This is a genomic window from Rahnella sp. AA, from assembly GCF_002834385.1.
In the GTDB taxonomy this organism is placed as follows: Bacteria; Pseudomonadota; Gammaproteobacteria; order Enterobacterales; family Enterobacteriaceae; genus Rahnella.
Map to the genome: position 1 here is coordinate 807,399 of NZ_PITQ01000001.1, position 115,343 is coordinate 922,741.

At 52.1% G+C, this 115,343-nt stretch carries 104 protein-coding genes, 1 other RNA gene and 1 other annotated feature (2 of these 106 cut by a window edge); of the genes, 51 read left to right on the plus strand and 54 right to left on the minus strand.

From position 1 onward, the window contains the following. From nrdR to pgpA, 6 genes are all read left to right on the plus strand, one after another. A protein-coding gene (gene nrdR / locus CWS43_RS03615) for a transcriptional regulator NrdR (RefSeq protein WP_015698341.1) crosses the window boundary here: on the plus strand, positions 1 to 198 show its end. It extends 252 nt beyond the left edge of the window; 198 of the gene's 450 nt are visible here — the last part of the coding sequence; the start codon falls outside the window, past its left edge; its stop codon occupies positions 196 to 198. A gap of 9 nt (positions 199 to 207) precedes the next feature. After that, positions 208 to 1,356 (plus strand): bifunctional diaminohydroxyphosphoribosylaminopyrimidine deaminase/5-amino-6-(5-phosphoribosylamino)uracil reductase RibD, encoded by a 1,149-nt coding sequence (ribD, locus tag CWS43_RS03620; RefSeq protein ID WP_101075471.1) that lies wholly within the window; start codon positions 208 to 210, stop codon positions 1,354 to 1,356. Between the two features lie 138 nt (positions 1,357 to 1,494). Beyond that, entirely contained in the window at positions 1,495 to 1,965 is a 471-nt protein-coding gene (ribE, locus tag CWS43_RS03625) for a 6,7-dimethyl-8-ribityllumazine synthase (RefSeq protein ID WP_101075472.1), read from the plus strand. A gap of 20 nt (positions 1,966 to 1,985) precedes the next feature. Beyond that, the gene (nusB, locus tag CWS43_RS03630; RefSeq protein WP_101075473.1) at positions 1,986 to 2,399 is read left to right on the plus strand and encodes a transcription antitermination factor NusB; all 414 of its coding nucleotides are present in this window, start codon (positions 1,986 to 1,988) and stop codon (positions 2,397 to 2,399) included. Between the two features lie 166 nt (positions 2,400 to 2,565). Then, complete coding sequence (gene thiL, locus CWS43_RS03635) at positions 2,566 to 3,552, plus strand: thiamine-phosphate kinase (RefSeq protein WP_101075474.1); 987 nt, start codon at positions 2,566 to 2,568, stop codon at positions 3,550 to 3,552. Positions 3,553 to 3,614: 62 nt separating this feature from the next. Next, positions 3,615 to 4,103: a phosphatidylglycerophosphatase A gene (gene pgpA, locus CWS43_RS03640; protein ID WP_101075798.1), complete on the plus strand. Its 489-nt coding sequence runs from the start codon at positions 3,615 to 3,617 to the stop codon at positions 4,101 to 4,103. 82 nt (positions 4,104 to 4,185) lie between these two features. Here pgpA and CWS43_RS03645 read toward each other — a convergent pair whose 3' ends face one another. The 4 genes from CWS43_RS03645 to xseB all read right to left on the minus strand — a co-directional run bounded on the left by CWS43_RS03645 (position 4,186) and on the right by xseB (position 8,371). Then, entirely contained in the window at positions 4,186 to 5,160 is a 975-nt protein-coding gene (locus CWS43_RS03645) for an aldo/keto reductase (protein WP_101075475.1), read from the minus strand. A gap of 151 nt (positions 5,161 to 5,311) precedes the next feature. Further along, complete coding sequence (dxs, locus tag CWS43_RS03650) at positions 5,312 to 7,174, minus strand: 1-deoxy-D-xylulose-5-phosphate synthase (protein ID WP_101075476.1); 1,863 nt, start codon at positions 7,172 to 7,174, stop codon at positions 5,312 to 5,314. An 18-nt stretch (positions 7,175 to 7,192) separates the two neighbouring features. Next, a complete protein-coding gene (ispA, locus tag CWS43_RS03655) occupies positions 7,193 to 8,122 on the minus strand; it encodes a (2E,6E)-farnesyl diphosphate synthase (protein ID WP_101075477.1) in 930 nt (309 codons plus the stop codon). Between the two features lie 6 nt (positions 8,123 to 8,128). After that, entirely contained in the window at positions 8,129 to 8,371 is a 243-nt protein-coding gene (xseB, locus tag CWS43_RS03660; RefSeq protein ID WP_013576657.1) for an exodeoxyribonuclease VII small subunit, read from the minus strand. A 275-nt stretch (positions 8,372 to 8,646) separates the two neighbouring features. Here xseB and thiI point away from each other — a divergent pair, with 275 nt between their 5' ends. Continuing rightward, positions 8,647 to 10,095 (plus strand): tRNA uracil 4-sulfurtransferase ThiI, encoded by a 1,449-nt coding sequence (gene thiI / locus CWS43_RS03665; protein WP_101075478.1) that lies wholly within the window; start codon positions 8,647 to 8,649, stop codon positions 10,093 to 10,095. A gap of 66 nt (positions 10,096 to 10,161) precedes the next feature. On the opposite strand, the gene yajL is transcribed toward thiI, so the two are convergent. Genes yajL through CWS43_RS27150 form a run of 3 tightly spaced genes read right to left on the minus strand, consistent with a single transcriptional unit; the run spans position 10,162 to position 11,856 of the window. Next, the gene (yajL, locus tag CWS43_RS03670; protein ID WP_101075479.1) at positions 10,162 to 10,770 is read right to left on the minus strand and encodes a protein deglycase YajL; all 609 of its coding nucleotides are present in this window, start codon (positions 10,768 to 10,770) and stop codon (positions 10,162 to 10,164) included. After that, positions 10,733 to 11,644 (minus strand): 2-dehydropantoate 2-reductase, encoded by a 912-nt coding sequence (panE, locus tag CWS43_RS03675; RefSeq protein WP_101075480.1) that lies wholly within the window; start codon positions 11,642 to 11,644, stop codon positions 10,733 to 10,735. Before panE ends, yajL begins: the two co-directional genes overlap by 38 nt. Beyond that, positions 11,641 to 11,856 (minus strand): hypothetical protein, encoded by a 216-nt coding sequence (locus CWS43_RS27150; RefSeq protein WP_157825346.1) that lies wholly within the window; start codon positions 11,854 to 11,856, stop codon positions 11,641 to 11,643. The genes panE and CWS43_RS27150 overlap by 4 nt, the downstream gene beginning before the upstream one ends. Positions 11,857 to 11,904: 48 nt before the next feature. Here CWS43_RS27150 and CWS43_RS03680 point away from each other — a divergent pair, with 48 nt between their 5' ends. Beyond that, the gene (locus tag CWS43_RS03680) at positions 11,905 to 12,396 is read left to right on the plus strand and encodes a YajQ family cyclic di-GMP-binding protein (protein WP_101075481.1); all 492 of its coding nucleotides are present in this window, start codon (positions 11,905 to 11,907) and stop codon (positions 12,394 to 12,396) included. 168 nt (positions 12,397 to 12,564) lie between these two features. Here CWS43_RS03680 and CWS43_RS03685 read toward each other — a convergent pair whose 3' ends face one another. From CWS43_RS03685 to CWS43_RS03725, 9 genes are all read right to left on the minus strand, one after another. Next, complete coding sequence (locus tag CWS43_RS03685; protein ID WP_101075799.1) at positions 12,565 to 13,863, minus strand: Gfo/Idh/MocA family protein; 1,299 nt, start codon at positions 13,861 to 13,863, stop codon at positions 12,565 to 12,567. 165 nt (positions 13,864 to 14,028) lie between these two features. After that, entirely contained in the window at positions 14,029 to 15,393 is a 1,365-nt protein-coding gene (locus CWS43_RS03690) for an MFS transporter (RefSeq protein ID WP_198555762.1), read from the minus strand. Positions 15,394 to 15,565: 172 nt separating this feature from the next. Beyond that, positions 15,566 to 16,450 carry a heme o synthase gene (gene cyoE, locus CWS43_RS03695; protein ID WP_101075482.1) on the minus strand — a complete coding sequence of 295 codons (885 nt, stop codon included), beginning with the start codon at positions 16,448 to 16,450 and terminating at the stop codon, positions 15,566 to 15,568. A gap of 18 nt (positions 16,451 to 16,468) precedes the next feature. After that, positions 16,469 to 16,801 (minus strand): cytochrome o ubiquinol oxidase subunit IV, encoded by a 333-nt coding sequence (locus CWS43_RS03700; RefSeq protein ID WP_013576648.1) that lies wholly within the window; start codon positions 16,799 to 16,801, stop codon positions 16,469 to 16,471. After that, entirely contained in the window at positions 16,801 to 17,415 is a 615-nt protein-coding gene (locus tag CWS43_RS03705) for a cytochrome o ubiquinol oxidase subunit III (RefSeq protein WP_101075483.1), read from the minus strand. The genes CWS43_RS03700 and CWS43_RS03705 overlap by 1 nt, the downstream gene beginning before the upstream one ends. Next, entirely contained in the window at positions 17,405 to 19,396 is a 1,992-nt protein-coding gene (cyoB, locus tag CWS43_RS03710; protein ID WP_101075484.1) for a cytochrome o ubiquinol oxidase subunit I, read from the minus strand. The genes CWS43_RS03705 and cyoB overlap by 11 nt, the downstream gene beginning before the upstream one ends. A gap of 3 nt (positions 19,397 to 19,399) precedes the next feature. Continuing rightward, entirely contained in the window at positions 19,400 to 20,359 is a 960-nt protein-coding gene (gene cyoA / locus CWS43_RS03715; protein WP_101075485.1) for a cytochrome o ubiquinol oxidase subunit II, read from the minus strand. Positions 20,360 to 20,794: 435 nt separating this feature from the next. Next, positions 20,795 to 22,273 (minus strand): muropeptide MFS transporter AmpG, encoded by a 1,479-nt coding sequence (gene ampG, locus CWS43_RS03720; protein WP_101075486.1) that lies wholly within the window; start codon positions 22,271 to 22,273, stop codon positions 20,795 to 20,797. Between the two features lie 146 nt (positions 22,274 to 22,419). Further along, positions 22,420 to 22,998, minus strand: coding sequence for a lipoprotein (locus CWS43_RS03725; RefSeq protein WP_101075487.1), 579 nt, complete (start codon positions 22,996 to 22,998; stop codon positions 22,420 to 22,422). A 327-nt stretch (positions 22,999 to 23,325) separates the two neighbouring features. On the opposite strand from CWS43_RS03725, the gene bolA reads away from it, so the two are divergent. From bolA to CWS43_RS03775, 9 genes are all read left to right on the plus strand, one after another. Further along, the gene (gene bolA / locus CWS43_RS03730; protein WP_101075488.1) at positions 23,326 to 23,640 is read left to right on the plus strand and encodes a transcriptional regulator BolA; all 315 of its coding nucleotides are present in this window, start codon (positions 23,326 to 23,328) and stop codon (positions 23,638 to 23,640) included. A gap of 449 nt (positions 23,641 to 24,089) precedes the next feature. After that, positions 24,090 to 25,394 (plus strand): trigger factor, encoded by a 1,305-nt coding sequence (tig, locus tag CWS43_RS03740; RefSeq protein ID WP_101075489.1) that lies wholly within the window; start codon positions 24,090 to 24,092, stop codon positions 25,392 to 25,394. Positions 25,395 to 25,809: 415 nt separating this feature from the next. Beyond that, positions 25,810 to 26,433 (plus strand): ATP-dependent Clp endopeptidase proteolytic subunit ClpP, encoded by a 624-nt coding sequence (gene clpP / locus CWS43_RS03745; protein ID WP_013576640.1) that lies wholly within the window; start codon positions 25,810 to 25,812, stop codon positions 26,431 to 26,433. 203 nt (positions 26,434 to 26,636) lie between these two features. After that, positions 26,637 to 27,911: an ATP-dependent protease ATP-binding subunit ClpX gene (clpX, locus tag CWS43_RS03750; RefSeq protein ID WP_095924953.1), complete on the plus strand. Its 1,275-nt coding sequence runs from the start codon at positions 26,637 to 26,639 to the stop codon at positions 27,909 to 27,911. A 191-nt stretch (positions 27,912 to 28,102) separates the two neighbouring features. Next, complete coding sequence (gene lon, locus CWS43_RS03755; protein ID WP_101075490.1) at positions 28,103 to 30,457, plus strand: endopeptidase La; 2,355 nt, start codon at positions 28,103 to 28,105, stop codon at positions 30,455 to 30,457. A gap of 216 nt (positions 30,458 to 30,673) precedes the next feature. Further along, a complete protein-coding gene (gene hupB / locus CWS43_RS03760) occupies positions 30,674 to 30,949 on the plus strand; it encodes a nucleoid-associated protein HU-beta (protein ID WP_013576637.1) in 276 nt (91 codons plus the stop codon). Positions 30,950 to 31,114: 165 nt separating this feature from the next. Beyond that, positions 31,115 to 32,995: a peptidylprolyl isomerase gene (ppiD, locus tag CWS43_RS03765; protein WP_101075491.1), complete on the plus strand. Its 1,881-nt coding sequence runs from the start codon at positions 31,115 to 31,117 to the stop codon at positions 32,993 to 32,995. 138 nt (positions 32,996 to 33,133) lie between these two features. Further along, entirely contained in the window at positions 33,134 to 33,517 is a 384-nt protein-coding gene (locus CWS43_RS03770; protein WP_101075492.1) for a helix-hairpin-helix domain-containing protein, read from the plus strand. A gap of 118 nt (positions 33,518 to 33,635) precedes the next feature. After that, positions 33,636 to 34,037, plus strand: coding sequence for a YbgC/FadM family acyl-CoA thioesterase (locus CWS43_RS03775; RefSeq protein WP_101075493.1), 402 nt, complete (start codon positions 33,636 to 33,638; stop codon positions 34,035 to 34,037). A 69-nt stretch (positions 34,038 to 34,106) separates the two neighbouring features. Here CWS43_RS03775 and queC read toward each other — a convergent pair whose 3' ends face one another. Both queC and CWS43_RS03785 read right to left on the minus strand, forming a co-directional pair. Further along, the gene (gene queC / locus CWS43_RS03780; RefSeq protein ID WP_101075494.1) at positions 34,107 to 34,805 is read right to left on the minus strand and encodes a 7-cyano-7-deazaguanine synthase QueC; all 699 of its coding nucleotides are present in this window, start codon (positions 34,803 to 34,805) and stop codon (positions 34,107 to 34,109) included. A gap of 97 nt (positions 34,806 to 34,902) precedes the next feature. Continuing rightward, a complete protein-coding gene (locus CWS43_RS03785; protein ID WP_101075495.1) occupies positions 34,903 to 36,615 on the minus strand; it encodes an SgrR family transcriptional regulator in 1,713 nt (570 codons plus the stop codon). A 192-nt stretch (positions 36,616 to 36,807) separates the two neighbouring features. On the opposite strand from CWS43_RS03785, the gene cof reads away from it, so the two are divergent. After that, positions 36,808 to 37,629, plus strand: a complete 822-nt coding sequence (gene cof / locus CWS43_RS03790) for an HMP-PP phosphatase (RefSeq protein ID WP_101075496.1) — start codon at positions 36,808 to 36,810, stop codon at positions 37,627 to 37,629. A 172-nt stretch (positions 37,630 to 37,801) separates the two neighbouring features. Here the strand turns inward: cof and CWS43_RS03795 are convergent, their stop codons facing one another. Further along, complete coding sequence (locus CWS43_RS03795) at positions 37,802 to 38,845, minus strand: PLP-dependent cysteine synthase family protein (RefSeq protein ID WP_101075497.1); 1,044 nt, start codon at positions 38,843 to 38,845, stop codon at positions 37,802 to 37,804. A gap of 120 nt (positions 38,846 to 38,965) precedes the next feature. Between CWS43_RS03795 and CWS43_RS03800 the strand changes: the two genes are divergently transcribed. The 5 genes from CWS43_RS03800 to amtB all read left to right on the plus strand — a co-directional run bounded on the left by CWS43_RS03800 (position 38,966) and on the right by amtB (position 45,178). After that, positions 38,966 to 39,421: an Lrp/AsnC family transcriptional regulator gene (locus tag CWS43_RS03800; RefSeq protein WP_101075498.1), complete on the plus strand. Its 456-nt coding sequence runs from the start codon at positions 38,966 to 38,968 to the stop codon at positions 39,419 to 39,421. A gap of 136 nt (positions 39,422 to 39,557) precedes the next feature. Next, positions 39,558 to 41,330, plus strand: a complete 1,773-nt coding sequence (locus CWS43_RS03805; RefSeq protein WP_101075499.1) for a SmdA family multidrug ABC transporter permease/ATP-binding protein — start codon at positions 39,558 to 39,560, stop codon at positions 41,328 to 41,330. After that, complete coding sequence (locus CWS43_RS03810) at positions 41,323 to 43,122, plus strand: SmdB family multidrug efflux ABC transporter permease/ATP-binding protein (RefSeq protein WP_101075500.1); 1,800 nt, start codon at positions 41,323 to 41,325, stop codon at positions 43,120 to 43,122. Before CWS43_RS03805 ends, CWS43_RS03810 begins: the two co-directional genes overlap by 8 nt. Before the next feature lie 342 nt (positions 43,123 to 43,464). Next, complete coding sequence (gene glnK / locus CWS43_RS03815) at positions 43,465 to 43,803, plus strand: P-II family nitrogen regulator (protein WP_009639071.1); 339 nt, start codon at positions 43,465 to 43,467, stop codon at positions 43,801 to 43,803. 85 nt (positions 43,804 to 43,888) lie between these two features. Continuing rightward, positions 43,889 to 45,178 (plus strand): ammonium transporter AmtB, encoded by a 1,290-nt coding sequence (amtB, locus tag CWS43_RS03820; RefSeq protein WP_101075501.1) that lies wholly within the window; start codon positions 43,889 to 43,891, stop codon positions 45,176 to 45,178. Positions 45,179 to 45,306: 128 nt separating this feature from the next. On the opposite strand, the gene tesB is transcribed toward amtB, so the two are convergent. Beyond that, on the minus strand, positions 45,307 to 46,173 hold the full coding sequence (gene tesB, locus CWS43_RS03825; RefSeq protein WP_101075502.1) for an acyl-CoA thioesterase II: 867 nt from the start codon (positions 46,171 to 46,173) through the stop codon (positions 45,307 to 45,309). 270 nt (positions 46,174 to 46,443) lie between these two features. Here tesB and CWS43_RS03830 point away from each other — a divergent pair, with 270 nt between their 5' ends. Further along, positions 46,444 to 47,022 carry a YbaY family lipoprotein gene (locus CWS43_RS03830; RefSeq protein WP_101075503.1) on the plus strand — a complete coding sequence of 193 codons (579 nt, stop codon included), beginning with the start codon at positions 46,444 to 46,446 and terminating at the stop codon, positions 47,020 to 47,022. Between the two features lie 58 nt (positions 47,023 to 47,080). Here CWS43_RS03830 and CWS43_RS03835 read toward each other — a convergent pair whose 3' ends face one another. After that, on the minus strand, positions 47,081 to 47,389 hold the full coding sequence (locus CWS43_RS03835; protein ID WP_101075504.1) for an MGMT family protein: 309 nt from the start codon (positions 47,387 to 47,389) through the stop codon (positions 47,081 to 47,083). A 193-nt stretch (positions 47,390 to 47,582) separates the two neighbouring features. Between CWS43_RS03835 and ffs the strand changes: the two genes are divergently transcribed. After that, an RNA gene (ffs, locus tag CWS43_RS03840) (signal recognition particle sRNA small type) lies at positions 47,583 to 47,679 on the plus strand. Positions 47,680 to 47,789: 110 nt separating this feature from the next. Here ffs and CWS43_RS03845 read toward each other — a convergent pair. The 3 genes from CWS43_RS03845 to CWS43_RS03855 all read right to left on the minus strand — a co-directional run bounded on the left by CWS43_RS03845 (position 47,790) and on the right by CWS43_RS03855 (position 51,554). Further along, entirely contained in the window at positions 47,790 to 48,212 is a 423-nt protein-coding gene (locus CWS43_RS03845) for a lysozyme inhibitor LprI family protein (RefSeq protein WP_157825347.1), read from the minus strand. A gap of 139 nt (positions 48,213 to 48,351) precedes the next feature. Next, complete coding sequence (locus CWS43_RS03850) at positions 48,352 to 49,701, minus strand: NCS2 family permease (RefSeq protein ID WP_101075506.1); 1,350 nt, start codon at positions 49,699 to 49,701, stop codon at positions 48,352 to 48,354. A 71-nt stretch (positions 49,702 to 49,772) separates the two neighbouring features. Continuing rightward, positions 49,773 to 51,554, minus strand: coding sequence for an adenine deaminase (locus CWS43_RS03855; RefSeq protein WP_101075507.1), 1,782 nt, complete (start codon positions 51,552 to 51,554; stop codon positions 49,773 to 49,775). 139 nt (positions 51,555 to 51,693) lie between these two features. Between CWS43_RS03855 and CWS43_RS03860 the strand changes: the two genes are divergently transcribed. Beyond that, positions 51,694 to 52,641, plus strand: coding sequence for a LysR family transcriptional regulator (locus CWS43_RS03860; protein ID WP_101075508.1), 948 nt, complete (start codon positions 51,694 to 51,696; stop codon positions 52,639 to 52,641). 79 nt (positions 52,642 to 52,720) lie between these two features. Here the strand turns inward: CWS43_RS03860 and CWS43_RS03865 are convergent, their stop codons facing one another. From CWS43_RS03865 to CWS43_RS03875, 3 genes are all read right to left on the minus strand, one after another. Continuing rightward, positions 52,721 to 52,924, minus strand: a complete 204-nt coding sequence (locus CWS43_RS03865) for an HHA domain-containing protein (protein ID WP_056771138.1) — start codon at positions 52,922 to 52,924, stop codon at positions 52,721 to 52,723. Positions 52,925 to 52,969: 45 nt separating this feature from the next. After that, positions 52,970 to 53,338 (minus strand): Hha toxicity modulator TomB, encoded by a 369-nt coding sequence (gene tomB / locus CWS43_RS03870; protein ID WP_013576616.1) that lies wholly within the window; start codon positions 53,336 to 53,338, stop codon positions 52,970 to 52,972. Between the two features lie 230 nt (positions 53,339 to 53,568). Beyond that, positions 53,569 to 53,922: a hypothetical protein gene (locus tag CWS43_RS03875; protein WP_101075509.1), complete on the minus strand. Its 354-nt coding sequence runs from the start codon at positions 53,920 to 53,922 to the stop codon at positions 53,569 to 53,571. A 381-nt stretch (positions 53,923 to 54,303) separates the two neighbouring features. Here CWS43_RS03875 and CWS43_RS03880 point away from each other — a divergent pair, with 381 nt between their 5' ends. The 3 genes from CWS43_RS03880 to CWS43_RS03890 are packed head-to-tail and all read left to right on the plus strand — an operon-like array spanning position 54,304 to position 56,790. Beyond that, the gene (locus CWS43_RS03880) at positions 54,304 to 55,032 is read left to right on the plus strand and encodes a metal ABC transporter ATP-binding protein (protein ID WP_198555763.1); all 729 of its coding nucleotides are present in this window, start codon (positions 54,304 to 54,306) and stop codon (positions 55,030 to 55,032) included. Continuing rightward, positions 55,029 to 55,886 (plus strand): metal ABC transporter permease, encoded by an 858-nt coding sequence (locus CWS43_RS03885; RefSeq protein WP_101075511.1) that lies wholly within the window; start codon positions 55,029 to 55,031, stop codon positions 55,884 to 55,886. The genes CWS43_RS03880 and CWS43_RS03885 overlap by 4 nt, the downstream gene beginning before the upstream one ends. 25 nt (positions 55,887 to 55,911) lie before the next feature. After that, positions 55,912 to 56,790 carry a metal ABC transporter substrate-binding protein gene (locus tag CWS43_RS03890; RefSeq protein WP_101075512.1) on the plus strand — a complete coding sequence of 293 codons (879 nt, stop codon included), beginning with the start codon at positions 55,912 to 55,914 and terminating at the stop codon, positions 56,788 to 56,790. A 122-nt stretch (positions 56,791 to 56,912) separates the two neighbouring features. Here CWS43_RS03890 and ykgO read toward each other — a convergent pair whose 3' ends face one another. From ykgO to CWS43_RS03910, 4 genes are all read right to left on the minus strand, one after another. Beyond that, the gene (ykgO, locus tag CWS43_RS03895) at positions 56,913 to 57,053 is read right to left on the minus strand and encodes a type B 50S ribosomal protein L36 (protein ID WP_013576611.1); all 141 of its coding nucleotides are present in this window, start codon (positions 57,051 to 57,053) and stop codon (positions 56,913 to 56,915) included. Positions 57,054 to 57,073: 20 nt separating this feature from the next. Further along, positions 57,074 to 57,328 carry a type B 50S ribosomal protein L31 gene (locus CWS43_RS03900; RefSeq protein ID WP_101075513.1) on the minus strand — a complete coding sequence of 85 codons (255 nt, stop codon included), beginning with the start codon at positions 57,326 to 57,328 and terminating at the stop codon, positions 57,074 to 57,076. A gap of 119 nt (positions 57,329 to 57,447) precedes the next feature. Further along, complete coding sequence (acrB, locus tag CWS43_RS03905) at positions 57,448 to 60,600, minus strand: multidrug efflux RND transporter permease subunit AcrB (protein WP_101075514.1); 3,153 nt, start codon at positions 60,598 to 60,600, stop codon at positions 57,448 to 57,450. Between the two features lie 16 nt (positions 60,601 to 60,616). Then, on the minus strand, positions 60,617 to 61,792 hold the full coding sequence (locus tag CWS43_RS03910) for an efflux RND transporter periplasmic adaptor subunit (protein ID WP_101075515.1): 1,176 nt from the start codon (positions 61,790 to 61,792) through the stop codon (positions 60,617 to 60,619). 141 nt (positions 61,793 to 61,933) lie between these two features. Between CWS43_RS03910 and acrR the strand changes: the two genes are divergently transcribed. Then, the gene (gene acrR, locus CWS43_RS03915; RefSeq protein ID WP_101075516.1) at positions 61,934 to 62,569 is read left to right on the plus strand and encodes a multidrug efflux transporter transcriptional repressor AcrR; all 636 of its coding nucleotides are present in this window, start codon (positions 61,934 to 61,936) and stop codon (positions 62,567 to 62,569) included. Positions 62,570 to 62,744: 175 nt separating this feature from the next. Beyond that, positions 62,745 to 66,140: a mechanosensitive channel MscK gene (gene mscK / locus CWS43_RS03920; RefSeq protein ID WP_101075517.1), complete on the plus strand. Its 3,396-nt coding sequence runs from the start codon at positions 62,745 to 62,747 to the stop codon at positions 66,138 to 66,140. Between the two features lie 60 nt (positions 66,141 to 66,200). Here the strand turns inward: mscK and rsmS are convergent, their stop codons facing one another. Further along, positions 66,201 to 66,374 carry a pleiotropic regulatory protein RsmS gene (gene rsmS / locus CWS43_RS03925; protein ID WP_101075801.1) on the minus strand — a complete coding sequence of 58 codons (174 nt, stop codon included), beginning with the start codon at positions 66,372 to 66,374 and terminating at the stop codon, positions 66,201 to 66,203. 95 nt (positions 66,375 to 66,469) lie between these two features. Continuing rightward, positions 66,470 to 67,006, minus strand: coding sequence for a primosomal replication protein PriC (priC, locus tag CWS43_RS03930; protein WP_101075518.1), 537 nt, complete (start codon positions 67,004 to 67,006; stop codon positions 66,470 to 66,472). A gap of 114 nt (positions 67,007 to 67,120) precedes the next feature. Between priC and CWS43_RS03935 the strand changes: the two genes are divergently transcribed. The 9 genes from CWS43_RS03935 to CWS43_RS03980 all read left to right on the plus strand — a co-directional run bounded on the left by CWS43_RS03935 (position 67,121) and on the right by CWS43_RS03980 (position 76,778). Beyond that, positions 67,121 to 67,489 (plus strand): DUF454 family protein, encoded by a 369-nt coding sequence (locus CWS43_RS03935; RefSeq protein WP_101075519.1) that lies wholly within the window; start codon positions 67,121 to 67,123, stop codon positions 67,487 to 67,489. A 184-nt stretch (positions 67,490 to 67,673) separates the two neighbouring features. Further along, the gene (apt, locus tag CWS43_RS03940; protein WP_013576602.1) at positions 67,674 to 68,225 is read left to right on the plus strand and encodes an adenine phosphoribosyltransferase; all 552 of its coding nucleotides are present in this window, start codon (positions 67,674 to 67,676) and stop codon (positions 68,223 to 68,225) included. A 75-nt stretch (positions 68,226 to 68,300) separates the two neighbouring features. Continuing rightward, entirely contained in the window at positions 68,301 to 70,265 is a 1,965-nt protein-coding gene (gene dnaX, locus CWS43_RS03945) for a DNA polymerase III subunit gamma/tau (protein WP_101075520.1), read from the plus strand. Then, positions 69,598 to 69,662: a sequence feature (DnaX frameshifting element), on the plus strand. Its footprint overlaps the gene before it by 65 nt. 41 nt (positions 70,266 to 70,306) lie before the next feature. Next, the gene (locus tag CWS43_RS03950) at positions 70,307 to 70,636 is read left to right on the plus strand and encodes a YbaB/EbfC family nucleoid-associated protein (protein ID WP_013576599.1); all 330 of its coding nucleotides are present in this window, start codon (positions 70,307 to 70,309) and stop codon (positions 70,634 to 70,636) included. Next, positions 70,636 to 71,241, plus strand: coding sequence for a recombination mediator RecR (gene recR, locus CWS43_RS03955; RefSeq protein ID WP_095924987.1), 606 nt, complete (start codon positions 70,636 to 70,638; stop codon positions 71,239 to 71,241). Before CWS43_RS03950 ends, recR begins: the two co-directional genes overlap by 1 nt. A 170-nt stretch (positions 71,242 to 71,411) precedes the next feature. Continuing rightward, entirely contained in the window at positions 71,412 to 73,277 is a 1,866-nt protein-coding gene (gene htpG, locus CWS43_RS03960; RefSeq protein ID WP_198555776.1) for a molecular chaperone HtpG, read from the plus strand. Positions 73,278 to 73,463: 186 nt separating this feature from the next. Next, the gene (adk, locus tag CWS43_RS03965) at positions 73,464 to 74,108 is read left to right on the plus strand and encodes an adenylate kinase (RefSeq protein ID WP_101075522.1); all 645 of its coding nucleotides are present in this window, start codon (positions 73,464 to 73,466) and stop codon (positions 74,106 to 74,108) included. A 349-nt stretch (positions 74,109 to 74,457) separates the two neighbouring features. Continuing rightward, positions 74,458 to 75,420, plus strand: a complete 963-nt coding sequence (gene hemH, locus CWS43_RS03975; RefSeq protein ID WP_101075524.1) for a ferrochelatase — start codon at positions 74,458 to 74,460, stop codon at positions 75,418 to 75,420. Positions 75,421 to 75,458: 38 nt separating this feature from the next. Further along, positions 75,459 to 76,778, plus strand: a complete 1,320-nt coding sequence (locus CWS43_RS03980; protein ID WP_101075525.1) for an inosine/guanosine kinase — start codon at positions 75,459 to 75,461, stop codon at positions 76,776 to 76,778. 189 nt (positions 76,779 to 76,967) lie between these two features. Here CWS43_RS03980 and ybaL read toward each other — a convergent pair whose 3' ends face one another. The 5 genes from ybaL to copA all read right to left on the minus strand — a co-directional run bounded on the left by ybaL (position 76,968) and on the right by copA (position 84,280). Continuing rightward, positions 76,968 to 78,659, minus strand: coding sequence for a YbaL family putative K(+) efflux transporter (ybaL, locus tag CWS43_RS03985; RefSeq protein WP_101075526.1), 1,692 nt, complete (start codon positions 78,657 to 78,659; stop codon positions 76,968 to 76,970). A gap of 232 nt (positions 78,660 to 78,891) precedes the next feature. Then, positions 78,892 to 80,109: an MFS transporter gene (locus CWS43_RS03990; protein WP_101075527.1), complete on the minus strand. Its 1,218-nt coding sequence runs from the start codon at positions 80,107 to 80,109 to the stop codon at positions 78,892 to 78,894. A 47-nt stretch (positions 80,110 to 80,156) separates the two neighbouring features. Then, positions 80,157 to 80,636 (minus strand): Cys-tRNA(Pro)/Cys-tRNA(Cys) deacylase YbaK, encoded by a 480-nt coding sequence (gene ybaK, locus CWS43_RS03995; protein ID WP_101075528.1) that lies wholly within the window; start codon positions 80,634 to 80,636, stop codon positions 80,157 to 80,159. A 247-nt stretch (positions 80,637 to 80,883) separates the two neighbouring features. After that, positions 80,884 to 81,681 carry a TraB/GumN family protein gene (locus CWS43_RS04000; protein ID WP_101075529.1) on the minus strand — a complete coding sequence of 266 codons (798 nt, stop codon included), beginning with the start codon at positions 81,679 to 81,681 and terminating at the stop codon, positions 80,884 to 80,886. 49 nt (positions 81,682 to 81,730) lie between these two features. After that, the gene (gene copA / locus CWS43_RS04005) at positions 81,731 to 84,280 is read right to left on the minus strand and encodes a copper-exporting P-type ATPase CopA (RefSeq protein ID WP_101075530.1); all 2,550 of its coding nucleotides are present in this window, start codon (positions 84,278 to 84,280) and stop codon (positions 81,731 to 81,733) included. Positions 84,281 to 84,511: 231 nt separating this feature from the next. Between copA and CWS43_RS04015 the strand changes: the two genes are divergently transcribed. The 3 genes from CWS43_RS04015 to cueR all read left to right on the plus strand — a co-directional run bounded on the left by CWS43_RS04015 (position 84,512) and on the right by cueR (position 86,665). After that, positions 84,512 to 85,435 carry an extracellular solute-binding protein gene (locus CWS43_RS04015; RefSeq protein WP_232776676.1) on the plus strand — a complete coding sequence of 308 codons (924 nt, stop codon included), beginning with the start codon at positions 84,512 to 84,514 and terminating at the stop codon, positions 85,433 to 85,435. Continuing rightward, the gene (locus tag CWS43_RS04020; protein ID WP_198555764.1) at positions 85,407 to 86,192 is read left to right on the plus strand and encodes an ABC transporter permease subunit; all 786 of its coding nucleotides are present in this window, start codon (positions 85,407 to 85,409) and stop codon (positions 86,190 to 86,192) included. Before CWS43_RS04015 ends, CWS43_RS04020 begins: the two co-directional genes overlap by 29 nt. A gap of 71 nt (positions 86,193 to 86,263) precedes the next feature. Continuing rightward, the gene (cueR, locus tag CWS43_RS04025; protein ID WP_101075534.1) at positions 86,264 to 86,665 is read left to right on the plus strand and encodes a Cu(I)-responsive transcriptional regulator; all 402 of its coding nucleotides are present in this window, start codon (positions 86,264 to 86,266) and stop codon (positions 86,663 to 86,665) included. Positions 86,666 to 86,674: 9 nt separating this feature from the next. On the opposite strand, the gene CWS43_RS04030 is transcribed toward cueR, so the two are convergent. From CWS43_RS04030 to tesA, 5 genes are all read right to left on the minus strand, one after another. After that, on the minus strand, positions 86,675 to 87,130 hold the full coding sequence (locus tag CWS43_RS04030; RefSeq protein WP_101075535.1) for an NfeD family protein: 456 nt from the start codon (positions 87,128 to 87,130) through the stop codon (positions 86,675 to 86,677). Then, a complete protein-coding gene (locus CWS43_RS04035) occupies positions 87,130 to 88,050 on the minus strand; it encodes an SPFH domain-containing protein (protein WP_101075536.1) in 921 nt (306 codons plus the stop codon). The genes CWS43_RS04030 and CWS43_RS04035 overlap by 1 nt, the downstream gene beginning before the upstream one ends. A 236-nt stretch (positions 88,051 to 88,286) precedes the next feature. Then, positions 88,287 to 89,144: a co-chaperone YbbN gene (locus CWS43_RS04040; RefSeq protein ID WP_101075537.1), complete on the minus strand. Its 858-nt coding sequence runs from the start codon at positions 89,142 to 89,144 to the stop codon at positions 88,287 to 88,289. 95 nt (positions 89,145 to 89,239) lie between these two features. Beyond that, on the minus strand, positions 89,240 to 90,016 hold the full coding sequence (locus CWS43_RS04045) for an SDR family oxidoreductase (RefSeq protein ID WP_101075538.1): 777 nt from the start codon (positions 90,014 to 90,016) through the stop codon (positions 89,240 to 89,242). Positions 90,017 to 90,127: 111 nt separating this feature from the next. Continuing rightward, positions 90,128 to 90,757 carry a multifunctional acyl-CoA thioesterase I/protease I/lysophospholipase L1 gene (gene tesA / locus CWS43_RS04050; protein WP_101075539.1) on the minus strand — a complete coding sequence of 210 codons (630 nt, stop codon included), beginning with the start codon at positions 90,755 to 90,757 and terminating at the stop codon, positions 90,128 to 90,130. On the opposite strand from tesA, the gene ybbA reads away from it, so the two are divergent. Further along, positions 90,728 to 91,414: a putative ABC transporter ATP-binding protein YbbA gene (ybbA, locus tag CWS43_RS04055; protein ID WP_101075540.1), complete on the plus strand. Its 687-nt coding sequence runs from the start codon at positions 90,728 to 90,730 to the stop codon at positions 91,412 to 91,414. The two genes, tesA and ybbA, sit on opposite strands and share 30 nt — an antisense overlap. Next, positions 91,411 to 93,843 (plus strand): putative ABC transporter permease subunit YbbP, encoded by a 2,433-nt coding sequence (gene ybbP / locus CWS43_RS04060; protein ID WP_101075541.1) that lies wholly within the window; start codon positions 91,411 to 91,413, stop codon positions 93,841 to 93,843. The genes ybbA and ybbP overlap by 4 nt, the downstream gene beginning before the upstream one ends. A 158-nt stretch (positions 93,844 to 94,001) precedes the next feature. Here the strand turns inward: ybbP and purK are convergent, their stop codons facing one another. Both purK and purE read right to left on the minus strand, forming a co-directional pair. Then, on the minus strand, positions 94,002 to 95,066 hold the full coding sequence (gene purK / locus CWS43_RS04065) for a 5-(carboxyamino)imidazole ribonucleotide synthase (protein WP_101075542.1): 1,065 nt from the start codon (positions 95,064 to 95,066) through the stop codon (positions 94,002 to 94,004). Next, positions 95,063 to 95,572, minus strand: coding sequence for a 5-(carboxyamino)imidazole ribonucleotide mutase (purE, locus tag CWS43_RS04070; protein ID WP_101075543.1), 510 nt, complete (start codon positions 95,570 to 95,572; stop codon positions 95,063 to 95,065). Before purE ends, purK begins: the two co-directional genes overlap by 4 nt. A gap of 180 nt (positions 95,573 to 95,752) precedes the next feature. On the opposite strand from purE, the gene CWS43_RS04080 reads away from it, so the two are divergent. Beyond that, a complete protein-coding gene (locus CWS43_RS04080; RefSeq protein ID WP_101075545.1) occupies positions 95,753 to 96,370 on the plus strand; it encodes a tRNA-(ms[2]io[6]A)-hydroxylase in 618 nt (205 codons plus the stop codon). A gap of 119 nt (positions 96,371 to 96,489) precedes the next feature. On the opposite strand, the gene lpxH is transcribed toward CWS43_RS04080, so the two are convergent. Next, complete coding sequence (gene lpxH, locus CWS43_RS04090) at positions 96,490 to 97,212, minus strand: UDP-2,3-diacylglucosamine diphosphatase (protein WP_101075546.1); 723 nt, start codon at positions 97,210 to 97,212, stop codon at positions 96,490 to 96,492. Positions 97,213 to 97,223: 11 nt separating this feature from the next. Beyond that, positions 97,224 to 97,718, minus strand: coding sequence for a peptidylprolyl isomerase B (gene ppiB, locus CWS43_RS04095; protein ID WP_101075547.1), 495 nt, complete (start codon positions 97,716 to 97,718; stop codon positions 97,224 to 97,226). Positions 97,719 to 97,945: 227 nt separating this feature from the next. On the opposite strand from ppiB, the gene cysS reads away from it, so the two are divergent. Further along, the gene (gene cysS, locus CWS43_RS04100) at positions 97,946 to 99,337 is read left to right on the plus strand and encodes a cysteine--tRNA ligase (protein WP_101075548.1); all 1,392 of its coding nucleotides are present in this window, start codon (positions 97,946 to 97,948) and stop codon (positions 99,335 to 99,337) included. A 112-nt stretch (positions 99,338 to 99,449) separates the two neighbouring features. Next, positions 99,450 to 100,274, plus strand: a complete 825-nt coding sequence (gene alkA / locus CWS43_RS04105) for a DNA-3-methyladenine glycosylase 2 (RefSeq protein WP_101075549.1) — start codon at positions 99,450 to 99,452, stop codon at positions 100,272 to 100,274. On the opposite strand, the gene CWS43_RS04110 is transcribed toward alkA, so the two are convergent. Together CWS43_RS04110 and mgtE are read right to left on the minus strand one after the other, a co-directional pair. Continuing rightward, positions 100,275 to 102,545, minus strand: a complete 2,271-nt coding sequence (locus tag CWS43_RS04110) for a PAS domain S-box protein (RefSeq protein WP_101075550.1) — start codon at positions 102,543 to 102,545, stop codon at positions 100,275 to 100,277. It abuts the gene before it with no gap. 204 nt (positions 102,546 to 102,749) lie between these two features. Further along, on the minus strand, positions 102,750 to 104,189 hold the full coding sequence (gene mgtE, locus CWS43_RS04115; RefSeq protein ID WP_101075551.1) for a magnesium transporter: 1,440 nt from the start codon (positions 104,187 to 104,189) through the stop codon (positions 102,750 to 102,752). Positions 104,190 to 104,927: 738 nt separating this feature from the next. Between mgtE and CWS43_RS04125 the strand changes: the two genes are divergently transcribed. Then, positions 104,928 to 107,162 carry an EAL domain-containing protein gene (locus tag CWS43_RS04125; protein WP_232776646.1) on the plus strand — a complete coding sequence of 745 codons (2,235 nt, stop codon included), beginning with the start codon at positions 104,928 to 104,930 and terminating at the stop codon, positions 107,160 to 107,162. Between the two features lie 72 nt (positions 107,163 to 107,234). Here CWS43_RS04125 and ppx read toward each other — a convergent pair whose 3' ends face one another. From ppx to purM, 5 genes are all read right to left on the minus strand, one after another. Continuing rightward, positions 107,235 to 108,779 carry an exopolyphosphatase gene (gene ppx, locus CWS43_RS04130; RefSeq protein ID WP_101075553.1) on the minus strand — a complete coding sequence of 515 codons (1,545 nt, stop codon included), beginning with the start codon at positions 108,777 to 108,779 and terminating at the stop codon, positions 107,235 to 107,237. A 22-nt stretch (positions 108,780 to 108,801) separates the two neighbouring features. After that, a complete protein-coding gene (ppk1, locus tag CWS43_RS04135; RefSeq protein WP_101075554.1) occupies positions 108,802 to 110,871 on the minus strand; it encodes a polyphosphate kinase 1 in 2,070 nt (689 codons plus the stop codon). 303 nt (positions 110,872 to 111,174) lie between these two features. After that, positions 111,175 to 111,750 (minus strand): spermidine N1-acetyltransferase, encoded by a 576-nt coding sequence (gene speG, locus CWS43_RS04140; protein WP_101075555.1) that lies wholly within the window; start codon positions 111,748 to 111,750, stop codon positions 111,175 to 111,177. A gap of 220 nt (positions 111,751 to 111,970) precedes the next feature. Next, entirely contained in the window at positions 111,971 to 112,609 is a 639-nt protein-coding gene (purN, locus tag CWS43_RS04145) for a phosphoribosylglycinamide formyltransferase (RefSeq protein ID WP_101075556.1), read from the minus strand. Between the two features lie 27 nt (positions 112,610 to 112,636). Further along, positions 112,637 to 113,674, minus strand: a complete 1,038-nt coding sequence (gene purM, locus CWS43_RS04150) for a phosphoribosylformylglycinamidine cyclo-ligase (protein ID WP_101075557.1) — start codon at positions 113,672 to 113,674, stop codon at positions 112,637 to 112,639. Between the two features lie 292 nt (positions 113,675 to 113,966). On the opposite strand from purM, the gene upp reads away from it, so the two are divergent. Both upp and uraA read left to right on the plus strand, forming a co-directional pair. Beyond that, a complete protein-coding gene (gene upp, locus CWS43_RS04155) occupies positions 113,967 to 114,593 on the plus strand; it encodes a uracil phosphoribosyltransferase (protein WP_101075558.1) in 627 nt (208 codons plus the stop codon). Between the two features lie 88 nt (positions 114,594 to 114,681). Beyond that, positions 114,682 to 115,343 carry the 5' portion of a uracil permease gene (gene uraA, locus CWS43_RS04160; protein WP_101075559.1) on the plus strand. Its footprint extends 631 nt past the window's final position, so 662 of the gene's 1,293 nt are visible here — the first part of the coding sequence; the start codon lies at positions 114,682 to 114,684; its stop codon lies off the right edge, out of view.

A 115,343-nucleotide genomic window follows, 5' to 3' on the forward strand; every position in this document is an offset into this window, starting at 1 on the left:
GAAACTGCCATCAGCCACATTAAATCGCAGTTACGGGCTACCGGTGAACGTGAAATTCCTGCCAAAATGATTGGCAATCTGGTGATGGATGCCCTGAAAGGGCTGGATAAAGTCGCCTACATCCGCTTCGCATCGGTTTATCGCAGCTTTGAAGATATCCGCGAGTTTGGCGAAGAGATTGCCCGTCTTCAGGACTAAGGAAAGTTAATGCTCCCCGAACAGCCTGCCGGAACATCGTCTGAGGAATTACACCGTGATGAACGTTTTATGGCGCGTGCTTTTGAGCTGGCGCGTCGCGGACGTTTCACCACCACACCCAATCCGAACGTCGGCTGCGTGATCGCCCTTAATGGCGAAATCGTCGGTGAGGGCTATCATTTGCGTGCCGGTGAACCGCATGCGGAAGTTCATGCATTACGCATGGCCGGTGAGAAAGCCCGGGGCGCGACCGCGTATGTCACGCTCGAGCCGTGCAGCCATCACGGGCGTACGCCGCCTTGTGCAGATGCATTGCTGGCCGCAGGCGTTGCCCGCGTTGTCGCGGCGATGCAGGATCCCAATCCGGAAGTTGCGGGCCGGGGATTATATCGCCTCAGGCAAAATGGCGTTGAGGTCAGCCACGGGCTGATGCATTCGCAGGCGGAAGCCGTGAATCTCGGTTTCCTTAAACGTATGCGTACCGGTTTTCCTTACGTGCAGCTCAAAATGGGCGCGTCGGTGGATGGCAGAACCGCTATGGCCTCGGGCGAAAGCCAGTGGATCACGTCCGCTGCGGCGCGCGCCGATGTTCAGCGTTTTCGCGCAGAAAGCTCGGCTATTCTGAGCACCAGCGCGACGGTTCTGGCAGACAATCCGTCGCTGACCGTACGCTGGGACGAACTGGGCAGCGATGTGCAGGCGGTTTATCCGCAGGAAAATCTGCGTCAGCCGCTGCGCGTTATTCTCGACAGCCAGAATCGCGTCACGCCACAGCATCAGCTGGTGAATTTACCCGGCAACGTGTTGCTGGCGCGTCTGGACACCGACACACAAATCTGGCCCGAATCCGTCGAACAATGGCGCGTGGCCGGACGTGATAATCGTATTGATCTGGTTCTGCTGATGATGCAACTGGCGAAACGTCAGGTAAATTCCATCTGGGTAGAAGCGGGTGCGCAACTGGCGGGCGCCTTATTACAGGCGGGTCTGGTTGATGAATTAATCGTTTATATGGCACCGAAACTATTAGGTAATAATGGCCGCGCGCTGTGTGAACTGCCCGGTTTAACGCATCTGGCCGATGCTCCTGAATTTGCTTTCAGCGATGTCAGGCAAATTGGCCCGGATTTACGTTTGCGCCTGAAGCCGGTGTACTAAACAACACGTACTGAGAATTTTACGCCTCTCTGTCTGAATGGGTTTGAAAAGCGCATGTCCAGACAGGGTAATTTTATGATAGAATCCGCCCCCCTGCGGCGGGGGTTAGAAACTCCTGAACCCACTTTAAGGAAAACTATGAACGTTATCGAAGGTGCTGTAGCCACGCCGAACGCGCGCGTAGCGATCGCGATTGCTCGTTTTAATAATTTCATCAACGACAGCCTGCTGTCAGGTGCTGTTGATGCGTTGAAACGTATCGGTCAGGTCAGCGATGACAACATCACCGTAGTCTGGGTCCCTGGCGCATACGAATTGCCTCTGGCAACCCGTGCACTGGCTGAAAGCGGTAAGTACGACGCCGTTGTTGCGCTCGGAACTGTGATCCGCGGGGGCACTGCCCACTTTGAATTCGTCGCGGGCGAATGTAGCTCTGGCCTGTCCAGCGTTGCAATGAACAGCGAAATCCCGGTTGCCTTTGGTGTGCTGACGACAGAAAGCATCGAACAAGCCATCGAACGCGCAGGGACAAAAGCCGGTAACAAAGGTGCAGAAGCTGCACTGACCGCGCTTGAAATGATTAATGTTATCAAGGCTATTAAGGCCTGAATCTAGTTAAGGGGAAATCCGTGAAACCTGCTGCTCGTCGCCGCGCCCGTGAATGTGCCGTCCAGGCGCTTTACTCCTGGCAGTTGTCGAAAAATGACATCGCCGATGTTGAATTAGAATTCCTGACCGAGCAGGATGTCAAAGACGTAGACATTGCCTATTTCCGCGAACTGCTGTCTGGTGTGGCAAACAGTGCAGAGAAACTCGATGCATTGATGGCGCCATACCTGTCCCGCCAGTTGGATGAATTGGGCCAGGTGGAAAGAGCGATTTTGCGTCTGGCTCTGTTTGAGCTGAGCAAACGCCAGGACGTCCCTTACAAAGTGGCGATCAACGAAGCTATCGAACTGGCTAAAACCTTCGGTGCTGAAGACAGTCACAAGTTTGTCAACGGTGTGCTGGACAAAGCGGGCCCGCACATTCGTAAAAAATGATCGTCAGCCAGCGTCAGTGGCATTCACAAATGGCGACAGTCATTTTCGGTGCAATACTGACTCTGTTGATAATCTGGTGATGTCACCTCGCTTATCCTCTGTGTGACACCCCTTTTTAAGGCCGGGCTTCCGGCCTTAAGTCATTCTAACGATTTGGAATTGTACTATGGCATGCGGCGAATTTGATGTAATCACTCGCTACTTCAACAGGTTCAGAACCGCCCGACAGGATGTTCAGTTAGGCATTGGTGATGATTGTGCCTTACTGACGGTGGGCGAGAAGCAACTTTTAGCAGTCAGTACCGATACTCTGGTCGAAGGCATCCATTTTCTCAAAACGATTTCACCGGCTGATCTCGGCTACAAAGCGCTGGCCGTTAACCTCAGCGATCTGGCTGCCATGGGCGCCGATCCTGCGTGGGTTTCGCTGGCGCTGACGCTTCCTGAAGTGAACCCGGACTGGTTGCAGGCCTTCAGTGACAGCCTTTTCGACCAGCTCAATTATTACGGTATGCAGCTGATTGGCGGTGACACCACCCGCGGTCCGCTGAGCATGACACTGACCATTCAGGGGCTGGTTCCCGCTGGTCGCGCATTAACACGCGGCGGTGCAGGCGTCGGAGACTGGATCTTCGTCACCGGCACGCTGGGCGACAGCGCGGCGGGTCTGGCGATCCTTCTCGAAGAGCTGAATGTCAGTGATATTCCAACCCGAGATTTCTTGCTGAAACGCCATCTGCGTCCGTCACCCCGCGTTTTGCAGGGGCAGGGATTGCGCGATTTAGCGACCTCCGCGATCGACCTGTCCGACGGGCTGATTTCTGATCTTAAACATATACTGAATGCCAGCGAATGCGGCGCGCGTCTGGATCTCGATGCGATCCCGTTCTCCGATGCCATGAAGTCGGTTGCTGACCCTGAACAGGCGCTGAAATGGGCGCTGACCGGCGGCGAAGATTACGAACTGTGTTTCACCGTACCGGAAATCAACCGTGGCGCGCTGGATGTTGCGCTCAGCCATCTGGGTGTTGATTTCACCTGTGTCGGGCAAATTGCTCCGCTTTCTGAAGGCCTCAAATTTATGCGTTCCGGGGCCGCCGTTGAGCTTGAATGGCAGGGGTTCGATCATTTTGCCGGTAAGGAGTTGTTGTGAATATAAGCCGTAAAAAACGCCCGGCAGGGTACAAAGGAAAAACCGGTGATCCGGTGCAGGACATGGCGGCTGCGAAAAAGCGCCTGAACCTGCGTAATCCGTGGCACTTGCTGGCAACAGGTTTCGGCAGTGGTTTGTTTCCTGTCGGGCCGGGCACCGCCGGTTCGATTGCGGCAATTCCGTTTTGGATCGTGATGACTTACCTGCCGTGGCAGGTGTATTCCATGATCGTCATGTTCAGCATCTGTATTGGTGTGTACCTGTGCCGCCAGACGGCGCGTGATATGCGGGTTCATGACCACGGCAGTATCGTGTGGGATGAATTTGTCGGGATGTGGATCACCCTGATGGCAATCCCCGTAAATGACTGGCGCTGGGTGCTGATCGGATTTATCGTTTTCCGCGTGCTGGATATCTGGAAACCGTGGCCAATCCGCTGGTTTGATCGCAACGTTCAGGGCGGGATGGGGATCATGATCGATGATGTGGTCGCCGGTGTTCTGGCAGCCGCGATTATCTATCTGGTGGGGCATCACTGGCCGTTGTTCTGAGCTGATTTGCTGTGATGTAAAAGGCGCTGCCGGTTTCCCGCAGCGCCTTTTTTACGTTTCAACCACTTGTCAGCAACTGAGATTATTTAAAACCGGTGGCCTCGTGCGGCACATAAGCCATTTCCAGCTCTGCAATTTCTTCTGCTGACAGCGTGACGTCCAGCGCACCAATAGCATCCGTAAGATGTGCGGGGCGGGATGCGCCGATAATCGGTGCGGTCACGACCTGTTTGCTGAGGATCCACGCCAGCGCAATTTGCGCCCGCGGCACGCCGTGATCTTCCGCAATTTTGCCTACACGTTCAGCGATTTTACCGTCCGCTTCGTCCGTCGCGTCGTACAGCGTTTTGGCAAAGTTATCCGAAACAGAACGTGCGGTGGTTTCGCCCCACGGACGGGTGAGTTTACCGCGCGCCAGCGGGCTCCACGGCAGAACCGCAATCCCTTTTTCCAGACACAACGGGTACATTTCGTTTTCTTCTTCGCGCTGGATCAGGTTGTACTGGTCCTGCATTGATACAAAACTCGCCCAGCCATTTTGCGCGGAGACATCCAGCGCCTGCTTAAACTGATGGGCGTGCATGGAAGATGCGCCGATAAAACGTGCCTTACCGGCTTTTACGACGTCATTCAGCGCTTCCAGCGTTTCTTCGATAGGTGTCTCGTAATCCCAGCGGTGGATTTGCAGTAAATCGACATATTCCATGCCGAGGCGGCGCAGGCTGTCATCAATAGATTGCAGGATTGATGCGCGGGAAAGCCCCGGTTTCAGGCCGGTGACGGCGTTGTAAACCTTGGTCGCCACGACAATTTCATCACGCTTTGCAAAGTCCTTCAGCGCGCGGCCGACGATTTCTTCGCTGCTGCCGTCGGAATAGCTGTTGGCGGTATCAAAGAAATTTATTCCCGCCTCAAGGGCCTGTTTGATGATCGGGCGGCTGCTTTCTTCGGGCAGCGTCCATGCGTGGGTCCCTCGATCCGGTTCACCGAACGTCATACAGCCAAGGCACAGGCGTGAAACGTTCAGGTCGGTTTTTCCTAGAATAGTGTATTGCATGACATCTCCTGGTCAGGACGAATTGAAGTCAGAAAGTCGTGAAAATGATTAGCACGCTATAACTGTAGCTTACTGAACGGCAGGATTGGGTGACGGTGGAAAAGTTAGAAAGGGAAAATCCCCTCTTTCAAGCAGAAAGAGGGGAAAAGGATCAGGCCAGCCAGTCGGTGATCTGACGATCGATGCCTTCAGCATCCAGCCCCAGATCGTGACGGATTTCGTCCTGTGTGCCCTGTGGAACAAAGCTGTCCGCAAGGCCGATATTGAGCACCGGCACCAGAATGCGTTTGGACATCAGCAGTTCATTCACGCCGCTGCCCGCACCGCCCATAATGGCGTTTTCTTCCAGCGTCACCAGCACTTCATGGCTGGCCGCCAGTTCCTGAATCAGGGCTTCATCCAGCGGTTTGACAAAACGCATATCCACGACGGTGGCATTACGCTTTTCAGCTGCTGCCAGCGCGTCCGGCAGCAAAGTACCGAAGTTCAGGATGGCCACTTTTTCGCCTTCACGGCGCACAACGCCTTTGCCAATTGGCAGCGAAGCCAGCGGTTCGCAGGTGGCGCCCGTGCCGCTGCCGCGCGGATAACGCACCGCAACCGGGCCGCTGTTATGGTGATAACCGGTATGCAGCATCTGGCGACATTCATTTTCATCGCTTGGCGTCATGATGGTCATGTTCGGAATGCAGCGCAGGAAGGACAGGTCGAAAGCGCCCTGATGCGTCTGACCATCCGCTCCGACGATGCCGCCACGGTCAATGGCGAACAGCACCGGCAGATTCTGGATGGCCACATCGTGGATCACCTGATCGTACGCACGTTGCAGGAACGTCGAGTAAATCGCCACAATCGGCTTGTAGCCGCCAATAGCCAGACCGGCGGCAAACGTCACGGCGTGCTGTTCAGCAATCGCAACGTCGAAATACTGCTGCGGATATTCACGCGAGAAGCGCACCATGCCGGAGCCTTCGCGCATCGCAGGCGTAACCGCCATCAGTTTGCTGTCTTTGGCCGCTGTTTCGCACAACCAGTCGCCAAAGATTTTGGAATAGGTTGGCAGGCCTTCTTTGCTTTTTGGCAACGTGCCTGAAGCCGGATCGAATTTTGGCACGGCGTGGAAACTGATCGGATCCTTTTCCGCCGGCGCGTAGCCTTTGCCTTTCTTGGTCATGATGTGCAGCAATTGCGGGCCTTTCAGCTCGCGCATGTTTTTCAGCGTTTGCGCCAGTGCAACCACGTCGTGCCCGTCAACCGGACCAATATAGTTAAAGCCCAGCTCTTCAAACAGCGTGCCCGGCACCATCATGCCTTTCAGATGTTCTTCAGTACGACGTACCAGCTCTTTAATCGGCGGCAGGCCGGAAAGCACTTTTTTACCGCCTTCACGCAGACGCGAATACAGTTTTCCGGACAGCAACTGCGCCAGATGATTGTTCAGCGCACCGACGTTTTCGGAAATCGACATCTCGTTATCATTGAGGATAACCAGCATGTCAGGTTTGATATCGCCCGCGTGGTTCATGGCCTCGAAAGCCATCCCGGCGGTGATGGCGCCATCGCCAATCACGCAAACGGTGCGTCGGCCTTTGCCTTCACGCTCGGCGGCTACGGCCATGCCCAGACCGGCACTGATGGACGTCGAGGAGTGACCCACGGACAACGTGTCGTATTCGCTTTCGCCGCGCCACGGGAACGGATGAAGCCCGCCTTTCTGGCGGATGGTGGAAATGCGTTCGCGACGGCCGGTCAGAATCTTGTGCGGATAGGCCTGATGGCCCACATCCCAGACCACATGGTCGAAGGGCGTGTTGTAGACATAATGCATGGCGACGGTCAGTTCTACCGTTCCCAAACCGGACGCAAAGTGTCCGCTGGACTGGCTGACGCTGGCCAATAAATATTGACGCAGTTCGTCACAGAGCTTGGGTAAGCTCTCTTTTGGGAGTGAGCGGAGATCTTCAGGATTCTCCGCCAGCGCCAGTGTCGGGTATTTGGCTAATTCAAGACTCATCAGTTGCTCATAGTAAGTTTAATTATCGCGTTCAATGATAAAGCTGGCTAACGCGAGAAGTGGCGCTGTGTTGTAAGAAAGTGCAGCCAGCTGATCCAGTGCGGAAACGGCTTCCTGATACAGATCCATCGCTTTGGCTTTTGCGCCATCCAGGCCCAGCAGGGCCGGGTAAGTACTTTTACCGAGTTGTTGATCCGCGCCCTGACGTTTGCCCAGCGTGGCGGTATCGCCAATCACATCCAGAATATCGTCCTGAACCTGAAACGCTAAACCAATCGCCTGTGCGTAGTTATCGAGGATCGGCAACACGGCGCGTCCGGGTTCACCGGCGGCCAGCGCACCCATGCGCACGGCGGCGCGTATCAGCGCACCGGTTTTGTGGCGGTGGATTTTCTCCAGCGCTTCAAGATCAACCTGCTGACCTTCGGCGGCTAAATCTAAAGCCTGACCGCCGCACATGCCGCTGGCTCCGCTGGCGCTGGCCAGTTCGGAAATCATCGACAGGCGATCTTTCACGGCCACATCCGGCATATCGCCATCGGCGAGAATCGAAAATGCCAGTGTCTGCAACGCATCGCCGGCAAGAATGGCATTGGCTTCGCCGAATTTAATGTGGCAGGTCGGCTGACCGCGGCGTAAATCGTCGTCGTCCATCGCAGGTAAATCATCGTGGATCAGGGAATACGCATGAACGCATTCTACTGCCGCCGCGGGTACGTCCAGATTTTTCAAGTCCAGGCTGAACAGCTGACCGCTGGCATACACCAGATACGGGCGCAGACGTTTTCCGCCCAGCAGCGAACCGTAGCGCATCGCGTCCACCAGCGGTAAATCCGCCAGAGGCTGTGCGCTGACGTAGGCCGTCAAAACACCGTCGACACGCTTTTGCATGGCACGAAGTTCGCCCGTAAAGCTGTCAGAAGAAGATAAGGAGATCGCTTCAGACATGACCAGTTACTCTGCTTCCGGGGTGAAAGGGGTCAGCGGGGCATCATTATCACTGTCGAGCAGGATCTGAACACGTTGCTCTGCCTGCTGAAGTTTTTGCTGTCCCTGACGTGCCAGCTGGACGCCTTGTTCAAATTCGTTCAGCGCATCTTCCAGAGGCAGCTCGCCAGATTCAAGGCGGGAAACGATCTGTTCCAGTTCGGCCAGGGCCGTTTCAAAATTGGCAGGTGGTGCAGATTTTTTTGGCATAATTCTCTTTTGATATCGTTGATCAGAATTGATGATCAGAGGTCTGAGCCGCAGAGCCGGTTTTCAGCCTCGAGAGACATTCCTGTTCAGCATGACATCTGCTGTCGGGTTTTGTGCACAGAGTACGCATTTTAAATGATATACTCTGCGCCGCAGATATTATTGCTAAGCCCAATGTGACACATAACATACATCTGGCTTAGCAATAATAGGATCCTAGATCCTTATTCAGCGACTTACTACCCCGTTTTTTCACCCGCTAACAAAAGACTGCCATGAAGTTTATCATTAAATTGTTCCCTGAAATCACCATCAAGAGCCAATCTGTGCGTTTGCGCTTCATTAAGATCCTCTCAAGCAGCATTCGCAACGTGGTGCGACCGCATGATGAGACGCTGGCAGTAGTCCGCCATTGGGATCATATCGAAGTTCGCAGCAAAGACGAAAGCAAACACGACCTGATTCAGGAATTACTCTGCCGTATTCCGGGTATCCGTTATGTCGAGGAAGTGGAAGACCGTCCTTACACGGATCTTCACGATATTTTCGAACAAACGCTGGAAGCGTATCGTGCTGAAGTAGAAGGTAAAACGTTCTGCGTGCGCGTTAAGCGTCGCGGTAAACATGATTTTTCTTCGACTGAAGCAGAACGTTACATCGGTGGCGGCCTGAACCAGCACATCGAATCTGCGAAGGTCAGTCTGACCGCGCCACAGGTGACGGTGAAACTGGAAATCAACGACGACAAACTGGTTCTGGTGAAAAGCCGTCTCGAAGGTCAGGGCGGTTATCCGATCGGCACGCAGGAAGACGTGATGTCGCTGATTTCCGGTGGTTTCGACTCCGGCGTATCCAGTTATATGCTGATGCGTCGCGGCTGTCGTGTGCATTATTGCTTCTTCAATCTGGGCGGCGCGGCGCATGAAATTGGCGTGAAACAGGTGGCACATTATCTGTGGAACCGTTTTGGCAGCTCACACCGCGTGCGTTTCATCTCTGTCGATTTCGAACCGGTCGTCGGTGAGATCCTCGAGAAAGTGGAAGACGGCCAGATGGGCGTGGTGCTCAAACGTATGATGGTGCGCGCCGCTTCTTCTATTGCTGAACGTTATGGCGTACAGGCGCTGGTGACCGGCGAAGCGCTGGGCCAGGTGTCCAGCCAGACGCTGACCAACTTACGCCTGATCGACAACGTGTCTGACACGCTGATCCTGCGTCCGCTGATTTCTCACGATAAAGAGCACATCATCAAGATTGCCCGTGAAATTGGTACGGAAGATTTCGCGAAAACTATGCCGGAATATTGCGGTGTGATTTCCAAAAGCCCGACCGTGAAAGCCGTAAAAGCGAAAATCGAAGCCGAAGAAGCGATGTTCGATTTCAGCGTGCTGGATAAAGTGGTCAGCGAAGCGCGAAATGTCGATATCCGCGAAATTGCAGCGCAAGCCGCAGAAGTCGTGCCGGAAGTTGAAACGGTCGCTGAATTTACGTCAACCGATATCGTGCTGGATGTCCGTGCGCCGGATGAAGTCGATGCGCAGCCGCTGACACTGGAAAACGTTGAGGTTAAACCTCTGGCGTTCTACAAACTGGCGACCCAGTTTGGCGATCTCGACCAGACTAAAACTTATCTGTTGTATTGCGACCGTGGCGTAATGAGCCGTTTGCAGGCTCTGTATCTGAAAGAGCAGGGCTTTAACAACGTCAAAGTCTACAGACCTTAACGCGTGTTCCTGATGTAAAAAAAGGGTTCAGCTATGCTGAGCCCCTTTTGCTTTGCGGCATCCTGATTAGGATTCGCGTGCACCTTCATCGGTGTAGTTGTAAATACCCGGCGCGAGGACAAGCTGTGCGGCAATTTCTGCTGCTTTGGTTTTGCCCAGAAGCAGGTCAATAATTTTAAGTGCAAACTCCATGGACGTTCCCGGTCCCTGGCTGGTGAGCAGGTTTACGCGCGGATCGAAAATCACCCGGCGATCGGACCATTTGTTCGGATCGATTTTGTCTTTCAGCCCCGGAAAGCCGGTCATGTTGCCGACGGGGAATAAATCGTGGTATTCCAGCACCAGCGCGGGTGCGGCGCAGATCGCCGCCACGATTTTACCGCTGACGTGCATCTGACGGACTTTCTCCACCAGCAACGGGCTTTCACTAAAACAGGTCGCGCCGCCAAGGCCACCGGGCAAAACAACGACGTCGTGGTCGTCATCGGCGACATCCACCAGCGCGGCGTCTGCCAGAATACGCACACCGCGTGAACAGCGGATTTCCAGATTGCCATCCCCCGCAACGCTGGCGGTCGTGACCTGGATACCGGCGCGAACCAGTAAATCAATCACGGTGACGGCTTCAATTTCCTCGCTACCAGGTGCCAGGCAGACCAGAACCGATGCGCTCATAGTCGTTTTCCTTTCTTTTAATTTGTTCAAATAATCGGGTGTTAACCGGTAAGTTGAGTCCGTATTTGCGTCCCCGACGCAGCAGGTAGCCGGTGATGTAATCAATTTCAGTGTGACGCTGATTGCGGATGTCCTGCAACATGGAAGAGTGATTGGCGGCGGTAGAATCAATCACCTGATAAACAAAGCTCAGCAGCGATTCGCTGTGAATTTCCACGCCTTCAATCGCCATGACCTGCGCGACTTCCTGACAGATTTGTTCAATCTGGTCGGCATACGCCAGCAAATCTCCGTTGGTACAATCGTATATCGTCGTCAGCGGATTAATGACGCAATTGACGGCCAGCTTATTCCATAAAGACGATTTGATGTTGTCGTGCCACGCGACGTCTGGCAGTGCCTGATGGAGAATATCGGCCAGTGAACTGAGCGCCGCACCGCGTGGTGACACCGGCCCGATATGTGTCGCCCCCGTGGCTACGTGGAGTATTGCATTCCCCTCGTGACGTGCCGCATGGGTCGTCGCCCCTTGTAAAATCGCCAGCCGGTTAGGCGGCAATTCATCGACGGTTCCCATGCCGTTGTGCAGCAATAATATCGCGCAATTATCGTTAAGCATCGGCATCAGCGCGCTGACGGCCCCGGAAACCTGCCAGGCTTTCAGGGTCACGAGCAGTAATTCACTTTGCGCCAGATGCTCAGGATCGTTGGTGGGCAGGTTACGGTTAAAGGCGATGCCTTCGGGGGAAATCACGTTGACGGCACAAAATGGCTGCGGAATACGTATCCAGCCCTGAACGTCGTGGCCTTGCTGATAAAGTGCTGAAAGCCAAAGTTGCCCCAGCGCACCACAACCAAGAACTGTTATTTTCATTGTGCCTCCCGGGGAATGCGGCGAAAACCGCCGTTAAAGCCGGTTGTAGAAAGAATATTCTGCTGTCCGGTTATCTTATTAGTATAGACATTTGTGCTGCACATCACATTTTCACCTGCACTTTTTGACCATCGTGACATTGTGTGGCTGGTTTTTTGTTGCCGTTTGGCATCGACGGTTGAAGGCGGTATTATGCACGCCATCATCGACATTATGCTCGCCATAAAACGTGCAATACAAAACTACAGGGAGAAGCGATTATGCCGTCTTTTGACATTGTTTCCGAAATCGACATGCAGGAAGTGCGCAATGCCGTGGAAAATGCCAGCCGTGAACTGCAAACCCGCTGGGATTTCCGTAACATTCCTGCCAGCTTCGATCTCAACGAAAAGAACGAGAGCGTTAAAGTCGCCAGCGAATCTGATTTTCAGGTGAATCAGCTGGTGGATATTTTGCGTGAAAAGCTGGCCAAGCGTGGCATTGAAGGCGGCGCACTGGAAATTCCTGAGCAGATGGAGCACAGCGGCAAAACCTACAGCCTCGAAGCCAAACTGCATTCCGGAATTGAATCGGCGCTGGCGAAGAAAATCGTCAAGCTGATCAAAGACAGTAAGATTAAAGTGCAGGCGCAGGTTCAGGGTGATGAAGTGCGTGTCACCGGTAAAGCCCGCGATGACTTGCAGGCCGTCATGGCGCTGATCCGCAACGGGGATTTAGGCCAGCCGTTCCAGTTCAAAAACTTTCGCGACTGATAGCCTTCGCACTTCGCGCTGTGGATGCGTTGGCTTCTCTCCGGGATCCGAATCACTTACCCGTGTAAGCTCATCGGATCCCTTCGGTTGCCGCCTTCCCACAACACGAATTGCTTGGCTATTCATTATTCAGACAGGGACGCTTATTGCGTCCCTTTTTTACGGGCGCTATTTCTTCTGGCGCAGGCGTTTAACCAGTTCGAAGTCTTTGAAGTAAACCGGCCGGTCAGTTTGCATCGACAGGTTTCCGGCGATCCCTGTCAGGATCGACATGGCGCCAGCACGGTGATCGGCGGCGCGTTTTAAGGGGTCGTCTTTGCGTTCACCGAAGAGATCTTCCAGCATCGCATTATCGCCTCCGCCATGACCGCCTTCTCCAAGCTGGAACTGCGCCTGCCACGGTTTCGCAAACAACGGATAAACCGTGATTTCCGCTTTTTCAATACTGCCTTCGTTCTCCCGTTTACCGCCCGCATTCACGTAAGACATTTCGACAATTTTCATCTCGATACGGCCTTTCGTCCCGTTGAACACCACGTTCAGGCCTTCCCACGGCAGATAAGCGTTCAGGGAATAGGTGAGCTGCACTTTGTTCTGGTATTTCACCAGTACCGACAGCGTGTCCTCAATACTGATGCCGTCGCTGAAAACGTTCTGATCGCGGAAATAGTTATCTTCGTGTTCGGCATTGAGATACAGCGCCTTGAGCTGCGGATTGTCCGCCATATGCAGAGCAAAAGGATCGTTTTGCGCCTGTTTGTAGCCGTGAGCACGCGGATAGAAATCTTTCACGCCGCGCTTCTCGGCGTTTTCCTTACCGTAAAAACGTAAATCCCCCTGCGCATAGACTTTCTCCGGCGTGCTGTTGAGCCAGAAATTCATCAGGTCAAAATGATGTGTGGATTTATGCACCAGCAGGCCACCGGAATTGCGTTTCTCGCGGTGCCAGCGACGGAAGTAGTCGGCGCCGTGTTCAGTATTGAGCAGCCATTCGAAATGCACGGAAAGCACTTCGCCAATGGTTTCCTGCTGGAGCAGTTCGCGGATTTTGCTGTGATGCGGCGCGTAGCGGTAATTGAACGCGACGCGAACCTGATAACCCGTGGCGTCGACGGCGTCGAGAATGCGCAGCGCCCGGTTTTCATCAATGGTCATCGGTTTTTCGGTTATGACGTCACAACCGGCGTGCAGGGCGCGCACGATATAGTCGTCATGCGTGCGATCCATGCTGGTGACAATGACAATATCCGGTTTAGTTTCGTCGAGCATCGTATTGAAATCAGACGCTTTCCAGGTGGAGACCCGGGCAATACCGCTTTGCTCCAGTTGCTGATTCGCATAATCCATTCGCGTCTGGTTGGTGTCGCAGAAAGCGACAAATTTCGCATTGTGGCGATATTTACCGGTAATCGCTTCAATGTATAAACCTGAACGCCCGCCAGTACCGACTAAAGCATACGTTTTCATAGGATCCTCAAAAGGCCGTAAGGCCGTCATCACTGACAAAATTTTTGTTAAGGAATTCCTGAGGATAACGATTGGGGAAATTTTTTAAGTGAGGGGTATCACAGCGGCGGGTATAAAAATGAAAAGGTGTGCCATTTTCATAAGCACACCTTTTTGTCACTCAAATCAGGCAAGACTGACCAGTTGTTCGAGCGCCTTACGGTTGGTTTGCTTGGTATCGACTTTCACGTAAGCGCTGAATTCTTCCGGAACCACCACGGCTTCTGCCACGCCCGGCTGAGCCAGAATGCGTGCCTGAAGGGCGGAGTCTTTCACGGCCAGTTCAGACAGCGTAATACGCAGGCTGCTGACATACGGCGGCTCGGTCATTGTGGCGCTCACGAACAGCCAGACAACGGCAATCGCTGCGCACACCAGGAAAACCGCACCGGCACCGGCGTGACCGAAAACATATCCGCCCAGACTCCCGCCGATCGCCACACCGATAAACTGGCTGGTGGAATACAGGCCCATCGCGGTGCCTTTGTATCCTGCCGGAGATTCTTTGCTGATAAGCGACGGCAGAATGGCTTCCATCACGTTAAACGCCAGGAAGAACAGCTGGATACCGGCAATCACAGCCCACAAATGCAGACCGGCGGCCCACAGCACAATTTCAGCCAGCAACAGCACGACCACGCAACCCATGAAAACCTGCTTCATGTGGCGCTTTTTCTCGGCGTAGATAATGACCGGAATGACGGCCACGAAAGACGTCAGCATAGTGATCAGGTAAACGCGCCAGTGTTCGCTTGGCGGGAAACCTGCGTGTTCCATCACTTGCGGTAACACCACAAAACTCGACATCAGCAGGATATGGAGACACAGAATGCCGAAATTGAGCTTCAGTAGTTTGGCGTTGCCCAGCACCTTGCCGAAGCTGCCTTTCACCATACTCGATTCACGGTTCAGAATATGCGTGGCAGGGGAGGGGACTACGGCAAGCGTAATGATAATGCCCAGAATGGTGAGGACGGCAATCGCCCAGAACAGCGCGTGTAAGCCCCACGCATGGGTAATGATCGGGCCAAGAACCATTGCGATCGCAAAGGTAATCCCGAAGCTGATGCCGATAAACGCCATCGCCTTGGTGCGGTTTTGCTCGCGGGTCAGGTCAGAAAGCAAAGCCATCACTGCGGCGGCAATCGCGCCGGAGCCCTGCAGGGCACGGCCAATGATCACGCCCCAGATAGATTCGGTGGAGGCCGCAACGATGCTGCCAATACAGAAGATGACCAGACCGAAGACGATCAACGGTTTGCGGCCGACGCGGTCAGAAAGCAGTCCAAATGGGATCTGGAAGACAGCCTGAGCCAGCCCATAAATACCGATGGCGATACCGATCAGTGTTTCGCTGGCGCCGGAGAGCTTCATACCGTAAGTGGTAAGCACCGGCAGAACCATGAACATGCCAAGCATGCGCAATGAAAATACTGTCCCTAGCCCCCATGTAGCCCGACTTTCCTGCGGGGTCATCTGGTTATCGTTCACATTACTACCTCAAAATAACAATCCGACATTTTAGTGATTTAGTCAGGTCGGGTAAAACGATGGATCTTTAGCAGATATTACGGGATTCACGTGTCTTGCTGAGGAAAAGAAAAGGCCAGTATCGCTACTGGCCTTTTGCAATGATTTCAGCGTGTTAGGATAACAACAGACATTACCAAACGTAGGTCAGCAATGACGCCGGTGCAGAATTAAAATCCACTGACATCATGAAGCTAAGTGACATGATCGTGATGATAGAGAAACCAAACAGCTTTCTCGCCCAAAGCACGTCATTTTCCGTTTTGTAACCCCTGAGTGCCATGCCCAGCCACCAGATACTGACTGCCGCGGCAACGATCAGGTATTTATACCCTGCGTAACCGCTCAGCGTCAGCATCAGTGTTGCAATCATAAACGCCAGAATGTAGACGGTAATATGATGCTTGGCGACAGAGATGCCTTTCACCACCGGCAGAACCGGGATGCCTGCTGCCTGATAATCTTTAAAGCGGAAGATGGCAATCGCGTACGAATGCGGCATCTGCCACAGGCTGAAAATCAGAAGCAGGATCGCTGCACCGGTGTCAAACTGGCCGGAAACGGCACAGTAACCAATCACCGGTGGCGCTGCGCCAGACAAGCTGCCGATCAGCGTGCCGTATACCGAGTTGCGCTTCATGTACAGGCTGTAAACGCCGACATAAATCACAAAGCCCATAACCGCCAGCCACATTGCCAGCGGATTGGCTCCGATATACAACAACGCAAAGCCCGCAATACCCAGAATGGTCGCGTAAACCAGGGTTGTTTTCGGCGGAATAAGCCCTTTCACCAGGACCCGGTTCTTCGTTCTTTCCATGATCCGGTCGATGTCGCGGTCGATGAAGTTGTTAAATACACAACCTGATGCGACAACCAGCGAAACACCCACCAGCGTGGCGAGAAAGAGTGGGAAGTCGATGCTGCCTTTAGCAGCAAGGAGGAATCCCCCGATGACAGAAATTAAGTTGCCGAAAATAATTCCTGGTTTCGTTACTTGCAGGTATTGCTTAATCATCACGTGCAGCTCGGCTCTTTAACTGACCATCATATTGAGGTTGAGGTTATACATAATCCACAATGAGCCCACAACGACGATAAAGATAATCACAGCGGTGAACAGAAGTGCCACCAGGTTCCAGCGCTCTTCCGACGACGTATTCATGTGCAGGAAGAACACCAGATGGACAACGATCTGGATGATTGCAGAAGCAACCACCGTACCCAGAATCAGTGAATGTGATGCTGTGTCAGTCATGACCATAGCAAACGGGATCACCGTCAGGATAACCGACAGGATGAAGCCAATTGCATATGACTTCAGGCTGCCGTGGCTTGCACCACCATGGGAAGTAGCAGAATGACTCATTACATCGCTCCCATCAGATAAACAACGGTAAACACGCAGATCCACACCACGTCCAGGAAGTGCCAGAACAGACTCAGGCACATAAGACGGGTTTTGTTCACTTCAGTCAGGCCGCGACGTGAAACCTGAACCATCATGGTCAGGATCCAAATCAGACCGCAGGTCACGTGCAGACCGTGGGTAGCGACCAGGGCAAAGAAGCCAGACAGGAAACCACTGCGCTGCGGGCCATAGCCTTCAGCAATCAGGTGATGGAATTCATAGAGTTCCATCCCGATGAAGCCTAAACCGAACAGGAAAGTCAGGAACAACCAGCCGTTAACGCCGGCTTTGTTACCCTTATTCATGGCCAGCATTGCAAAGCCGTAAGTGATACTACTGAACAGCAGGCAGAAGGTTTCTACCAGCACGAACGGCAGTTCAAAAATGTCTTTACCAGAGGGACCGCCAGCAGTCCCGTTTACCAGTACTGCATACGTCGCGAACAGGCTCGCAAACAGGATGCAGTCACTCATCAGGTAGATCCAGAAGCCGAAGACTTTGGTTGCACCTGCGTCGTGGTGCCCATGCTCAGCATGGGCCTCATCGTGGTGAGTCAGAGTATCAGTTGCCATGTTTCACACCTGCTTTACGGATTTGTTCATAATGTTGATTCTCAATACGTTCCACTTCTTCAACGGGCACGTAGTAATCAACATCTTCGTCGAAGCTTTTCGCAATCCAGGTCGCAGCCAGTGCGATGAAGCTCACTGCCGCCAGCCACCAGATATCCCAGATTAATGCGAAACCACAAACCAGACTCAGCATAGCGATGATGAAACCGGCGCCGCTGTTACGTGGCATATGAATCGGTTCATATTTTGCAGGCTGTTTGTAAGCGGTACCTTTCTCTTTCATGTCCCAGAACTCATCGCGGTCGTGAATTTGCGGCACGATAGCGAAGTTGTAGAACGGAGGAGGAGAAGAGGTTGACCACTCCAGCGTACGTGCACCCCACGGGTCACCGGTCAGATCACGGTTCTGGTCACGGTCGCGAACAGAAACGAAGATCATGATCAGCTGGCACAGGATACCGATAGCAATCAGAGCAGCACCGCACGCAGCAACAACCAGCAGCGGGTGGAACTCAGGATCGATATTCTGGCTGACGCGACGGGTCATCCCCATAAAGCCCAGTGCATACAGTGGCATGAACGCAACGAAGAAGCCGATGATCCAGAACCAGAATGAACGCACACCCCATTTTTCGTTCAGCGTGAAGCCGAAGGATTTAGGGAACCAGTAAGTCAGACCTGCGAAGCAACCGAAGACCACACCACCGATGATAACGTTATGGAAGTGGGCAATCAGGAACAGGCTGTTGTGCAGCACGAAGTCAGCACCCGGAACCGCCAACAGAACGCCGGTCATACCACCCACAGAGAAGGTGATGATGAAGCCAACGGTCCACAGCATTGCGGCGTTGAGTGTGATACGGCCCTGATACATGGTGAACAGCCAGTTGAAGATTTTTACCCCGGTCGGGATAGAAATGATCATCGTCATGATGCCGAAGAAGGCATTGACGTTAGCGCCTGAACCCATGGTGAAGAAGTGGTGCAGCCAAACGATGAACGACAACACGGTGATGGCGATGGTTGCCCATACCAGCGAGGTGTAACCGAACAGACGTTTTTTGGAGAAGGTCGCGGTAACTTCCGAGAACACACCGAAGACTGGCAGAACCAAAATGTACACTTCCGGATGGCCCCAGGCCCAAATCAGGTTGATGTACATCATCATGTTGCCGCCCATATCATTCGTGAAGAAATGGGTGCCCAGATAACGGTCTAAAGTCAGCAGTGCAACCGTCACGGTCAGAATCGGGAAGGACACGATAATCAACACGTTGGTGCAGAGTGCGGCCCAAGTAAATACCGGCATTTTCATCAGCGGCATACCAGGAGCGCGCATCTTCAGGATGGTCGCAAAGAAGTTAACACCGGTCAGCAAGGTCCCGACACCGGATATCTGGAGACTCCAGATCCAGTAATCGACCCCGACACCCGGGCTGTATTCCTTACCGGACAACGGCGGATAGGCCAACCAGCCGGTCTGTGCGAACTCACCCACACCCAGAGAGATGTTGATCAGGACCACAGCAGCAGCGGTGAACCAGAAGCTGACGTTGTTCAGGAACGGGAATGCCACGTCGCGTGCGCCGATTTGCAAAGGAACGACGACGTTCATCAGACCGATTACGAAAGGCATCGCCATGAAGAAGATCATGATCACGCCGTGCGCGGTAAAGATTTGGTCGTAGTGATGAGGTGGCAGGAAGCCAGGTTCACCCGCAGAGGCAAGCACCTGCTGGCTACGCATCATGATGGCATCGGCAAAGCCACGCAACAGCATGACGAAAGCCAGAATGATGTACATGATACCTAATTTTTTGTGGTCGACTGAGGTCAGCCACTCGGTCCACAGGTATTTCCATTTGCCGAAATAGGTGATACCGGCAACGACTGCCAGGCCACCAATAATAATCGCGGCAACGGTGACCATGATAATCGGTTCATGATACGGAACCGAATCAAGCGTTAATTTTCCGAACATCGTTTATTCCTCGGCTCCGGCTGCGTGAGACTGTCCACCCATATCCATGCCTTTCATGTCGCTGCCTGCAGGCATTGGCATGGTATGACCTTCTGGCGCGGCCTTCATGTCATGCATGGAGTATTTGCCAATGATTTCTTTGAACAGACCCGGTTTAGCAACAGAGAAGTATTCGACCGGGTTGTCGATGCTCTGCGCAGCCAGTTTGTTGAAGTCATCAGTGGTTGCCAGCTGGTTCGGTGCGCTTTTCACTTTCGCTACCCAGGTGTCGAAATCGGCACGGGTTGGGGTCGCGATGGTGTTGAACTTCATGCCAGAGAAACCGCGGCCGCTGAAGCTTGCTGAGATGCCTTTGTAGGTACCGGCTTCATTTGCAATCAAATGCAATTGAGTCTGCATACCGGCCATCGCATAAATCTGTCCGCCGAGCTGAGGAATGAAGAACGAGTTCATCACAGAGTCTGAAGTGACTTTGAACTGAACAGGCACATCTTTAGGAATAACCAGTTCGTTAACAGTTGCGATGCCCTGCTCCGGATAAATGAACAACCATTTCCAGTCCAGAGAAACAACTTCAACCGTCATCGGTTTTTGGTCAGTCACGATTGGCTTGAACGGGTCAAGCGAGTGGGTGGTTTTCCAGGTAATCGTTGCCAGGATGGCAATGATAATAATTGGAACAGTCCAGACGACGGCTTCAATTTTGTTGGAGTGGGACCAATCAGGACTGTACTTTGCATTTGTATTGGAAGCGCGATACTTCCAGGCAAATGCAAACGCCATGATAATAACTGGGATAACGACGATCAGCATTAAACCAATCGCTGTTAAAATCAGCGTTCTCTGCTCAAGTCCAATTGCTCCCTTGGGATCCATCAATGCCGTATTGCAGCCGCTCAACATTAACGCGGAGGCAAATAAGGACAACATCCCAATACTTTTATTGTATTTCTTAAGTCTCATCTAACGACCTCAATAACTAGGGCTCTATTGTCGCTTCAGGTGTGCGGGCATTTTACGGGAAGGTTGCAGGACTGTAAACATGCTTAAACAAGTGTCAAAGCGCTGTTGACACTTTATGTTAACGCAGTCACACATGTCACGGATCGTGACAATTTACAGTGGACAACAATATGTTGCGTATAGATTTTTTTCTATAGTGATGAAAAACAAGGACTGACAGATTTCCGCATTATTATTGTTGTGCGATATCCCGGCAGCAGGTTTAATTAATGTTAAATTAATGTGTTAATAAAGTGAAATAAAACGCATCAAAAGAGTCAGCGAAAAATTATCATCATAAATATTATTTTTTCGGAATTTAATTTATTGAGTGATATTTATTGATCATTTGTTAAATGAAATGCGCCATTCATTTTCATAATGAATGGCGATAAATCAGGAACGTGCGGTGCGGCGTAAGGATAAAAAGTCGAGCAAACTGCCTAAAATAATACCGATAAGACAAACGAAAACGCCCGCCTCCAGCAAAATTCCGGTAAAACCATGCCATGACGCCCAGCCTAAACTGTTCACAATCAGCGTCACCAGCCACGCTACCAGCAGCAAACTCCCGCCCAGCATGCAGCGTAACGCCCAGCTGTAAGGTTTGGCAAAGTGAATGCGCGGCAGGAAAGTGTCCGTTTTCTGGGTGTATTCGAGCGTCTGGCGGCAAACCGCTAACAAGAGCAACCCCGGAACGCCGGCAACAATTGAGAAAAGATAGAACCATGGCCAGCCGTAAGCTTCCACGAACCAGCCAGCAATCGGACCCACATAGACACGGCCCACCGCAGAAAGTGCAGAGAGCAGGGCGAACTGTGTTGCCGAGAACGAACGGTTGCAAAGCGTCATCAGCAGGGCTACAAACGCCGCCGTTCCCATCCCGCCGCACAGGTTTTCGAAGAAAATCGCCGCGCCCATGGTATACAAATCTTTATCTGTAATGGCGAGGATCCAGTAACCCGCGTTTGAAACTGCCTGCAAAATACCAAACAGCATCAACGCGCGGAACAGGCTCAGACGCTGCATCAGCATTCCGCCAAAAAGCGCGCCAATAATCGTGGCCATCAGGCCGAGCGTTTTGTTCACCAGCCCGACTTCCCCGGCGTCAAACCCGACACCGCGAATTAAGAATGTGGTGCTCAGGCTGCCCGCAAACGCGTCGCCCATTTTGTACATCACGATGAGAAGTAAAATCAGCCAGGCGTTGTTGCGCCCAAAGAAGTCTTTCAGAGGCGCCACGACGGCCATTTCAATCGTGCGCGGTGCAGGTTGAGAATTTTGCGGTTCCGGCGATATCAGTGTGGCGAAAACGCCCATCAGCATCAGCACCGCCATCAGCCAGTACATGTGCTGCCAGCCGAGATAACGGTCAGCCAGCCATAACGCCAGCCCGCCGGAAACCAGCATCGCCAGACGATAGCCCAGCACGGAAACTGCGGCACCATTTCCGCGTTCTTCAGGCGGCAGCAAATCCGTTTTATACGCGTCGAATACAATGTCTTGCGAAGCCGATGCGAAAGCAATCAGCACCGCCAGCGCCGCCAGCCAGAACAAATCTTTACCGGGATCCATAAATCCCATGGCGAAAATCGCTGCGACTAGCAGCAATTGCGTCAGGATCAGCCACCCGCGCCTGCGCCCGAGAAATGACGGGGTATAGCGGTCCATCATCGGCGACCACAGGAATTTGAACACGTAGGCCTGGCCGACCAGCGAGAAAATCCCAATAGTTTTCAGATCGACATTTTCGACGGTCATCCACGCCTGCAAGGTGCCGGACGTCAGCGCCAGCGGTAGGCCGGAAGCAAAGCCCAGAAGCAGCAAAATGACGGTATTGCGTTGCGTGAAAATCTTAAAGTACTGACTGATCATGAAAATGTGTTCCTGCGAACCGGTGAGAGAGTGACGCAGGGGCATAATAAAGGAAGCGGGGAGAATAAAGGAAGGAATGCTTGTTCTGAAAAGCATTCTGCCCGGACTGGCCGGGCAGAATAGGTCACACAGGTTTCAGCCGGAGCTTATCGGGCGTTAGCCTTGATGAAGTCGCTGATGCTGGTGTCTGACGCCATGTCACTGATGACATCACCCAGCGTGGTGTTAACCGCGTTGGTGATTTTAGCGTTGGTGGCGGAAAGCGCGCCCTGAACGTTATACGTCGAGCGGTAGTTTTTCACCTGCTTACTGCCGTTTTTCGCGGTAGCAATGATTGAGATGTCTGCTTTCGTGGTGATGTTGTAACGCAGGTTACCTTCCTGAACATCTGCATACAGGTTATTTACGACAATCTGCAGATCAACTGCACCGTCAGCACCTACCATATAACCACGTGCGGTCATTTGTTTCTCCAGCGACTCCTGCAACAGGAAACGCAGATCGCGCGATGGCGTCAGTGAAATCAGCTGGCCGTCACGGTTCACTTTTGCCAGTGCCTGATCCTGACGCTGGTCAGCCCCGTTGATGCTGATGGTGATGCCCTGAAGGGTAGGATCCTGTGAAGGCAGAACAATTTTCGGAGAAACATCCAGCGTGTTGGTGCTGGTGGCACAGCCCGCCAGCATGAACATCGCCAGAACAGGGAAAATAATTTTCTTTAACATGTGTATTTTCTCAATATTAATAAGGGAATAGTGCTCAAAATTTTGCCGACATCATAACATTGCCATTTGCCGGGGGAAGTCCCAACAATCCGGAAAACGTGTTTTTTGCGTTTTTTTTCAGCAAATAGGTCGCAAAGTGCAAGGCCGCTTCCTTCATCCGTGGCGAAGCAGTCGTTTCTTTGACAGACTGAGCGGCATTTTTATCAACCTGCCACAGAAATTTATTATTCGGATGTGCGAAGAATCTGGAAAGCCGCCTATCATTATAAAGAGATAGGTGTACCAGAAAGGCGCAGTTCTCAACTGATGCGGTGTAAGGAGATTGCTATGATTCGTGAGCAAATAGAAGCAAAATTAGTTGAAGCATTCGAACCTGCGTTTCTGGAAGTGACTGACGAAAGCTATCGTCATAATGTCCCTGCAGGTTCTGAAAGCCATTTTAAGGTTGTCATGGTGACGGATAAGTTTGTGGGTGAGCGTTTTCTGGCACGGCATCGGGCAATTTACGGGAGACTCAGTGAAGAGCTTGCTGGCAGCGTACATGCACTGGCATTGCATACCTATACTCTGAAAGAGTGGGAAGGTTTACAGGATACAGTCCTTGCTTCACCTTCATGCCGTGGTGCGGGCACAATGGCCTGATTGTCGCGATCTGATTCACAAAAGGCACAAATATCGATGTTTGGTGCGGTAACACTGGAATTTTCCTCGCCAGATGCGGTATTAGTAGATGCGAATTTCAAGAAACGGCCCTCGGGCCGTTTTTGTTTTTCCTCTGACGGACAGGCGGCAAGGGTAACTCCCTGGCATCGACCGCATTTTTCGAAGGATCGAGTCCCGTGTGAGTTTCCCTCCCGCGCAACAGATACCGTCCTCGACTCAATGCGTCTGCGCCGCTATAATGTCGCGTCTAATTTTTCCGGAATGGTTTCGGACGCTCTCGAATACAGGGCTACGTTCTGATACAGAACTGTCCCGGTTCTTAGAAGTCGTTTTCAAGGTAAGTTCGCGCTTTCTTCGATGCTGCTTCTCATCTTGAGAACGACTTCTGGAGTTGACCGAGCACTGTGATTTTTTTTTGAGGTAACAAGATGCAAGTTTCTGTTGAAACCACTCAAGGCCTTGGGCGCCGCGTAACGATTACTGTTCCTGCTGAAAGCATTGAAAAAGCAGTGAGCAGTGAACTGATCAACGTCTCTAAAAAAGTACGTATTGACGGCTTCCGTAAGGGCAAAGTACCAAGCCACATCATCGAACAGCGCTACGGCGCGTCAGTACGTCAGGACGTACTGGGTGATCTGATGCAACGCAACTTTGTTGATGCGATCATCAAAGAAAAAATCAATCCAGCTGGCGCACCTAACTACATCCCGGGTGAGTACAAGCAGGGTGAAGACTTCAATTTCTCCGTAGAATTTGAAGTGTACCCGGAAGTTGAGCTGAAAGATCTGGAAAACATCGAAGTTGAAAAACCTGTCGTTGAAGTTAACGACGCTGATGTTGATACCATGCTGGAAACTCTGCGTAAGCAACAAGCTGACTGGAAAGAAACTGACGCTGCAGCAACTGCTGAAGACCGCGTTACCGTTGATTTCTCCGGTTCTATCGACGGTGAAGAATTCGAAGGCGGTAAAGCCTCTGATTTCGTACTGGCTATGGGCCAGGGTCGCATGATCCCAGGCTTCGAAGACGGTCTGGTCGGTCACAAAGCGGGTGAAGAATTCGTCATCGACGTAAACTTCCCGGAAGATTACCACGCTGAAAACCTGAAAGGTAAAGCGGCTAAGTTCGCGATTACCCTGAAGAAAGTTGAAGAGCGTGAGCTGCCAGAACTGACACCAGAATTCATCAAACGTTTCGGCGTGGCTGATGGTTCCGTTGAAGGTCTGCGTGCTGAAGTGCGTAAAAACATGGAACGCGAACTGAAAGGTGCTGTACGTAACCGCATCAAAACTCAGGCAATCGACGGTCTGGTCAGCGCTAACGAAATCGACGTGCCATCTGCACTTATCGACGGTGAAGTTGACGTTCTGCGTCGCCAGGCTGCACAGCGTTTTGGTGGCAACGAAAAACAAGCGCTGGAACTGCCACGCGAGTTGTTCGAAGAGCAAGCTAAACGCCGCGTTGTTGTTGGTCTGCTGCTGGGTGAAGTGATCAGCCAGCACGAACTGAAAGCTGACGAAGATCGCGTTAAAGCACTGATCGAAGAAATGGCTTCTGCGTACGAAGATCCACAGGAAGTAGTTGAGTTCTACAGCAAAAACAAAGAGCTGATGAACAACATGCGTAACGTCGCGCTGGAAGAACAAGCGGTCGAAACTCTGTTGTCTAAAGCGAAAGTGACTGAAAAAGCCACTACCTTTACTGAACTGATGAACCAGACTCAACCTGCATAATTATATTGCACGTTGCTGAACTTGTAGAAAGGTTCGCTTCCAAAGCCCGCGGTTTTTACTGCGGGCTTTTTATTTCCTGAAAATCAGGTATTTTTGTTTTTGGTTGTTGTTTTTGCACTATATTTATCAAGATAAAGCACAGCTCACGTAGAAACTGCTCAGTGCTCTCCGCCAGGATGGTATTTCACTGTTCAGAACGAATGAAAGAAAAGAAATATTTCCGTGGGCTTGAAAAAAGGGGCTAAATCCCCCAATTAATAGTGACAATCCCAGGTAAATTTGTAGTTAAAATCTGACTGATAAAGACCGTCAGGCGTGTAAATGGCGACTTGGCCGCTTGAGCATAGTCATGTGTGCCTATCTCAAGTAGAATCGGTTTTAAAGAGCGCCAAACAGAATCTATTAGGAGACGGTTATGTCATACAGTGGTGAAAGAGAACAATTTGCACCAAACATGGCGTTGGTACCCATGGTGGTTGAGCAAACTTCACGGGGCGAGCGTTCATACGACATCTTCTCCCGCCTGCTTAAGGAACGCATTATCTTCCTGACGGGTCAGGTTGAAGATCATATGGCTAACCTGATTGTTGCCCAGATGCTGTTCCTGGAAGCAGAAAGTCCGGAAAAAGACATTTATCTGTATATTAACTCGCCGGGTGGTGTGATCACTGCCGGTATGTCGATTTATGACACCATGCAGTTCATCAAACCGGATGTCAGCACCATTTGTATGGGACAGGCTTGCTCTATGGGGGCGTTTCTGCTGACCGCCGGCGCAGAAGGTAAACGCTTCTGTTTGCCGAACTCCCGCGTGATGATTCACCAACCTTTGGGCGGTTTCCAGGGGCAGGCAACGGACATTGAAATTCATGCAAAAGAAATTCTGAAAGTGAAATCCCGCATGAACGAACTGATGGCGAAACATACGGGCAAATCTCTTGAAGAAATAGAGCGTGACACTGAGCGCGATCGTTTCTTGTCCGCTGATGAGGCTGTACAGTACGGGTTAGTCGATTCTGTATTTACCCATCGCGCCTGACGGCTTATTTCTGCCGGGCTGATGGTCTATAGTTATACTCATACGGACGTCTCACGGGCAGAGCCGGAGTGATCAAAAGCCTGCCTGTAATGAGTAATAACAGGAATGAACAGACATCAGCCAATCATGCGGCTGTTGTGTAATAGGGTCGTGCCGTGGTGTTTACTACGCTGCGGGACTGATATTAAAGAAGAGGTTTACTGATGACAGATAAGCGCAAAGACGGTTCAGGAAAGCTGCTGTACTGCTCTTTTTGCGGCAAAAGCCAGCATGAAGTTCGTAAGCTGATTGCCGGGCCGTCAGTGTATATCTGCGATGAGTGTGTCGATTTATGTAACGACATTATTCGCGAAGAGATCAAAGAAGTCGCGCCACACCGTGAACGCAGTGCACTGCCGACGCCGCATGAGATTCGTCAGCACCTTGACGATTATGTTATCGGTCAGGAGCCTGCGAAAAAAGTGCTGGCAGTGGCGGTCTACAACCACTACAAGCGCTTGCGTAATGGCGATACCAGTAATGGTATCGAATTAGGCAAGAGCAACATTCTGCTGATCGGGCCGACCGGTAGCGGTAAAACGCTGCTGGCTGAAACCCTGGCGCGTTTCCTGGATGTGCCATTTACGATGGCTGATGCCACGACACTGACTGAAGCCGGTTATGTGGGTGAAGACGTCGAAAATATCATCCAGAAACTGCTGCAGAAATGTGATTACGACGTGCAGAAAGCGCAACGCGGTATTGTCTACATTGACGAAATCGACAAGATTTCCCGCAAGTCTGACAACCCGTCCATCACGCGTGACGTGTCGGGTGAAGGTGTTCAGCAAGCACTGTTGAAACTGATTGAAGGTACAGTGGCTGCGGTTCCTCCTCAGGGCGGACGTAAACATCCACAGCAGGAATTCCTGCAAGTTGATACTTCGAAAATCCTGTTTATCTGCGGCGGTGCATTTGCCGGGTTAGACAAAGTGATTGGGCAGCGCATCAACACCAATACCGGTATCGGTTTCGGCGCGGAAGTAAAAGGCAAAGAACAGAAAGCGACGGAAGGTCAGTTGCTGGCGCAGGCAGAACCAGAAGATTTGATCAAATTTGGTCTGATCCCTGAGTTCATTGGCCGTTTGCCAGTGGTTGCAACCCTGAGCGAGCTGAATGAAGAAGCACTGATTCAGATTCTGAAAGAGCCGAAAAATGCGCTGACTAAGCAGTATCAGGCATTGTTCAATCTGGAAGGCGTTGAACTGGAGTTCCGTGATGAAGCGCTGACTGCGATTGCGAAAAAAGCCATGGTCCGTAAAACCGGTGCCCGTGGTCTGCGCTCCATCGTAGAAGCTGCTTTGCTGGATACGATGTATGATCTGCCGTCTCTCGAAGATGTCGAAAAAGTGGTGATTGATGAATCCGTAATAGCGGGTCAGTCAGAACCTCTGATGATTTATGGCAAACCAGAAGCACAACAGGCATCTGGCGAATAATTAGCCAATCTATCCAGAGAGTTAGCCACGAAATGGGGGATTTTGTCCCCCATTTTTTTTTCGCACATTCTTATCGTTGAATGTCAGACATTCATCCCCATATACTCAGTTAACGACTTGCTGAAACCCGTCTGACTCGTGTTTCACGAGATTTCCTTAACCTGGCGGAAGCTAAACTAAGAGAGAGCTCTATGAACCCTGAGCGTTCTGAACGCATAGAAATCCCCGTATTGCCTCTGCGCGATGTGGTGGTTTATCCGCACATGGTGATCCCGTTGTTTGTTGGCAGGGAAAAATCGATTCGGTGCCTCGAAGCCGCGATGGATCACGACAAAAAAATCATGCTGGTGGCCCAGAAAGAAGCCTCAACAGATGAGCCGGGCGTTAATGACCTCTTCTCCGTGGGTACGGTTGCCTCAATATTACAAATGCTGAAGCTCCCGGACGGCACGGTAAAAGTGCTGGTGGAAGGGTTACAACGCGCACGTATCACTACACTTTCTGACAGTGGTGAGCATTTTGCTGCCCAGGCTGAATACCTTGAATCTCCGGCCGTGGATGAGCGCGAGCAGGAAGTTCTGGTTCGCACAGCAATTAATCAGTTTGAAGGCTACATCAAACTGAACAAAAAAATTCCGCCGGAAGTGCTGACTTCGCTTAACAGCATTGAAGATGCTGCACGTCTGGCTGACACCATTGCTGCACATATGCCATTGAAACTCGCTGACAAACAATCCGTGCTGGAAATGTTTGATATCACCGAGCGTCTGGAATATCTGATGGCGATGATGGAATCGGAAATCGACCTGTTGCAGGTTGAGAAACGCATTCGTAATCGTGTCAAAAAACAGATGGAAAAAAGCCAGCGCGAGTACTATCTGAATGAGCAAATGAAAGCGATTCAGAAAGAACTTGGCGAAATGGATGACACGCCTGATGAGCATGAGGCGTTGAAACGCAAGATCGAAGCGGCCAAAATGCCGAAAGACGCGCGTGAAAAAACCGAAGCTGAGCTGCAAAAGCTGAAAATGATGTCGCCGATGTCCGCCGAAGCCACGGTTGTTCGTGGTTATATCGACTGGATGCTTCAGGTGCCATGGAACGCCCGCAGCAAAGTGAAAAAAGACCTGCGCAAAGCCCAGGAAGTTCTGGATACCGATCATTTTGGCCTCGAACGTGTCAAAGACCGTATCCTTGAATATCTTGCGGTGCAGACGCGCGTCAGCAAAATCAAAGGGCCAATCCTGTGTCTGGTTGGGCCTCCGGGTGTCGGTAAAACCTCACTGGGCCAGTCCATTGCGCGTGCGACGGGCCGTCAGTATGTGCGTATGGCGCTGGGTGGTGTACGTGATGAAGCGGAAATCCGTGGTCACCGTCGTACCTACATCGGTTCTATGCCGGGCAAACTGATCCAGAAAATGGCAAAAGTGGGGGTGAAAAACCCGCTGTTCCTGCTCGATGAGATCGACAAGATGTCATCTGACATGCGCGGTGACCCGGCTTCAGCGTTACTGGAAGTGCTGGATCCAGAACAGAACGTGGCGTTCAACGATCACTATCTGGAAGTCGATTACGACCTGTCAGACGTGATGTTTGTGGCGACTTCGAACTCGATGAACATCCCTGCGCCGTTGCTGGACCGTATGGAAGTAATTCGTCTTTCCGGTTATACCGAGGACGAAAAACTGAACATCGCTAAACAACACTTGTTGCCGAAGCAGCTTGAACGCAATGCGCTTAAGAAAGATGAGCTCTCAGTTGATGACAGCGCAATTATTGGCATTATCCGCTTCTATACCCGTGAAGCTGGTGTTCGTAGTTTAGAGCGTGAGTTGTCTAAACTGTGCCGAAAAGCGGTCAAACAATTGCTGATGGATAAAGACATCAAGCACATTGAAATCAACGGCGACAACCTGAAAGATTTCCTGGGCGTGCAGAAGGTCGATTATGGCCGCGCTGACACCGAAAACCGCGTGGGACAGGTTACCGGCCTGGCGTGGACCGAAGTGGGCGGCGAACTGCTGACCATCGAAACGGCCTGCGTACCGGGCAAAGGGAAGCTGACTTACACCGGGTCTTTGGGTGAAGTCATGCAGGAGTCTATTCAGGCTGCGCTGACCGTTGTGCGTTCTCGTGCGGACAAACTGGGCATTAACCCTGACTTCTACGAAAAACGTGATATTCACGTTCACGTACCTGAAGGGGCAACGCCAAAAGATGGCCCAAGTGCCGGTATCGCAATGTGTACCGCGCTGGTGTCTTGTCTGACGGGCAACCCGGTGCGTGCAGATGTGGCAATGACCGGTGAGATCACTTTACGTGGTCTGGTTCTGCCAATCGGCGGTTTGAAAGAAAAACTGCTGGCAGCGCATCGCGGTGGCATCAAAGTGGTTCTGATCCCGGACGATAACAAACGTGATCTGGAAGAAATTCCGGCGAACGTGCTGGCAGATCTGGAGATCCATCCGGTTAAACGCATCGATGATGTTCTGAACATCGCACTGCAAAATCCGGCCTATGGTGCCTTGCCGGTTGCGGCAAAATAGTGACCCCGACTAACACAGTTGAATAAAACTCAGGCTGGCAGGTGAAATCTCACTTGCCAGCTTTTTTTTGTGCCGTTAACTTAGTCAACGGCCAGAGGGTTTCAGGCTGCTTTCAGTCGCTTGCATAGCTCTGGCAAGATTGATATAACAGCAGCGCGGTCACGTCCGTAGGGAAAATGCGGCGTGATGAACGAATTTTAAGAGGGGATGATAAGAGTGAATAAGTCACAATTGATCGACAAAATTGCTGCCGGTGCTGATATTTCTAAAGCCGCAGCGGGACGTGTTTTAGATGCTGTTCTTGCATCTGTCACTGACACCCTGAAAGCTGGGGATGAAGTAGCTCTGGTTGGTTTTGGTACTTTCTCAGTGCGCGAACGTTCAGCACGTACCGGCCGTAACCCACAGACCGGTAAAGAGATCAGCATTGCCGCAGCTAAAGTACCTGGCTTCCGTGCAGGTAAAGCGCTGAAAGATGCCGTTAACGGTTAATTACCTGCTGACTGACGTTGAAACTGTGTGAGGGGCATTATTGGTGCTTTTTCATTCAGGTCTGGTTGTTAAACAATAACCTGACGTCATCGGGCTGGTAAGGTAAGATACAAGGCGCATCGAAAACGGTGCGCTTTTTTTATTACAGCGGAGTGTTGCCACACTATGATGGACAATTTACGCGCGGCCGCCAATCACGTCGTGCTCAAAATCATTCTGGCCCTGATTATTCTGTCCTTTATTTTGACAGGGGTGGGCAACTACCTGATCGGCGGTTCAGGCGACTATGCAGCGAAAGTGAATGGTCAGGAAATCGGACGTGCTCAGTTGGAACAGGCGGTGCAAAACCAGCGCAACCGGCTGCAACAGCAGCTTGGGGATCAGTTCTCTGCGCTGGCGGGCAGTGACGGTTATATGCAGCAGTTGCGCCAGGAGTCCCTGAGCAATCTGATTGACGTCACTTTGCTGGATCAGTATTCCAAAAAATTAGGCATTACGGTCAGCGATCAGCAGATCAAAGATGCGATTTTTGCGACCCCACAATTCCAGACTGATGGCCGTTTCGACAACGCCAAATATCTGCAAAGCATCCAGAGCATGGGCTACAGCGCTGATAATTTCGCGCAGCTGATGAAACAACAGTTAATCAGCCAGCAACTTGAGCAGGCTTACGGCCAGTCTGATTTCGTTCTGCCGGTTGAAAGTAAATCTCTGGGTGAACTGATTCTGCAAAGCCGTGATGTCCAGACTGCGACTTTGGACACCAATACGCTGGCTGCTAAGCAGCAGGTGACTGACGCTGAGCTGCAGGCATTCTACGACCAGAACAAAAACAGCTTTATTTCTCCTGAGCAAGTTAAGGTCAGCTACATCGAAATGGATGCAGCGGCAATGCAAGGCAAAACGGTTGTCACAGACGCCGATATCAGCGCTTACTATGACCAGCATAAAAGTGAGTTCGGACAGCCTGAACGCCGTCGTTACAGCGTTATTGTTCTGAAATCCCAGGCTGATGCTGACGCCGTAGCCGCCGAGCTCAAGAAGGGAACTGATTTTGCAGAACTGGCGAAAACCAAATCCACCGATACTTTAAGTGCAAAACAAGGCGGTGATTTGGGCTGGATGGAACCTGAAACCACTTTGCCGGAATTTAAGAGCGCGAATCTGACCACCAAGGGTCAGGTCTCTGGTGTGATTAAATCTGACAGTGGCTTCTTCATCTTGCGTCTGGATGATGTCACCCCTGAACAGGTGAAACCGCTGGCTGACGTTCGCAATACGATTACTGACAAGCTTAAGCAAGAAAAGTCCCTGGATGCTTACTATGCTTTGCAGCAGAAAGTCAGTGAAGCCGCAACTAATGACAATGAATCTCTGGCTTCGGCCGAAGAGGTAGCGGGTTCTAAAGCTGTTCATACCGATTGGTTTACTCAGAATCAAATTCCGGCGGGTATCAATTTCAAACCCGTTGTGCAGGCGATTTTTGAAGGCGGCCTGATTGGTCAGGACGGTTCCCCGGGCAGTAACTCCGATATCATCACTGTCGATGGTGACCGCGCCTTCGTGGTGCGTGTCGATGCGCATAAAGCTGAAGGTGTTAAACCTTTTGCTGATGTGAAAGATCAGGTGACAACACTGGTGAAAAGCCAGAAAGCACAAGATCAGGCGCGCATGGACGGTGAAAAACTGCTGACTGCATTGAAAGACGGCAAAGGTGATGATGCGATGAAAGCCGCAGGCCTGAGCTTTGGCGCCGTGCAGAAAGTACAGCGCAGCCAGCAGCCTTCCGCATTTGAAGAAAACGTCTATGCATTGCCACAGCCGCAAAAAGACAAACCAGTATATGGTTTGACTCAGGATGACAAAGGTAACAGTGTACTGGTCAAACTGAATGCTGTGACGCCGGGCGTGATACCGCAAGCTGATGCGACTCGTTTCGATCAGGAGATGCAACAAACCTCCTCGAACGTAACCTTTGATGCGCTGCTGACAAATCTTCGTCAGGAAGCCAAAATCAAATACGGCTCAGCCGCACAAAACCAGTAAACGCCGCAAAGTTTTGCAACGTGTTGCAACAAACAAAGGCCGCTTTCGCGGCCTTTTCCATATTTGACATCTGCCCATTGTTCGCCGTTTCGCCCTGATGCACTCTCTCCGTGCTGTCAAACACATGGAGGATACAGCATGAAAAAATTAGGCATTACTTCACTTTCGTTGGCTCTGGCCCTGGGGCTTTCTACACTACCAGTGATGTTGCAGGCGGCGCCGAATGCCACCACCGGCGTGGTGACCACGACGGCTGCGCCCGTGACGGCAGCAGGTAAAGTCTCAGGCTCGCAGGTGAAAAAGGAACAGGTGGCGGTTACAGATGAAAGTACCGTCAGCATCAATACAGCCACAGCGGAAGAGTTTGCCAAAGTGATGAATGGCGTTGGGATGAAAAAGGCGCAGGCCATTATCAGCTACCGTGAAGAACTCGGGCAATTCACCGACGTCGAGCAACTGCGCGAAGTACCGGGGATCGGCGCTGCACTGTTCGAGCGTAACAAGGACCGTCTGAAACTGTGACGGGTGTCGCGGCGGCAATTCCCTGACGGTTGCCGCCGTTTTCTTCTGCTAATCTTTAAAGACATCTGACCAGTTTGGTTGTATGCCTCAGGCGATTATCAGGAGTTTTTTAACCACTATGCATACGTTTATTAAAGTTCGCGGTTTTCATATCGATGTTTACCAGCATGTTAACAACGCGCGCTATCTTGAGTTTCTGGAAACAGCACGCTGGGAATGGCTGGATAACCAGTCCGGCTTTCAGTGGATGAGCGAAAACAAAATCGCGTTCATTGTGGTGAATATCAACATCAATTACCGCAAACCTGCTGTGCTCGGTGACGTTCTGCGTATCGACAGCAGCCTGCAGCAACTCAACGGGCGGAGCGGGGTTCTCGAACAAGTGGTGACCTGTGAAGGCGAAGTGGTAGCTGATGCCACATTAACGTTCGTGTGTATCGATCTGCGGACCCAAAAAGCACTGCCGCTGGAAGGTGAATTGCTGGAGCGGTTACGCGAGCTGGAAATAGAAGACCATTGACTGTTCACGGGCACACTAAACAAAAACGGGCGGTCTGATGATCGCCCGTTTCTTATCAGAAACGATAAATTAACGCAGGCCGGTTTTCTTCTTCAGGCTGGCGATAACGCCGCTTTTATCCTGCTGATACTGTTGCAGGCCGTTAGCGCGTAAGTGACAGGCGGCACATTCGCCACAGCCATCACCTGCAATACCGTTATAGCAGGTCAGCGTTTGATGACGCACCAAATCCAGTTGCTGATAATAATCCGCCAGCGCCCAGGTTTCGGCCTTATTGAGCCACATCAGCGGCGTTTCAAAGTGCACATCACGCGCCAGACCCAGCGATACCGCCGTATTCAGCGCTTTCACAAACTCATCACGACAATCCGGATAACCGGAGAAGTCAGTTTCACAAACGCCGGTAATCACAGCTTCTGCCTGAATCTGATAGGCATAAATGGCTGCCAGCGTCAGGAACAAAATATTACGGCCGGGAACGAAGGTGCTCGGCAGGCCGCCGTCATTTTCATCGCCAAAGTTAGGAACGGGGATGTTATCGCGGGTCAGGCTGCTGACCGCCAGTTCATTTAGCAAACCAACATCCAGCACTTTGTGCGCGCGGGCGCCCAATTCCACGGACAGCTTTTGTGCAATCTCTATTTCCGCACGATGGCGCTGACCATAGTCAAAAGTGACGCAGTGGACTTCGTCATACTGCTTCAATGCCTGAATCAGGCAGGTTGTTGAGTCTTGTCCGCCGCTGAAAACCACCACTGCTCTTTTCATTCTGTTTACCTGTATTACGAAACTGACTGCGTCCGGCGCAGTAAAATTAGGTTAATGGTACTTTTCTTTATCGTCAGAGTGTAGCGAAACAGCTCGCTCACGCGTTTTCTGATAACAACGGTGGCGGAACCCATGCCTGACAAAAATCGAACCATCCCCACGCCGTGAGCTGGACACCGCTGATCCGCGGCGGCGCGCTGACCTGATACTGATAATTGAATAAAGGCGTCACGATCCCGGTTTGCATCCACTGATAAAAATGATCGCGCAGTTCTTCAGCGCGGAGGTTTTCTAGCGGGATTTGCTGAATATGGTCAAGACGCTGCTGCTGACGGCGTAAATCGTTTTCACGCAAAATTTCCTGCCAGAGCGGGTCCTGCTGCAACCAGTTTTCCAGTGTGGCTTCCGGAGATTCGCCGATCAGACGATCGCCAAGCAGCAGATCGGCAGATCTTAACAATTCTCCGTCTTCCCACAAACGCCCCTCGTGATAAATCACCTCCAGCGTGCAGCCTTCATCGGCCAGTTTTCGCTGCAGTGCCTGAGCGACCAGTTCAAACTCCACTGGTGGATGAAACAGGAGCCTCAGCCGTTCCGGCAGGAAAACGTCGATATCGTCATGCAGAGGAATGGGCCAGCCGGGCAGCATTTCTTTGCTGGTTTTCACCAGATCATGGTCAATAGGCAAGTTATCCAACATACCGCTGCGCTGGATCAGGCGGATAATTTTTCGCGCCTGGGCTTCATTTAATACACCGCGTTTAAGATTTGCTGCGATATAACAAAATCCCAGGCTGGTACTGCGTTTGACCGGTTTTACACGCGCCAACTCTTCCTGCTCACCCAAAATGATCCTGACGGGGTGCTGGCAGCTCACATTATTCTTCTGTGCGAACAGTTGGGGTGTGATCCAAAATTCTATCGCCGCAAGATAAGGGTGTTGCAGGGGGTAAAGCGTATGTTGTTCCAGCCTGACCAGTTCGGGGGAAAAATGCGTCAGCCGGAACGGACCCGCGCCAATGTGCGGATTTTCAGGATGCGAAAGCAGGCAATTGAGGTCGGCAAACCGGTGCGCCAGCCAGTAATCAGGTTTATCCAAATCAAATTGCAGGCACAGTGCATGCGGTTGAGACAATCTGCTCACCGACGCCAGATTATGTTTTCCGCGCGCAGAGTTCTGCAATTGTTGAAACCGTGCGACCAGTTGTGACGTTTTCAGAGGTTCTCCGTTGTGCCAGAACAACTGGCTGCGCAGGAAAAACTGCCAGGTTTTGCCGTTATTGCTGATCTGCCAGTGATGAGCCAGATCCGGCTGTGGCGTCGGGTTTCCGGGGACAAAATGCGTCAGACCCGCATGAATAGTATGTGCCAGATGTTGCTCTGCGCGGCCTGTCAGTGTCAGAGGATCCAGAAACTGGAGAGGGCGGTAATACGGGATCCGTAGCGTGGGCGCATCTTCCTGCCATTGTCCGCCAAGATGGGGAGCCAGCAATGCGTTGAGGTGTGCCGGATCCAACTGGCTAAGTTGTAAAGCCGCAGAATGTTCGCCGTTTGTCAGTAATTCTTGTAAATAAGCACCACGCAAATCTTCAGGCGTTTTAAGGCAACAAAGCGAGGCGCGTTTGCCGCGTCCGGCTTGCGACTGCCAGGCGACCCAGCCAGCATCCTGAAAATGCGCCAGCAGGGTACGGGTATGGCGCTCACTGCAACAGAAAATTTCAGCCAGTTCTGCAACAGTGAACTGAACCTGTTGTGATCCGGTTTTCATGTATAAGCGCTGAAACTGATTCAAACGGTTTTGCAGGCGCACGATAAATACAGAACCTTATTTTTAAGGTGAATTGACCTGTTCAGCATATCTCAGGTTCTGCTGTCCGGCTTGAGGCGGTCGTCCAAAGTGTGAGCTAAAACCGGAACAGTATTCATAAACTGTTCACTATTAGTTCCGCAAATCACGGTTCATACTTTGACGGTGAAAGTTATCCCCGTTCAGAGAGGAAATATGTATCGTTTAGCTGCATTTGATATGGATGGCACGTTGCTTTTACCCGATCATACCCTGGGCGAAAAAACACTGGCGACGCTGCGCCAGTTGGCTGAAAAACCAATGAAACTGACATTTGCTACGGGGCGCCATTATCTCGAAATGAAAGATATTTTGGCTAACATCGGACTGGATGGTTTTCTGATTACTGGCAACGGCACGCGAATTCATGATTTGTCCGGTCATCGTTTGCACGCCAGTGACTTATCCGACGACTGTGCTCATGAGCTCCTCCATACGACATGGGACACCCCGGCAAGCCTGCATGTTTTCCGGGATGAAGGGTGGTTTACGGATCTTGATGATCCTGCTCTGCTTATCCCGCACCAGTTCAGTGGTTTCCGCTATCAGTTACAGGATCTGCGTACACTGCCTGATTCAGGCAACAGCAAAGTGTGTTTTTGCGCACCGCATGAAACCCTGCTGAAACTGGTTCCGCAGTTGAAAGCGCATTTTGGCGACCGTTTAGACTTGTGTTTTTCCGCGCATGATTGTCTGGATGTGCAGCCTGCGGGCAGCAATAAAGGCAGCGCGCTGGCCTTACTGACTTCGGGTCTGGGTATCGAAATGTCTGAATGCATGGCGTTTGGCGACGCTATGAATGACAAAGAGATGCTGGAAAGCGTGGGGATGGGGCTGGTTATGGGCAACGCATTGCCGGTGCTGAAAGAACAAGTACCGCATTTACAAACTATCGGCCATTGCCGCAACCAGGCGGTGTCTCACTTTTTGCAACACTGGCTGCACTCACCAAACCTCACCTATTCCCCCGAATATTAAGGTTTTGCAGCAAGCCGGGATTATCTGTCCCGGCTTTTTTCCTCTTTATCCTTCGAACTACAACTGCGTTAGCCGCACTCTCTCACCCGAATCACTTACTGGTGTAAGCTCATCGGGATTCGTTCATTTGCTGCCTTGTTGTAGCGCGAATGATTTCGAGGAATTATAGCTATTAGCTAAGACCTTCAAGCTGCTGTGCGTACACCGAAATATCCCCGATGTTCTTCGCGACCCAGTGCTCATCAAAATAGGTATTCAGATAGCGTTCACCGCTGTCGCAAAGTAACGTGACGATCGAACCTGTCTCGCCATTTTCGCGCATTTGCTTTGCCAGTTGCAGCGCGCCCCAGACATTCGTTCCCGTTGACCCCCCCACTTTGCGGCCCAGCACTTTTTCCAGCCAGTGAAGCGTCGCGACGCTGGCCGCATCAGGTACCTGCATCATGCTGTCGATCACGCTGGGAATAAAAGAAGGCTCGGCGCGCGGGCGGCCGATTCCTTCGATACGGCTGCTGCATTGCGCAGTTACGCTGGCATCGCGCTGCTGATAGTAATCGTAAAAGACAGAATTCTCAGGATCGACTACCACCAGCTCAGTGTCGTGCCCCTGGTAGCGGATATAACGCCCCAGCGTGGCTGAGGTGCCGCCTGTGCCAGCACTCATGACCAGATAACGCGGTACCGGATGCGGTTCGTGAGACATCTGACGGAAAATGCTATCAGCAATATTGTTATTTCCACGCCAGTCTGTCGCCCGCTCGGCATAAGTAAACTGATCCATGTAATGACCATTTAGTTCTTTTGCCAGCTGTTCTGAGGCGGCGTAAATCTGGCCGGAGTTTTCAACAAAATGGCAGCGACCACCGTAAAACTCAATTTGCTGAATTTTGCGTGGTGCAGTACAGACTGGCATGACGGCAATAAAAGGCAGGCCGAGCAGACGCGCGAAATAGGCCTCGGAAATCGCAGTGCTGCCTGAAGAGGCTTCAATAATTGGCGTATTCTCACGGATCCAGCCATTGCAGAGTCCATAGAGGAATAATGAGCGTGCAAGGCGATGCTTCAGGCTACCAGAAGGGTGTGTACTTTCATCCTTCAGATATAACGAAATCCCGGGAAAATCGTTCAGTGTGAGACGAATTAAATGTGTATCGGCAGAACGCTGAAAATCTGCGTCGATTTCTTTGATCGCGTGGTTAACCCAGGAGTTGTGCATGTTGCATGCTCACGAAAGTGGTTTTGGTGGGATAAAGATTAACGTATTCATCAGAGAAATAAGTTATCCTTTTACCCACGAAATGCTCTTTATATAGAAATATTTTCTCCGGGAGGCGCTTTGATAGATAAAATTGACCTTAAGTTGCTTTCACTGTTGCAACGAGATTGCACGCTTTCCCTGAACGAGTTGGCTGATTCTGTAAATCTCACGACAACACCCTGCTGGAAGAGAATAAAACGTCTTGAAGATGAAGGTATTATTTGTGGAAAAGTGGCGTTGCTGGATGGCGAGAAGCTGGGGCTGAGCCTGACCGCTTTTGTGCTAATCAAGACTCAACATCACAACAGCGATTGGTACCAGCGATTTGTACAGCAAGTCGAGGCATTCCCTGAAGTATTGGGATTTTACCGGATGGCGGGGGAATACGATTATTTACTGCAGGTTCAGGTTTCCGATATGAAAAGCTACGACAACTTTTACAAGCGACTTGTGAATGGCATTCCAGGGCTGAATGATGTGACCTCAAGTTTTGCGATGGAACGCATAAAATCGACCACCGTATTGCCAATTTAATGCAAAAGTTGCAGTAAAAAGTTTCATCAGAAACGCAGGTTAACTCTGGTATCCTTGTCGGCCTGAAGAGAAAACTGGTCTTAATGAAGGCCGTTTAACTCAATAAAATCATTATTATTTGTATGGAAAATTCTGCGTGAGATTGTTTGCACAATTAGGCTGGTACTTCCGTCGCGAATGGCGCCGGTATCTGGGTGCTGTGGCCTTGCTGATCATTATCGCTATCTTGCAATTACTGCCCCCGAAGCTGGTAGGCATAATTATCGATGGCGTGACGTCCAAACAAATGTCTTACGGCGTACTTTTCGCATGGCTTGGCCTGATGCTTGGCACGGCTGTTGTGGTTTATCTGCTGCGTTACGTCTGGCGTGTTTTGTTATTTGGTGCCTCCTATCAGCTGGCTGTCGAATTACGACAAGATTTTTTCCGTCAACTTAGCCGCCAGCATCCGGCGTTTTATCTGCGCCATCGTACCGGTGATTTGATCGCCCGGGCGACGAACGATGTTGACCGTGTCGTCTTCGCCGCCGGTGAGGGGGTATTGACGCTGGTGGACTCGCTGGTCATGGGGCTGGCGGTGTTGATTGTGATGGCAACTCAGATTAGCTGGGAACTTACGCTACTCTCTCTGGTTCCTATGCCCATTATGGCGATCATTATCAAACGCTATGGCGATCAGTTGCATTCCCGTTTCAAAACGGCGCAGGCGGCGTTCTCCTCACTGAATGATCAGGCGCAGGAAAGCCTCACCAGTATCAGGATGATCAAAGCTTTTGGGCTGGAAAATCATCAGTCTTCTCAATTCGCTGACGTTGCTGCTGATACCGGCGCTAAGAACCTGCGTGTAGCACGTGTTGATGCCCGTTTTGATCCGACGATTTATGTTTCAATTGGGATGGCTAATCTGCTGGCGATTGGTGGCGGAAGCTGGATGGTAGTCAATGGCCATCTAACGCTGGGTAGCTTAACCAGCTTTGTCATGTACCTTGGCCTGATGATCTGGCCGATGCTGGCACTGGCCTGGATGTTCAATATCGTGGAACGCGGAAGTGCGGCTTACAGCCGTATCCGCAGTTTGTTGCAGGAAGCCCCTGCTGTGGCTGACGGAACAAAACCGTTACCGGCTGGCCGGGCCGTGCTCGAAGCTCAGATAACCCGATTCCAGTATCCTGAAAATAATCAGTCTGCACTGAATTGCGTCGGGTTCTCCCTGCAACCGGGCAAAATGCTCGGGCTGTGCGGCCCGACCGGCTCTGGAAAGAGTACGCTTCTGGCTCTACTCCAACGTCAGTTCGACGTCACAGAGGGGGACGTGTGCTACCACGGGTTATCTCTTAAAGATATTCAGCTCGACGACTGGCGCGCGCGTCTGGCGATTGTCAGCCAGACACCTTTCCTGTTCTCCGACACAGTGGCGCAAAACATTGCACTGGGGCGTCCGGAAGCGACTCAGGAAGAAATTGAAGAAGCAGCGCGGCTTGCCAGCGTGCACGACGACATTCTGCGATTGCCCCAGGGATATGAAACCGAAGTCGGTGAGCGTGGCGTCATGCTTTCCGGCGGGCAAAAACAACGTATTTCCATCGCCCGTGCGTTGCTGATGAAAGCAGAAATCCTGATCCTTGACGATGCGCTGTCGGCAGTTGATGGCCGGACAGAACATCAGATCCTGCATAACTTACGGCAGTGGGGAAGTGACCGCACCGTGATTATCAGCGCACACCGCCTTTCAGCCCTGACCGAAGCGAGCGAAATTCTGGTCTTCAACCAAGGAAGAATTTCGCAGCGTGGCGATCACGAACGGCTCGTTGCACAGCCCGGCTGGTACCGGGATATGTTCCGTTATCAGCAGCTTGAGGCTGCTCTGGACGACGCGCCTCAGGAAAGGGAGGCGGAACAACGTGGCTGAACAAAAAACCAATAAAATTCAGAAGTTGTGGCCAACGCTTAAACGACTTCTCAAATACGGAAAACCTTACAGCAAGCCACTTTCCTATGCAGTCGTGATGTTGTGGGTTGCCGCTGCGGCGGAGGTGACCGGGCCCATTCTGATCAGTTTCTTTATTGATCACTATGTCGCGAAAGGGGAGTTGCCGTGGGGGAAAGTCAGCTTGCTGGCGCTTTGCTTTATCTTCCTGCAATTTCTTGCCGCAAGCCTGCACTATTTTCAGGCGTTGTTGTTTAACCGCGCCGCCGTCGGCGTGGTCCAGCGTTTACGTACCGATGTTATGGACGCCGCACTCCGTCAGCCACTCAGTGCATTCGATACCCAGCCGGTCGGGCAGCTTATTTCCCGCGTGACCAATGATACTGAAGTGATCCGCGATTTATACGTGACCGTGGTGTCGACAGTTTTACGCAGTATTGCCCTGATTGGCGCAATGTTGATCGCGATGTTCAGTCTTGACTGGCGGCTGGCTTCCGTTGCTATTTGCATTTTTCCAGCAGTATTTGTCGTGATGGGGCTTTATCAGATCTACAGCACGCCGGTTGTTCGCAAAGTACGCACTTATCTGGCGGATATTAATGACGGTTTTAACGAAGTCATTAATGGCATGAACGTCATCCAGCAATTTCGTCAGCAGAAAAGATTCGGCGAACGCCTTACGCGCGCCAGCCAGTCGCACTATATGGCACGTATGCAAACGTTGAGACTGGAAGGTTTTCTGCTGCGTCCATTGCTCAGCCTGTTTTCATCTCTGATTCTGTGTGGCCTGTTGCTGCTTTTCGGATTCAGTGCAGAAGGCTCAATCGGTGTGGGCGTGTTGTACGCGTTCATTAACTATCTCGGGCGCCTCAACGAACCGCTGATTGAACTGACTTCGCAGCAATCCATTTTGCAACAGGCGGTCGTGGCCGGTGAACGTATTTTCGATTTGATGGACAGAACCCAGCAACAATACGGCCCTGATGACAAATTACTCACCAGCGGGGAAGTTGAAGTCCGGGACGTCAGCTTTGCTTATCAGCAGGATAAATGGGTGTTGGAAAATATCTCCCTGCATGTTCCGTCGCGCGGTTTTGTGGCGCTGGTCGGGCATACCGGTAGTGGGAAAAGTACGCTGGCGAATTTGCTCATGGGATATTATCCGCTCAATAAAGGTGAAATCCGTGTGGACGGGCGCAACCTTGCGGACCTGTCGCATACCAGCCTGCGTAAAGGCATCGCAATGGTTCAGCAGGATCCGGTAGTGCTGGCGGAGTCGGTGTTCGCCAATGTGACATTGGGACGTGACATTGATGAGACTCAGGTCTGGCATGCGCTGGACATCGTGCAGCTTTCGCCGCTGGTGCGTGAAATGCCGGAAGGTCTGAATACGCGCTTGGGGGAACAGGGGAATAACCTTTCCGTGGGCCAGAAACAGTTGCTGGCGATGGCGCGCGTTTTGGTGCAGGCACCCGAGATTCTGATCCTTGACGAGGCAACGGCCAATATTGATTCCGGAACCGAGCAGGCCATTCAGCGTGCGTTACGGGCTATCCGTCAGCAAACGACTCTGGTGGTGATTGCCCACCGTCTTTCAACGATTGTCGATGCCGATAATATTTTGGTATTGCATCGGGGTAAAGCGGTTGAACAAGGCAGCCATTTCCAGCTTCTGGCGAAAAAAGGCCGGTATTATCAGATGTATCAGTTGCAACTTGCTGGGCAGGAACTGGCCTCCACCGGTGCGGTTATCTCAGCAACAGAAAACGTATAATCTTTCAGCTGGCGCCGTTTAATTGCTGCGCCAGTTCATTTCTTCCTGCCCTTTTAACCTTCCTTTTAACGTCCCCCGCACCTATTCCATGCAAGCAAAACACCCGGCTTTACTTTTGCTGCACTAAAAAGCAGCGCCAGGCACTTAAATGGTGCGCACAGAGTCAGGCTGAATATGCCCTCACAACTGTGCGCCGGGTCACGAATAATCCGAAAATGCCGTATTACGCGGGAATCGCATGAATATTTACGTGATTTCAACTCTGGCACACCCTTTGCTTTAACCATTCCGTATCGGGCGCGAGGTTTCTCGCGGCAAGCCCTTAATTCGAGGAGTGGCAATATGAAGCTGGTTACTGTGGTGATCAAACCTTTTAAGCTGGAAGACGTGCGTGAAGCACTGTCTGCTGTTGGAATTCAGGGGCTGACCGTAACGGAAGTTAAAGGTTTCGGCCGTCAGAAAGGTCATGCCGAACTGTATCGTGGTGCAGAATACAGTGTGAACTTCCTGCCAAAAGTAAAAATCGACATTGCTATCGCTGACGATCAGCTTGATGAAGTGATCGACGTGATCAGCAAAGCGGCCTACACCGGCAAGATTGGTGATGGCAAAATTTTCGTTGCAGAATTGCAACGTGTCATCCGTATTCGTACGGGTGAAACCGACGAAGCAGCACTGTAATTTCTGGCCTTTCTCTCTGATATAAATCGCGTTGATATAAATCAGTTTAGAAAAAACAGTTTTGAGAAACAGGGGTGGGTTAATAATGAAAAAACTTTTATCCATGATGGGGCTTGGCGCAGTTGCATTGCTGCCTTCGCTTGCCATGGCAGCAGCACCGGCAGCCGCAAACGGCGCTGACAACGCCTTTATGATGATCTGTACTGCCTTGGTACTGTTCATGACCGTACCTGGCGTGGCGTTGTTCTACGGCGGTTTATTACGTTCTAAAAACGTATTATCCATGCTGACTCAGGTTATTGTGACCTTCGCTTTAGTTTGTGTCCTGTGGATCCTTTATGGCTATAGCCTCGCATTCAGCGAAGGTAACGCCTTCTTCGGCGGTTTCAGCAATGTGATGATGAAAGGTATCGGCCTTGATTCTGTTACTGGCACCTTCTCCCAGATGATTCATGTTGCGTTCCAGTGTTCATTCGCCTGTATCACCGTAGCGTTGATCGTGGGTGGCATCGCTGAACGCGTCCGCTTCTCTGCAGTTTTGATTTTCACTGTGATTTGGCTGACTTTCTCTTACATCCCTATGGCTCACATGGTCTGGGCTGGCGGCTTCCTGGCGGCTGATGGCGCGCTGGACTTCGCGGGTGGTACGGTTGTTCATATCAACGCCGCTATCGCTGGTCTGGTGGGGGCATATCTGCTGGGCAAACGCGCAGGCTTTGGCAAAGAAGCGTTCAAACCACACAACCTGCCGATGGTCTTCACTGGTGCTTCAATCCTGTACGTGGGCTGGTTCGGTTTCAACGCCGGTTCTGCAAGTGCGGCAAGCTCCATTGCAGCCCTGGCATTCCTTAACACCGTTATTGCAACCGCAGGTGCAATCCTCTCCTGGACACTTGTTGAGTGGATGGTTCGCGGTAAGCCTTCTCTGCTGGGCGCAAGCTCCGGTGCTATCGCAGGTCTGGTTGCTATCACCCCGGCGTGCGGTACTGTCGGCGTAGGCGGTGCTCTGATTATTGGTCTGGTAGGCGGCATCACCGGCCTGTGGGGTGTGGTTACACTGAAAAAATGGCTGCGTGTGGACGATACCTGTGACGTATTCGGTGTTCACGGCGTGTGCGGTATTGTTGGTTGTCTGCTGACTGGCGTATTCACTTCCAGCTCTCTGGGTGGCGTAGGTTATGCGGAAGGTGTGACCATGGGCCATCAGGTCTGGGTTCAGTTCTTCAGCGTGTGCGTAACGCTGGTCTGGTCTGGCGTTGTGGCCTTCATCGGTTACAAAGTGGCTGACATGATTGTAGGTCTGCGTGTTCCGGAAGAACAAGAACGCGAAGGTCTGGATGTTAACAGCCACGGCGAAAATGCTTACAACCAATAATAAGATTTCAGAGAAAGTAGTGCGCTAACTCTCTAATTAAGTAGCATAAAACAGAAAAATAATGATGGTACGTAAAAGGGGCGATATTGATATCGCCCCTTTTTAATGTGTTTTTTGTACCGTAAATGTTATTCGGGCGTCCTTTGCCTTATCACGCCTTCCTGCACGGTAGACGCTACGAGCACGCCATCACGAGTGTAAAATTGTCCACGCACAAAACCACGGGCACCGGATGCTGAAGTGCTTTCTACCGCGTACAGCAACCAGTCATCCATACGAAATGGTCGGTGGAACCACATCGAATGGTCTATGGTGGCGACCTGCATTCCCGGCTCCAAAAAACCAATGCCGTGGGGTTGCAATGCGGTTGGCAGGAAATTGAAATCGGATGCGTAGCCGAGCAGATACTGATGAATACGCAGATCGTCTGGCATTTCACCGTTTGCGCGGAACCATACGGCACGGTGCGGCTCTTCTTTACTGCCTTTCAGCGGGTTATGGAATTTCACTGGTCGCATTTCAATCGGTTTATGGCCGATGAATTTCTCCCTGAATTTTTCCGGGATCAGATGTGCCAGGTTTTTTGCAATCTCAGATTCCGACACCAGTGATTCTGGCGGCGGGACGTCAGGCATGGTGTTCTGATGTTCAAAGCCGCTTTCCTGGCTTTGGAATGACGCTGTCATGTAGAAAATCGGCTTGCCGTGCTGAACGGCTTTGACACGGCGTGCGCTGAAACTGTTACCATCGCGCAGAATTTCCACGTCATAGATAATAGGCTTGCTGCTGTCTCCGGGGCGTAAAAAATAGCTGTGAAAGGAGTGGATGCCCCGGTCAACTGGCACCGTTTGCTTGGCGGCATATAATGCCTGCCCGACGACCTGGCCACCAAAAACCTGACGTAAGCCCAGATCTTCACTTTGGCCACGAAACAGGCCTTCCTCAATTTTTTCCAGATCTAGCAGATCCAGCAGGTTTTTTAGTGCCTGACTCATAGCGGCCTCATGAACTTTACAGGTGATTTCGACTTTTGTTGCTCAGGGTAATGCAGGCAGGAATCTTCTGAAATACGCCTTCACCTACAGGTCTAACCTCTTAATCATAGTGGATCTTCTGTTCGCTCAGAAGATCTGTTTGCCCAAAAATAGGAAAGCCTCAGATTTTTGTGCCATGATTAATGAGTAAGCTGGTTAAAGTCACTAAATTCATCGTCGGCGTTTATTACAGCTTGTCGACAAGCGACTAATAAAAAGGGAGTACGATCAATGAAACTTTGGCAGATAGTAGGTGGAACCGCGCTGTCTCTCACTCTTGCCGGGTGTGTGCAGAATCACGAAGCACCAGCGCAGCAACCCCCTGTTAATACAGCGGCCAGCCCGGCCACTGAACCTGCGATCACCGGCCCAAATGTGTCTGGTAGCGTGTTCATCAACCAGCGTGTGGCTTTACCGCCTGATGCGGTTCTGACAGTCACATTGTCCGATGCGTCCGTTGCGGATGCGCCATCCCGAGTAATTTCGCAAAAAGTGGCGAGGACTCAGGGTAAACAGGCGCCGTTCACGTTTATCCTGCCGTACAATCCACAGGATATAGCACCCAATGCCCGCGTTCTGCTGAGCGCTGCTGTGACTGTTAATGGTCAGATGACCTTCGTCACTGATAGTATCAAGGAAGTGATTAACCACGGTCAGGGTACTCGCGCCGACCTGCAGCTTGTGCCGGTTGTTGCCGTGCCTGTTGCCACTAAACCGGATGCTTTAGGTCCGTTGAGCAACCCGTCTAACCCCGGGCTGGGGACTTCACCAGCACCGATTAGCGCAGTGCCATCACAGTCAACTTACTGATAAAGTCCTGTTGGGCATCCAGGCACCGCTCCGGCGGTGCTTTTTTATGTGTACTGGCTCACCATTTCCAGCCGTATTTCTCTAAATCGACTTTGCCTTTCTTAAAGACAATCCCTTCAGCCAGCAGCGCCTGGCGCTGACGTTTAAAATCTTCTCCCTGCAGGGAAATTTCGCCATGACGGTTAATCACGCGATGCCAGGGAAGCGTGCTGCCTTCCGGTAGTTTTTTCAATACACCACCGACCTGACGTGCCGCTCGCGGGGATCCTGCGAGCTGCGCCACGTTACCGTACGTAGTGACTTGCCCGGTTGGGATGGCAGCGATAATCTGGAATACGCGCTGGCGAAAGTTATCGGGTTCCGACATGACATCCTCCTCAGTGTTTGCCGGACAGTATGACGTAAGAATTGGGGTTCTGTCCGGCCTGATTCAGGCGTATTGCTTAAGAAAACAACGGTTGTCGGCGGTTAACTTGCTTTTGCTCTGGTCATCACAGATAATGCCCACCGCTTCGATTCTCTTCGCAGAGAAACGGGGCCGACAACGACAATGGGGGCCCTGTTGGTTCTCCCGCAACGCTAACTTGTCAACTTGGTCAGGTCCGGAAGGAAGCAGCCATGGCAGGTGTCGTGTGTGCCGGGATGTAGCTGGCAGGGCCTCCACCATTTTGTCTCTAAGCACTGAGTCTTTTTGTGCAAAACTACTGACATCCCTTCTCAAAATCCGCTATTACAAAGCTATTTATCAACGACTTAAGCGCTTTCCGTCAGCCTTCCATATCTACGCTTGTTCGCAATTTGTATAATTCGATTGCCTTATCGCGAGTCACACGTAACTTCGCTTCTGACATGGTGATCCCCCAGATTGTACCGCTCTGCTGCCTGTAGAAGTTTTGCATCGCTTCCAGGTATGAGTCGCGATAATTGATCCACGCAATTTGAGATTTTTTCAATGAGGCTTGAAACTCCGCCGGTTGCTCAGCTAACAGCAGTTTGTATTGTTTGTTCAACTGAGCATCCCATGCTTTCAGCCCGGTGTTGTAACAGTCGATGCTGGCCAGAGTGCTCTCCGCTTTATTCGTACAGTCCGCCAGTTGGTCATCCAGATCCTTACCGAAATCATTTTTTGCTAAAGCTGCCGTGGATGCAGTACTTCCTAACAACAATATGGCGATTATAGTTTTTCTCATTTTGATATCCGCTATTAAACCGTGACGTTTAGTATTCCTTTGTACTGGCATTGAATGTACAAGAATATTTAACGTTTTAAAAACTGCTTAACGGGTACTTATCAAAACTCGCGGATATGCAGGTTTAGCGCTATCTGCCTCAGTGCTGTACCAGCGTGGCGAAGTAGTACACCAGCGGAACAGCCAGAATATAAAGCCCCAGGGGGACTTCCCGCGCTTTACCCGCGACTATTTTGATGATGATGTAAAACAATAATCCCCCCGCGATACCCGTACCAAAGCTATTGGAAATCAAAGTAGTCATGATCATCAGCAGCACCGGCAGAGCATCAGTGAAATTCGCTAAATCGACTTTACGTAAATTACTGAACATGTTCAGACCGATAAGAATCAGGGCAGGGGCTGTCGCTTCTTTGGGGATCATTAATGCGATCGGTGTAAACAACAGCATTAGCAGAAACATGACGGCAGCTGCAAGCGCCGTCAGCCCTGTTTTACCTCCAGCTTCAGCAGCGGCTGAGGATTCGATCAGCGCTGTTGCAGCAGGGATGCCAACAATCGGGCCAAGTGCGGCAGCAATAGAATCAACCATGAAAGGCCGGTTAATGTGCTTCATATTACCCTGTTCGTCGAGCAATCCGGCTTCGCCACCGACAGCCAGCGTGGTGCCCATTGTCGAGAAGAATTCTGAGGCGAAGAAAATGAACAGGAAAGGCAGAAAAGCGATATTCAATGCGCCAGCAAGGTCTACTTTGGCAAACAACGGGGTGACGGAGTGGGGCAAAGAAATCCACTGTGCGGGGAGATGCGTCACACCAAAAGGAATGCCTGCGACGGTTGCCAGTAAAATAGCCCAAAGGATAGCCCCGGGAACCTTACGCGCCTGTAGTCCCACCGCAACCAGTAAGCCGAGAAGGGCAATCAGTGCGCCCGGAGCGGTAAAATCGCCTAATCCCAGCGCATGAGTTTTCGCATTTGCCATCACCAGCCCGGCATTACGAAAACCGAGAAGAGCAACGAAGATCCCTATTGATGCGGTCAGGCCAAGCTTGATCGACTGTGGTACAGAGCGGGTGACGATTTCCCTCAGTCCGAAAACAGTCATGACGAAAAATAAAATGCCTGACCAGCAGGCGATACCTAACGCGACAGGCCAGGTAATGCCGTCACCCGCAAGCGTGATCCCCACCAGCACGGAGCCTCCAATGCCAGGGCCAACCATAAACGGCAGATTGGCGTAAAGCGCCATCAGAAGCGATCCCAGTACAAATACCAGGATGACGCCCGTGGTCGCAGCGCCTTTATCCATGCCGCTGACTGCCAGTAAGCCGGGAATGACAACCAGTAAATAGGCCGCTGCCAGAAACCCTGTTATGCCAGCCAGACATTCGGTTTTTACTTTAGTCTGGCGCTGAAGTAACTGAAAGCGGCGTTCCAGCCAACTTTCGGCAGTTGCAGGTGTAACATTTTTCACCGAACTTTCACTCATACAAACTCCCCTGAAAATGTTTTTATAATGTTGTGTTTACTATCATTTTTGTGTTTTTAGGCCGGAACGACTCAGGCATTATCGGGCCAGACTTCCAGAACCGGATTGACGATTTCACGCAAACTGCCGTCAGTCAGCCCGAGGTCAGTCAGATGTGGCCCTGCATTACAGGCCAGACAGGTTCCTTCAATAGCTTTGAAAACCCGGTAAGGCGGTTCCCAGTCGGCGATCTGTGTGCTGAGTTCACGCAGATTCTTAAATTCTTTCGCCAGCCGTTCTGCCGGTAAATCGGAAAGCATCCCGGCAATTGGCATTTCAACTTGTGCCAGAAGTTTGCCATGCTGGCTCAACGCCATTCCGCCACCGCTGGCGATCAGTTGATTTGCCGCCAGTGCCATGTCTGCAGGTTCACGCCCGATAACCACCAGATTGTGGGCGTCATGCGAGTAAGACGTTGCAATCGCGCCGCGCAGTTCTCCCCATCCTTCCAGCAGAGCCATTTGCGGTGCTGCATCGTGGCGTCCGTGGCGATGCTGTACCCAAATCAGGCTGAAACCTTCAGGAACCTGAACCGTACCTTCCTGTACGCTGACCGTGACTTCGCTCCATTGGGTAAAACGCGCACCTTTGATGTTACGCAGGCGTGCCTTACCGTTGTTCAGACCCGGAATTTTCAGCCGGAAGCTGTCTTCGCTCAGCGGCGCAAGGTGCATCGTGTTTCGGGGAGGAACGACGTTACTGGCGGCTGGAAGAGTGAACAGAAGTTTGCCTTCTTTTGCCACGCAGGAACCGGCGACGTAAACGGCGTGTGGATGGAGCGTTTCCAGTGAGTCAAAAGCGATAAGATCTGCTGTCCGTCCGGCAGCAATCAGCCCTAAATCTGAGCGCTGCATACGGATTGCCGCATTGAAGGTTGCCATTCTCAACACATCTTCCGGGCGAAAACCACAGGAAATCAGCAATCTGATGAGTGCAATCAGCCCCCCTTTTTCGAGCAGATGATCGGGCGGTACATCGTCTGTGCAAAGTGTGATTTGAGAAGAAAGGTGCGGGAGTGCCAGCAATGTTGCTGCGATGTCGGGCAGGAGATAAGGATGCGAACCACGAATTTGCAGTGTCAGGCCGGCGCGCAATTTCTCCAGAGCATCTTCTGCGGAGGTCAGTTCATGATCGGAGGTTACGCCCGCCGCCAGATAAGCCTGTAGCTGTTCGTCTTTCAGGCCGCGAGCGTGGCCTTCAATAAGTTTGCCGCTATTAAGGCCAGCGTCGAGGATCTCAAGCATCCGTTCACTGTCGTTAAGCACGCCGTACATGTCCATGACTTCGGCAACGCCAGCCACTTCCGGCCAGCTCAGCATGGTTTGCATTTCCTGACCTTTAAAATCAGCCCCCGACATTTCCAGTCCCGGCGTTGAAGGCACGCTGGAAGGGGCCGCACAAATCACCCGTAATGGCAGATTTCGGCTCGATTGCACTGCATACTGAACGCCTGCAACGCCCAGCACATTCGCCAGTTCGTGAGGATCCCAGAACACCGTTGTCGTACCTTGTGCAACGACAATCTCAGCATATTTTTCAGGTGTAAGGTGAGAACTTTCGATGTGAACATGGGTATCGATGAGGCCTGGTGAGAGATAACTTCCAGATAAATCATCAACGTTTTCTGTTTGTGTGAATCTCCCACGGGGATGAACGCTGGAAATCATACTGCCGGTGAGCCCGACATCGGCTTCACGAACTTCCCCCGTGACCATATCGATAACCTTTGCATTAATCAGCAGACGGTCAAAGGGGATTTTCCCTAATGCGGCGTGGACGGCCCGCTGGCGCAGGGAAGCGATGTTATCGGTCATGTCAGTACCTGAATTTGTACGATGATGGGGCTAATGTAAGGAGAGGGGGGGACTTTGCACAGATGAATTAATTTATCCGTTTATAAGATGCGGTTATGCTGAGCAAACGTTTTCTATTTTAGCGGAGTCACTGTATATCATGTCTGAATCCTGGCGCCGGTTGCCCGCACTTTCCCTTAAGCAAATTCAATATTTTGTGACACTTGCTCAGTTACGCAGTTTCACTGAAACGGCTAACCGCCTTGCTATTAGCCAGCCCGCATTAAGCAGCGCGCTTCGGCAAATTGAGTCCGTACTGGGGGGGAAATTATTAAACCGTACCGCGCAGGGCGTGAGCCTGACTGAGCAGGGCGAGGCGGTTCTCCCTTACGCGGAACGCTTATTGAATACGGCTCATAGCGTATTCGACGATATGCAACAAATTATGCGTCAGGGAGGTGATGGAACGTTGCGGATAGGATTGGTGCCTTCTGTCAGCACATTGTTATTTCCTGCTGTACCACAGTTACTCTCGGAATATTTCCCTGATATGCGTGTGGAATTCCATGACCTGACAAACGATGCGTTATTACTGGAACTCGTGAATGGTTCCGTTGATTTTGGTATCGGCGCAACAGACAGTACAGTGCCGGAATCTATTGCTGTTTACCCTTTATTGGAAGACCCCTTCGTGGCAGTTATCAGGCGTGATGATCCCCTGGCCGAAGGGCATAATATCCCGTGGCGGCAATTAATTAAAAAAGACATTGCGTTGTTTTCCAAGGGAAATGTCAGCAGGTTGGTCACGTCGCTAATTGAAAGCCATCGATTGAATTTGCAGGTGAGTTATCGTGTCGATTTCCAGGAAACATTATATGGCTTAGTGCGTTCACGTATGGCACTGGCTATTTTGCCCGAGTTATATACTGCAACACTTAATGATAATGAATTAACGGTGATTCACTTACAGCAGCCAACATTAAGCCGTACCGTTGCGATGATGCGCAAACCCGCACCGCTGCGTTCGTTAAAAACAGAACAATGTTTTCAGTTTCTTTTGCAAACATTTCACCGGCAGATCAAGGAGAAATCGGAAAGGACACGGTGAAAATAGTTAAATAATGCTTAAGCTATTTTGTATGAATAATAAGCGTCAGGCCGAAAGTATTTCGACCTGACTTTGTTGGTCACCGCACGAATTTCCAAACAGCTACCGGGATTTTATCGTACAGCTTGTTCATCGTTAGCTCCGCTAAACGATGATCGGCCGCCGAGTAAAACAATTCGAGTTCGTCGTCGGAAAGTTCGTACTTATTTTTCTCAATAACACGTTCAAGTGTATCAATAGTGGTGCATTTTCTTAAACGCATCAAATAGTCGATTTTGTTCATCTTAGCCTTTTCATTTTTATCTGATGACTGCATATAAATTATTACTCAAGTTTTCATTAGGGTACAGATGTAGTCCCCTGAGAACATTCTGAATAGTCGCTTTTTGGTCTTTTGCCATTGGCGCAAGTCAGAATCGTTAATTCCATAATTACTGAACAGGGTGTAGGTATCATCCAGATACTCTTCAACCAGATCACTTAAATGGTTATCGTCCGGATACTTAATTTTAAAGCTCATCACAAAGGATGCAATGTGTTCAATCAGTTCGTTAAGCTGTAGGTTAACGGCCGAAGTCGGATCGTTAACCCATCCGTGATGGCTGTCACCCAGTGTCGCAATGCCTTCGTCATACAGCATTTCATTCAGGTAGCGTAACTGAGCGATATCGTGCCGCTTAGGCGAGTACTCATCCATATCATCCCCTCCGTAATGGTTTATTCGGTGTTGATAACACTCTGTGAGTAAACAACAAAACATGGTGACTTACAGAAAACGGCTCTCACTGCAAACGCTATGAACTTGCTTATACACCAAAGACAATCATAAAGAACAGTCTTTGAGATGAGATTTACGGGACTTATTACAAAACCAGTAATTTAAATATAATTCATTTTGAGAAAGCTGCGCAAATGTATTACCCAAACTTACAATTCCTCAGCGGTCGTCCCTTTACTCAATTCAATAATATCAAACTCCAGTCCCTCGGGTTTAACATGGAATGTCACATTTTGCGTCATAAACTCTTCTGCATTAATGTCCAGACAACCATTGAAAATCGTCCATCGGAACTTGTAAGTCATTGAATAATACTTTTGGTCAATTTGTGTTATTGACACGATTTGCAAAGAATTTGATTCATAACGCGCATTTTCTGAAAAATAAGTTAAATCTCCGATTAACAGATCTTCAATTCCAGATAAAGCAGGTTCAATAATCTGTTGTAAATCCTGAACAGACAGAGTTTGCCCATTAATATCGTAAGGGATAGTTTTCTTCAAAGGGCTTACCTCTTGACCACATACTTTTTCATTATTGCATACTTTCGTCAGGATGTGTTTTGAGCAACGAAAAAAAATTCAAACCCTAAAATTCATAACTTTCTGATTGTAATGCAAATTACTATCCATTCATTAAATTTTACCCTTTTCTAACAGTTTAGGCCTATTTCCTCGTCCCGATCGTCCTTCCGCGCCGGGTGCGGTAAAAAACTGAAACAGTTCGTATATTGATACAAGCCCTGTTTTGTGATGTTATATTGTAACGAATGGAGGGGCCATGACCAAAACACTCTTTACACTTTCTTCGCCGGTACGCTGTGTCGCTGTACTGGCTGTGCTCGCTGTTTTATGGGGTGCTATTTACTGGGCTATTTCACTACCATGATTTTTGTTAATGATGTTGAAGTCGGATACGACCGCCAGGCAGTGGCGATGCCGCTTAACGGCCAGTTCCTTTGTGGTTCCCTGACGGCGGTTATTGGCGCTAATGGGGCAGGAAAATCGACTTTTCTTAAAACACTTGCAGGACTCCAGCAGGCCGTCGCAGGCAAGATCACTTTTACCGGCGGCAAACGTCCGCGTCTTGCGTATTTGCCCCAGCAGGCAGAACTGGATCGTGGTTTTCCAATCAGTGTGTTTGATCTCGTTGCGATGGGGTGCTGGCCACAAAGCGGATTATTTGGCGGTATCAGCCGGCATTCAGCGGCGGCGGTGGGCAAAGCACTGGAAACAGTAGGCATGACTGAAATGTCCCATTTACCCGTAGGGGCGCTTTCCGGTGGTCAACTGCAACGTACGTTGTTCGCGCGTTTACTGGTACAGCAAGCACCGCTGATTATGCTTGATGAGCCCTTCACGGGGATCGACACGCAAACAACTGAATTATTGCTGAAAGTCATCGCACAGTGGCATCAGGAAGGCAAAACCGTCATTGCGGTTTTACACGATATCTCGATGGTTGCCCGGCATTTCCCGCAAGTCCTCTATCTCAGCGCCCAGCAAAATTTATGGGGAACCGCAAAAGATGTTTTAGGACACTTCCCGCATCAGGCTCATGCCTGCGTATCGACAGAACCTTTCTCTCTGGCGACGGGAGTCGCAAATTCATGATGCTTTTTCATTTGCTGGCTGACCCTTTTATTGAATTCGGCTTCATGCGCCGTGCGTTGATCGCTTGCATTGCCTTATCAATCAGCGCGACCCCATTGGGTGTTTTCCTGCTGCTGCGCCGGATGAGCCTGGTCGGCGATGCACTATCTCATGCTGTATTGCCGGGCGCTGCGATAGGCTATCTGATTTCAGGTATGTCACTGGTCGCGATGGGGATCGGCGGGTTTATTGCAGGTTTGGCGGTTGCGATGCTTTCCGGGCTGGTGAGTCGACGGACACAGCTGAAAGAAGATGCCAGTTTTGCTGGTTTTTATCTCGGCTCACTGGCGCTGGGCGTCACACTGGTTTCCCTGCGCGGCTCGAGTGTTGATCTTTTACACGTGCTGTTTGGCTCTATTCTGGCCATAGACTCTTCTGCCATGATCATGGTGGGTATTATTACCAGCCTTTCACTATTGGTGCTGGCTTGTATCTATCGTGCTCTGGTTATTGAATCTTTTGACCCTCTATTTTTGCGGGTCAGCGCAGGAAAATGGCTGGCGGCAATCCACGGTATTTTCCTGGCGCTGGTGGTGATTAATCTGGTTGCCGGTTTCCAGATCCTTGGCACTCTGATGTCAGTCGGCTTAATGATGCTGCCTGCTGCCAGCGCACGTTTCTGGGCGCGTGATTTACCGCATACCTTACTGAGCGCCATGATCATTGGTGTCATCGCCAGCGTAGTAGGGCTGATTTGGTCTTATTACGCGTCGTTGCCGGCCGGGCCGGCGATTGTGCTCAGCGCGACAGTTATCTTCTTTATTTCTGTTTTATTTGGAAAGCGTGGCGGAATGTTAACTGCCTCGCGAGCTTAAGTAGTACCACTATTAAGGGGACATGATGAAAGTATTACCTGTATCACTCGCAGTAGCTGCCCTGCTGTCGAGCCCGCTGGCGATGGCTAAAACCGTCGATGCGGTAGCCAGTTTCTCAATCCTTGGCGACATTGTTCAGGAAGTGGGGGGCGAGCATGTAAAAGTGACTACATTGGTCGGGCCGGATGGTGATCCGCACAGCTTCGAGCCTGCGCCAAAAGACAGCAAAGCGATTAACGCTTCTGACGTTGTTTTCGTCAGTGGCTTAGGGTTGGAAGGGTGGATCGACCGCCTGGTCACCGCATCGGGCTATAAAGGCCATCTGGTGACGGCATCTGAAGGCGTTAATTCCCGCAAAATGGAAGAGGATGGTAAGCAAATCACCGATCCTCATGCCTGGAACAGCATGGCGAACGGGGTGATTTACGCGACCAATGTGATGAATGCGTTAATCAAAGCCGACCCGGAAGATGCGGATTATTTCCGCCAGCGCGGAACGGCTTACATTGAGCAACTGCAAAAACTGGATGCCTGGGCGAAAACGGAATTCACCGGCATCCCTCAGTCAAAACGCAAGGTGCTGACCAGCCACGATGCTTTTGGCTATTTCGGTCAGGAATACCACGTTAGTTTTATGGCTCCGGTCGGTTTTTCTACCGAAGCTGAGGCCAGCGCCAGCGGTGTGGCTTCTCTGATCAAACAGATCAAAGAGGAGAAAGTGAAAACTTATTTCATCGAAAACCAAACCGATCCGCGCCTGGTGAAACAGATTGCTGCTGCCAGCGGGGCGCAACCGGGTGGAGAGTTGTATCCGGAAGCATTGTCAGGCCCGCAAGGTCCGGCTACGACTTATGTGAAAGCGTTCAAGCATAACGTTGAAACGATTGTCGCCAGCATGAAATAAGATTTCCCTCCCCACAGTCATACCGTGGGGAGGTTTTACATCATGTCTTAGTCATAGAAAAAGCCCCGTCGGGCAAGCGGCGGGGCTTTTATTTTTTTGAGTAAAAGGGCAAACAGAAAATATTAACGTTTCTTTTTTTTACCCTGTACAGCTTTGAAGCGTGGATTACTTTTGCAAATCACATAAACCCGGCCTTTACGACGGACTACGCGGCAATCCGGATGTCGGTTTTTCGCTGAACGTAATGAACTGAGAACCTGCATTTCATTTTCCCTGGAGTTGTTTATTTCTTACCGAGGAAGCTGCCAAAGCGCTGATTGAATCGCGCGGTGCTGCCTTCTTTGGAATACTCTTTCTGCTTGCCGGTGTAATACGGATGTGACGCTGAAGAGACTTCGATAGTCACATACGGATAAGTTGCGCCTTCCAGTTCAATGGTCCGGTCAGTAGAAATGGTTGAGCCAACTTTGAAGTATTCGTCTGCGCTGGTGTCGTGAAAAACCACGGTGCGATACGCAGGATGGATAGCGGGTTTCATAATGCCTCTAAATGTTATGTTATACTATAACAATAAGTATGCACCCATCTGTTTACCGGTTCAAGACTCAGGCGAAAAAAAAGGCCGCATAAGCGGCCTTTTCTGTGGAGCGGATCCTGTTACAGCGTCGGATGCTCTACTTTGTGGGTATGTTCGATGTCTTCGTTCTTCTTACCAAAGCGGCGGCGAACCACCACGAAGAAGACCGGAACAAAGAAGATCGCCAGCAGTGTTGCAGTGATCATCCCGCCCATTACGCCGGTACCTACGGCGTTCTGAGAACCGGAACCTGCACCGGAGCTGATAACCAGCGGCATTACACCGAGGATAAAGGCCAGTGAGGTCATCAGGATCGGACGCAGACGCATACGGACTGCCTCAAGCGTGGATTCGATCAGGCCTTTACCTTCTTTATCCATCAGGTCTTTGGCGAATTCGACAATCAATATGGCGTTCTTCGCGGACAATCCGATGGTGGTCAGCAGACCAACCTGGAAGTAAACGTCGTTGCTCAGACCGCGCATCGTTGCTGCCAGAAGTGCGCCCACAACACCGAGCGGAACAACGAGCATAACTGAGAACGGTATTGACCAGCTCTCGTACAACGCTGCCAGACACAGGAATACCACAATCAATGAGATAGCATACAAGGCCGGAGCCTGGTTGCCCGACAGGCGTTCCTGATAAGACAAGCCGGTCCAGTCATAGCCGATACCACTTGGCAGTTTGGATGCCAGAGACTCCATCATGGCCATAGCAGCACCACTACTTTGTCCTGGTGCTGGCTGCCCCAGAATTTCCATAGAAGGCAGACCGTTGTAACGTTCCAGTCGCGGTGAGCCGTATTCCCATTTAGCACTCGAGAATGCGGAGAACGGTACCATCTGACCCGCGCTGCCGCGGACATACAAGTTATTGATGTCTGAAGGCAACATGCGGTATTTATTTTCAGCCTGAACGTACACTTTCTTCACGCGACCGCGGTCGATGAAGTCGTTGACGTAGCTGCCCCCCACTGAAGCGCCCAGCGTGGTGTTGATGTCGGAAATGGAAACGCCAAGTGCCGTTGCTTTTTCCTGATCAATTTCAATCTTGAACTGTGGTGTATCTTCCAGACCGTTTGGACGAACCTGAGTCAGCAAATCAGGATGTTGAGCAACCATGCCCAGCAACTGATTACGTGCCTGAGTCAGTTTGTCATGCCCAAGGTTAGCCTGGTCAATCAGCTGGAAGTCAAAGCCTGTTGCCGTACCCAGCTCAACAATTGCCGGTAAGTTGAATGGGAACACCAGTGCATCTTTAATGGTGCTAAATGCACCCATTGCACGGCCTGCAATAGCAGGAACCTTGTTCTCAGCGCCACTACGTTCAGACCAGTCTTTCAGGCTGATGAACGCAATACCGGTATTCTGGCCACGACCTGCGAAACCGAAGCCGTTAACGGTAAAGACAGAGTTTACGTTGGCTTTTTCTTTCGTCAGATAGTAGTTGCTGACTTCATCGAGCACTTTCTGCGTACGTTCCTGGGTCGCACCTGCAGGCAACTGCGCCATCGTCAGGAACACGCCCTGGTCTTCTTCCGGCAGGAAGGAGGTTGGCAGGCGGATAAACAGGAATGCCATGCCGACTACGATCAGCAGATAAATCACCAGATAACGGCCGGTGCTGCGCAGAATGTTGCCCACGCTGTCGGTGTAGTGGTGCGTACTTTGCTCGAATTTTTTGTTAAACCAGCCGAAGAAACCTTTTTTCTCGTGGTGTTCGCCTTTGGCAACCGGTTTAAGCATGGTCGCACAAAGTGCCGGTGTCAGGATCATCGCCACCAGAACGGACAGTACCATGGCCGAAACGATGGTGATGGAGAACTGACGGTAGATAACACCGGTAGATCCGCCAAAGAAGGCCATTGGGATGAATACTGCGGACAGCACCATCGCAATACCCACCAATGCGCCCTGGATCTGCTCCATGGATTTTTTGGTGGCTTCTTTCGGTGGCAGGCCATCTTCGACCATAACGCGTTCGACGTTTTCGACAACGACGATGGCGTCATCGACGAGCAAGCCTATCGCGAGCACCATCCCGAACATCGTCAGGGTGTTTATCGAATAACCAAATGCGGCAAGAATCGCAAATGTGCCGAGCAATACCACCGGAACGGCAATCGTTGGGATCAACGTTGCACGGAAGTTTTGCAGGAACAAGAACATCACCAGGAATACCAGGACGATGGCCTCGAAAAGCGTTTTGCCTACTTCTTTAATCGAGATTTTAACGAATGGCGTGGTGTCGTATGGATAAACGACTTCTAAACCTGCCGGGAAAAACGGCTCAAGTTTTGCCAGCGTGGATTTAACCGATGCAGCGGTATCAAGGGCGTTAGCACCCGTGGCCAGTTTAATCCCTAAACCCGAGGCCGGTTGTCCGTTGAAACGTGCGATAACGTCGTAGTTTTCACCACCGAGTTCAATTTTAGCCACGTCTTTCAGGCGAACCTGCGAACCATCCTGGTTGACCTTCAGAATGATTTTACCGAATTCGTCCGGTGACTTCAGACGGGTCTGAGCAACGATGGACGAGTTCAACTGCTGGCCCGGAACCGGTGGCGTACCACCGAGCTGGCCTGCGGCAATCTGGTTGTTCTGAACTTTGATTGCGTTAATCACATCGACTGGCGTCAGCTGGTAGTTATTCAGTTTGTTTGGATCCATCCAGATACGCATAGCGTACTGAGCACCAAATAACTGAACATCACCCACGCCAGCGGTACGGCTGATAGGATCCTTGATGTTGGAACCTACATAGTCGGCGATGTCATCCTGCGTCATTGAACCGTTGTTGGAGATAAAGCCTGCCACCATCAGGAAGCTGCTGCTCGATTTCTCAACGGAGATACCCTGTTGCTGAACTTCCTGCGGCAGCAACGGCGTTGCCAGCTGCAGTTTGTTCTGAACCTGTACCTGCGCGATATCCGCATCAGTACCGGAAGCAAAGGTCAGGGTGATCTGAACAGTACCTGATGAATCACTGGTCGACGACATGTACATCATGTTGTCGATACCGTTCATGTTCTGTTCAATAACCTGGGTAACAGTATCCTGCACCGTTTGCGCATCGGCACCCGGATAGGTTGCGGTCAGCTGGATCGCTGGTGGCGCAACAGTCGGATACTGTGCGATAGGCAATTTAAGAATTGCCAATGCCCCTGCCAACATGATGATGATCGCGATTACCCATGCAAAGATGGGACGATCTATAAAAAACTTAGCCATGAATTACCGGCTCCTATTAAGACTTCGTCGCTGTAGCGGGCGCTGCTGCGTTTTGATCGACTTCCTGTGCAGTAACCTGTACGCCTGGCTTAATTTTTTGCAGACCTGTCACGATAATTTTATCGCCACTTTTCAGGCCGTCGGTCACGACCCATTTGTCGCCAATAGCTTGCGTTGTGGTCACAGTACGAAGTTCAACTTTATTGTCAGCGCCAACAACCATCGCTGTTGCATCACCGCGTGGGTTACGGGTGATACCTTGCTGAGGAACCAGCAGAGCATTGTCGTTTACCCCTTCATCCAGACGTGCGCGCACAAACATGCCGGGCAGCAACGCGTCATTTGGGTTAGGGAAGATGGCACGCAGCGTAATGGAGCCAGTCGTTTCATCAACGGTCACATCAGAGAATTCCAATGTACCCGCTTGTGAATATTCTTTACCGTTATCTAACAGCAGCTTGACCTGTGCTTTGCCGTCAACTTGTTTCAGGCTACCGTCAGCCAGCTCTTGTTTCAGACGCAAGAAGTCGTTGCTGGACTGAGTCACATCGACATAGATAGGATCAAGTTGTTGCACTGTTGCCAGCGCCGTGGTTTGTCCGGTAGACACCAGAGCACCTTCAGTCACTGACGAAATACCGATACGCCCGCTGATAGGGGAGGTGACTTTCGTGTAAGCCAGATTGATACGTGCGCTTTCAACTGCTGCTTTGGAACTTACAACAGCAGCGTCAGCCTGTGCGGCCGTGGCAACAGCGGTATCGTAGTCTTGTTTACTGATGTAGTTGGTGCCAAGCAGGGGTTTATAGCGATTCACCGTCAGACGGGAAATTTGTGCGTTAGCCTGAGCTTTTACCAGATCGCCTTTAGCGCTGTCATACGCGGCCTGATAAGTGGCTGGATCGATTTGATATAACGAGGTTCCAGCTTTAATTTCGCTGCCTTCAACGAAGTTACGTTTCAGAATAATGCCGCCAACTTGTGGGCGTACTTCAGCAATGCGAAAAGCAGCAGTACGACCAGGAAGTTCGGTTGTTACATTCAACGGTTCAGTTTTGAGCGTAACGACGCCAACCTGCGGAGCATGTGGCGCACCTTGTTGAGCTTCTTTATCGTTACATCCTGTAAGTGCTAAGCTTCCGGATAGCATCAGAACTACCGCCAGAGGCGTTAACCCTCTGTTTTTGTTCATAAATAAACCTCAAGTGTCCGATTTCAAATTGTCCAATGGATCACAACATTCCAAATCCATTGCTGCGCTTTTAGTATGTGCGTGCTATGTTACATACATTCAAGAATGTATGTAAATCAAACTCCCCTTAAAGACAAACCTATGGCACGAAAAACCAAATCACAGGCGCTGGAAACCAGACAACAGATTCTGGATGCTGCTGTGCGTGAATTTTCTGCCCGTGGAGTATCGTCGACATCACTGACTGATATTGCGAATGCAGCCGGTGTGACGCGGGGCGCAATTTATTGGCATTTCAGGAACAAAGTGGAACTGTTTAATGCGATCTGGGAAGCTTATGAATCCCGGATAAAAGTGCTCGAAGTAGAGTATCAGACAAAGTTTCCGAATAATCCACTGCGTATTTTGCGCGAAATCCTTATTTACATTCTGGTCGCCACTGTCACGGATACGCAACGTAAGGCATTGATGGAAATTATATTCCATAAATGTGAATTTGTTGGGGAGATGACCTCCGTTCATGAAGCGCGAAAAGCGTTGTATATGGAAGGCTACGGTAAAATTGAGCGCATCCTCGTGCGCTGTATTGAGGAAAATCAATTGCCCGCGGCGCTGGATACCCGCCAGGCTGCCATTATTTTACGCGCATATCTCACCGGATTGATGGAGAATTGGTTGTTTATACCTGAAAGCTTTGATTTAGAAAGTAATGCAGAAAGATTCGTTGATACTTATATTGATATGTTACGACATTCCTCCTTTCTCGCCGTTGTCTGATAATCTCTGAATACTTTCCATTAAATTAATGAGCCTGCAAATTTACCGACCGTTTTGACGATAAAACCCGCCTTCATGTGTTGTATTCAGATACGCTTTTCTCCTTTCTTTCATCGTTAACGCTGCTATTGTCATTACCATATTATTAATTTGTTAAATGAGTTGACGCTGACGTATGTTTATCCGGTTTCTGGCCGCTGTTTCTGATGTGTTCCCTGTCCTTAAAAAAAAGGGAATATCTGGTTTTTTTGCCTCCGTGATGTGCGTCATACTGCTACTTTTCTCGTTGCCAGGCCATGCTGCCAGTAATGATATTCCGGGCCGAAATGAAGTTCAGAATCAGCTTGATGCTTTAAACCGGCAAAAAAATCTGACCCCGGTGGACAAGCTGTCACAGCAGGATTTGATCCACACGCTTGAGTATCTTGACGCGCTCGACAGAGTGAAGCAGGAGGTGGCTCAGTTGCATCTGCAGGTGTCGGAAGCACCGCAAAAATTACGCGTTGCAATGGACGGGCTGGATCAGATCAAAAACAGTACGAAGGATGATGTGGATAAAGCGCAACTCTCGGCGCTGTCACTTCGGCAGTTGGAAAACCGCCTCAATGATACCCTTGATGATCTTCAGTCCTCGCAGGAAGATTTATCAACCTTCAACACGCAACTGATTTCATTACAAACTCAGCCCGAGCGCGTACAGAATGCGATGTATACCTATTCGCTGGCGATTCAAAAAATTCGCAACCTGCTCAACGGGATGTCTCCTGGCCAGCAGGATCTGCGCGCCACGCAGCAAAATATGCTGATTACCCAACAGGCGTTGCTGAGCGCACAGATAGATTTACAACGTAAAAGCCTGGAAGCCAATACGACGTTACAAGATCTGCTGCAAAAACAACGCGACTACACCAATGCGCATATCAACCAGCTGGAACATACCGCGCAGTTATTGCAGGAAGTGGTTAACGGAAAACGACTGATTTTATCTGAGCGGACGGCAAAGGAAGCCCAAACGCCGGACGATACCTCGAATATCCAGAACGACCCGCTGGTGGCGCAGGAACTGGGAATTAACCGTAAACTCAGCGAGCGTCTGATTGCCGCCACGGAGGAGGGCAACCAGTTAGTTCAGAAAAATATCACGGTAAAAAACTGGCGCGACCGTTCTGCCCAAGCCGAACATGATCTTAAAGAGCAAATTACCGTGTTGAAAGGCAGCTTATTACTTTCACGAATTCTGTATCAGCAACAGCAAAATACCATTCCGCCATCCGGCCTGATCACTGACATGAGTGCGCACATTGCTGATTTACGTCTCGAACAGTTCACCATCAACCAGCAGCGTGACGCATTATTTCAGGGCGACAGCTACATTCAGGGTGTTGTCTCAACCAGTAAAGAAACCATCAACGGGGACATCAGCGACGCTCTCGATCAGATTGTGGACATGCGTCGTGAACTGCTGGATCAGCTCAACAAGCAGTTGGGCAATCAGCTGTCACTGGCCATCAACTTGCAGATCAATCAGCAGCAGTTGCTCAGTATCAATCAGTCGTTAACAGAAACGCTGACGCAGCAGATTTTCTGGGTCAGCAGTAACAAACCGATGAACTGGGAATTCATAAAATCGCTGCCTGACGACGTGAAAAACCAGCTGAGCAGCCTGAGTTTTAATTTCCCCCGCGGCGAACTGATGATGGGCGCGTTGCATTCGCTGCCCGCCACGATACCGATCTTGCTGGTCATTCTGCTTTTACTCTGGCGCAGGAAGTACATAAACCAGCGCATCGAATCACTGAGCGACGACGTCGGGCAACTCAAGCGCGACAGCCAGCTGCATACGCCGCAGGCACTGGTACTGCTGGCGCTCAATGCGCTGCCTGGCGTATTTCTGACGCTGGGTGTCGGCTACTGGCTTTCGCAATGTGATATCGATTCGAGTGATTTTTTATGGACGCTGGCGCAACGTCTGGCCGTTTTCCAGTTTGTGATGGGTTTTTGCTACCGCATGCTTAAACCGGGCGGCATTAATGAACGCCACTTTAATACGCCGGTTGCCACGTGCGCACATTACCGTCGTTCGGTGATCCGCCTGAGTCTGGTGATGCTGCCGCTGATCTTCTGGTCGGTGCGCGGAGAGAAAGCGCCGCTGGGGCTGGTCGACGATATTATCGGGCAGATGGTGATTTTTCTGACCTTACTGGCGTTGAGCGTGCTGGTATTCCCTATTGCCCGCGACGGCTGGCGTGAAAAAGACTCGCACAGTATTCGTCTCGTGATGGTCACCGCCATTGCGCTGGCGCCGGTTTTCCTGACCGGGCTGGTGGTCACCGGCTACTTCTACACAACGCTGCGACTGGCGGGGCGCTGGATTGACAGTCTGTATCTGCTGATCTTCTGGAATATCACTTATCTCAGCGCATTACGTGGTTTAAGCGTTGCGGCACGCCGTCTGGCTTATCGTCGTGCGCTGGCACGGCGCCAGACCAATGCGTTGAAAGAGGGGGCTGAAGGGAATGAGCCGGTAGAAGAAACGCCGTTGGGGTTGGATCAGATTAACCAGCAGTCACTGCGTCTGACGACGATGGGGCTGTTCTTTATTTTTGCGACAGTATTTTACTGGATTTGGTCGGACTTGCTGACGGTGATTTCTTATCTCGACAGCATCTCGTTGTGGCATTACTCCAGTACTGTTGCAGGGGCGGTGACTCAGCAAACCGTAACACTGGGAAATTTACTGCTCGGATTCCTGGCCATTATCGTGGCCTATGTGCTTACGCGAAATCTGCCGGGGTTGCTCGAAGTTGTTGTGTTATCACGCTTGCAGCTCCGGCAGGGAACATCCTATGCCATCACGACGATTCTGACGTATTCGATCACCGTCATCGGTGCGGTAACGGCGCTCGGTTCGCTGGGCGTATCGTGGGACAAATTACAGTGGCTGGTGGCGGCGCTTTCGGTCGGGCTGGGGTTTGGTTTGCAAGAGATTTTTGCAAACTTTGTTTCGGGCCTGATTATCCTGTTCGAACGCCCGGTCCGTATCGGCGATACCGTTACCATTGGCACATTCTCGGGGACCGTCAGCCGCATCCGCATCCGTGCCACAACGATTATCGATTTCGATCGCAAAGAAGTGATCATCCCTAACAAAGCTTTTGTGACCGAGAGGCTGATCAACTGGTCGCTGAGCGACACCGTCACCCGCGTGCTGATCAAAATCGGCGTGGCTTATGGCTCGGATCTGGAGAAAGTTAAAGAGATCCTGCTACAGGCCGCACATGAAAACGCGCGTGTGATGAGTGATCCGGCGCCGCTGGTGTTCTTCCTGAATTTCGGTGCCAGCACGCTGGATCACGAGCTGCGGGTTTATGTCCGTGAACTGGGGGATCGCAGCTATACCGTTGATGAGCTCAACCGCAGCATTGATAAACTTTGCCGCGAAAACGACATCAATATCGCCTTCAATCAGCTGGAAGTCTATTTACATAACCAGGACGGGAATGAAGTGCAGGAAGTGAAGCGATCGCTGAGACAGCCGGGAGACGAACCAGACGCGCTGCCGCAGAGCTGATTGCCGTCGGACAATTCAGGGGAAAGCGACGGGTTCCCCTGAAACAGGCAGCCGGACGGCTTAGAGATAACTGATAGAAAGCGTATTTTTGCTGTTTTTCAGTTTTTCCTGATAATCGCGCTGAACGATTTCCAGTGCTGCAAGAGCCGTCTCGGGCGCAATTTCATTGCACTCAAGCAGGTAAATCAGATCGACAGCAAGCTGAAGTTCGGGGGGCGCATTTTCTACGGACATATTGGCCAACATTATTAGAAGCAGGTTTTGAACTTATCATTATAGATAAGAAAAGGCGGGCTCTGAACGCAGGATTCAAAAAATGTGATAAAGATTCAAAAACCTTTTTCCTGACGCTCGATTTGTCTTTCAATTTTAGCCAGCGCCTGACGACAACGCATCAGACGGCCTTCCAGCGCAGCCAGTTCTTTCTGTACCCGCTGCTGATCGGCGAAAGTGGCCAGCTGTCCGAGCGTCGTTTCCCTGTCTTCAATCATCGCAATCAGACGTCGCTCGAACTGCTGAGTTTCCGCCAGTCGCGTATAGTTATCATGGCTTTTGCGCTCCGGTGTCTGGTGCGTTTTCCGTAATGTTTGCGTCGCCAGTTCGCGCTGCATGGCGGTAATTTGCGCCACCAGTCGTTCTGCAATAAAAGCCACCTGCGCCGAACGTTTTTCGACAACTTCCTGATTCAGTTTCTGCAAATTCATTTTAATTTCAGCCAGATAATCCCGCAGACGGGTGCCTTTGGTTGAAAACAGGGCGACATCAAAGCGCGCCTGAGAAGCCGAAACGTGGCCAATTGGCTCAATTTCCCGCGCCAGCGTTTCTATTTGCTGATCAAGGACATGTAAAATTCGTTCTGTGCTCACGGCGACTCTCCTTGGATGACGCGCCTAGCTTACCTATATGACAGCCCCGCTGCACTTGTTTACACTGGCAAGCACAAATTTTGCCAGTGGCCTGCTTTAAATGAAGGGAAACGAATGAAACGCATACTACTGATTATTGCCGGCTGGGTATGTGTGGTGCTGGCAACGCTGGGGGTTGTCCTGCCGTTGTTGCCGACAACGCCTTTTTTACTGCTTGCTGCCTGGTGTTTCGCCCGTTCATCGCCGCGTTTCCATCAGTGGTTACTGTATCGTTCGTGGTTTGGCGGATACCTTCGCCACTGGCAACAACACCGGGCGTTGCCTAAAGGAGCCAAACCGAAAGCGGTGGGGCTGATTGTGATCACCTTCGCTATTTCAATCTATTTCGTCCCGCTATTATGGGTGCGTATTCTATTGGTTTGTATGATGTTGGTGTTACTGATCATGATGTGGCGGTTACCAGTGGTTGACCTTGAGCAATAAAACAGGCGATCATGTCCGGCTGCGGGTTGCTTTTTAAAGCAGCTTTGCATAGATTTGGGCATCTCGTACGTCGGTGCGCTCCCAATTTCCTTCCTTAAACGGCATGCTTCAAAAGAGCATGACGGGGGACATTTGACCGCCCGCGTTTAAGTATGAACAGCAGCTTTATCAGGCAATTAACATTATGACCGCTACCGCACAGCAGCTACAGTTTATTAAAGACAGTATTAAAACCATCCCTGACTACCCTAAGCCGGGCATACTGTTCCGTGACGTCACCAGCTTGCTGGAAGACCCAAAAGCTTACGCTGCAAGCATTCAGTTACTGGCCGACCGTTACCGCGACGCGGGTGTGACCAAAGTGGTTGGCACCGAAGCGCGTGGCTTCCTGTTTGGCGCACCGGTTGCATTGGTTTTGGGTGTGGGTTTTGTCCCCGTGCGTAAACCTGGCAAATTACCGCGTGAAACCATCAGCGAAACATATGATCTGGAATACGGTACTGACAGCCTTGAAATCCACGTTGATGCTATTCAACCTGGCGAAAAAATTCTGGTGATCGACGATCTGCTGGCAACGGGTGGCACGATTGAAGCCACTGCGAAACTGATCCGCCGTCTGGGTGGGGAAGTGACCGATGCCGCGTTCATCATCAATCTTCCTGAATTAGGCGGTGAAAAACGCCTGAATGATTCAAATATCAACTGTTACAGTCTGGTGTGCTTCGACGGCCATTGATCCAGACAAGCCTCGCCTGCTCAGGCGAGGCTGTGATAGCATAACCTTCATGATTCCCCGACTTTCCCGGTATTAATGAGCTATCAGGTTCTTGCCCGTAAGTGGCGCCCCCAAACTTTTGCCGACGTCGTCGGACAGGAACATGTGCTGACCGCACTGGCTAATGGCCTGTCGCTCGGGCGCATCCATCACGCTTACCTGTTTTCCGGCACCCGCGGCGTGGGGAAAACCACGATTGCCCGTTTGCTGGCAAAAGGGCTTAACTGTGAAACGGGCATCACGTCCACGCCCTGCGGTGTTTGTGATAACTGCCGCGAAATCGAGCAGGGCCGTTTTGTTGACCTGATCGAAATCGACGCCGCTTCCCGTACGAAAGTTGAAGATACCCGCGAACTGCTCGATAACGTGCAATACGCACCGGCCCGTGGCCGCTTCAAAGTTTACCTGATTGACGAAGTCCACATGCTCTCGCGACACAGCTTTAATGCGCTGCTGAAGACACTCGAAGAGCCGCCGGAGCACGTCAAATTCCTGCTGGCTACCACCGATCCGCAAAAATTGCCGGTCACCATTTTATCACGTTGTTTGCAGTTCCATCTGAAGGCGCTGGACGCTGAACAGATCCGCAAACAGCTCGAATACGTTTTAACCGAAGAAACCATCACAACTGAGCCACGTGCGCTGCAACTGCTTTCCCGCGCGGCGGACGGCAGTATGCGTGATGCGCTGAGCCTTACCGACCAGGCGATTGCTATGGGGCAGGGCGCGGTGACGACAGAAACCGTGGCACAGATGCTCGGTACGCTTGACGACGAACAGCCGCTGGCCATGCTTGAAGCGCTGGTGAGTGCGGACGGCGGCCAGATGATGGCGCAGGTGGAGCAGGCCGCATCGCGCGGCGTGGACTGGGAAAATCTGCTGGTGGAAACGCTGGCATTGCTGCACCGCATCGCGATGGTTCAGCTGTTACCTTCCGTCCTCGACAATCATTACGCCGCTATTGAGCAGCGTTTGCGTGAACTGGCGCGGGTGATTCCGCCAGCCGACGTGCAGCTTTACTACCAGACATTACTGATTGGCCGCAAGGAACTGGCGTATGCGCCGGACAAGCGCATGGGCGTTGAAATGACGCTGTTGCGCGCGCTGGCCTTCCATCCGAAAGTGATTATTGCAGAACCGGCTCCGCAGCCGGTGGCACCTCCGGCGTACGTTCCATTGCAGGCACCTGTGCAGCCTGCCTCGCCGCGCAACGCGCCTCAGGCTCCGCAATCCCCACAAAATTATTCGGCACCGCCGCCGCAGGGCAATGTGGAATCGGCACCGATGCCGGACACCACAGCCCAGCTTTTACAGGCGCGAACCCAGTTGCTCAGGCAGGGGAGTACTACCCCAAAAAAAGCTGAGCCGGCAGCGCCAGGAAAAGCGCGGCCGGCAAATTCAGCACTTGAGCGCCTCGCTTCGGTGACTGAACGTGCGCAGACAATGGCCAGCGTGAAGAAAGAACCCGCTGCGCCGGTAAAAGAAGAAGCGTACCGCTGGGTTGCGCAAAACGAGCCGGAAGAGGCGCCGGAACCGGTCGCCACGCCAAAAGCATTGCGCGCGGCGCTGGAACACGAAAAATCACCGGAGCTGGCGTCCCGTCTCGCCGAAGAATCCATTGAGCGCGATGAATGGGCCGCTCAGATAAGCCAGATGCACATGCCGAAACTGGTACAGCAACTGGCACTGAATGCATTTTGTGAGCGACCGGAGCCGGGAAAAATTTGCCTGCATCTGCGTTCATCGCAAAAGCACCTGAATTCGCCGTCGGCGCAGAAAGTACTGACGGATGCCTTATCGGCACTGCATCAGACTCCGGTTGAACTGACTGTGGTGGAAGATGATAATCTGGCGGTGAAAACGCCGCTGGAATGGCGTCAGGCCATTTATGAAGAAAAGCTGGCGCAGGCGCGTCAGTCTATTATTGCGGATAACAACATTCAGACTTTGCGTCGTTTCTTCGACGCTGAGCTGGATGAAGAAAGTATTCGCCCTATTTAAACGCCGCAGTTGTGATGCGGCCATTGCTGAGAGAGAAGACTATGTTTGGAAAAGGCGGCATTGGTAACCTGATGAAACAGGCCCAGCAAATGCAGGAAAAAATGCAACAAGCTCAGGCAGAAATCGCTCAGCTTGAAGTCACCGGTGAATCTGGCGCTGGTCTGGTGAAAATCACCATCAACGGTGCGCACAACGTGCGTCGCGTTGAAATCGATCCAAGCCTGCTGGAAGATGATAAAGACATGCTGGAAGACCTGATCGCGGCGGCGTTCAACGATGCAGCCCGTCGTATCGACGAAACCCAGAAAGAAAAAATGGCAGCCGTGTCTGGCGGCATGCAATTGCCACCAGGCTTTAAGATGCCGTTCTGATGCAAACCAGCCCTCTCCTTGAATCTTTAATGGAGGCGCTGCGTTGCCTGCCGGGCGTTGGCCCGAAGTCAGCGCAGCGTATGGCATTCCAACTGCTGCAACGTGACCGCAGCGGCGGAATGCGGCTGGCGCAGTCTTTAACGCGCGCCATGTCTGAAATCGGCCACTGTGCCGATTGCCGTACTTTTACCGAGCAGGAAATCTGTACGATTTGCGCCAATCCACGGCGTAAAGAGAACGGTCAGATTTGCGTGGTAGAAAGCCCGGCGGACATTCACGCGATAGAACAAACCGGTCAGTTTTCCGGTCGCTATTTTGTGCTGATGGGCCACCTGTCACCGCTGGATGGCATCGGGCCGGACGATATTGGTTTAGGCCGTCTGGAGGAGCGCCTGGAGAGTGAAAACATCCAGGAAGTGATTCTGGCGACTAACCCGACGGTTGAAGGTGAGGCGACCGCTAACTACATCGCAGAAATGTGCGGCCAGTATGGCGTGCTGGCGAGCCGTATCGCGCACGGTGTGCCGGTCGGTGGCGAGCTGGATATGGTTGACGGCACCACGCTGTCGCATTCCCTCGCCGGGCGCAATCCCTTTCGGTTCTGACTGTTATCGCCGGGCGCAGCTTTCTGCACCCGGCTTTATTTCTGCTATCCCTCTGCATTTCTTCTTAAAAATTTCCCCTTATGCTTGAAAACTCCGGTCCATAACCCCACTTACTCCTCAACGTCTGATTTGGTCACTAACAGTATCTGGATTGAGGTAATTTGATGAGTATGAAAGGACAAGAGACACGCGGGTTCCAGTCTGAAGTAAAACAACTGCTTCATCTGATGATCCATTCTCTGTATTCAAACAAAGAAATTTTCCTGCGCGAGTTAATCTCTAACGCCTCCGATGCCGCTGACAAACTGCGCTTCCGCGCGCTGTCTACGCCAGAACTGTATGAAGGCGATGGCGAGCTGCATGTGCGTCTGGCGTTTGATAAAGAAAAACGCACCCTGACGCTGAGCGATAACGGTATCGGGATGACCCGCGATGAAGTCATCGACAACCTCGGGACTATCGCGAAATCCGGCACCAAGGCTTTCCTGCAATCTGTCGGTTCAGAACAGGCTAAAGACAGCCAGCTGATCGGCCAGTTTGGTGTGGGCTTCTATTCTGCCTTCATCGTGGCAGACAAAGTGACCGTGCGCACCCGTGCGGCGGGCGCCAGCGCCGATGAAGGTGTGTTCTGGGAATCCGCCGGTGAAGGTGAATACACCCTGGCTGATATTGAAAAAGCCGATCGCGGGACCGAAATTACCCTGCACCTGCGTGAAGATCAGGACGAGTTCCTGGATGACTGGCGCGTGCGTTCCATCATCAGCAAATATTCCGACCACATTGCGCTGCCGGTTGAAGTTGAAACCCGCAACGAAGAAGACGGCACCGTGACTTGGGAACAAATCAACAAAGCGCAGGCTTTGTGGACCCGCGGTAAATCGGAAGTGACGGACGAAGAATACAACGAATTCTACAAACACATTTCCCATGATTTCAGCGATCCGCTGAGTTGGAGCCATAACCGCGTTGAAGGTAAACAGGAATACACCAGCCTGTTGTACATCCCTTCGCAGGCACCGTGGGACATGTGGAACCGTGATCACAAACACGGCCTGAAACTGTATGTTCAGCGCGTGTTCATCATGGATGAAGCCGAGCAGTTCATGCCGAACTACCTGCGTTTCGTACGGGGTCTGATAGATTCCAACGATCTGCCGCTGAACGTTTCGCGTGAAATCCTTCAGGACAGCCGTATTACCCAGAACCTGCGCAGCGCGCTGACCAAGCGTGTTCTGCAAATGCTGGAAAAACTGGCGAAAGACGACAACGAGAAATACCTGCAATTCTGGAAACAGTTTGGTCTGGTATTGAAAGAAGGCCCGGCAGAAGACGGTGCGAACAAAGAAACCATCGCCAAACTGCTGCGTTTCGCCAGCACCCGCAACGACAACAGCGCGCAAACACTGTCGCTGGAAGAGTATGTGGCGAACATGGTGGAAGGTCAGGACAAGATTTATTACATCACCGCTGACAGCTATGCCGCGGCGAAGAGCAGCCCGCATCTGGAACTGTTCCGCAAAAAAGGCATTGAAGTGTTGTTGCTGTCTGACCGCATCGACGAATGGATGATGAGCTATCTGACTGAGTTCGATGGCAAAACCTTCCAGTCCGTCAGCAAAGCCGACGACACGCTGGACAAACTGGCTGACGAAAGCGAAGAGCAGAAAGAAGCAGAGAAAGCGCTGGAGCCGTTCGTTGAACGTGTGAAAACGCTGCTGGGCGATCGCGTGAAAGAAGTACGTCTGACGCACCGTCTGACCGACACGCCAGCCATCGTCACCACCGGCGCGGACGAAATGACCACGCAGATGGCGAAACTGTTTGCCGCTGCGGGCCAGGACGCGCCTGAAGTGAAATACATCTTCGAGCTGAACCCTGAACACGCGCTGGTGAAACGGGCTTCTGACGTCACCGACGAAGCGCAGTTCAGCGAGTGGATCGAACTGCTGCTCGATCAGGCGTTGTTTGCTGAACGCGGCACGCTGGAAGATCCAAACCTGTTCATCCGCCGTATGAATACGCTGTTACAGGCGTAACTCACAGCGGTTGAAATCAGATGAAAAGGGTGTTGCGAAAGCAGCGCCCTTTTTTGCATAAAACTCCGGTCGGCGCTGGTTTACCCCTCTGCCCGAAGGGCGTGTTCCTTGAGCAAAAGAGCTCAGAATGGTATGGTTGACCGTTTTTCGAGATTCATAAAAATTACATGCAAGGGGATTTACGCAATGCGTATCATTCTGCTGGGCGCTCCGGGCGCAGGTAAGGGTACTCAGGCTCAATTCATCATGGAGAAATTTGGTATTCCGCAAATTTCTACCGGTGATATGTTGCGCGCCGCTGTGAAGGCCGGAAGTGAGCTCGGCAAGAAAGCAAAAGAGATTATGGATGCCGGTAAACTGGTCACCGATGAACTGGTTATCGCACTGGTGAAAGAACGTATTCAGCAGGAAGATTGCCGTAACGGTTTCCTGTTAGACGGTTTCCCGCGCACGATCCCGCAGGCTGACGCCATGAAAGACGCGGGCATCAGCGTGGATTACGTGCTGGAATTCGATGTGCCGGACGAACTGATCGTTGACCGTATCGTTGGCCGTCGTGTACACCCTGGCTCTGGCCGCGTGTACCACATCCAGTACAACCCGCCGAAAGTTGAAGGCAAAGACGATGTCACTGGCGAAGAACTGATCACCCGTAAAGACGATCAGGAAGAAACCGTGCGTAAACGTCTGGTGGAATACCATGAGCTGACTGAGCCGCTGATTTCCTACTACAGCAAAGAAGCCGCTGCGGGTAACACTCAGTACGTCAAAATCGACGGTACACAACAGGTTTCCGCAGTACGTGATGAACTGGCTAAAATTTTAGGCTAATCCTCACCGGTTCTGCACTATCACGGGGTGACTTCGGTCGCCCCGTTTGTTTTTCTGGCATTCCATTTTCCCTGATACCCTAAATAATTCGAGTGGCAGGAAGGCGGCAAGCGAACGAGTCCCGATGAGCTTACTGAAGTAAGTGATTCGGGTGAGTGAACGTAGCCAACGCATCGGCCAATCGAAGTATGACGGGTATTAATAACAATTCGCATTGATAGCTATTGCCGTTGTTCCGATCGTCTTTGTTTTCGTTACAATGACGTGCGCCACTTTGCCACGTCTCAGTTAAACGGCGGCGCCCATCTTTTCACACTGGCTTCAGGGCCTTCAATTTAGGAAATTCCGCATGACGCAGACTAAGTTCGGTGTCCTTCTGGTTAATCTCGGGACACCGGAAGCACCGACTCCGCAGGCCGTTAAAAAATATCTGGCTGAGTTTTTGAGTGATATCCGCGTTGTGGATACCCCACGTCTGCTGTGGTGGCCTATTCTGAATTTTGTGATTTTGCCTCTGCGTTCTCCGCGCGTTTCTAAACTGTATAAAGCAGTCTGGATGGAAGAAGGTTCGCCGCTGATGGTGTTTAGCCGCCGTCAGCAACAGGCACTGGCAGAGCGTCTGCCGGGGACGCCGGTGGAACTGGCGATGAGTTATGGCAAGCCGGGCATGAAAGAACCGATTGAGAAATTGCTGGCGCAGGGCGTAACGAAAATGGTGGTTCTGCCGCTGTATCCGCAATATTCCTGTTCCACCAGTGCGGCCGTGTTCGACGGCGTGGCGCGTGTGCTGAAATCCCAGCGTCGCCTGCCTTCCCTGAGCTTTATCCGCGATTACGCCACGCATCCGGCGTACATTTCTGCGCTGAAAGCCAGCATCGAACGTTCATTTGCTCAGCATGGTGAACCGGATCGTCTGGTGCTGTCCTTCCACGGGATCCCGAAACGTTTTGTGGCTGAAGGTGATGATTATGAAAAACGCTGCCATGAAACGGCGCAGGCGCTGACCGAGGCGCTGCAACTGCCCGCCGGCAAAATTATGCTGACGTTCCAGTCGCGCTTTGGTCGTGAACCCTGGCTGACGCCGTATACCGATGAGACGCTGAAAGGCCTTCCGGCTCAGGGCGTTAAGCATATTCAGATTATCTGTCCGGGCTTTGCAGCGGACTGTCTGGAGACGCTGGAAGAAATCAAAGAAGAGAATCGTGAGATTTTTATTCATGCAGGCGGTGAGCGCTTCGAATATATTGACGCCTTAAACGACCAGCCCGAGCATATCGATTTGCTGCAACAACTGGTGACTCAGCACTTCTGAATGAAGCCTGAGCTTTTTGAATATCCCGAGAACAATGCATGAAATTTCCTGGTAAACGTAAGTCTAAACACTATTTTCCGGTCAGCGCACGCGACCCTTTACTGCGTGATTCCATGTTGCAGGAGATGCTGCCGGAATCCGAGGGTGGCGCGTCCTATATCGTCGGTATCGATCAGACGCTGGTCGATATCGAAGCGCGCGTGGATGAGAATTTTGTGGCCCGCTACGGGCTGACGCCCGGCGAATCCAACATTCTGAATGATGAAATGTCGGAAGCGCTTTATCAGGAACTGAGAAGTCATGATCTGATTTCTCATCAGTTTGCGGGCGGCACCGTTGGCAATACGTTGCACAACTATTCCGTACTGGCCGATGACCGTTCCGTCCTGCTTGGCGTGATGTGCAGCAACGTGAAGATTGGCGATTACGCCTACCGTTATCTGTGCAACACCTCCAGCCGTGTTGATCTCAATTACCTGCAAGGCGTCGACGGCGCAATTGGCCGCTGCTTCACGCTGATAAGCGACACCGGCGAACGCACTTTTGCCATCAGCCCGGGTAAAATGAACGAACTGCGCGCCTCAAGCGTACCTGAAGAGGTGATTGCCGGAGCGTCTGCGCTGCTGCTGACGTCGTATCTGTTGCGCAGTAAACCCGGCGAACCGATGCCGGAAGCCACGATGAAGGCGATTGAGTACGCGAAAAAACATCAGGTGCCGGTGGTTTTAACGCTCGGTACGCAATACGTGATTGCCGACGATCCGCAGGCATGGCGTGATTTCCTGCGTGACCACGTTTCGATTCTGGCGATGAACGAAGATGAAGGCTTTGCGCTGACCGGGCTGAAAGATCCGCTGATGGCCGCCGACAAGGCGCTGGAGTGGGTGGATCTGGTGCTGTGTACCGCCGGGCCGAACGGCTTATTTATGGCGAGTTACACCGAAGAAGAATTCAAGCGCACCACGCAGCATCCGTTGCTGCCTGGCGCGATTGCCGAATTTAACCAGTATGAATTCAGCCGCGCCATGCGCCGTGACTGCTGCCAGCAGCCGATGAAAATCTATTCCCACATCGCACCTTATATGGGTGGGCCGGAAAAAATCATGAACACCAACGGGGCGGGCGATGGCGCGTTATCGGCGTTATTGCATGATATCGCCGCTAACGGATTCCACCGTAGTTCCGTGCCCAACTCCAGCAAACATGCGCGCGAGTATCTCACCTATTCGTCGCTGGCGCAGGTGTGTAAATACGCCAACCGTGTGAGCTATCAGGTGCTGAACCAGCATTCACCGCGCCTGACCCGGGGGTTGCCGGAACGTGAAGACAGTCTTGAAGAGAGTTACTGGGAACGTTAAATCAAAAGGATAGACAAACAGACCTGACATTTCGAGCATCTGTGCATCGGGTTGACTGACTTATGCGGTTTTTTAAACAAATCTCATACCCGATAAAGTTTGCGCGAACCCTTATCGTGATGATTGTGGCACAGAAATCGAAGAGTGATGTTCAGGCGCAGTTCTGGAACTGCGCCTGAATTGATGAAATTAAACTGAACAAAATGGCCTTTTTTCGTCTTCGGTCATTATGTCAATTTGCAGCATATCCAGCATGCTGTTGGCAATTTCCCGCTCGCCCATCACTACGCGGTTCGCGCCGTGTTCCATGATGTAGGTGACTTCATCGTCATAATGCGCCCGGGCAATAATTTCAATATTAGGGCGCTTAGCGCGCGCCGACGCGACGATTTCACCGGCTTCATAACCATTCGGGATGGTCACCAGCAGCCAGCGTGCGCAGTCGAGGCGCGCCAGATCCATAATTTCCTGATTAGCTGCGTTCCCCAGCACGGTGCTGATACCCTGTTCGCGCAAGGCTTCAACGCGTGGCCGGGAGTTTTCGATGACCACCAGCGGAATACCGGCGGCTTGAAGTTTCTCGCCGAGCAGGCTCCCGACGCGGCCATATCCCACCAGCAGGGCGTGATTACACAGATCAAACGGGATCTGTTTTTCATCTTCCACGGCTTCTTCAACGCTCTGATCTTCGATAGTTTCTGTTTTCTCCAGATACCGTTCCAGCAGAGTAAACAGCAACGGGTTAAACATAATCGACAAAATTGCGCCCGCCAGCACCAGATTACGGCCATGCTCTGACAGCAGCCCCAGCGAGATCCCCAGACCGGCGAGGATAAACGCGAATTCGCCAATCTGCGCCAGGCTGACGGAAATCGTCAGCGCCGTGCGTCGCGAATGTCCGAACATCTTCACCAGGAAGAAGGCCGCAATCGACTTACCGAATACGATAATCGCCAGCGTGGCAACGACCGTCAGTGGCTCACGCACCAGAATCATCGGGTCAAACAACATGCCGACTGAGACAAAGAACAGCACCGCGAACGCATCACGCAGCGGCAAAGTGTCGTGTGCGGCGCGCTGGCTGAGTTCGGATTCGTTCAGCACCATCCCGGCGAAGAATGCGCCCAGTGCAAACGATACGTCAAAGAATTCGACCGCGCCGTAGGCGATGCCCAGCGCCAGTGCCAGAACCGACAGCGTAAACAATTCGCGTGAACCGGTGCTGGCGGTTTTCGCCAGTATCCACGGCACCACACGGCGGCCAACCACCATCATCAGCACCATGAAAGCAATCACTTTACCGATAGTCACCGCTAACCCGCTCAGCAGTTCCACCGGGCTTGAATGATGGCTTTCCAGCATACCGCTGAATGCAGGTAACAGAACCAGCGTCAGTACCATCACCAGGTCTTCCACAATCAGCCAGCCGATGGCGATTTGTCCGCGCTGGCTCTCAATAAGCTGCCGTTCTTCCAGCGCACGCAGCAAAACCACGGTACTGGCAGTGGACAGGCACAGCCCGAACACCAGCCCGGTTGCCAAATCCCAGCCCATCAGGCGTGATAACCCCATCCCAAGCAGCGTCGCTACCGCGATTTGCGCTACAGCGCCGGGAATGGCTATCGACTTTACGGCGAGTAAATCTTTCAAAGAAAAATGCAGGCCGACGCCAAACATCAGCAGGATGACGCCGATTTCTGCCAGCTCCGGTGCAAGGGAAGTATCAGCAACGAAGCCCGGTGTAAAGGGCCCGGCCAGCACGCCAGCGGCGAGATAGCCAACCAGAGGGGAAATTCGCAGGCGGTTGGCGAGCATTCCTAACAGGAAAGCGAGTACCAGACCGCCGACGATGGTAGTGATGAGAGGCGTAGAATGATGCATTCAGACTCCTTCTGGTTATGCACAAAGCAAATTTGTTGCAGATTGTTTCTAAGTTTATGGTAAAAATCGCTTTCGCGTTGAGGAATTTTGGCCTTTTTTGTGCGAAATCGGCTGCACACGATAAAAAAAATCCCAACGGACGATTTAAATGGGTTTTATCAGGCAGATATCAAGGGCGTAAGGGTTTTTGACGCTGCCGGTAACAGAATATCGGCAGCGTCAGGCAGGAACTTCAGGAGTGTTTACGTTCAATATTGGGCAGGAATGCGGTCAGTATCCCTAACAGCGGAAGGAAGGCACAAATCTGATAGACCAGCTCGATGCTGGTTCTGTCCGCCACATAGCCCAGAACGGCAGCGCCGAGGCCACCCATCCCGAAGGCCAGCCCAAAGAAAAGGCCGGACACCATACCGACTTTCCCCGGCATCAGCTCCTGCGCAAACACCAGAATAGCCGAAAACGCAGAGGCCAGGATTACGCCGATAATCACGCTCAGCACGCTGGTCCACATCAGGTTGGCGTGCGGTAAAAGCAGGGTAAACGGTGCAACGCCGAGAATTGATGCCCATATGACGTATTTTCGCCCAATCTTATCTCCGACCGGCCCGCCGATAATGGTGCCAGCTGCCACGGCGAACAGGAAAACGAACAGATGGATTTGCGCGCTCTGCACCGAGACGCCAAATTTATGGATCAGATAGAAGGTGTAGTAGCTGCTCAGGCTGGTCAGATAAAAATACTTCGAGAACACCAGCACCAGTAAAATCCCCAGCGACATCGCCACGGTTTTACGCGGTAACACGGTCACGGTATTTTTCACCGGCCCGCGTTTTTTCGCTATCTGATGCTGCTGGCGATACCACTTGCTGATTTGCAGTAATACGACAATCCCAAGTAGCGCCGCCAGCGAGAACCACGCGACGTTGCCTTTACCGTAAGGCGCGATGATTAATGCCGCCAGCAAAGGGCCGAGCGATGCCCCGAAATTCCCGCCGACCTGGAACAGCGATTGCGCGAGCCCGTGACGCCCACCGGAGGCCATACGCGCCACGCGAGACGATTCCGGGTGGAACACCGATGAACCGGTCCCCACCAGCGCGGCCGCCAGCAGCACAACCGGGAAACTTTGCGCCACGGCCAGTAACAGCAGGCCCGACAGCGTAAAGCCCATGCCGACGGGCAGCGAATACGGCTGCGGATGTTTATCGGTGTAATAGCCAATCAGCGGTTGCAGCAGAGACGCGGTAATCTGATACGTCAGCGTGATCAGGCCAATCTGGGTAAAACTGAGTGAGAATTCGTTTTGCAGCAACGGATAGATCGCCAGAATCAGCGACTGAATCATGTCATTGAGCAGGTGAGAAACGCTGATCGCCGCCAGAATAGAAAACGCAGTCTTTTTGACTGCGTCTTTCTGCGGGCTATCTGGCGTGGCCGTATTGTCGGTCATAGCAGATGAACCTGTCTTGTTTTATGTGTAGGGATGAGTGGAACCGGTCAGCCGGCTTTCGCGATCTCTGCAAACTGGCCTTTCAGTAAGCGGCAAAGATCGCCTGCCGCCAGTTCAAGATCAAGCCCGCGTTTACCACCTGAAACATAAATGGTGGAGAAAGTCTGCGCGGGGCTGTCGATGACGGTCGGCAACAGTTTTTTCTGCCCCAGCGGGCTGATGCCGCCCACCAGATAACCGGTTACGCGCTGTGCGATGGCGGGATCGGCCATATCGGCTTTTTTGGCACCGAGCGCTTTGGCGACTTTCTTGAGATCCAGCATCGACGCCACTGGCGTGACGGCAACGGCCAGGTTTTTGGGATCGCCATTGAGTGAAACCAGCAAGGTTTTATACACCTGACGGGCATCAAGCCCGAGCTTTTTCACCGCTTCGTCGCCAAAGTTGGTTTCGTCGCTGCTGTGTTCATACGGATGAAGAGTAAAACTGACTTTATTTTTTTCCAGGAGCAATACGGCAGGGGTCATACCTGTCTCCTTATTATGCTTTTTTGTTCGAAAAATCGTCATCAGCTCAATTTGATGAAATTTAACAACAAAGTATCTTTATTACGCGGAGGGGAAATAGTAGAGCAATGAATGGTTATTGCCAAGACCCGCTACAGGTTGCTACCCTGTGCGCGCCGGTGCTGCGCCTGAAAAGGCCGGCACTGAAGCTATAACAAAAAAATGAAATTCCTCTTTGACTGGCCGGCCTTAAAAACCGGCCATTTTTTTATCCCTTCAGCAGCTCAGGCAAGTTTCCTTCACCATACAGATGCAGCGCACCCACGGCGACCACGTAATTTCCCGGCGGAAGTTCTGAAAGCTGTTTTTTCCAGCGCACGTTGCGCTGATTCATCAGGATATCGTAGAGATCGTTGCTGAACGTATTCGGCAACTGTTCGACCGCCAGCCCCGGTTTAGCATCCAGCCACCAGCTGATCATAGTTTGCAGCAGGCGGGCGTTGGTGTGCCAATGCGTCAGGGTATCTCCGAGCAGCGCTCTGCCGTCGTCGGGCAGTTGCTGCAACAGTTCAAACTGTTCCTGCGGCCCTTCGAGTTCGATGACCTGCGTGTTCTGCTGCTTTGCTAATTGCAGCAACTGATAGTCGATGCCGTAATCCCCGCGCAAGCCCAGCCTCTGTGCCTGTGTCGCCTGCAACATCAGCGCAACCTGCCAGGCAGGAAGCGGGTTCAGCGTCCACATAGAAACGCCAAGCTCTTCGCATAAGCGCTCAACGTGCAGATATTCGGATTCGGTCAGGCGATCGGCCAGAGGCGGGAATTCGCCGGACATGCTGAAAGGGGATTCTGTTCCGCTGATATCGGCTTCGACAATCAGGGCATCGGCTTTTTGCAGGCGACGTAACAGTTGCGCGGGCAGCGGTTGCATATCCTGCGTGCCCATATGAATACTGCCGACCAGATGCAGGGTGCGATTGCCGGGAAGCTGAATATCAATGGCGGGGTAGGAATACTCGACGGGGAACAGATTACGAATCCAGCTTAATACCCGTTTGAACTGCGCCATAGTGCATGGTCTCCCGAAAAATGAGAGACCATGCTATCGCGCCAGCGGTTTAGCGAACAGGGGAAACGTCTTGTTTTTTCGGGGTAAAGCGTAAGAGGCGGTTTGCGTTAGTGACAACAGTAATGGAAGACAGCGCCATGGCGGCACCCGCGACAACCGGGCTGAGCAAGGTGCCGGTGAGCGGGTACAGTACGCCTGCGGCAACCGGAATACCGATAACGTTATAGACAAACGCGCCCAGCAGGTTCTGTTTCATATTGCGCAGCGTGGCCTGCGACATCGCCAGTGCATCGGCAACGCCGTTCAGGCTTGGCCGCATCAACGTGATGGCCGCCGTTTCAATCGCCACATCGCTGCCGCCGCCCATCGCAATCCCGACGTCCGCCTGTGCCAGTGCGGGCGCATCGTTAATGCCATCGCCAATCATCGCGACCTGCTGGCCATTTGCTTGCAACGCTTTAATCGCCTCGGCTTTTCCTTCAGGACGCACACCGGCAATCACCGTATCGATGCCTGCCTGCGCGGCAATGGCCTGCGCTGTACGTTGATTATCACCGGTCAGCATCACCAGCTGATAACCCAGCTGATGCAGGCGTTGCAGTGCGGCAACGCTGTCACTGCGCAGCGGATCCCGCAGGGCGAACAGCGCAGCAATTTCACCGTCTGCCGCCAGGAGCACTGGCGTTGCACCTTGTTCAGACATCGCTTCCAGCAGTGCAACGGCCTGCTGCGTATCGACACCGTTTTCCAGCATCAGTGCCTGATTTCCCAGCAACAGCGTTTTGCCTTCTGCCTCACCGCGCAGGCCCAGCCCGCCCAGCGTGCGGAAATTCTGCACGTCAGGAATAATCAGACCTTCTGCTTTATCCACAATCGCCTGTGCAAGCGGGTGATGCGAGCCCTGTTCCAGCGCGGCGGCAAAGCGCAGTGCCTGCTGTTCACTGGTGCCGCCGAAGGTATAGATATCTGTAACTTTCGGCTGGCCTTCCGTCAGCGTCCCGGTTTTATCGAATACCAGCGTGGAGAGCGTACTGGCTTTTTGCAAGGCATCGGCATCACGAACCAGCACCCCAAACTCAGCGGCGCGGCCGACACCTGCGGTAATCGACATCGGCGTCGCGAGCCCCAGCGCGCAAGGGCAGGCGATGATCAGCACCGTGGTGACGATCACCAGCGTGTACATCAGCTGTGGCTGCGGGCCGAAGAAATACCAGATTGCACCGCTAAACAGGGCAATCAGCACCACAGCGGGCACGAAGACGGACGAGATTTTATCCGCCAGTTTGCCGATTTCCGGTTTGCTGCTTTGCGCTTCCCGCACCAGTTTGATGATGCGCGAAAGTGTGGTCTGGCTGCCAATCGCATCCGCGCGGAACAGTACGCTGCCGTCTTTAACCAGCGTACCGGCATGCACTTTTTCACCCTGAGATTTTTGCTGCGGGATCGGTTCGCCGGTCAGCATCGCTTCATCCATCCAGGCTTCGCCGCTCTGGATTTCGCCGTCAACCGGTACGCGATCGCCGGTGGTCAGGCGCAGCGTCATACCCTGTTGGACATCGGCCAGCGGCAGCGTTTTTTCGCCTTCCGGGGTCACCACACGCGCCGTCGGCGGCGTGAGATCCAGCAGGCGTTCCAGAGCCTGTGATGAGCGCTGACGCCCGCGTTGTTCCAGCGCATGGCCAAGATTAATCAGGCCGATGATCATCACGCTGGCTTCGTAATAAAGATGCCGCGCCTGCATCGGAAAGGCATCCGGCCACAGGCTGACGGAAATGGAAAATATCCACGCCGCACCGGTGCCCAGTGATACCAGCGTGTCCATATTGGCACTGCCGTGCATCAGGTTTTTCCACGCGCTGCGGTAGAAATGGCCGCCCGCGACAATCATGATCAGCAGCGTCAGCAGGCCGACAATCAGCCAGCCCGTCTGATTACTGGCGGTCACCATCATCTCGCCGCCCAGCAATCCCCACAGCATCAGCGGGATACCCGCCGCCAGGCCGACAGCCGCCTGCCAGCTGAAACGGATCATGCTGCTGCGCGCCGTTTGCTGCTGGCGCTCGCGGCGCTTGGTTTCATCAATAATAATTTCAGCACCGTAACCCGCACGTTCAACCGCCGCGATCAGGGCATTCTGGTCAGCATCACCGCTGACCAGCGCACTGCGCTCTGCCAGATTGACCCGTGCGCGTTCGACGCCGTTCACGCCTTCCAGCGCCCGCTGCACTTTACTGACACAGCTGGCGCAGCTCATCCCGCTGAGCAGCAACTGAACACTGTCGGTTGAGGATGGCGTTTGCAGAACGTGATTTTCAGCCGGAACAGGTGACGCGGCCGCTGACAGGGGTTCCGGCAAAACACTCGCCTTATCGGTCAGCGGCTCAGATTTTGGGGATGTATCTCCCAACACCTGTGCTTCATAACCGGCATTGGTAACAGCGTCGATCAGGCTCTGGCTGCTGGCATCGCCTTTAACGATGGCTTTATCCAGAGAAACTTCAACAGCGGTTGTGCCCTCTACGGCTTCCAGCGCTTTACGCGTTGAAGCGACGCAGTGCCCGCAGGACAAGCCTTGCAGAGATAATACGGTAGTCGTCATGGTGGTTTTCCTCAGGTTAACTTTACACATGACAAAGGATAAACCTTCCAGCAAGGGGAAGGTCAAGCACCGGTTTGACACGAATCAAACCTTTTTCAGTTTTTGTCTGTTTACAATTTATTTAGAAATATTCCCTGATATTGTCTTATCGTTATGCGTCCGGATATATAACGAAAACAGTGATAACGGTAAGTAATAATCTAAAATAGGGTGACCATTACAATGGCAAAAATGCAAAAAACCTGGTTTCCGGCGACGTTGCTGGTAGCGGGACTGGCAGTTGCACAGATTTCACAGGCAGCGGATGATTTCCGTGTCACCTACGCCGGTTCGATGGGCGTGGTGATGGATAAATATCTGGGGCCGGATTTCGCGAAAGAAAAGAAAGTGAATTATCAGGGCCAGGGGCAGGGCGCGTATGGCATGGCAAATTTACTGGCATCCAAAAAAGTGGTGGCAGACGTCTTTGTTTCCATCACGCCGGGGCCGGTTGAAATTCTGCAAAAAGCCGGCATGGCCGGGCAGGCGATCCCGGTGGCCAGCACCAGCATGGTCATTGCTTATAATCCGAAAGGAAAATATGCCGAAAAATTTGCCGCGATAAAAGAAGGTAAAGCGGGCGCTGAGCCGTGGTGGAAAGTGCTGCAAACCCCGGGGTTACAGTTCGGCCGTACCGACCCGGTCAGCGATCCTCAGGGACAGAACATAATTTTCACCATGATGCTGGCTGAAAATTACTACAAACAGCCGGGGCTGGAAAAAGCCGTGCTGGGCGATGTGCAGAATCCTAAGCAGATTTCGGGCGAAGGCGGTCTTCTGACCCGTCTGGAAGCCGGTCAGGTTGATGCCGCGTCGGGCTACGAAAGCGCCACAATTTCCGCCCACCTGCCGTACATCAAACTGCCGGATGAAATTAACCTGAGCAATCCGCAGATGTCGAAAGACTGGTACAGCAAGGTGACTTTCAACGTGAAAGATTCCACCGGCAAAGAGAAAACGCTGAGCACCCAGCCGCTGGTCTTCTATGCGGTGGTCCTGAACAACGCGCCGCATCCTGAACTGGCGAAAGAATTTATCAGCTATATGCAAAGCGCCAAAGGTCAGAAGCTGTTTGAACAAAACGGCTATGACAAACCGAAGGGCGGAAACCTTTAAGTTGCGCGCGTCAGGACTGGCCGTTCCCGCACTGGTGCTGCTGATGGTGCCATTTGCTACGCTGCTTTTTCTGACGCCGTGGTCAGATTTTCACCTGGCCTATGGCGACAGCCACGCGGTGGCGGTTTCGCTTGGATTCAGTCTGGTATCGGTTGGCCTGATCATTTTGCTTGGGCTGCCGGTCGCCTTCTGGCTGGCGAAAACGTCGTCACGCTGGCGTACGTTAGTGGAAGTGCTGGTGCTGATCCCGTTGCTGACACCTCCGCTGGCGATGGGGATTTTGCTGGTGTCGGTTTACGGGCCTTACGGCTCGGTGGGTGAAACGCTTTCTGCTATCGGTATGACGCTCAATAACAATGCGCCCGCGTTTGTGCTGGCGCAGATTTATGGCGCGTTACCTTATTTCATTCTCTCGGCACGTGGTGCGCTGGAAGCGGTGCCGCGTGATGTCGAAGAGGCTGCGCAGACGCTGGGCGCAAGGCCCTTTCAGGTGCTTCTCCGGCTCACGTTGCCGCTGGCTTCGCGTGGAATTGCTGCCGGAATTGCCATCGCGTGGGTGCGGGCGATTGGTGAATTCGGCATTGTCATGGTGTTCTGTTATTTCCCGCAGGGTATTCCGGTCAAAATGTTTATTAACCTGCAAAACGACGGCGTGACGTCGGTGTATTCGCTGCTGTGGATCCTGCTTATCGTCACGTTACCTTTGCCCATGTGGCTGCTGATGCGCACCAAAAAACAGACCGTGCATTACAGTTGAGGATTTTCGTAAAACAGTAAACGCGTATACTGTTCAGATAAAGTGCAAAAACAGGGCGACGCGGAGGCGAAATGAATATCAGTGATGTGGCAAAAAAAACCGGGCTGACCAGCAAGGCGATTCGTTTTTACGAAGAGAAAGGGCTGGTGACGGCACCGGCGCGCAGCGAGAACGGATACCGCAGCTATGCACAAAAACATATCGAAGAACTGACGTTGCTTCGTCAGGCGCGGCAGGTGGGATTTACGCTGGAAGAGTGTCAGGAGTTAGTGGCGTTATTCCATAATCCGGATCGCCACAGCGCAGATGTGAAAGCACGCACTTTAGAAAAGGCCGCCGAAATTGAGCGGCACATTGAAGAACTTCAGCTGATGCGCCAGCGCCTGCTGACGCTGGCGGAATCCTGCCCCGGCGATGACGGCGCAGACTGCCCGATAATCGATAATCTTTCTGGCTGTTGCCACAAACACTAACGTCAGGCGTTACTGCGCAGGACGTTCTACGCGCAGCGTCGCGCCCTCGACACCCGTAATCACCACTTTATCACCGACTTCCAGCGGCGAAGCGCATGACGCCCGCCAGCTGCTGTCGCCGATTTGCACCCGCGTGTACTGATTTTTCAGCGGTTCCAGTACGGTGGCGTAAGTACCTACTAACTGCTGTCCGCGCTGGTTCAGCGCCGAATTACCGCTGGTTTTGTCCGTGCGCTGATTCAGCCATTTCCACCACAGCCAGGCGGCGATAATGGTCAGAAGGGCAAACGCCACGCCCTGCCATTCCCACGGCAGCGGCAAAATCCACGTCACCAGCCCGACCAGCGCCGCCGCTACGCCACTCCACAGTAAGTAACCACTTGCTCCCACCAGCTCTGCCGCCAGCAACAGACCGCCCAAAGACAGCCAGAACACATGCGGACTTGCCATGAAATCGCGAAGCATTATTTGCCGCCTTTGGTTTCTTTCAGCAGCTCAGCAATCCCGCCAATTGAGCCCATCAGGCTGGTGGCATCCAGCGGCATCATGATGACTTTGCTGTTGTTCGCCGAGCCGATTTTGGTCAGCGCATCGGTATATTTCTGTGCCACAAAGTAGTTAATGGCCTGAACATCCCCGGCAGCAATCGCTTCAGAGACCATTTTGGTAGCCTGTGCTTCCGCTTCTGCCGCACGTTCGCGGGCTTCAGCTTGCAGGAACGCCGACTGACGCTCACCTTCGGCTTTAAGGATTTGCGACTGTTTTTCACCTTCCGCACGCAGGATGGCGGACTGACGAACGCCTTCGGCTTCGAGAATGTCGGCACGTTTTGTACGTTCCGCTTTCATCTGCGCGTTCATCGCAGAAATCAGTTCAGCCGGTGGACGCACATCGCGAATTTCGATACGCGTAATTTTTACGCCCCACGGATTGGTGGCTTCATCAACGATATGCAGCAAACGTGCGTTGATGTTGTCGCGTTGTGACAGCATTTCGTCGAGCTCCATCGAGCCCAGCACGGTGCGGAAGTTGGTCATGGTCAGGTTCACGATCGCCTGCTCCAGATTGCTGACTTCATAGGCGGCACGCGCCGGGTCAATAACCTGAATAAAGCAAACGGCGTCGATGGCGACATTGGCGTTATCGCGGGAAATCACTTCCTGAGAAGGGATATCCAGAACCTGTTCCATCATATTGATTTTGCGTCCAATGCGGTCAACAAAGGGCACAACCAGGTTCAACCCCGGCATCAGGGTTTTGGTATAACGGCCAAAGCGCTCGACGGTCCACTGGTAGCCCTGTGGCACGATTTTGATCCCGGCGTAAACCACCAGCAGCGCCAGTAAGATCAGAATAAGGATAGGAATGGGAATGAGGTCAAACATAGTATGAAACTCCTGTAAAACGGTGTCCTGAATATTCCGGGGGAATATTCGAGTAAAAACATGTCCCTGGCGCACTCACCGAAAGTCAGGTGCGTGCGCAATTGTCGCACAAATAACTAACGCGTCGTATTAATAAAGGATAGTTCAGGGGATAAAAGGCAGGGAAAAAGGCGAAAAAAAACGCACGTCAGGAAGGGGGGAAGTGCCCGACGTGCGTAAGAAATTTTTAGCGTGAATCAGTACAGCAGGGAATATAACTGGCGACGATATTTAGCCGCCAGCGCGTCGCCGGTGCCGAGTGCCGCCATGATGTCCATCAGCGTTTTGCGCGCAGCGCCGTTAGCCGCACCTAAATCTTTTTTCAGCGGAGCCATCAGCAGTTCCAACGCTTCTTCGTTACGCCCGACCTGATGCAGCTGCAGACTCAGTTTGACCACCAGCTCGGCGTTCTCAGGATCCTGCTGTAATTCCTGTTGTAACAGCTGAATTTCAGGGGTGTCAGCCGCCTGTTTCAGCAGTTCAATCTGCGCAATCAGCCCCTGATAACGGGAATCTTTATCCTGCAACGGAATGGTCGCCAGCACGGCTTCCGCGTCGTCGGAGCGGTTGAGATGGATCTGGGTTTCTGCCAGCAACAAACCGATATCACTGCGGTAATTGCTCAGCTGCCACGCGTCTTTCAGCAGTGGTAAAGCTTCAGCTGCGTTACCTGCCTGCAACAGTTCCTGTGCCTGAGCGAGTTTCAGCTCTTCTTCTTTTGGCAGAACTTTTTGCAGCAGCTCGCGGATCACTTCTTCCGGCTGCGGGCCCTGGAAACCATCGACCGGCTGACCGTCTTTAAACAGGTAAACCGCCGGGATAGAGCGCAGACCAAATTGCTGGGCAATCATCTGCTCGGCATCGCAGTCCACTTTCGCCAGAACCAGCTGACCGGCATATTCCGCCGCCAGTTTGTCGAGGATCGGCCCCAGTTGCAGGCAATGCTGGCTGCGCTCAGACCAGAAGTAGAACATCACCGGCACCGACATGGATTGTTCCAGCGTCTGGTGCAGGTTGGTTTCGTTGATATCGATAACAGTAGGTTGTGCAAGCATGGATCAGTTCTCTCTGCTTAAGGCTCAAAATCATTTAACGCTTTAAATATCAAATGGGGGCAGCTTTTACGGCTTCAACCCCCGGCACCTTTTACTTAGCTGTTTCCGCGCAATATTTTGTCCAGCAAACGCGAAGGTAAAAGGCGTTTGAGCACGGTGAGCGCATGGGCGACCAGCGTGACCGGATACCGCAACCGTGCGCGAGGGCTTTCTAAAGCATGGTGCAGTTTTGGCAAAACGGCTTCCGGCGTCAGCGTAAAACGCCGCGCGATCCCCGGGTTTTCAACCGGCCGGTCAGCCTGTGACTGGTTTACGTTGGCGGTGAAATTGCTGCTCAGCGGGCCGGGTTCAATCAGGCTCACCTGAATTCCCGTGCCATGTAGCTCCATACGCAAAGTATCGGACCAGGCTTCCAGTGCATATTTACTTGCAGCATAAACGCCACGGCGTGGGGTGGTGATCAGCCCCATGACAGAGCTGGTCTGGATAATCCGGCCTTCCCCGTGGGGCAGCATGGCAGGTAACAGCAGCTGGGTGAGCTGATGTGTACCAAATAAATTGGTAGAGAACTGACGCTCGAACTGCTCTCGGCTGATGGTATCCAGCGGGCCATAAACGCCGTAACCGGCATTGTTAAACAGGCCGTAAAGACGGTTGCCCGTCAGCGCGATAACCTGCGCTGCGGCGAGTTCCACACTGTGTCTGTCATCAAGATCGAGCGCAATGGTCTCAAAACCGAGTTGCTGGAGCGTGTCGATATCGGCGCTTTTACGGCAGGCAGCCAGTACCCGATAACCCCGGGTGCGCAAATCCTGTGCGGAAACCAGTCCGATACCGCTGGAGCAACCGGTAATTAATACTGCTTTTTGCATAACTTTACCTGTGAGGTGTCCCTATTTTTTATGGCTGTGATTTACTAGGGAGTCGGGTGAAAAAGGTAACGTCTTGGTTTTAATCACGTCACGGTATTATTTATTGTAACCCTACTGCGTCACCAGTGGCGCGAGTTTGTCGGCCATCCAGCTGGCAATAAACGATTGTGCTGCCAGCGCCGGGTGCAGACCGTCATCCTGCATCCACTCCGGCTTAGCGGCGACCTGTTCCATAAAGAACGGGACCAGCGGAACGTTTTCCTGCTTTGCCAGCGCCGGATAGATCGCGTAAAACGCATCGCCATAACGGCGGCCGTAGTTGGGTGGCAGGCGGATTTGCATCAGCAGCGGTTCGGCGTTGGCCTGTTTTACCTGACTGATAATCTGAGTCAGCGTTTGTGAAATGTTTTGTGGCGGGAAGCCCCGCAATCCGTCATTCGCGCCCAGTTCAATCAGCACCCAGCGCGGATGATGTTGTTGCAGTAACGCCGGCAAACGGGCCAGCCCTTGCTCGGCGGTATCTCCGCTGATGCTGGCGTTAATAATAGTGGGTTTATCCCCTTCTTTTTGCCACTTGTTATTGAGCAACGACGGCCATGATTCGGCCACCGGAAGGCGATAGACGGCGCTCAGACTGTCGCCAATAATCAGTAAGTTATCAGCAGCTACGGCGCGAAAACTCAGCAATCCCAACAACATAAGGAAGGGGAGATGCCAGCGGAAAACGTTCTTGAAGTTCATCATCTTAGTAAGCACGTCGGTCAGGGTGAAGGACAGCTCACCATCCTGTCCGGTGTCGAGCTGGTTGTCAAACCTGCCCAGACAATTGCCCTGATTGGCGAATCCGGTTCCGGTAAATCCACGCTGCTGGGGATCCTCGCCGGGCTTGACGACGGCACCTCGGGCGACGTGATGTTGCTCGGCAAATCCCTGAACTCTCTCAATGAGGAAGGGCGCGCCGCGCTGCGGGCAAAAAACGTCGGATTTGTATTTCAGTCCTTCATGCTGGTGCCGACGCTGAATGCGCTGGAAAACGTGCAACTTCCGGCGTTGCTGCGCGGTGAAAGTGACAGTAACAGCCGTCAGCAGGCAGTGCAGTTGCTGGAAAGTCTCGGGCTGGGCGGGCGTCTGCATCATCTTCCTGCGCAACTTTCCGGCGGCGAACAGCAGCGTGTTGCGCTGGCGCGTGCGTTTATCGGCAAACCCAAGCTGCTGTTCGCCGACGAGCCGACCGGTAATCTGGATCGCGCCACCGGCGAACGTATCGTTGACCTGCTTTTCTCACTGAACCGGGACGCGGCCACTACGCTGATTCTGGTCACTCATGACGAACAACTGGCGGCGCGCTGCCAGCGAAGATTACGTCTGCGTGACGGGAAATTGTGGGAGGAAGCATGATCTGGCGCTGGTTCTGGCGGGAATGGCGATCGCCTTCGCTGCTGATCGTCTGGCTGGCGCTTACGCTGGCCGTGGCTTGTGTACTGGCGCTTGGCAGCATCAGCGACCGTATGGACAAACGGCTGGGCCAGCAAAGCCGGGAATTTATCGCCGGTGACCGCGTGCTGCGATCAGCCCATCCAATCACGGAAGCCTGGTTACAGGATGCTGTTACCCAGGGGCTGAAAGTCAGCCGTCAGTTGTCTTTTATGACGATGACTTTTGCGGGCAATACGCCGCAGTTAGCCGATGTTAAGGCAACCGATCTGGCGTATCCGTTATACGGCGCGTTGCAGACGGAACCGGCAGGGCTGAAACCTGAACCGGGAACGGTGCTGGTGGCACCACGTTTGCTGGCGTTGCTGAATGTGAAGGTCGGCGATGAGCTGGATGTCGGTGACACAACGCTGAAAATTGCCGGTGTCATTGTTCAGGAGCCGGATTCCGGTTTTAACCCGTTCCAGACTGCGCCGCGCGTGATCATGAATCTGGATGATGTGCCGAAAACCGGCGCGGTTCAGCCGGGCAGTCGTCTGGCATACCGTTATATGTTTGCCGGTTCGCCGCAAGCGATAAAAAGTTACGGTGATGCGATCAAAGGTTTGTTAAAACCCGATCAGCGCTGGACCGGTATGGAAGATTCTGACGGTGCGCTGGGGAAATCGCTGCAACGCTCACAGCAGTTTCTCACGCTTTCGGCATTGCTGACGCTATTGCTTTCCATTGCGGCCATTGCCGTGTCGATGGGGCATTACTGCCGCAGCCGTTACGATCTGGTGGCGGTGCTTAAAACCTTAGGTGCCGGCAAAAAGGCGCTGCGAAAGCTGATTATTGGTCAGTGGCTGGCGGTTCTGGTGCTGGCGGGGATTTGCGGCAGCATCGTCGGGCTGGCTTTTGAAGCCGTTCTGATGAAAGTGCTCGCACCGGTGCTTCCCGCGCAATTGCCGCCTGCCGGTGGCTGGCCGTGGGTCTGGTCGATGGGCGCGATGGTGGTGATTTCGTTGCTGATTGGCATCCGGCCATACCGCCAGTTACTGGCTACTCAGCCGCTGCGCGTGCTGCGAAATGACGTCGTAGCGAACGTCTGGCCGCTGCGCTATTTCCTGCCGGTAATGGTGCTGGTGGTGGTCGGGCTTCTGGCCGCACTGATGGGGGGAAGCTCTCTGTTGTGGTCGTTGCTGGGCGGCGTGCTGGTGTTATCGCTGCTGTTGGGCGTGATTGGCTGGGGTGCTTTGCTTCTGCTGCGCCGCCTGACTTTCCGTCAGCTTCCGTTGCGCCTGGCAGTCAACCGTCTGCTGCGTCAGCCGTGGGTAACGCTCAGCCAGCTGGCGGCGTTTTCCATGTCGTTCATGCTGCTGGCGCTGTTGCTGGTGATGCGCGGGGATCTGCTGAACCGTTGGGAGCAACAACTCCCGCCAGACAGCCCGAACTTCTTCCTGCTCAACATCACCAAAGAGCAGGTTCCGCAAGTGACGGATTTCCTGCATCAGCATAACGCGCAGCCGGAAACGTTCTATCCGATTGTCCGGGCGCGCCTGACGAAGATTAACGGTCAGATGGCGACGGATAAAATCAAACCGGACGATGCGGGCGGAGAAGCGGTAAACCGTGAACTGAATCTGACCTGGATGAACGGCTTGCCGGATCATAATCCGCTGACAGCGGGCAATGGCGCACCGAAAGCGGGCGAGGTATCCATCGATGAAGGGCTGGCCGGACGCCTCGGGTTGAAAACCGGCGATACAGTGACATTCAGCGGCGATACCCAGGAGTTCAGCGCCAAAATTACCAGCCTGCGAAAAATTGACTGGGACAGCCTGAAGCCGAATTTTTACTTCATTTTTCCGCCGGGTGCGCTGGATGCCCAGCCGCAAAGCTGGCTGACCAGTTTCCGTTATCACGGCGATGACAGCACCATCACGCAGCTGAACCGTCAGTTCCCGACGCTCAGCTTGCTGGATGTGGGGTCGATTCTGCGGCAGGTCGGGCAGGTCTTACAGCAGGTCAGCCGGGCGCTTGAAGTGATGGTGATTCTGGTGATGCTGTGCGGTGGTTTGCTGCTGCTGGCACAGATTCAGGTCGGGATGCGTCAGCGCCGTCAGGAACTGATCGTCTATCGCACGCTGGGTGCCAGTAAAAAGATGCTGCACCGCACGCTCTGGTGCGAATTTGCGGTTCTCGGGCTGGTGGCGGGCATTGCGGCGGCGATAGGTGCCGAAGTGGCGTTATGGCTGTTGCAGCGCAAAGTGTTCGATTTCCCGTGGCAACCTAATTACCTGATGTGGATCGCCGTTCCGGTGGTCAGCGCGTTGCTGCTGTCTGTCTGCGGAGGCTGGCTGGGCGTGAGATTACTGCGGGGCAGGGCGTTGTTCAGGCAATACGACTCGTAACCGTCATACTTCGAGCTGCGGATGCGTTGGCTGCGTTTAGTCACCCGAATCACTTACTGGAGTAAGCTCATCGGGACTCCTTTACTTGCCGCCTGCCCGCAACCCGAATTATTTAGGTTCCCAACGGCTCTTCCCGTCAAAGGAGAGAGCCGTTGGATTTAAAGCTTCTCAACCGCCCAGGCGATTCCGCTGGCGTATTCTTCCGGCAGCATTGGTACCAGTGCGTTCAGGTTTTCTTTCAGCAGGCTGGCGCTGGCGTCGTTGAGATTCAAGTGTCCGACTTTACGACCCGGACGCACTTCTTTCTCGTACCAGTGCAGATTCACCAGCGGCAGGTTCAGCCATTGTTCTGACACATCTGTGCCAATCAGATTGACCATCACCGAAGGCGTGCTGACCACCGGTTTCGGCAGCGGCAGCCCGAGGATTGCGCGCAGGTGCATTTCGAACTGGCTGTAGGACGCGCCGTTTTGCGTCCAGTGCCCGCTGTTGTGAACGCGGGGTGCCAGTTCATTAATCAGCAAACCTTCGGCAACCACGAAACATTCCATTGCCATCACGCCGACGTAATTCAGTTCGTTCAGAATCGCCGACAGCATGCTTTCCGCCTGCTGTTGCAGCGCAGCGTCCGGCTCCGGCAGTGCAACGCTGGTACGCAAAATACCGTCCTGATGCAGATTGTGCGTCAGCGGATAAAAGACGGTTTTCCCGTCGTGACCGCGTGCGCCAACCAGCGAAACTTCACCGGAAAAATTGATGCCTTGCTCAACGATGCATTCACCGTAGCAATCCTGCGGCAGCGTGGTTTCTTCGCCGGAACGCAGACGCCATTGCCCGCGGCCGTCGTAACCGCCGACGCGGCGTTTCACAATCGCCAGTTCACCGAGCGTGGCGAAAACCTGTGGCCATTCAGCGGCACCGGCCAGCAACTGCCACGGCGCGGTCGCCAGACCGAGCTGGTCGAGTAACTGTTTTTGCGTCAGGCGATCGGCCAGACGCGGGAAAATATCGCGGTTAACGAACGCATTATGCGTTGCCAGTTCGCGGGTTAAAGCGGTTTCCGGCCAGCGTTCAATTTCAGCCGTAATCACGCTTTGCTGAAAAGGCACGGCTTCAGGCTCCGCATCCAGACCGACCGGATAAACGGCGATCCCCAGCGGTTCACCCGCCTGACGCAGCATTCTGCCTAACTGACCGTTTCCGAGTACGCAAACCGGTTTCATACTTCTTCCCTCGGATCGGGATTATTCAGCACTTCATCCGTTTGTGCGACACGCCATGCGGCCAGGTTTTTAGCAATTTCGGTATCATGGAGTGCGAGAATTTGTGCAGCCAGCAGGGCGGCGTTGGCGGCTCCGGCTTTACCAATCGCCAGCGTACCGACCGGAATACCGCGAGGCATCTGGACGATAGAATACAGGCTGTCAATGCCGCTTAGTGCGGCGCTTTGCACTGGCACACCGAGCACCGGCACCAGCGTTTTCGCCGCCAGCATGCCCGGCAAATGCGCCGCGCCACCGGCACCTGCGATGATCACATCAAACCCGTTGGCGGAAGCCTGTTCAGCGAACGTGAACAATTTGTCCGGCGTGCGGTGTGCGGAGACGATATCGACATGGAAAGGAATATTCAGCGTTGTGAGCACTTCGGCGGCGAACTGCATGGTCGCCCAGTCACTTTTAGACCCCATAACGATGGCGATTTTTGCCGGGGTAACGTTGGATGACATGTCTGTATAGCTCCTGTGATTCGGATTTAAAGCGTGCGAGGGCGCAAATGATATCACGCTCACGAAGCAAGGAAAACGGTTGCGTGGCCGGAATACGGTGCATTTTTGATGAGAAGTGCGCGGCAGATTTGTATAATCCCAGCCACGATAATATTCGCCATCCCCACTGGAAACTGAACTATGACGCAGGCTTTACTGGCACCGATTTACGATTTTCTTCACTGTGAAACACCGGCTCTCTGGGTGGATGTTGCGCTGGAAAATCAGACGGTGTTGCTGATTGACCACGCCAACTGTGAAAAAAAAGCGGCGGCCACGGCCATGAGCCTGATGACAAAATATCTGGATCGCACCGAGCTGCTGTTTTGTGCGGCGCGACTGGCCCGCGAGGAACTTCACCACTTTGAGCAGGTGGTGGAAATCATGCAAAAGCGCAATATCGCTTACACCCAGCTTTCACCATCGCGCTACGCCAGTGGCATGATTAAGCATACGCGGCATCATGATGATGTGAATATTCTGGTCGACCGGCTGATTATCGGGGCGTATATCGAAGCCCGTTCCTGCGAGCGTTTCGCCAAAATAGCGCCGTATCTGGATGAAACGCTGTCGCGATTTTATACGTCGCTGCTGCGCTCAGAATCACGTCATTTTGCCGATTATCTGGCGCTGGCCGAGCAGTATGCGGGAACCGATATCAGTGAACGCGTGGAGGAGTTTGGCCGGATTGAAGCGGAACTGATACTGTCGCCGGATGAACAATTCCGCTTCCACTCCGGCGTACCCGTCATACTTTGAGCTGCTGATGCGTTGACTGCGCTCATTCACCCCAGTCACTTAGTCAGCTAAGCTCTCGGGGATTCACGAGCTTGTCGCCTTCCAGCAACTCAAATTATTTAGGGTAATGATCGGATGACTTAAAACGGGAAGCTGATCAGTTCCACGTTATCGGCGGTGACTTTCACCATAGAGCCTTCTTCGTGCCATGCGCCTAATACCACGCGGTGGCCGGTTTTATTTTCTAAAGGCACGTCATGAATAGCCGGGCGGTGCGTGTGGCCGTGGATCATCCACTCGACGCCTGCCGCCTGCATTTCACTGATCACCGCCTGCGGATTCACGTCCATAATCTCCAGCGATTTGCCCTGATTAGACGCTTTGCTGTTGGCGCGCATTTTCGCGGCAATCGCCAGCCGCCATTTCAGGGGCAGCATCAGGAATAATTTCTGGATAAACGGGTTGTGAACTTTTTTGCGGAAATTCTGGTAGGCAACGTCATCGGTACACAGCGTGTCGCCGTGCAGGATCAGCACGCGGCGGCCATAAAGCTCGAGAACTTTTTTCTCCGGCAGCAGCGTCATCAGGCTTTCACGCGCAAAACGTCTGCCGAGCAGAAAATCGCGGTTACCGTGGATGAAAAAGCAGGGGACGCCTTGCTGGCGGAGCTGGTTTAACGCCGCAGCGATTTCTGCGTGTAACGGTTCCGGGTCATCGTCACCAATCCAGGCTTCGAATAAATCCCCGAGAATGTACAGCGCATCGGCCTGCGGCGCATCTTCGCGAAGAAAACGCAGAAAACCGGCAGTGATTGCCGGTTCCTGTGCGCAAAGATGGATATCTGCGATAAAAAACGTGGTCATCCCGACGCTAATTATTCGCTGACGGTGACGCTTTTGATCACAACATCTTCTTTTGGAACGTCCTGGTGCATACCGCTGCGGCCTGTTTTCACGGCTTTGATCGCGTCAACCACGTCCTGACCTTCAACCACTTCTGCAAATACGCAGTAACCCCAACCCTGTGCGTTTTTGCCGCTGTGGTTCAGGAAATCGTTGTCAGTGACGTTGATGAAGAACTGTGCGGTAGCTGAATGCGGGTCATTGGTACGCGCCATAGCCAGCGTGCCTTTGGCGTTTTTCAGGCCATTATCCGCTTCGTTATCGATAGGCGCGTCGGTGTTTTTCTGGTTCATGCCAGGCTCAAAACCGCCGCCCTGAATCATGAAACCGTTAATCACACGGTGAAAAATGGTGTTGTCGTAGAAGCCCTTACGGCAATAGTTCAGGAAGTTTTCAACCGTGGCTGGCGCTTTGTCAGCGAAGGTTTTAATGACGATGTCGCCGTGGTTGGTGTGGAAAGTGACCATATTTATCATCCTGCTAATGTTAATGTGTGCTCTCTGTCAGAGCGGCTACTATAGCCTTTTCTTATACCATAACTCAAAAGTTGCCGTCAGCAGCCCCTTTGTGATGACTAAAGCCCGTCAGACGGCCTTATGCCGTTTCGGTAAAGCCATTTTCGTTATATTATGAGCCTTAATGCCGCCGGAAGGTGCCAACGTTATTTTCTACGCCCAACACACGGAATAGCCTGATGCTGAAGATTTTTAATACCCTGAGTCGCCAAAAAGAGGAATTCAAGCCAATTCATGCCGGTAAAGTCGGGATGTACGTGTGTGGGATCACTGTTTACGACCTGTGTCATATTGGCCACGGTCGCACCTTTGTGTCTTTCGACGTGGTATCGCGTTACCTGCGTTACCTCGGTTATGACCTGAAGTATGTGCGTAACATCACCGATATCGACGACAAAATCATTAAACGTGCCGCTGAAAATGGGGAATCCTTTGCGGCGCTGACTGACCGCATGATTGCTGAAATGCACGCAGATTTTGCGTCGCTCAATATCCTGCCGCCAGATTCTGAACCCCGCGCCACGCAGCACATTATTGAAATCATCGATATCGTGCAGAAGCTGATCGACCGTGATCACGCATATGTTGCGGCAAACGGTGACGTAATGTTCTGGGTCGAAAGTGATCCGGATTACGGTTTGTTGTCCCGCCAGGATCTGGATCAGCTTCAGGCCGGTGCGCGCGTGGAAGTGGAAGCCAACGTAAAACGTAATCCGATGGATTTCGTGCTGTGGAAAATGTCCAAACCAGGCGAACCAAGCTGGACGTCTCCGTGGGGCGAAGGTCGTCCGGGCTGGCATATCGAATGTTCGGCGATGAACTGCAAACAGCTGGGCGCGCATTTTGATATTCACGGCGGCGGTTCTGATCTGATGTTCCCGCACCATGAAAACGAAATTGCACAATCGAGCTGTGCACACGACGGCCCGTACGTGAATACCTGGATGCACTCCGGTATGGTCATGATTGACCGTGAGAAAATGTCCAAATCACTGGATAACTTCTTCACCGTGCGCGACGTGCTGAAATATTACGACGCGGAAAGCGTGCGTTATTTCCTGATGTCCGGCCACTATCGCAGCCAGCTGAACTACAGCGAAGAAAACCTGAAACTGGCGCGTACCTCGATGGAACGTCTGTATACCGCACTGCGCGGCACAGATGCCAACGCGGCGCCAGCCGGCGGTGAGGCGTTTGTGGCCCGTTTCCGCGCGGCGATGGACGACGATTTCAACACACCGGAAGCGTATTCCGTGCTGTTTGATATGGCGCGTGACATCAACCGTCTGAAAACCGAAGACCTGTCTGCGGCAAACGGCCTGGCCGCTGAACTGCGTCAGCTGGCAGGCGTTCTGGGGCTGCTGGAGCAGGATCCGGAGCAGTTCCTGAAATCCGGAGCGCAGGCCGATAACGACGAAGAGGTGGCTGAAATCGAAGCGCTGATCAAACAGCGTAACGACGCCCGTGCCAGCAAAGACTGGGGCATGGCCGATAAAGCGCGCGACCGTCTGAATGAAATGGGTATCGTCTTAGAAGATGGCGCCAACGGAACCACCTGGCGCAGAAAATAATCTCCTTCATACTTTTGATTTCATAAAGCCTCCTTTCCGGGGGCTTTTTTATAAGGATCGTTCTGTGACAAAAACGCTTCTGGCTTATCAGCCGCCGTACGACTGGTAGTGGATGACGGCTTTTCTTGGCGCACGCGCCTTGCAGGGCGTCGAGCAGCACGACGGTGAGTTTTATCAGCGTACACTGGCCGTCATGCACAACGGAAAGCGGCTGACCGGCTGGCTGCGGTTGCGTCCTTTGCCGGAGAAAAACGTTGTCGAGCTGGACGTTTCTCCTTCGCTGGCACCGGTTGCAGAAAATGTGGCGCAGCAGGTGCGGCGGTTGCTGGATCTTGACGCGCAACCGGGCGCGATAGCGCAGGGTTTAGGGCGGCTTGCTGAAAACTCGCCGGGCCTGAGACTGCCGGGCTGCGTTAACCGGTTTGAACTGACGGTCAGGGCCATTCTCGGGCAACTGGTCAGCGTGAAAATGGCGGCGACGCTCGCCACACGTCTGACGGAGAAATGGGGCGAGCCCGTCACCACGCCTTTCCCGGCGCTGACGCATCTTTTCCCCTCCCCGGCGAGGGTGGCCCAACTGAGCGTGGAGGATTTACGCGGGATTGGCGTGCAGGCAAAGCGCGCTGCCTGTCTGATCGGTATTGCGCAGGCAGTGGAAGAGGGGCGTTTGCCGCTCGATGGCATGAAAGATGTACAGGACGGCGTAAAGCAATTGCTGGCGATGCCGGGCATTGGCAACTGGACGGCGAGTTATGTGGCGATGCGCGCCTGGTCTGCGCCGGATGTTTTTCTGGGCGGTGATTACCTGATTAAGCAGCGCTTTCCCGGAATGACGCCGGGGAAAATCGCCCGTTACGCTGAGGTTTGGAAACCGTGGCGCACGTACGCTACGCTGCATTTATGGTTTAACAATGACTGGCAGCCCGACTTGCCCTGATTACTCCGTTCCCGTCTGGGGCGGCTGTGAAGATTGCGGGGCGTGGGCTGTTGCGGTTTTCTGTTCCGCTTCATATTTGAAAACCTGCCCGCGCCCGTTACGTTTGGCGGTATAACAGGCCATATCGGCCTGTGCCATAAATTCGCTGCCGCTGATCTGCGGATTACAAATTTGCGTCAGACCGGCGCTCGCGCCAATGCGGTACATCTTCTCCTCCCACACAAACTGATACGCGTTGATCTTATCTATCAACTGCTGAACCATGCCCAGACCTTGCTCCATCGGACAATCAAACAGGATCAGCGCAAATTCGTCGCCCCCCAGGCGTGCAAGACGATCGCTGTTGCGGATGTGTTCCTGCATCAGTGCGCTCAGCTGACGTAATAGTTCATCACCTGCCGCGTGACCGGCGCTGTCGTTAATCGCCTTGAAACGGTCGAGATCGATAAACGCAAGAGTGTGGACCTGCTGACGCGTCGCCGTCAGGTTTAGCGCCTTTTTCAGGCTTGACTCAAAACTGCCCCGGTTAGCCAAACCGGTCAGCAAATCGTGGGATGCGCTGTAGCTGAGCTTACGCATTAGTTCACGGGATTTACTGACGTCCTGAAGCACCAGAACAATGCCAATTGGCTCATCTTTTAGCGTGCGCAGTGGGGAAACGGCCAGTTGTACATCAAAAAATCCCGTGTCATGGCCATGTAATACTAAAGAGCGTTCGACGGAAGAGTGCAGATTCTCGTTGATATCAAACTGCAGCAGGTTGTCGATCATCGGGCCATCAGGCCCTTTGCTGATCAACACGATGCGGTTAACCGGTTGTCCCTGCGCCTGCCGTTCCGTCCAGCCGGTCATTTTCTCCGCGACCGGGTTCATGAAGGTAATATTCATATCGCTGTCAGTGGAAATCACGGCCTCATTGATTGAGTTCAGAGTGATATGCAGCAACTCCTTTTCTTCATGAAGAGCTTCTGACAGGCGTTTGTTGGTCATTTCCGTGTGTTTGAGATCATTAATATCCTCAATCTGGGAAATGAAATACAGCGGGTTGTGATCCTCATCGCGCACCAATGATACTGCCAGCAAGGCCCAGACGATTTCGCCGTTGCGGCATAAATAACGTTTTTCCATGGTGTAGCTTTGGATTTCATCGTCCAGCAACTGCTGGAATAACGTGAGATCTTTGCCCAGATCTTCCTGATAAGTGATCTCCTGGAACGTCAGCGTGGTCAGATAATCCGCTTCATAACCCAGCAGATTACACAGCGCCTTGTTGACCTGCAGCAGCTTGCCCTGCGGGGAAACCAGCGTCATCCCGATCGCCGAATATTCCATAGCGTTGCGAAAACGATTTTCGCTCTGCGTAATATGCGATTTTTCCGCGCGCAGGGAATGCATCGCCATCGCCATCGCGTTGGCCGGCATCAGGATCAGCAGCAACGGCAGGAAGATTAATCCTTGCGGAACCTGCATTGCCGTATGGGGCTGAACGTTGATAATCCCGCTGGTATGCAGCAGGGCAATCATCAGGGTCATCGACAGAAAAATAATAAAAGCTTCAATCCGTGGTAAGCGGATGGCGCACCACAGTAGCGGGATCGTGATAAATGCGAAGGTATAAGGCAGCCATTTCAGCGCTAGAAAACCGGCGATCAGTGTCAGAACCAGTGTCAGAATGAGCTCAAAAAAACGCTGTGACGTGAGGTTTTTGGTGAAATAACCTCGCTGATAAATCAGCCCCAGCGGCGTCAGCGCCAGAATGGCTACGGCCTCAGACATAAACCAGGCGGCAAACCGGTTTTGCAATTCTGCCGGTGAATGAATGTGCAGAATAAATAGCATCATGATCACAGAGCTGACCAGCGGGCAGAAAACCACGGCAATCAGCAGAAACTTTACCCAGGAACCAAGATCGGAAAGCGGATCTTGCCCCGGCAGCATCCGGCGCAGCAGCGCCGCACACAGTGACGCTTCAATCAGGTTATTCAGCAGGTAAGGCAAATAGCGCGGGAAAGGTGTTTCCATGACGGTATGGGCTGCGGCGATACCCAGTGCAGCGGCGCAAAGCAACGGCAGCCACTGGCGATAATGATGGTGGAATAATACCGGGATCAGCAACGCCGTCGGCAGCCATAAACCGGCAAGGCTGGACTGTCTCTGAATAATGTTCATGCAGGCGAGCGCCAGCAGGTAGACAGAGATACCCAGAAGCGCAGGCGCTTTCCAGTTTGCCCTGTTGTGAACAATGAGAGAAGGTGGTTTGCTTCTTTCCACAATGAAAACCCTTTTCTGACCGGCGGCTAATGACAAAAAAATGCATAAAATCTATTTTTCTATTTTTGACGCGTCGCCGCAGGATGCTGGGTAATTGGCGGCATGTTATCAGTATCGGAAAATCAGAATGAATTATTAATATAAATTCTACATTACGTTGTAATAGATAACGAATATTCCGGCCCGAAAGCCGGAAACTGTGAATCAAAGCAGAAAAATGGTGGCGAGACCGAGGAAAATGAAGAAACCTCCCGTGTCAGTGAGGGCGGTGATCATTACGCTGGATCCTACGGCAGGATCGCGGCCCAGGCGCACCATCGTCAGTGGGATCACGACGCCCATCAGCGCGGCGAGTAACAGATTGAGCACCATCGCCAGCGTCATGACTCCTCCCATTGCCCAGTCGCCATACAACAACCAGGTGACAATGCCCATTAGCCCGCCCCAGACCAGACCATTGATCAGTGCGACGCCAAGCTCCCTGAACATAAGAAATTTCAGGTTGCCGAGTTGAACGTGGTGCAGGGCAAGGCCACGGACAATCATTGTTATTGTCTGGTTACCGGTATTCCCGCCAATCCCGGCAACAATCGGCATCAAAGCGGCCAGTGCCACCAGTTCCGAAATCGTATGCTCAAACAGGCCGATAACCCGGGATGCCACAAAGGCGGTACATAAATTGATCGCCAGCCATGCCCAGCGATTGCGCACTGCTTTCGTGACCGGTGAAAACACATCTTCTTCCGGGCTCAGGCCGCCCATGCGCCGCAGATTGCTGTCGGTATCGTTATTAACGAAATCGACAATCTCTTCTACCGTCAGCCGTCCCATCAGTTTGCCTTTTTTATCCACCACGGGTGCGGTGATCAGGTCATAACGTTCAAACGCGCTGGCTGCGTCTTCGGCTTTGTCTTCCGGTTCAAAACTGGTGAAATCGGTCATCATGACGTCGGAAACCCGCGTATGCGGTGAGTTCAGCAGGATCGTTGTCAGAGGTAATTCGCCCAGTAATGTATTTTTCCGGTCAGTGATAAATAACTTGTCGGTGGCTTGCGGGATGGTTTTATGTGAACGAAGAAAGCGTTGTACTGTACCGAGAGTGACGTCCGGGCGTACCGTCAGCAACTCGAAGTCCATAATTCTGCCGACGCACTCTTTACTAAATTTCATCACCTCGCGCACTCTTTCCCGCTGGCGCGGATCCAGCGAGGTCAGCACGCGGCCAATCAGATCACGCGGTAAATATTCGGCCAGATAAACCTGATCGTCCACGTCCAGAAGCGACATTGTTTTCAGCAGGTCTTTGTCACTCATTTCTTCGATCAGGCTATCCCAGACGGTTTCTGAGACTTCTACCAGGGCTTTGCCGCGCGCGGTCGGTTCCACCAATCGCCATAACGCCAGACGTTCATGAATGGGTAATGCTTCCAGTACGTCGGCAACGTCGGCCGCATGCAGGTTTTGCACGCGCGAGCTGAGCTCCGCCGTATTGTCCATCAGTTTCGCATGCGTGGCCTCATCAACATCAGGCTCTTCGCCAAGGATGCTGTCAGCGAGGTCATCGGTATTCAGTAGGAGGTCGAGGATTCTGCTGCGACTTTCCGCCAGCTTTTGGCTGTAATTTTTAGGTTTCTCGGCAGACATTCGGGATCCTTAGTCCTTAGCGTAGCGGCAGGTCTTCAGGGTGCCAGTACAGGTTTTCTCGGGCGGCTGTGCCCCCGTTTGCATTTCGGTTTGGGCCTGAGGCTGTTTTTGATTCTGGTGGTGTGAGTATGCACCGATAGCGGAATAGATCAGGCGCCCGAACAAAATAATGAAGCTGATCGATAAAACGATTTTCGTCATTCTGATGTTAGTTTTTCGAGACATAATAAAATCACTTAAATAAATCGTTGTGCTGGGCAGGCAAAGGGGATGAGTACAAATGATAACGTTTACAATATATAGCACATCTAAACGAGCGGCCAGAGAATCAAATATGGGGCTAAACGTGCGCTTTTCCCGATCCTGAAAGCAGTAAAGCACAGACTTTTCGCTTCTGTGTTGAAATATTTGTGATCAGATTTCATCTATTTTTCATTTCGTTAATCACGCGATAAATTCATCTATGACATTTTTAGTGAAAACATAAAGATTCTGTTTATTGATTTGCGTCAAGGGATTTAAGATAAGGCACATTAGAATCCAGCCATATTTAAATGAGATGTGCCCTGGCCTTCGCTGTATTCTTTTTCTTCCTCCGTTTCTGCGAAATGACGTTTTTACAACGATAATGAGAGACGGAGCCTGCAACTGCCGTCATCAGAAAGCATATCTGACGTTTTTAAACCCTGAATCGTTCACCGCGGCATGAGGTTCATGCGCAAAACTTAGATGGACTTGATGCGTAAAAATTTATCTCGGCATGACATACGTCATAAGTGGTGGGGGCTTCCCATCATTTGCGCGCTGGTGCTGATCCCCTTAACCTCCTGGCTTTCCCCGATCATTTCTCTGCCGGAGGGGCGCACTTATCTGATTTATATGCCGCTGGCAACGTGCGTTGCCTTGCTGATGGTTTTCGATTGGGCCGCATTCCCCGGTATTGTCCTGACGCTTTTCCTGCGCTATTACCTGCGGATTGGCTTCGATATGGGCGTGTTAATGACAGTGATTTATTTTACGTCACTGTTTCTGGCCTGGTTAGGCTACCGCTGGCAGGCCGGAAGACGCTGGTCAGCGCCGCTGGGGTTAATGAATCTGGCGAAAGCGCGGATCGGCTGGTTGCTGATTTTCCTGACGTTTTTCTTTATCGCCATACTGCAAATTGTGGTCGAAAGTGGGCTTCTGCCCGGCTATCTGGGGATGGCCACGCCTGAATTCGTCACCCTGCGGACGCTGGTGAATCTGCAGGCGATGATTTTAGGTATTTTGCTCAATTCGCATGTGATTTATCTGGTGATACGGTTTATGCGCCAGCCACGCTATTTCCGTGTTTTACGTATGATGCTGCGAAAACAACGGGCGTCGGGCGTGAGAACCCCTGAAGTTGTGCTGTGGTTTTCCGTGCTGGGTATCATGGTCATGCTGCTTTGCCTGCAGGGGCTGAGCGAACCGTTCATGAAAATCTTGCTAAGTGACTACACGCTGACGCTGATGTTCCCTGTGCTGTTGTTTGGCGCATGGCGCTACGGTTACTACTTTATCAGCATTGTCTGGAGTATCACGCTGACAGTCCTGTTTAACTATTATCAGGGTTTTATTTCAGAACACGGCTTTATTCATAATCTGGTTTTTGTTTCGGCTCTGATGCTGGTTTACACCATCACTCTGCTGCTTGTGTCCGTTATTTCCTCCCGTCAGCGCCTGTTGATGAAGAAATTCAGCGCTGCGGCCTTACAGGATCCGGTATTTGGTTTACCCAATCTCCGCGCATTTAACCGGGATCTCGCACGTCATCCGCGTTCCATGCTGTGCTTTGTTCGTGTTTCCGATATGGATGTGCTTAGCCGTAATTACGGTATGCAACTGCGGATCCAGTTTAAACAGCAACTGGCGCTCGGGCTAAAACCTTATCTTCAGGCGGGAGAGCGGGTCTACCACTTGCCAGGATATGACCTGGTTCTGCGGCTCAATTGCGAAAATGCCGATGCTAAACTGCAAAACTTGCATGATTATCTTGAAGACTTCCGGCTGATATGGAACGGACTGCCGCTGCACCCGAATATCGGGCTATCCTACTGCACGGTCTATTCACCCGTAGAACATCTGCCCATTCTGCTGGGTGAGCTGAGCGGTATCGCTGAAGTTTCCCTGACGACCGGGCAACCCGAGTCGAACAAAAGCGACCACAGCGAGGTAAAACTGGAAATCAGAGACAAAGTCGAGATGTTGCACAAAATCCAGCGGGCACTGGATGACGATCGTTTTGTTCTGATGGCGCAGCCAATATTTGGCGTACGCGGTGACAGCTACCATGAAATTCTGTTGCGGATGTTCGATGGCACACAAAATGCGCTGGTGACACCAGACAAGTTCCTGCCTGTTGTGCATGAGTTTGGTTTGTCATATCAGCTGGATATGTGGGTACTCAAGCATACGCTGATGTTTATTAATCAGAACCGTGTGCGTTTGCCATGCCTGCGCTTTGCCGTGAATTTTACGCCGTCCACGTTATGCCGTCCGACATTTACCCGAGATTTCAAAGCATTGATGCTGGAGTATGAGGTTGAGCCGTTCCAGATTGTTCTTGAAGTCACTGAATCACATTTATTGCAGAACATGAAATATGCTGATTATGCGATGCGTGAATTACGGCGCTATGGTTGCCGGATTGCCATTGATGATTTCGGTACTGGCTATGCCAGCTATGGCCGCTTGAAAGCCATTCAGGCTGATATCCTGAAAATAGATGGTAGCTTTGTACGTAATATGCTGACTGATTCGCTGGATGCTTACATTGTGCAATCCATCTGTCAGGTTGCACGTATGAAGCATTTGTCGATTGTGGCGGAGTATGTTGAAACGCAGGAACAAAAAGACGCCCTGCACGCGTTGGGCGTTGATTACATGCAGGGTTACCTGATAGGGAAGCCGCAACCGTTAGCGACGCTGCTGGAATTGACGCTTTCCCCATGAGTCATGCATTTTGAAAAGTAAAAAGCCCCCGGAAACGATGTGTTCCGGGGGCTTTTTATTTCAGTGAATGCCTTATTTTTCCGGCAATTCACCTTCTTCTTCCAGCATCAGCTTCCAGCCGGTTACGTCATTCCAGTAATTTTGCTCTTTTTCAAAATCCAGCTGAACCAGATTGTTTTGCGCCAGATATCCGGCCGGGAAACGCAGCGTCCAGTGATTATCATCGGTTGATAACCGCAGGGATTCTGGCGTGGTGGTGGACTGGCGCTGATTATTGAGCAACGCGCCAAGGCGCAGCAACTGAATCAGCGGGATGTAATGTTTCTTCTTAAATAGATTCAGGCGTGGCAGTTCTTCCAGCTTTATGGCCTTACGGTGGAAGCGCACCAGCGTAGCCAGCAGCGTTTGCTGTTCCTGATTAAAGCCCGGCAGATTAGTATTTTGCAGGATATAAGAAGAGTGTTTGTGCATACCGGTGTGGTTAATGCTCAGGCCAACTTCATGCAGCATGGCGCTGAATTTCAGCAGAGATTCCAGCTGTGGCTGCACCAGTTTTGTGTTTTGCGCCAGCCACTGGCTGTAAAGCTGCTCAGTGGTCTCCAGCACCCGGCGTGCCTGCTCACGGTCAATATTATAATGCTCGGCCAGGCTTTTTGCGGTACGTGTCCGGATGTCCTGATGGCGGAACCGGCCTTCCATTTCGTACAGCACCCCTTCGCGCAATGCACCGTCCGAAAGACGTAATTCTTTGACCGCAAGCGCATCAAAAACACCACGCAGGATCGCCAGCCCAGGAACGAATACGGACTGCCTGTCTTCAGAAAGCCCCGGTAAATCCAGCGTACTGAAACTTTTGAAATTCAGTACTGCCTCAGTCAGCATTTCCAGGCGTTCAGGAGTGATCAAACCGTCTTTTTCACCCATCGCCACCAGCACTTCATGGGCAGCCTTGATACTGCCGGAAGCGCCCAGGGCATACTGCCAGCCTTGCAGGCGATACTGCCAGGCGAGAGTCTCCAGTTTCTGAGCCGCCGCGAGCTGCGCACGTTTGAAGTTGCTGCGGCTGATTTCGCCGTTCGGGAAAAACATTTGCGCAAAACTGACGCAGCCCATACGGCGGCTTTCGGCCAGCAGGGGTTCGAAATCTTCACCGATGACCAGTTCTGTTGAGCCCCCGCCGATATCAACAACCAGCTTGCGGCCTTTTTCTGGTTGCGTATGTTCCACACCCATAAAAATCAGACGAGCTTCTTCCTGCCCGGAAATGATTTCTATCGGGTAGGGGATCACTTCTTTAGCACGCTTAAGGAACTCTTCGGCATTGACCGCCTGGCGCAGCGTATGCGTTCCAACGATAGTGACATTGTTTTCCGAAAAACCCTGCAGACGTTCTGCAAATAAAGCCAGGCAATCCAGCCCGCGTTGAATGGCTTCTTCACTGAGCACATTTTTACTGTCGAGGCCGTCGGCCAGATGAACGCGTTGTTTCAGACGACCTAGCACCTGCATTGCGCCATTGACGACGCGTGCAATGACCATGTGGAAACTGTTCGACCCGAGATCGATTGCAGCAATTTCCTGCGGCTTGGCATTCTGTGGGCTGCTTTTAAGGGGCATAATGATATAGCGCTCCAGGGGTTCAGGCTTGCTGACTCTGCTGTTCCAAATCTTTCAGATATTCGTAAATCGCCAGTTGCGCACGCACTTTACGGCGATTTCCGCGTGGAACATACCGGTTGCTTAGTTCTTTATCAATCACTCTGGCTTTTACCGTGTCACTAAACAGCAGTTCAAGGATATCCAGCACGCGTTGTTTAAGACGTGGATCAAGCAGGGCGACGGCCACTTCAATACGGTAGTCTATGTTGCGGGTCATCCAGTCTGCCGAAGACAGGAAGACTTTGGTATCGCCGCCATTTTCAAAGACATAAACGCGATCGTGTTCAAGATAGCGGTCGATGATACTGGTGACCTGAATGTTTTCGCTGAAGCCGGGTAAGTTGGGCACCAGTGAACACATGCCGCGGATCAGCAGGCGGATTTTGACGCCCACATTTGACGCAACATACAGACGATCAATCAGCCCTTTGTCCACCAGGTTGTTGATCTTCAATGTTATGCCGCCGGTTCCGCCAGCCTGTACGTTGGCGATCTCTTTATCTATCAGGCGGTAAAGCATGTCGCGCGAGTTTTGAGGCGACACCATCAGATGTTCGAAAGAAACCGGGCGGTAAGGGTTTTCAATAAAGTTGAAGACGCGGCGGACTTCGTTGGTGATACGCGCATCGGCGGTCAGCAGCGAATAGTCGGTATAAAGCCGCGCGGTTTTCTCGTTAAAGTTACCGGTCCCAATATGAGCATAGCGGACAATTTCATCGCCTTCGCGGCGCGAGATAAGAAAGAGTTTTGCGTGAATTTTCAAACCCGGCGCAGAGAAAATAACGTGTACACCGGCTTCTGTCAGACGTTTTGCCCAATGAATGTTGGCTTCTTCGTCGAAACGCGCCTGCAATTCAACGACAACCGTCACTTTCTTGCCGTTATGCGCGGCGTGGATCATCGATTCGATAATGCGGGAATCTTTCGCCACGCGGTAAATATTGATTTTTATCGATAAAACATTCGGGTCAAACGATGCCTGACGCAACAGTTCGAGAACGTGCTCAAACGTGTGGTACGGGTAGTACAGCAATACGTCCTGTTGACGAATAGCGGCAAAGCCGTTGCGGAATTTATCGAACCATAAATGACGCAGACGTGGCAGCGGGCGGTTCACCAGATTGGCTTTACCGACGTTCGGGAAGCCAATGAAATCTTTAAAGTTGTGGTAACGCCCACCGGCGATCACAGAATCATAGTTGGAAATCCCGAGCTTGCCGCGCAGCAATTCCACCATTTCATCCGGCATGTCACGCTGATAGACAAAACGCACCGGCTCGGCGGTCAGACGCTGTTTCAGGCTCGATGACATGAGTTCCAGCAGGCTGGATTCCATTTCCGTGACCAGATCGTATTCGGCGTCACGGGTCATTTTCATCGAATAGGCATTCAGCGCATCGTAATCGAAGAAGCCTTTGAAAATGTCGTCGAGGCAATAACGCAGAATGTTATCGAGCAGGATCATCGGCTTGCGGCGACGTGGCGCTTCCGGCGGCAGGTTGACGAAACGCGGAACTTTATCGGACGGGATCTCCAGCAGGGCGTAATGAATCTCTTCGCCGCGAATAATTTCAACCGCCAGATAGGTGTAATCATCTTTGAGGAACTGCACCAGATTGGTATCGTGATTAATCAGAATCGGTGTGATGTGCTGACGAAGCTGGTGCATGAAATACTGGCGTAGCCAGGCTTGCTGGTTTTCCGATACCTGACGTTCATTTATCAGGAAGATCTGATTACGTGCCATTTCCAACAGCAGATCGTTATAAAGGCTGTCGAATTCCTGATCAATGCGCAGTACTTTTGCCTGAATTTTTTTCAGTAAATGACGGGACGCGCCAAGAAATCCCTGTTCCTCACTGATGAGGATCCGTCGTTTTAAATCAGCGAAGCGGACTTTATAAAACTCATCAAGGTTATTGGAATAAATCCCTAAAAAGCGCATCCGTTCAATCAGGGGATTGCTTTTGTCTGCCGCTTCCTGCAACACGCGCTCATTGAAGGACAGCCAGCTTAGTTCTTTCTCGATATAAAGCTTTTCCTGACCCATTTTCACTCCGTTCATTGGCTTACAACCTGGCCCATACAGGCAAATTTGCCTGAAAACACCGCAATTTAGCTCAACGTGATCTTCATGTTACCCGCAGATTTTAATACCGGGCGCAACAGGAAGCCTTTTGTGAGAGGGCCTAGTGTCTACTACCAATATTGCGAAAGATTGACAGGAAAGTCCAACACTACAAGGGGGGAATTCAGGAGAGTTTCTGCAGGAGGAATAAATGCGGGAAAAAAGCGGGAAAAGTCTTACCGGTGAAGGCATTGTCGCCCCCACCGGTAAGGGTTTTATGCGAAATCAGACGGCGCTGGCACCAATAAGTGATTCAGGTTTGACCTGAACAGGCTTGGTTTTGTATTTCGCCAGGAACTGAGGTTGGAAAATACACATGCGGATGGCGCTGCGATATTCGCCGTTCACAAAGAATTCCTGCTTCAGTTCGCCTTCCAGTTCAAATCCGAGTTTGCTGTAAATATGAATCGCCTTTTTATTTTCTTTGTCGACGATTAAATACAGTTTATAGAGGTTCAGAACGGAGAAGGCATAATCCATGGCCAGGCGGACGGCATCACCGGCAAAGCCTTTGCCCTGATGCTGCGGGTCGATGATTATCTGAAATTCCGCGCGGCGGTGAATATGATTAATTTCGACCAGTTCGATTAAGCCAACGGGGCCGCCCTGGAATTCGATGATAAAGCGGCGTTCGCTCTGGTCATGGATATGCTTGTTGTATAAATCTGTCAGTTCGACGAAAGCCTCGTAAGGTTCTTCAAACCAGTAACGCATGATGCTCGCGTTATTATCAAGACGGTGAACAAACGACAGGTCGTCCTTTTCCAGTGGACGTAATCTGACGCTGTTGGTGCTAAACATGGGGTGTTCCTCAACTATAAAAGCCGTTTTATGAGGGTAACCTTCGTGAAAATGAGATCTGAAACAACCGTGTTTCAGATGAAGGTCGGCGCACAAACGACATTTAAACGTGCGCCGGGATGGGCATTATATCGGGTGAAATGTAAACAAGTGTCAAATGACAGAAAATAAAAAACCGGCACATGGCCGGTTTAGAGTGAAATCATCGCGCTTAAGCAGGTTAATCCGCTGCGTAACCTTGCTCAGGTAGTGGATTGTTATCCAGTAACGCCTGGCCGTTTTGCAGAGATAAACGGCCTTCAACAAACCAGCTGACCACCAGCGGATAAATGCTGTGCTCCTGTGTTTGCACCCGCGCCACCAGCTCTTCTTCTGTGTCTTCGGTAAACACCGGAACTTTTGCCTGCAAGATGACAGGGCCACCATCGAGCTGCTCAGTGACAAAATGCACGGACGTACCGTGTTCCTGATCCTGATTTTCAATCGCCTGACGGTGGGTGTTAAGGCCCGGATATTTCGGCAACAGGGAAGGGTGGATGTTGATCATGCGCCCGGCAAAGCGCTGGACGAATTCGGCAGTCAGGATGCGCATATAACCGGCAAGTACCACCAAATCAGGCTGGAAAGTGTCAATCGCATCCGCAAGAGCAACGTCAAATGCCGCCCGGTCTTCGTAAGCTTTGACATCCAGAGAATGCGCCGGAATGCTGGCTAAACGGGCTCTTTCAAGCCCGTATGCTGCCACTTTATTACTAAAGACAGCGCAGATTTCTGCATTGATTCGTCCCTGCTGGCAGGCATCGATCAGGGCCTGTAAATTGCTTCCCTCGCCCGATACCAGAACCACAATCCTTTTCATTTCTATACCTGTCTTCAGTGAGTTGAATTACTGGATGACAACACGTTCAGCGGAGTCAGAGGCTTTAATGTAGCCAATTTTCCACGCTTTTTCGCCATTATCGTTCAGTAAAGCAATCGCCTGATCGGCCAGCTCAGCCGGAAGTGCAACCAGCATGCCGACACCACAGTTAAAGGTGCGGTACATTTCGTGACGGCTGACATTCCCGGCCGTTTGCAGCCAGGCAAAGACGTCCGGCCACTGCCAGCTTGATTCGTCGATGATCACCTGAGTATTTTCCGGCAGAACGCGTGGAATATTTTCCCAGAAGCCGCCACCGGTCAGATGAACAATGCCGTGAACTTCCACGTTTTCGATCAGATTCAGAATGGATTTTACGTAAATTTTGGTCGGTGCCAGCAAATGGTCGGCCAGCGATTTGCCTGCCAGAACGGTAGTTTCCGGATCCGTTTTGCTGACTTCCAGAATTTTGCGTACCAGCGAGTAGCCGTTGGAATGCGGGCCACTGGCGGCCAGGCCGATCAGCACGTCGCCGTCAGCCACTTTGCTGCCGTCGATAATTTCTGATTTTTCCACCACGCCGACGCAAAAACCCGCGACGTCGTAATCTTCACCGTGATACATCCCCGGCATTTCAGCGGTTTCGCCGCCGACTAACGCACAGCCAGACTGTTTACAGCCTTCTGCGATACCGCTGATCACGCTGGCGGCGGTGTCGACGTCCAGTTTGCCGGTGGCGTAGTAATCGAGGAAGAACAGTGGTTCAGCGCCCTGAACGATCAAATCGTTGACGCACATCGCGACCAGGTCGATACCGATGGTATCGTGGCGTTTTAAATCCATCGCCAGACGCAGCTTGGTACCAACGCCGTCGGTACCCGAAACCAGCACGGGTTCACGATATTTTTGCGGCAGCGCGCAGAGGGCACCAAAACCGCCCAGCCCACCCATAACTTCAGGGCGGCGAGTCTGTTTTACTACACCTTTAATGCGATCTACCAATGCGTTACCGGCATCGATATCTACGCCTGCGTCTTTATAGCTGAGAGAGGTTTTGTCGGTCACTGCGAAGTCCCCACGGCGGTTTGGGTTGGTGGTTGAAGAATAATGCGGGGCAATTCTAACAGTGGAAGCAAACGTTTGCGAGCGCCTTATTGACTGCGTCTATCTATACTGATTTTAGAAGCCCGTCAGAGTGCATATCCAAAGCCAGTCTGAGTGCAGCTAACACCGCTGCGTTTAGACTGACGAAGGATATGTTGATCCGGATCAGGCAATTGGCAGTGGCGTTCAAAAAAAATGGCGTTATAATCTCGCGATTTTTTTTTGCAGCCCAACCACCTTAGGAGAATAAATAATGAAGATCGTCGAGGTGAAACACCCGCTGGTGAAACACAAGCTGGGCCTGATGCGTGAAAACGACATCAGCACGAAACGTTTTCGCGAACTGGCTTCTGAGGTGGGTAGTCTTCTGACGTATGAAGCGACTGCCGATTTAGAAACTGAAAAAGTGACTATCGAAGGCTGGTGTGGTCCGGTTGAAATCGACCAGATCAAGGGCAAGAAAATTACCGTTGTGCCAATTCTGCGCGCCGGTCTGGGCATGATGGAAGGCGTACTGGAACATGTACCGAGCGCGCGTATCAGCGTAGTGGGTGTATACCGTGATGAAGAAACGCTGAAACCTGTGCCGTATTTCCAGAAACTGGTTTCTAACATTGAAGAACGCCTGGCGCTGGTCGTTGACCCGATGCTGGCGACCGGCGGTTCCATGATCGCCACCATCGACCTGCTGAAAAAAGCGGGTTGCCACAGCATTAAAGTGCTGGTTCTGGTGGCCGCTCCGGAAGGGATTGCCGCGCTCGAAGCTGCGCACCCGGACGTCGAGTTGTACACCGCCTCGGTGGATCAGGGGCTCAACGAGAAAGGCTACATCATGCCGGGGCTCGGTGACGCGGGTGACAAGATATTTGGTACGAAGTAAGCAAAAAAGCAATGAGCCGACTTTTAAGTCGGCTTTTTTTTGGTTTTCAAAACACAACACTACAACACACCTTAAGAGGATCACATCCATGACCCGTCGTGTCATCGGGGTAAGCGAGCGTCCGCCTTTGCTGCAGACAATCCCCCTGAGTTTTCAGCATCTGTTTGCCATGTTTGGTGCCACCGTTCTGGTTCCCATTCTGTTCAAGATTAACCCGGCAACGGTGCTGCTGTTCAATGGCATAGGGACTTTGCTGTATTTATTTGTCTGTAAAGGGAAAATACCGGCGTATCTGGGGTCAAGCTTCGCGTTCATTTCACCGGTGCTGCTGCTGTTGCCGATGGGGTATGAAGTGGCGCTGGGCGGATTTATTGCCTGCGGTGTGTTGTTCTGTCTGGTGGCGCTGATTGTTAAGAAAGCCGGGATTGGCTGGATTAACGTGATGTTCCCGCCTGCGGCGATGGGCGCAATCGTTGCCGTCATCGGGCTGGAGCTGGCCGGTGTGGCCGCCAACATGGCCGGTTTACTGCCGGCTGACGGTGCCGCCGTGGATTCCACCACGATCACGATCTCCCTGGTGACGCTGGCAGTCACCATTTTAGGCTCCGTGCTGTTCCGTGGATTCCTGGCGATCATCCCGATTTTGATTGGGGTGCTGGTGGGTTATGCGCTGTCCTTCTTTATGGGTGTTGTGGATGTTTCCGCGATTGCAAACGCGCACTGGTTTGCTCTGCCAACCTTCTATACGCC

Excerpts from the sequence above, each read along its gene's own strand:
- amtB (WP_101075501.1), top strand. The coding sequence starts at position 43,889 with ATGAAAAAACTTTTATCCATGATGGGGCTTGGCGCAGTTGCATTGCTG.
- CWS43_RS03900 (WP_101075513.1), bottom strand. The coding sequence starts at position 57,328 with ATGAAACCCGCTATCCATCCTGCGTATCGCACCGTGGTTTTTCACGAC.
- CWS43_RS03705 (WP_101075483.1), bottom strand. The coding sequence starts at position 17,415 with ATGGCAACTGATACTCTGACTCACCACGATGAGGCCCATGCTGAGCAT.
- CWS43_RS04015 (WP_232776676.1), top strand. The coding sequence starts at position 84,512 with ATGCAAAAAACCTGGTTTCCGGCGACGTTGCTGGTAGCGGGACTGGCA.
- CWS43_RS03990 (WP_101075527.1), bottom strand. The coding sequence starts at position 80,109 with ATGACCGACAATACGGCCACGCCAGATAGCCCGCAGAAAGACGCAGTC.
- tig (WP_101075489.1), top strand. The coding sequence starts at position 24,090 with ATGCAAGTTTCTGTTGAAACCACTCAAGGCCTTGGGCGCCGCGTAACG.
- dxs (WP_101075476.1), bottom strand. The coding sequence starts at position 7,174 with ATGAGTCTTGAATTAGCCAAATACCCGACACTGGCGCTGGCGGAGAAT.
- CWS43_RS03860 (WP_101075508.1), top strand. The coding sequence starts at position 51,694 with ATGTCTGAATCCTGGCGCCGGTTGCCCGCACTTTCCCTTAAGCAAATT.
- pgpA (WP_101075798.1), top strand. The coding sequence starts at position 3,615 with ATGGCGGCTGCGAAAAAGCGCCTGAACCTGCGTAATCCGTGGCACTTG.
- CWS43_RS03645 (WP_101075475.1), bottom strand. The coding sequence starts at position 5,160 with ATGCAATACACTATTCTAGGAAAAACCGACCTGAACGTTTCACGCCTG.
- purE (WP_101075543.1), bottom strand. The coding sequence starts at position 95,572 with ATGTCATCCAACGTTACCCCGGCAAAAATCGCCATCGTTATGGGGTCT.
- CWS43_RS03950 (WP_013576599.1), top strand. The coding sequence starts at position 70,307 with ATGTTTGGAAAAGGCGGCATTGGTAACCTGATGAAACAGGCCCAGCAA.
- rsmS (WP_101075801.1), bottom strand. The coding sequence starts at position 66,374 with ATGTCCGTAGAAAATGCGCCCCCCGAACTTCAGCTTGCTGTCGATCTG.
- CWS43_RS03725 (WP_101075487.1), bottom strand. The coding sequence starts at position 22,998 with ATGTTAAAGAAAATTATTTTCCCTGTTCTGGCGATGTTCATGCTGGCG.
- cysS (WP_101075548.1), top strand. The coding sequence starts at position 97,946 with ATGCTGAAGATTTTTAATACCCTGAGTCGCCAAAAAGAGGAATTCAAG.
- CWS43_RS03835 (WP_101075504.1), bottom strand. The coding sequence starts at position 47,389 with ATGTCGGAACCCGATAACTTTCGCCAGCGCGTATTCCAGATTATCGCT.
- CWS43_RS03855 (WP_101075507.1), bottom strand. The coding sequence starts at position 51,554 with ATGACCGATAACATCGCTTCCCTGCGCCAGCGGGCCGTCCACGCCGCA.
- cyoB (WP_101075484.1), bottom strand. The coding sequence starts at position 19,396 with ATGTTCGGAAAATTAACGCTTGATTCGGTTCCGTATCATGAACCGATT.
- recR (WP_095924987.1), top strand. The coding sequence starts at position 70,636 with ATGCAAACCAGCCCTCTCCTTGAATCTTTAATGGAGGCGCTGCGTTGC.
- cyoA (WP_101075485.1), bottom strand. The coding sequence starts at position 20,359 with ATGAGACTTAAGAAATACAATAAAAGTATTGGGATGTTGTCCTTATTT.
- ispA (WP_101075477.1), bottom strand. The coding sequence starts at position 8,122 with ATGTCTGAAGCGATCTCCTTATCTTCTTCTGACAGCTTTACGGGCGAA.
- CWS43_RS03890 (WP_101075512.1), top strand. The coding sequence starts at position 55,912 with ATGAAAGTATTACCTGTATCACTCGCAGTAGCTGCCCTGCTGTCGAGC.
- tesA (WP_101075539.1), bottom strand. The coding sequence starts at position 90,757 with ATGAACTTCAAGAACGTTTTCCGCTGGCATCTCCCCTTCCTTATGTTG.
- tesB (WP_101075502.1), bottom strand. The coding sequence starts at position 46,173 with ATGAGTCAGGCACTAAAAAACCTGCTGGATCTGCTAGATCTGGAAAAA.
- CWS43_RS03935 (WP_101075519.1), top strand. The coding sequence starts at position 67,121 with ATGAAACGCATACTACTGATTATTGCCGGCTGGGTATGTGTGGTGCTG.
- CWS43_RS04125 (WP_232776646.1), top strand. The coding sequence starts at position 104,928 with ATGCGTAAAAATTTATCTCGGCATGACATACGTCATAAGTGGTGGGGG.
- tomB (WP_013576616.1), bottom strand. The coding sequence starts at position 53,338 with ATGGATGAGTACTCGCCTAAGCGGCACGATATCGCTCAGTTACGCTAC.
- cueR (WP_101075534.1), top strand. The coding sequence starts at position 86,264 with ATGAATATCAGTGATGTGGCAAAAAAAACCGGGCTGACCAGCAAGGCG.
- thiI (WP_101075478.1), top strand. The coding sequence starts at position 8,647 with ATGAAGTTTATCATTAAATTGTTCCCTGAAATCACCATCAAGAGCCAA.
- CWS43_RS03770 (WP_101075492.1), top strand. The coding sequence starts at position 33,134 with ATGAAAAAATTAGGCATTACTTCACTTTCGTTGGCTCTGGCCCTGGGG.
- CWS43_RS03680 (WP_101075481.1), top strand. The coding sequence starts at position 11,905 with ATGCCGTCTTTTGACATTGTTTCCGAAATCGACATGCAGGAAGTGCGC.
- ykgO (WP_013576611.1), bottom strand. The coding sequence starts at position 57,053 with ATGCAGGTTCTCAGTTCATTACGTTCAGCGAAAAACCGACATCCGGAT.
- lpxH (WP_101075546.1), bottom strand. The coding sequence starts at position 97,212 with ATGACCACGTTTTTTATCGCAGATATCCATCTTTGCGCACAGGAACCG.
- apt (WP_013576602.1), top strand. The coding sequence starts at position 67,674 with ATGACCGCTACCGCACAGCAGCTACAGTTTATTAAAGACAGTATTAAA.
- dnaX (WP_101075520.1), top strand. The coding sequence starts at position 68,301 with ATGAGCTATCAGGTTCTTGCCCGTAAGTGGCGCCCCCAAACTTTTGCC.
- CWS43_RS04080 (WP_101075545.1), top strand. The coding sequence starts at position 95,753 with ATGACGCAGGCTTTACTGGCACCGATTTACGATTTTCTTCACTGTGAA.
- CWS43_RS03830 (WP_101075503.1), top strand. The coding sequence starts at position 46,444 with ATGAAACTTTGGCAGATAGTAGGTGGAACCGCGCTGTCTCTCACTCTT.
- CWS43_RS03700 (WP_013576648.1), bottom strand. The coding sequence starts at position 16,801 with ATGAGTCATTCTGCTACTTCCCATGGTGGTGCAAGCCACGGCAGCCTG.
- speG (WP_101075555.1), bottom strand. The coding sequence starts at position 111,750 with ATGTTTAGCACCAACAGCGTCAGATTACGTCCACTGGAAAAGGACGAC.
- CWS43_RS04035 (WP_101075536.1), bottom strand. The coding sequence starts at position 88,050 with ATGTTTGACCTCATTCCCATTCCTATCCTTATTCTGATCTTACTGGCG.
- CWS43_RS04040 (WP_101075537.1), bottom strand. The coding sequence starts at position 89,144 with ATGCTTGCACAACCTACTGTTATCGATATCAACGAAACCAACCTGCAC.
- CWS43_RS03685 (WP_101075799.1), bottom strand. The coding sequence starts at position 13,863 with ATGAAAACGTATGCTTTAGTCGGTACTGGCGGGCGTTCAGGTTTATAC.
- ppk1 (WP_101075554.1), bottom strand. The coding sequence starts at position 110,871 with ATGGGTCAGGAAAAGCTTTATATCGAGAAAGAACTAAGCTGGCTGTCC.
- CWS43_RS04020 (WP_198555764.1), top strand. The coding sequence starts at position 85,407 with ATGACAAACCGAAGGGCGGAAACCTTTAAGTTGCGCGCGTCAGGACTG.
- CWS43_RS03885 (WP_101075511.1), top strand. The coding sequence starts at position 55,029 with ATGATGCTTTTTCATTTGCTGGCTGACCCTTTTATTGAATTCGGCTTC.
- CWS43_RS03845 (WP_157825347.1), bottom strand. The coding sequence starts at position 48,212 with ATGAGAAAAACTATAATCGCCATATTGTTGTTAGGAAGTACTGCATCC.
- CWS43_RS04000 (WP_101075529.1), bottom strand. The coding sequence starts at position 81,681 with ATGGCGCAGTTCAAACGGGTATTAAGCTGGATTCGTAATCTGTTCCCC.
- queC (WP_101075494.1), bottom strand. The coding sequence starts at position 34,805 with ATGAAAAGAGCAGTGGTGGTTTTCAGCGGCGGACAAGACTCAACAACC.
- CWS43_RS03850 (WP_101075506.1), bottom strand. The coding sequence starts at position 49,701 with ATGAGTGAAAGTTCGGTGAAAAATGTTACACCTGCAACTGCCGAAAGT.
- CWS43_RS03775 (WP_101075493.1), top strand. The coding sequence starts at position 33,636 with ATGCATACGTTTATTAAAGTTCGCGGTTTTCATATCGATGTTTACCAG.
- lon (WP_101075490.1), top strand. The coding sequence starts at position 28,103 with ATGAACCCTGAGCGTTCTGAACGCATAGAAATCCCCGTATTGCCTCTG.
- xseB (WP_013576657.1), bottom strand. The coding sequence starts at position 8,371 with ATGCCAAAAAAATCTGCACCACCTGCCAATTTTGAAACGGCCCTGGCC.
- ppiD (WP_101075491.1), top strand. The coding sequence starts at position 31,115 with ATGATGGACAATTTACGCGCGGCCGCCAATCACGTCGTGCTCAAAATC.
- purN (WP_101075556.1), bottom strand. The coding sequence starts at position 112,609 with ATGAAAAGGATTGTGGTTCTGGTATCGGGCGAGGGAAGCAATTTACAG.
- ppiB (WP_101075547.1), bottom strand. The coding sequence starts at position 97,718 with ATGGTCACTTTCCACACCAACCACGGCGACATCGTCATTAAAACCTTC.
- clpX (WP_095924953.1), top strand. The coding sequence starts at position 26,637 with ATGACAGATAAGCGCAAAGACGGTTCAGGAAAGCTGCTGTACTGCTCT.
- copA (WP_101075530.1), bottom strand. The coding sequence starts at position 84,280 with ATGACGACTACCGTATTATCTCTGCAAGGCTTGTCCTGCGGGCACTGC.
- CWS43_RS04030 (WP_101075535.1), bottom strand. The coding sequence starts at position 87,130 with ATGCTTCGCGATTTCATGGCAAGTCCGCATGTGTTCTGGCTGTCTTTG.
- glnK (WP_009639071.1), top strand. The coding sequence starts at position 43,465 with ATGAAGCTGGTTACTGTGGTGATCAAACCTTTTAAGCTGGAAGACGTG.
- ribE (WP_101075472.1), top strand. The coding sequence starts at position 1,495 with ATGAACGTTATCGAAGGTGCTGTAGCCACGCCGAACGCGCGCGTAGCG.
- CWS43_RS03980 (WP_101075525.1), top strand. The coding sequence starts at position 75,459 with ATGAAATTTCCTGGTAAACGTAAGTCTAAACACTATTTTCCGGTCAGC.
- yajL (WP_101075479.1), bottom strand. The coding sequence starts at position 10,770 with ATGAGCGCATCGGTTCTGGTCTGCCTGGCACCTGGTAGCGAGGAAATT.
- hemH (WP_101075524.1), top strand. The coding sequence starts at position 74,458 with ATGACGCAGACTAAGTTCGGTGTCCTTCTGGTTAATCTCGGGACACCG.
- purK (WP_101075542.1), bottom strand. The coding sequence starts at position 95,066 with ATGAAACCGGTTTGCGTACTCGGAAACGGTCAGTTAGGCAGAATGCTG.
- ribD (WP_101075471.1), top strand. The coding sequence starts at position 208 with ATGCTCCCCGAACAGCCTGCCGGAACATCGTCTGAGGAATTACACCGT.
- ybaL (WP_101075526.1), bottom strand. The coding sequence starts at position 78,659 with ATGCATCATTCTACGCCTCTCATCACTACCATCGTCGGCGGTCTGGTA.
- CWS43_RS03910 (WP_101075515.1), bottom strand. The coding sequence starts at position 61,792 with ATGAACAAAAACAGAGGGTTAACGCCTCTGGCGGTAGTTCTGATGCTA.
- thiL (WP_101075474.1), top strand. The coding sequence starts at position 2,566 with ATGGCATGCGGCGAATTTGATGTAATCACTCGCTACTTCAACAGGTTC.
- cyoE (WP_101075482.1), bottom strand. The coding sequence starts at position 16,450 with ATGATTAAGCAATACCTGCAAGTAACGAAACCAGGAATTATTTTCGGC.
- adk (WP_101075522.1), top strand. The coding sequence starts at position 73,464 with ATGCGTATCATTCTGCTGGGCGCTCCGGGCGCAGGTAAGGGTACTCAG.
- clpP (WP_013576640.1), top strand. The coding sequence starts at position 25,810 with ATGTCATACAGTGGTGAAAGAGAACAATTTGCACCAAACATGGCGTTG.
- acrR (WP_101075516.1), top strand. The coding sequence starts at position 61,934 with ATGGCACGAAAAACCAAATCACAGGCGCTGGAAACCAGACAACAGATT.
- CWS43_RS03880 (WP_198555763.1), top strand. The coding sequence starts at position 54,304 with ATGATTTTTGTTAATGATGTTGAAGTCGGATACGACCGCCAGGCAGTG.
- mscK (WP_101075517.1), top strand. The coding sequence starts at position 62,745 with ATGTTTATCCGGTTTCTGGCCGCTGTTTCTGATGTGTTCCCTGTCCTT.
- CWS43_RS03795 (WP_101075497.1), bottom strand. The coding sequence starts at position 38,845 with ATGCACAACTCCTGGGTTAACCACGCGATCAAAGAAATCGACGCAGAT.
- ampG (WP_101075486.1), bottom strand. The coding sequence starts at position 22,273 with ATGATCAGTCAGTACTTTAAGATTTTCACGCAACGCAATACCGTCATT.
- acrB (WP_101075514.1), bottom strand. The coding sequence starts at position 60,600 with ATGGCTAAGTTTTTTATAGATCGTCCCATCTTTGCATGGGTAATCGCG.
- cof (WP_101075496.1), top strand. The coding sequence starts at position 36,808 with ATGTATCGTTTAGCTGCATTTGATATGGATGGCACGTTGCTTTTACCC.
- htpG (WP_198555776.1), top strand. The coding sequence starts at position 71,412 with ATGAAAGGACAAGAGACACGCGGGTTCCAGTCTGAAGTAAAACAACTG.
- CWS43_RS04045 (WP_101075538.1), bottom strand. The coding sequence starts at position 90,016 with ATGCAAAAAGCAGTATTAATTACCGGTTGCTCCAGCGGTATCGGACTG.
- ppx (WP_101075553.1), bottom strand. The coding sequence starts at position 108,779 with ATGCCCCTTAAAAGCAGCCCACAGAATGCCAAGCCGCAGGAAATTGCT.
- ybaK (WP_101075528.1), bottom strand. The coding sequence starts at position 80,636 with ATGACCCCTGCCGTATTGCTCCTGGAAAAAAATAAAGTCAGTTTTACT.
- alkA (WP_101075549.1), top strand. The coding sequence starts at position 99,450 with ATGACGGCTTTTCTTGGCGCACGCGCCTTGCAGGGCGTCGAGCAGCAC.
- ybbA (WP_101075540.1), top strand. The coding sequence starts at position 90,728 with ATGCCAGCGGAAAACGTTCTTGAAGTTCATCATCTTAGTAAGCACGTC.
- bolA (WP_101075488.1), top strand. The coding sequence starts at position 23,326 with ATGATTCGTGAGCAAATAGAAGCAAAATTAGTTGAAGCATTCGAACCT.
- CWS43_RS03865 (WP_056771138.1), bottom strand. The coding sequence starts at position 52,924 with ATGAACAAAATCGACTATTTGATGCGTTTAAGAAAATGCACCACTATT.
- upp (WP_101075558.1), top strand. The coding sequence starts at position 113,967 with ATGAAGATCGTCGAGGTGAAACACCCGCTGGTGAAACACAAGCTGGGC.
- mgtE (WP_101075551.1), bottom strand. The coding sequence starts at position 104,189 with ATGTCTGCCGAGAAACCTAAAAATTACAGCCAAAAGCTGGCGGAAAGT.
- CWS43_RS27150 (WP_157825346.1), bottom strand. The coding sequence starts at position 11,856 with ATGTCGATGATGGCGTGCATAATACCGCCTTCAACCGTCGATGCCAAA.
- ybbP (WP_101075541.1), top strand. The coding sequence starts at position 91,411 with ATGATCTGGCGCTGGTTCTGGCGGGAATGGCGATCGCCTTCGCTGCTG.
- panE (WP_101075480.1), bottom strand. The coding sequence starts at position 11,644 with ATGAAAATAACAGTTCTTGGTTGTGGTGCGCTGGGGCAACTTTGGCTT.